113 protein-coding genes and 2 tRNA genes (2 of these 115 running past the window's edge) are annotated in these 111,853 nt (G+C 68.3%); 82 read left to right on the forward strand and 33 right to left on the reverse strand.

Annotation, left to right across the window (positions count from 1 at the left end):
• Positions 1-898, forward strand: the 3' portion of a protein-coding gene (locus tag MRBLWH10_RS05550; protein WP_341941933.1) for an ABC transporter ATP-binding protein. 593 nt of this gene lie to the left of the window's left edge; the window shows 898 of its 1,491 coding nt (coding positions 594-1,491); its start codon lies beyond the left edge, outside the window; the stop codon is at positions 896-898.
• Here the strand turns inward: MRBLWH10_RS05550 and MRBLWH10_RS05555 are convergent.
• Complete coding sequence (locus MRBLWH10_RS05555; RefSeq protein ID WP_105674552.1) at positions 883-1,533, reverse strand: pentapeptide repeat-containing protein; 651 nt, start codon at positions 1,531-1,533, stop codon at positions 883-885. The two genes, MRBLWH10_RS05550 and MRBLWH10_RS05555, sit on opposite strands and share 16 nt — an antisense overlap.
• 298 nt (positions 1,534-1,831) lie before the next feature.
• Here MRBLWH10_RS05555 and ileS point away from each other — a divergent pair, with 298 nt between their 5' ends.
• From ileS to ndk, 4 genes are read left to right on the forward strand one after another with little or no spacing between them, the layout of a single operon-like run.
• A complete protein-coding gene (ileS, locus tag MRBLWH10_RS05560; protein ID WP_341941934.1) occupies positions 1,832-5,140 on the forward strand; it encodes an isoleucine--tRNA ligase in 3,309 nt (1,102 codons plus the stop codon).
• Positions 5,137-6,489, forward strand: a complete 1,353-nt coding sequence (locus MRBLWH10_RS05565; RefSeq protein ID WP_341941935.1) for a folylpolyglutamate synthase/dihydrofolate synthase family protein — start codon at positions 5,137-5,139, stop codon at positions 6,487-6,489. Before ileS ends, MRBLWH10_RS05565 begins: the two co-directional genes overlap by 4 nt.
• Positions 6,486-6,917 carry a DUF4233 domain-containing protein gene (locus tag MRBLWH10_RS05570; RefSeq protein ID WP_341941936.1) on the forward strand — a complete coding sequence of 144 codons (432 nt, stop codon included), beginning with the start codon at positions 6,486-6,488 and terminating at the stop codon, positions 6,915-6,917. The genes MRBLWH10_RS05565 and MRBLWH10_RS05570 overlap by 4 nt, the downstream gene beginning before the upstream one ends.
• Position 6,918: 1 nt before the next feature.
• Positions 6,919-7,335 (forward strand): nucleoside-diphosphate kinase, encoded by a 417-nt coding sequence (gene ndk / locus MRBLWH10_RS05575; RefSeq protein ID WP_102192635.1) that lies wholly within the window; start codon positions 6,919-6,921, stop codon positions 7,333-7,335.
• A 73-nt stretch (positions 7,336-7,408) separates the two neighbouring features.
• Here the strand turns inward: ndk and MRBLWH10_RS05580 are convergent, their stop codons facing one another.
• On the reverse strand, positions 7,409-8,020 hold the full coding sequence (locus tag MRBLWH10_RS05580; protein ID WP_341941937.1) for a vitamin K epoxide reductase family protein: 612 nt from the start codon (positions 8,018-8,020) through the stop codon (positions 7,409-7,411).
• A 277-nt stretch (positions 8,021-8,297) separates the two neighbouring features.
• On the opposite strand from MRBLWH10_RS05580, the gene MRBLWH10_RS05585 reads away from it, so the two are divergent.
• A complete protein-coding gene (locus tag MRBLWH10_RS05585) occupies positions 8,298-10,886 on the forward strand; it encodes an Rne/Rng family ribonuclease (protein ID WP_341941938.1) in 2,589 nt (862 codons plus the stop codon).
• Here MRBLWH10_RS05585 and MRBLWH10_RS05590 read toward each other — a convergent pair.
• Positions 10,851-11,117 carry a DUF4031 domain-containing protein gene (locus MRBLWH10_RS05590; RefSeq protein ID WP_105674477.1) on the reverse strand — a complete coding sequence of 89 codons (267 nt, stop codon included), beginning with the start codon at positions 11,115-11,117 and terminating at the stop codon, positions 10,851-10,853. The genes MRBLWH10_RS05585 and MRBLWH10_RS05590 overlap by 36 nt on opposite strands.
• A 212-nt stretch (positions 11,118-11,329) precedes the next feature.
• On the opposite strand from MRBLWH10_RS05590, the gene rplU reads away from it, so the two are divergent.
• The 12 genes from rplU to MRBLWH10_RS05650 all read left to right on the forward strand — a co-directional run bounded on the left by rplU (position 11,330) and on the right by MRBLWH10_RS05650 (position 19,512).
• Positions 11,330-11,638: a 50S ribosomal protein L21 gene (gene rplU / locus MRBLWH10_RS05595; protein WP_181155890.1), complete on the forward strand. Its 309-nt coding sequence runs from the start codon at positions 11,330-11,332 to the stop codon at positions 11,636-11,638.
• A gap of 19 nt (positions 11,639-11,657) precedes the next feature.
• Positions 11,658-11,915 (forward strand): 50S ribosomal protein L27, encoded by a 258-nt coding sequence (gene rpmA / locus MRBLWH10_RS05600; RefSeq protein WP_017202370.1) that lies wholly within the window; start codon positions 11,658-11,660, stop codon positions 11,913-11,915.
• Between the two features lie 75 nt (positions 11,916-11,990).
• Positions 11,991-13,490 (forward strand): GTPase ObgE, encoded by a 1,500-nt coding sequence (obgE, locus tag MRBLWH10_RS05605; protein WP_341941939.1) that lies wholly within the window; start codon positions 11,991-11,993, stop codon positions 13,488-13,490.
• Positions 13,487-14,272: a glutamate 5-kinase gene (gene proB / locus MRBLWH10_RS05610; RefSeq protein WP_105674483.1), complete on the forward strand. Its 786-nt coding sequence runs from the start codon at positions 13,487-13,489 to the stop codon at positions 14,270-14,272. Before obgE ends, proB begins: the two co-directional genes overlap by 4 nt.
• 9 nt (positions 14,273-14,281) lie before the next feature.
• Positions 14,282-15,535, forward strand: a complete 1,254-nt coding sequence (locus MRBLWH10_RS05615) for a glutamate-5-semialdehyde dehydrogenase (protein WP_341941940.1) — start codon at positions 14,282-14,284, stop codon at positions 15,533-15,535.
• Between the two features lie 52 nt (positions 15,536-15,587).
• The gene (locus MRBLWH10_RS05620) at positions 15,588-15,812 is read left to right on the forward strand and encodes a hypothetical protein (protein WP_105674487.1); all 225 of its coding nucleotides are present in this window, start codon (positions 15,588-15,590) and stop codon (positions 15,810-15,812) included.
• A 6-nt stretch (positions 15,813-15,818) separates the two neighbouring features.
• Positions 15,819-16,421 (forward strand): nicotinate-nucleotide adenylyltransferase, encoded by a 603-nt coding sequence (gene nadD / locus MRBLWH10_RS05625; RefSeq protein ID WP_105674489.1) that lies wholly within the window; start codon positions 15,819-15,821, stop codon positions 16,419-16,421.
• Positions 16,418-17,650, forward strand: a complete 1,233-nt coding sequence (locus MRBLWH10_RS05630) for a hypothetical protein (protein ID WP_341941941.1) — start codon at positions 16,418-16,420, stop codon at positions 17,648-17,650. Before nadD ends, MRBLWH10_RS05630 begins: the two co-directional genes overlap by 4 nt.
• 4 nt (positions 17,651-17,654) lie before the next feature.
• Positions 17,655-18,026, forward strand: a complete 372-nt coding sequence (gene rsfS, locus MRBLWH10_RS05635) for a ribosome silencing factor (RefSeq protein ID WP_105674495.1) — start codon at positions 17,655-17,657, stop codon at positions 18,024-18,026.
• A 1-nt stretch (position 18,027) separates the two neighbouring features.
• Positions 18,028-18,717, forward strand: coding sequence for an SDR family oxidoreductase (locus MRBLWH10_RS05640; RefSeq protein WP_341941942.1), 690 nt, complete (start codon positions 18,028-18,030; stop codon positions 18,715-18,717).
• Between the two features lie 100 nt (positions 18,718-18,817).
• Positions 18,818-19,102, forward strand: coding sequence for a hypothetical protein (locus MRBLWH10_RS05645; protein WP_105674499.1), 285 nt, complete (start codon positions 18,818-18,820; stop codon positions 19,100-19,102).
• Positions 19,103-19,266: 164 nt separating this feature from the next.
• Positions 19,267-19,512: a hypothetical protein gene (locus MRBLWH10_RS05650; RefSeq protein ID WP_341941943.1), complete on the forward strand. Its 246-nt coding sequence runs from the start codon at positions 19,267-19,269 to the stop codon at positions 19,510-19,512.
• Between the two features lie 406 nt (positions 19,513-19,918).
• Here the strand turns inward: MRBLWH10_RS05650 and eccCa are convergent, their stop codons facing one another.
• The 4 genes from eccCa to MRBLWH10_RS05670 all read right to left on the reverse strand — a co-directional run bounded on the left by eccCa (position 19,919) and on the right by MRBLWH10_RS05670 (position 26,829).
• Complete coding sequence (eccCa, locus tag MRBLWH10_RS05655) at positions 19,919-23,812, reverse strand: type VII secretion protein EccCa (RefSeq protein WP_341941944.1); 3,894 nt, start codon at positions 23,810-23,812, stop codon at positions 19,919-19,921.
• Positions 23,809-24,342: a hypothetical protein gene (locus MRBLWH10_RS05660; RefSeq protein ID WP_341941945.1), complete on the reverse strand. Its 534-nt coding sequence runs from the start codon at positions 24,340-24,342 to the stop codon at positions 23,809-23,811. Before MRBLWH10_RS05660 ends, eccCa begins: the two co-directional genes overlap by 4 nt.
• Positions 24,343-24,563: 221 nt before the next feature.
• Positions 24,564-25,847: an EsaB/YukD family protein gene (locus tag MRBLWH10_RS05665; protein ID WP_341941946.1), complete on the reverse strand. Its 1,284-nt coding sequence runs from the start codon at positions 25,845-25,847 to the stop codon at positions 24,564-24,566.
• A 247-nt stretch (positions 25,848-26,094) separates the two neighbouring features.
• Positions 26,095-26,829 carry an FHA domain-containing protein gene (locus MRBLWH10_RS05670; protein ID WP_341941947.1) on the reverse strand — a complete coding sequence of 245 codons (735 nt, stop codon included), beginning with the start codon at positions 26,827-26,829 and terminating at the stop codon, positions 26,095-26,097.
• 403 nt (positions 26,830-27,232) lie between these two features.
• On the opposite strand from MRBLWH10_RS05670, the gene MRBLWH10_RS05675 reads away from it, so the two are divergent.
• The 13 genes from MRBLWH10_RS05675 (at position 27,233) to MRBLWH10_RS05735 (ending at position 35,113) form a co-directional block, all read left to right on the forward strand.
• The gene (locus tag MRBLWH10_RS05675) at positions 27,233-27,487 is read left to right on the forward strand and encodes a hypothetical protein (protein ID WP_341941948.1); all 255 of its coding nucleotides are present in this window, start codon (positions 27,233-27,235) and stop codon (positions 27,485-27,487) included.
• 30 nt (positions 27,488-27,517) lie between these two features.
• Positions 27,518-27,832 (forward strand): pore-forming ESAT-6 family protein, encoded by a 315-nt coding sequence (locus MRBLWH10_RS05680; RefSeq protein ID WP_341941949.1) that lies wholly within the window; start codon positions 27,518-27,520, stop codon positions 27,830-27,832.
• A gap of 17 nt (positions 27,833-27,849) precedes the next feature.
• Complete coding sequence (locus MRBLWH10_RS05685) at positions 27,850-28,869, forward strand: DUF6177 family protein (protein ID WP_341942567.1); 1,020 nt, start codon at positions 27,850-27,852, stop codon at positions 28,867-28,869.
• Entirely contained in the window at positions 28,869-29,240 is a 372-nt protein-coding gene (locus MRBLWH10_RS05690) for a hypothetical protein (protein WP_341941950.1), read from the forward strand. The genes MRBLWH10_RS05685 and MRBLWH10_RS05690 overlap by 1 nt, the downstream gene beginning before the upstream one ends.
• Entirely contained in the window at positions 29,237-29,569 is a 333-nt protein-coding gene (locus MRBLWH10_RS05695) for a DUF6507 family protein (RefSeq protein ID WP_341941951.1), read from the forward strand. Before MRBLWH10_RS05690 ends, MRBLWH10_RS05695 begins: the two co-directional genes overlap by 4 nt.
• 31 nt (positions 29,570-29,600) lie before the next feature.
• Positions 29,601-31,826: a hypothetical protein gene (locus tag MRBLWH10_RS05700; RefSeq protein WP_341941952.1), complete on the forward strand. Its 2,226-nt coding sequence runs from the start codon at positions 29,601-29,603 to the stop codon at positions 31,824-31,826.
• A 6-nt stretch (positions 31,827-31,832) separates the two neighbouring features.
• Entirely contained in the window at positions 31,833-32,372 is a 540-nt protein-coding gene (locus tag MRBLWH10_RS05705; protein WP_341941953.1) for a hypothetical protein, read from the forward strand.
• Positions 32,373-32,471: 99 nt separating this feature from the next.
• On the forward strand, positions 32,472-32,744 hold the full coding sequence (locus MRBLWH10_RS05710) for a hypothetical protein (RefSeq protein WP_341941954.1): 273 nt from the start codon (positions 32,472-32,474) through the stop codon (positions 32,742-32,744).
• Positions 32,745-32,761: 17 nt separating this feature from the next.
• Complete coding sequence (locus MRBLWH10_RS05715; RefSeq protein WP_341941955.1) at positions 32,762-33,043, forward strand: hypothetical protein; 282 nt, start codon at positions 32,762-32,764, stop codon at positions 33,041-33,043.
• A 166-nt stretch (positions 33,044-33,209) separates the two neighbouring features.
• Positions 33,210-33,638, forward strand: a complete 429-nt coding sequence (locus MRBLWH10_RS05720; RefSeq protein ID WP_341941956.1) for a hypothetical protein — start codon at positions 33,210-33,212, stop codon at positions 33,636-33,638.
• 28 nt (positions 33,639-33,666) lie between these two features.
• Positions 33,667-34,224, forward strand: coding sequence for a T6SS immunity protein Tdi1 domain-containing protein (locus tag MRBLWH10_RS05725; RefSeq protein ID WP_341941957.1), 558 nt, complete (start codon positions 33,667-33,669; stop codon positions 34,222-34,224).
• 11 nt (positions 34,225-34,235) lie between these two features.
• Complete coding sequence (locus MRBLWH10_RS05730) at positions 34,236-34,763, forward strand: DUF4870 domain-containing protein (protein ID WP_341941958.1); 528 nt, start codon at positions 34,236-34,238, stop codon at positions 34,761-34,763.
• 23 nt (positions 34,764-34,786) lie between these two features.
• Positions 34,787-35,113 carry a hypothetical protein gene (locus MRBLWH10_RS05735; protein ID WP_341941959.1) on the forward strand — a complete coding sequence of 109 codons (327 nt, stop codon included), beginning with the start codon at positions 34,787-34,789 and terminating at the stop codon, positions 35,111-35,113.
• A 415-nt stretch (positions 35,114-35,528) separates the two neighbouring features.
• Here the strand turns inward: MRBLWH10_RS05735 and MRBLWH10_RS05740 are convergent.
• Positions 35,529-35,601 (reverse strand) — tRNA-Ala (locus MRBLWH10_RS05740).
• Between the two features lie 107 nt (positions 35,602-35,708).
• On the opposite strand from MRBLWH10_RS05740, the gene MRBLWH10_RS05745 reads away from it, so the two are divergent.
• The 6 genes from MRBLWH10_RS05745 to MRBLWH10_RS05770 all read left to right on the forward strand — a co-directional run bounded on the left by MRBLWH10_RS05745 (position 35,709) and on the right by MRBLWH10_RS05770 (position 40,506).
• Positions 35,709-36,149 (forward strand): GNAT family N-acetyltransferase, encoded by a 441-nt coding sequence (locus MRBLWH10_RS05745; RefSeq protein ID WP_341941960.1) that lies wholly within the window; start codon positions 35,709-35,711, stop codon positions 36,147-36,149.
• A 34-nt stretch (positions 36,150-36,183) separates the two neighbouring features.
• Entirely contained in the window at positions 36,184-37,257 is a 1,074-nt protein-coding gene (locus MRBLWH10_RS05750; RefSeq protein WP_341942568.1) for an FAD-dependent oxidoreductase, read from the forward strand.
• Positions 37,258-37,303: 46 nt separating this feature from the next.
• Entirely contained in the window at positions 37,304-38,095 is a 792-nt protein-coding gene (locus MRBLWH10_RS05755; RefSeq protein ID WP_341941961.1) for a hypothetical protein, read from the forward strand.
• The gene (locus MRBLWH10_RS05760) at positions 38,092-38,619 is read left to right on the forward strand and encodes a hypothetical protein (RefSeq protein ID WP_341941962.1); all 528 of its coding nucleotides are present in this window, start codon (positions 38,092-38,094) and stop codon (positions 38,617-38,619) included. The genes MRBLWH10_RS05755 and MRBLWH10_RS05760 overlap by 4 nt, the downstream gene beginning before the upstream one ends.
• A 28-nt stretch (positions 38,620-38,647) precedes the next feature.
• Positions 38,648-39,304 carry an SDR family oxidoreductase gene (locus tag MRBLWH10_RS05765; RefSeq protein WP_341941963.1) on the forward strand — a complete coding sequence of 219 codons (657 nt, stop codon included), beginning with the start codon at positions 38,648-38,650 and terminating at the stop codon, positions 39,302-39,304.
• A 182-nt stretch (positions 39,305-39,486) separates the two neighbouring features.
• Positions 39,487-40,506: a glycoside hydrolase family 3 N-terminal domain-containing protein gene (locus MRBLWH10_RS05770; protein ID WP_341941964.1), complete on the forward strand. Its 1,020-nt coding sequence runs from the start codon at positions 39,487-39,489 to the stop codon at positions 40,504-40,506.
• Here MRBLWH10_RS05770 and MRBLWH10_RS05775 read toward each other — a convergent pair.
• From MRBLWH10_RS05775 to MRBLWH10_RS05785, 3 genes are read right to left on the reverse strand one after another with little or no spacing between them, the layout of a single operon-like run.
• Complete coding sequence (locus tag MRBLWH10_RS05775; RefSeq protein ID WP_341941965.1) at positions 40,484-41,335, reverse strand: 3-methyladenine DNA glycosylase; 852 nt, start codon at positions 41,333-41,335, stop codon at positions 40,484-40,486. The two genes, MRBLWH10_RS05770 and MRBLWH10_RS05775, sit on opposite strands and share 23 nt — an antisense overlap.
• 1 nt (position 41,336) lies before the next feature.
• Positions 41,337-42,362 carry a phosphatase domain-containing protein gene (locus tag MRBLWH10_RS05780; RefSeq protein WP_341941966.1) on the reverse strand — a complete coding sequence of 342 codons (1,026 nt, stop codon included), beginning with the start codon at positions 42,360-42,362 and terminating at the stop codon, positions 41,337-41,339.
• Between the two features lie 4 nt (positions 42,363-42,366).
• Positions 42,367-43,038 (reverse strand): DedA family protein, encoded by a 672-nt coding sequence (locus tag MRBLWH10_RS05785; protein WP_341941967.1) that lies wholly within the window; start codon positions 43,036-43,038, stop codon positions 42,367-42,369.
• A gap of 41 nt (positions 43,039-43,079) precedes the next feature.
• Between MRBLWH10_RS05785 and MRBLWH10_RS05790 the strand changes: the two genes are divergently transcribed.
• The 7 genes from MRBLWH10_RS05790 (at position 43,080) to MRBLWH10_RS05820 (ending at position 51,719) form a co-directional block, all read left to right on the forward strand.
• Positions 43,080-44,375 carry an anthranilate synthase component I family protein gene (locus tag MRBLWH10_RS05790; protein ID WP_341941968.1) on the forward strand — a complete coding sequence of 432 codons (1,296 nt, stop codon included), beginning with the start codon at positions 43,080-43,082 and terminating at the stop codon, positions 44,373-44,375.
• A gap of 35 nt (positions 44,376-44,410) precedes the next feature.
• Positions 44,411-46,987, forward strand: a complete 2,577-nt coding sequence (gene leuS / locus MRBLWH10_RS05795; RefSeq protein ID WP_341941969.1) for a leucine--tRNA ligase — start codon at positions 44,411-44,413, stop codon at positions 46,985-46,987.
• 93 nt (positions 46,988-47,080) lie between these two features.
• Positions 47,081-47,668 (forward strand): ComEA family DNA-binding protein, encoded by a 588-nt coding sequence (locus MRBLWH10_RS05800; protein ID WP_341941971.1) that lies wholly within the window; start codon positions 47,081-47,083, stop codon positions 47,666-47,668.
• On the forward strand, positions 47,665-48,003 hold the full coding sequence (locus MRBLWH10_RS05805; RefSeq protein WP_341941972.1) for a hypothetical protein: 339 nt from the start codon (positions 47,665-47,667) through the stop codon (positions 48,001-48,003). Before MRBLWH10_RS05800 ends, MRBLWH10_RS05805 begins: the two co-directional genes overlap by 4 nt.
• Before the next feature lie 150 nt (positions 48,004-48,153).
• Entirely contained in the window at positions 48,154-49,977 is a 1,824-nt protein-coding gene (locus MRBLWH10_RS05810; RefSeq protein WP_341941973.1) for a ComEC/Rec2 family competence protein, read from the forward strand.
• Positions 49,978-49,986: 9 nt separating this feature from the next.
• Positions 49,987-51,030 carry a DNA polymerase III subunit delta gene (holA, locus tag MRBLWH10_RS05815; RefSeq protein ID WP_223586305.1) on the forward strand — a complete coding sequence of 348 codons (1,044 nt, stop codon included), beginning with the start codon at positions 49,987-49,989 and terminating at the stop codon, positions 51,028-51,030.
• Positions 51,027-51,719 (forward strand): histidine phosphatase family protein, encoded by a 693-nt coding sequence (locus tag MRBLWH10_RS05820; RefSeq protein WP_341941974.1) that lies wholly within the window; start codon positions 51,027-51,029, stop codon positions 51,717-51,719. The genes holA and MRBLWH10_RS05820 overlap by 4 nt, the downstream gene beginning before the upstream one ends.
• An 80-nt stretch (positions 51,720-51,799) precedes the next feature.
• Here MRBLWH10_RS05820 and rpsT read toward each other — a convergent pair whose 3' ends face one another.
• Entirely contained in the window at positions 51,800-52,060 is a 261-nt protein-coding gene (gene rpsT / locus MRBLWH10_RS05825) for a 30S ribosomal protein S20 (protein ID WP_105674528.1), read from the reverse strand.
• 226 nt (positions 52,061-52,286) lie between these two features.
• Between rpsT and MRBLWH10_RS05830 the strand changes: the two genes are divergently transcribed.
• Both MRBLWH10_RS05830 and MRBLWH10_RS05835 read left to right on the forward strand, forming a co-directional pair.
• A complete protein-coding gene (locus MRBLWH10_RS05830; protein ID WP_341941975.1) occupies positions 52,287-53,636 on the forward strand; it encodes a GH1 family beta-glucosidase in 1,350 nt (449 codons plus the stop codon).
• Positions 53,633-54,856, forward strand: coding sequence for an MFS transporter (locus MRBLWH10_RS05835; RefSeq protein ID WP_223586308.1), 1,224 nt, complete (start codon positions 53,633-53,635; stop codon positions 54,854-54,856). The genes MRBLWH10_RS05830 and MRBLWH10_RS05835 overlap by 4 nt, the downstream gene beginning before the upstream one ends.
• Here MRBLWH10_RS05835 and MRBLWH10_RS05840 read toward each other — a convergent pair.
• From MRBLWH10_RS05840 to MRBLWH10_RS05860, 5 genes are all read right to left on the reverse strand, one after another.
• On the reverse strand, positions 54,847-55,569 hold the full coding sequence (locus MRBLWH10_RS05840; protein ID WP_341941976.1) for an alpha/beta hydrolase: 723 nt from the start codon (positions 55,567-55,569) through the stop codon (positions 54,847-54,849). The genes MRBLWH10_RS05835 and MRBLWH10_RS05840 overlap by 10 nt on opposite strands.
• A gap of 89 nt (positions 55,570-55,658) precedes the next feature.
• Complete coding sequence (locus MRBLWH10_RS05845) at positions 55,659-57,374, reverse strand: ABC transporter family substrate-binding protein (RefSeq protein ID WP_105674536.1); 1,716 nt, start codon at positions 57,372-57,374, stop codon at positions 55,659-55,661.
• Positions 57,375-57,503: 129 nt separating this feature from the next.
• Positions 57,504-59,432 carry an ABC transporter ATP-binding protein gene (locus MRBLWH10_RS05850; RefSeq protein WP_223586310.1) on the reverse strand — a complete coding sequence of 643 codons (1,929 nt, stop codon included), beginning with the start codon at positions 59,430-59,432 and terminating at the stop codon, positions 57,504-57,506.
• Positions 59,429-60,367: an ABC transporter permease gene (locus MRBLWH10_RS05855; protein ID WP_341941977.1), complete on the reverse strand. Its 939-nt coding sequence runs from the start codon at positions 60,365-60,367 to the stop codon at positions 59,429-59,431. Before MRBLWH10_RS05855 ends, MRBLWH10_RS05850 begins: the two co-directional genes overlap by 4 nt.
• A 1-nt stretch (position 60,368) precedes the next feature.
• On the reverse strand, positions 60,369-61,352 hold the full coding sequence (locus MRBLWH10_RS05860; RefSeq protein ID WP_223586312.1) for an ABC transporter permease: 984 nt from the start codon (positions 61,350-61,352) through the stop codon (positions 60,369-60,371).
• A gap of 241 nt (positions 61,353-61,593) precedes the next feature.
• Between MRBLWH10_RS05860 and lepA the strand changes: the two genes are divergently transcribed.
• The 3 genes from lepA (at position 61,594) to hemW (ending at position 65,384) form a co-directional block, all read left to right on the forward strand.
• Positions 61,594-63,447 (forward strand): translation elongation factor 4, encoded by a 1,854-nt coding sequence (lepA, locus tag MRBLWH10_RS05865; protein WP_105672948.1) that lies wholly within the window; start codon positions 61,594-61,596, stop codon positions 63,445-63,447.
• 66 nt (positions 63,448-63,513) lie between these two features.
• On the forward strand, positions 63,514-64,167 hold the full coding sequence (locus MRBLWH10_RS05870; RefSeq protein ID WP_105673095.1) for a DUF1990 family protein: 654 nt from the start codon (positions 63,514-63,516) through the stop codon (positions 64,165-64,167).
• Positions 64,167-65,384, forward strand: coding sequence for a radical SAM family heme chaperone HemW (hemW, locus tag MRBLWH10_RS05875; protein WP_341941978.1), 1,218 nt, complete (start codon positions 64,167-64,169; stop codon positions 65,382-65,384). The genes MRBLWH10_RS05870 and hemW overlap by 1 nt, the downstream gene beginning before the upstream one ends.
• Here hemW and MRBLWH10_RS05880 read toward each other — a convergent pair.
• Entirely contained in the window at positions 65,374-66,795 is a 1,422-nt protein-coding gene (locus tag MRBLWH10_RS05880; RefSeq protein WP_341941979.1) for a carboxylesterase family protein, read from the reverse strand. The genes hemW and MRBLWH10_RS05880 overlap by 11 nt on opposite strands.
• Positions 66,796-66,865: 70 nt before the next feature.
• Here MRBLWH10_RS05880 and hrcA point away from each other — a divergent pair, with 70 nt between their 5' ends.
• The 12 genes from hrcA to MRBLWH10_RS05940 all read left to right on the forward strand — a co-directional run bounded on the left by hrcA (position 66,866) and on the right by MRBLWH10_RS05940 (position 76,844).
• A complete protein-coding gene (gene hrcA / locus MRBLWH10_RS05885) occupies positions 66,866-67,894 on the forward strand; it encodes a heat-inducible transcriptional repressor HrcA (protein ID WP_105672951.1) in 1,029 nt (342 codons plus the stop codon).
• A gap of 38 nt (positions 67,895-67,932) precedes the next feature.
• A complete protein-coding gene (gene dnaJ, locus MRBLWH10_RS05890; RefSeq protein WP_105672952.1) occupies positions 67,933-69,048 on the forward strand; it encodes a molecular chaperone DnaJ in 1,116 nt (371 codons plus the stop codon).
• A gap of 3 nt (positions 69,049-69,051) precedes the next feature.
• Positions 69,052-69,780, forward strand: a complete 729-nt coding sequence (locus tag MRBLWH10_RS05895) for a 16S rRNA (uracil(1498)-N(3))-methyltransferase (RefSeq protein WP_341941981.1) — start codon at positions 69,052-69,054, stop codon at positions 69,778-69,780.
• Between the two features lie 24 nt (positions 69,781-69,804).
• Positions 69,805-70,152 (forward strand): HIT domain-containing protein, encoded by a 348-nt coding sequence (locus tag MRBLWH10_RS05900; RefSeq protein WP_341941982.1) that lies wholly within the window; start codon positions 69,805-69,807, stop codon positions 70,150-70,152.
• A 64-nt stretch (positions 70,153-70,216) separates the two neighbouring features.
• A complete protein-coding gene (locus MRBLWH10_RS05905) occupies positions 70,217-71,242 on the forward strand; it encodes a PhoH family protein (RefSeq protein WP_341942569.1) in 1,026 nt (341 codons plus the stop codon).
• Complete coding sequence (gene ybeY, locus MRBLWH10_RS05910; protein ID WP_105672956.1) at positions 71,239-71,697, forward strand: rRNA maturation RNase YbeY; 459 nt, start codon at positions 71,239-71,241, stop codon at positions 71,695-71,697. The genes MRBLWH10_RS05905 and ybeY overlap by 4 nt, the downstream gene beginning before the upstream one ends.
• Positions 71,694-72,977, forward strand: coding sequence for a hemolysin family protein (locus MRBLWH10_RS05915; protein WP_341941983.1), 1,284 nt, complete (start codon positions 71,694-71,696; stop codon positions 72,975-72,977). The genes ybeY and MRBLWH10_RS05915 overlap by 4 nt, the downstream gene beginning before the upstream one ends.
• On the forward strand, positions 72,970-73,866 hold the full coding sequence (era, locus tag MRBLWH10_RS05920) for a GTPase Era (protein ID WP_341941984.1): 897 nt from the start codon (positions 72,970-72,972) through the stop codon (positions 73,864-73,866). Before MRBLWH10_RS05915 ends, era begins: the two co-directional genes overlap by 8 nt.
• A gap of 48 nt (positions 73,867-73,914) precedes the next feature.
• Complete coding sequence (locus tag MRBLWH10_RS05925) at positions 73,915-74,430, forward strand: sigma-70 family RNA polymerase sigma factor (RefSeq protein ID WP_341941985.1); 516 nt, start codon at positions 73,915-73,917, stop codon at positions 74,428-74,430.
• Positions 74,430-75,419, forward strand: coding sequence for a hypothetical protein (locus tag MRBLWH10_RS05930; protein WP_341941986.1), 990 nt, complete (start codon positions 74,430-74,432; stop codon positions 75,417-75,419). Before MRBLWH10_RS05925 ends, MRBLWH10_RS05930 begins: the two co-directional genes overlap by 1 nt.
• On the forward strand, positions 75,416-75,889 hold the full coding sequence (locus MRBLWH10_RS05935) for a hypothetical protein (protein WP_341941987.1): 474 nt from the start codon (positions 75,416-75,418) through the stop codon (positions 75,887-75,889). The genes MRBLWH10_RS05930 and MRBLWH10_RS05935 overlap by 4 nt, the downstream gene beginning before the upstream one ends.
• Before the next feature lie 19 nt (positions 75,890-75,908).
• Complete coding sequence (locus MRBLWH10_RS05940; RefSeq protein ID WP_341941988.1) at positions 75,909-76,844, forward strand: NADP-dependent oxidoreductase; 936 nt, start codon at positions 75,909-75,911, stop codon at positions 76,842-76,844.
• On the opposite strand, the gene MRBLWH10_RS05945 is transcribed toward MRBLWH10_RS05940, so the two are convergent.
• Positions 76,841-77,488: a hypothetical protein gene (locus MRBLWH10_RS05945; protein WP_341941989.1), complete on the reverse strand. Its 648-nt coding sequence runs from the start codon at positions 77,486-77,488 to the stop codon at positions 76,841-76,843. The genes MRBLWH10_RS05940 and MRBLWH10_RS05945 overlap by 4 nt on opposite strands.
• 193 nt (positions 77,489-77,681) lie before the next feature.
• Here MRBLWH10_RS05945 and leuA point away from each other — a divergent pair, with 193 nt between their 5' ends.
• Complete coding sequence (gene leuA, locus MRBLWH10_RS05950) at positions 77,682-79,436, forward strand: 2-isopropylmalate synthase (RefSeq protein ID WP_105672963.1); 1,755 nt, start codon at positions 77,682-77,684, stop codon at positions 79,434-79,436.
• Between the two features lie 171 nt (positions 79,437-79,607).
• Here the strand turns inward: leuA and MRBLWH10_RS05955 are convergent, their stop codons facing one another.
• Entirely contained in the window at positions 79,608-80,309 is a 702-nt protein-coding gene (locus MRBLWH10_RS05955) for a TRIC cation channel family protein (protein WP_105672964.1), read from the reverse strand.
• Positions 80,310-80,343: 34 nt separating this feature from the next.
• Here MRBLWH10_RS05955 and recO point away from each other — a divergent pair, with 34 nt between their 5' ends.
• Positions 80,344-81,087: a DNA repair protein RecO gene (gene recO / locus MRBLWH10_RS05960; protein ID WP_341941990.1), complete on the forward strand. Its 744-nt coding sequence runs from the start codon at positions 80,344-80,346 to the stop codon at positions 81,085-81,087.
• Complete coding sequence (locus MRBLWH10_RS05965; protein WP_105672966.1) at positions 81,084-81,884, forward strand: isoprenyl transferase; 801 nt, start codon at positions 81,084-81,086, stop codon at positions 81,882-81,884. Before recO ends, MRBLWH10_RS05965 begins: the two co-directional genes overlap by 4 nt.
• On the opposite strand, the gene MRBLWH10_RS05970 is transcribed toward MRBLWH10_RS05965, so the two are convergent.
• A complete protein-coding gene (locus MRBLWH10_RS05970) occupies positions 81,875-82,438 on the reverse strand; it encodes an AAA family ATPase (protein ID WP_341941991.1) in 564 nt (187 codons plus the stop codon). The genes MRBLWH10_RS05965 and MRBLWH10_RS05970 overlap by 10 nt on opposite strands.
• Positions 82,439-82,490: 52 nt before the next feature.
• Here MRBLWH10_RS05970 and MRBLWH10_RS05975 point away from each other — a divergent pair, with 52 nt between their 5' ends.
• Entirely contained in the window at positions 82,491-83,177 is a 687-nt protein-coding gene (locus MRBLWH10_RS05975; protein WP_341941992.1) for a DsbA family oxidoreductase, read from the forward strand.
• Here the strand turns inward: MRBLWH10_RS05975 and MRBLWH10_RS05980 are convergent.
• Positions 83,174-83,668, reverse strand: a complete 495-nt coding sequence (locus tag MRBLWH10_RS05980; RefSeq protein WP_105672969.1) for a glutathione peroxidase — start codon at positions 83,666-83,668, stop codon at positions 83,174-83,176. The genes MRBLWH10_RS05975 and MRBLWH10_RS05980 overlap by 4 nt on opposite strands.
• Positions 83,669-83,727: 59 nt before the next feature.
• Here MRBLWH10_RS05980 and dusB point away from each other — a divergent pair, with 59 nt between their 5' ends.
• The 6 genes from dusB to MRBLWH10_RS06010 all read left to right on the forward strand — a co-directional run bounded on the left by dusB (position 83,728) and on the right by MRBLWH10_RS06010 (position 90,406).
• Positions 83,728-84,882 carry a tRNA dihydrouridine synthase DusB gene (dusB, locus tag MRBLWH10_RS05985; RefSeq protein ID WP_105672970.1) on the forward strand — a complete coding sequence of 385 codons (1,155 nt, stop codon included), beginning with the start codon at positions 83,728-83,730 and terminating at the stop codon, positions 84,880-84,882.
• Positions 84,872-86,251 (forward strand): deoxyguanosinetriphosphate triphosphohydrolase, encoded by a 1,380-nt coding sequence (locus tag MRBLWH10_RS05990; protein ID WP_341941993.1) that lies wholly within the window; start codon positions 84,872-84,874, stop codon positions 86,249-86,251. The genes dusB and MRBLWH10_RS05990 overlap by 11 nt, the downstream gene beginning before the upstream one ends.
• Positions 86,251-88,110: a DNA primase gene (gene dnaG, locus MRBLWH10_RS05995; protein ID WP_341941994.1), complete on the forward strand. Its 1,860-nt coding sequence runs from the start codon at positions 86,251-86,253 to the stop codon at positions 88,108-88,110. The genes MRBLWH10_RS05990 and dnaG overlap by 1 nt, the downstream gene beginning before the upstream one ends.
• A 36-nt stretch (positions 88,111-88,146) precedes the next feature.
• Positions 88,147-88,920, forward strand: coding sequence for an ATP-binding cassette domain-containing protein (locus MRBLWH10_RS06000; protein WP_105672973.1), 774 nt, complete (start codon positions 88,147-88,149; stop codon positions 88,918-88,920).
• A 97-nt stretch (positions 88,921-89,017) separates the two neighbouring features.
• Positions 89,018-89,093 (forward strand) — tRNA-Asn (locus MRBLWH10_RS06005).
• 68 nt (positions 89,094-89,161) lie between these two features.
• Complete coding sequence (locus MRBLWH10_RS06010) at positions 89,162-90,406, forward strand: threonine/serine exporter family protein (protein ID WP_341941995.1); 1,245 nt, start codon at positions 89,162-89,164, stop codon at positions 90,404-90,406.
• Positions 90,407-90,591: 185 nt separating this feature from the next.
• On the opposite strand, the gene MRBLWH10_RS06015 is transcribed toward MRBLWH10_RS06010, so the two are convergent.
• Both MRBLWH10_RS06015 and def read right to left on the reverse strand, forming a co-directional pair.
• Entirely contained in the window at positions 90,592-91,107 is a 516-nt protein-coding gene (locus MRBLWH10_RS06015; RefSeq protein ID WP_341941996.1) for a septum formation family protein, read from the reverse strand.
• 117 nt (positions 91,108-91,224) lie between these two features.
• A complete protein-coding gene (gene def / locus MRBLWH10_RS06020) occupies positions 91,225-91,791 on the reverse strand; it encodes a peptide deformylase (protein ID WP_341941998.1) in 567 nt (188 codons plus the stop codon).
• Positions 91,792-91,852: 61 nt separating this feature from the next.
• Between def and MRBLWH10_RS06025 the strand changes: the two genes are divergently transcribed.
• Entirely contained in the window at positions 91,853-92,836 is a 984-nt protein-coding gene (locus tag MRBLWH10_RS06025) for a DMT family transporter (protein ID WP_341942570.1), read from the forward strand.
• Positions 92,837-92,899: 63 nt separating this feature from the next.
• Here the strand turns inward: MRBLWH10_RS06025 and pgl are convergent, their stop codons facing one another.
• The 6 genes from pgl to tkt are packed head-to-tail and all read right to left on the reverse strand — an operon-like array spanning position 92,900 to position 100,997.
• Positions 92,900-93,688, reverse strand: coding sequence for a 6-phosphogluconolactonase (gene pgl, locus MRBLWH10_RS06030; protein ID WP_341941999.1), 789 nt, complete (start codon positions 93,686-93,688; stop codon positions 92,900-92,902).
• The gene (locus tag MRBLWH10_RS06035) at positions 93,685-94,620 is read right to left on the reverse strand and encodes a glucose-6-phosphate dehydrogenase assembly protein OpcA (RefSeq protein ID WP_341942000.1); all 936 of its coding nucleotides are present in this window, start codon (positions 94,618-94,620) and stop codon (positions 93,685-93,687) included. The genes pgl and MRBLWH10_RS06035 overlap by 4 nt, the downstream gene beginning before the upstream one ends.
• The gene (zwf, locus tag MRBLWH10_RS06040) at positions 94,617-96,164 is read right to left on the reverse strand and encodes a glucose-6-phosphate dehydrogenase (RefSeq protein WP_105672979.1); all 1,548 of its coding nucleotides are present in this window, start codon (positions 96,162-96,164) and stop codon (positions 94,617-94,619) included. Before zwf ends, MRBLWH10_RS06035 begins: the two co-directional genes overlap by 4 nt.
• Before the next feature lie 23 nt (positions 96,165-96,187).
• Positions 96,188-97,795, reverse strand: coding sequence for a glucose-6-phosphate isomerase (locus MRBLWH10_RS06045; protein WP_341942001.1), 1,608 nt, complete (start codon positions 97,793-97,795; stop codon positions 96,188-96,190).
• Complete coding sequence (gene tal, locus MRBLWH10_RS06050; protein ID WP_341942002.1) at positions 97,792-98,904, reverse strand: transaldolase; 1,113 nt, start codon at positions 98,902-98,904, stop codon at positions 97,792-97,794. The genes MRBLWH10_RS06045 and tal overlap by 4 nt, the downstream gene beginning before the upstream one ends.
• A complete protein-coding gene (tkt, locus tag MRBLWH10_RS06055; protein WP_105672982.1) occupies positions 98,901-100,997 on the reverse strand; it encodes a transketolase in 2,097 nt (698 codons plus the stop codon). Before tkt ends, tal begins: the two co-directional genes overlap by 4 nt.
• 265 nt (positions 100,998-101,262) lie before the next feature.
• On the opposite strand from tkt, the gene MRBLWH10_RS06060 reads away from it, so the two are divergent.
• On the forward strand, positions 101,263-102,168 hold the full coding sequence (locus MRBLWH10_RS06060) for a heme o synthase (RefSeq protein WP_341942003.1): 906 nt from the start codon (positions 101,263-101,265) through the stop codon (positions 102,166-102,168).
• On the opposite strand, the gene MRBLWH10_RS06065 is transcribed toward MRBLWH10_RS06060, so the two are convergent.
• Together MRBLWH10_RS06065 and MRBLWH10_RS06070 are read right to left on the reverse strand one after the other, a co-directional pair.
• A complete protein-coding gene (locus tag MRBLWH10_RS06065) occupies positions 102,114-102,581 on the reverse strand; it encodes a hypothetical protein (RefSeq protein ID WP_341942004.1) in 468 nt (155 codons plus the stop codon). The two genes, MRBLWH10_RS06060 and MRBLWH10_RS06065, sit on opposite strands and share 55 nt — an antisense overlap.
• A 65-nt stretch (positions 102,582-102,646) precedes the next feature.
• Entirely contained in the window at positions 102,647-103,597 is a 951-nt protein-coding gene (locus tag MRBLWH10_RS06070; protein WP_341942005.1) for a COX15/CtaA family protein, read from the reverse strand.
• A 234-nt stretch (positions 103,598-103,831) separates the two neighbouring features.
• On the opposite strand from MRBLWH10_RS06070, the gene sufB reads away from it, so the two are divergent.
• From sufB to MRBLWH10_RS06105, 7 genes are all read left to right on the forward strand, one after another.
• Positions 103,832-105,250: a Fe-S cluster assembly protein SufB gene (sufB, locus tag MRBLWH10_RS06075; RefSeq protein WP_105672986.1), complete on the forward strand. Its 1,419-nt coding sequence runs from the start codon at positions 103,832-103,834 to the stop codon at positions 105,248-105,250.
• On the forward strand, positions 105,250-106,455 hold the full coding sequence (sufD, locus tag MRBLWH10_RS06080; RefSeq protein ID WP_341942006.1) for a Fe-S cluster assembly protein SufD: 1,206 nt from the start codon (positions 105,250-105,252) through the stop codon (positions 106,453-106,455). The genes sufB and sufD overlap by 1 nt, the downstream gene beginning before the upstream one ends.
• Positions 106,452-106,778: a non-heme iron oxygenase ferredoxin subunit gene (locus tag MRBLWH10_RS06085; RefSeq protein ID WP_105672988.1), complete on the forward strand. Its 327-nt coding sequence runs from the start codon at positions 106,452-106,454 to the stop codon at positions 106,776-106,778. Before sufD ends, MRBLWH10_RS06085 begins: the two co-directional genes overlap by 4 nt.
• A complete protein-coding gene (sufC, locus tag MRBLWH10_RS06090) occupies positions 106,779-107,549 on the forward strand; it encodes a Fe-S cluster assembly ATPase SufC (protein ID WP_105672989.1) in 771 nt (256 codons plus the stop codon).
• Positions 107,550-107,559: 10 nt separating this feature from the next.
• Complete coding sequence (locus MRBLWH10_RS06095; RefSeq protein WP_105672990.1) at positions 107,560-107,889, forward strand: metal-sulfur cluster assembly factor; 330 nt, start codon at positions 107,560-107,562, stop codon at positions 107,887-107,889.
• Between the two features lie 86 nt (positions 107,890-107,975).
• Entirely contained in the window at positions 107,976-109,130 is a 1,155-nt protein-coding gene (locus MRBLWH10_RS06100) for an aminotransferase class I/II-fold pyridoxal phosphate-dependent enzyme (RefSeq protein ID WP_341942007.1), read from the forward strand.
• Positions 109,127-110,497 carry an MFS transporter gene (locus tag MRBLWH10_RS06105; protein ID WP_341942008.1) on the forward strand — a complete coding sequence of 457 codons (1,371 nt, stop codon included), beginning with the start codon at positions 109,127-109,129 and terminating at the stop codon, positions 110,495-110,497. The genes MRBLWH10_RS06100 and MRBLWH10_RS06105 overlap by 4 nt, the downstream gene beginning before the upstream one ends.
• Here MRBLWH10_RS06105 and MRBLWH10_RS06110 read toward each other — a convergent pair.
• The gene (locus MRBLWH10_RS06110; RefSeq protein ID WP_341942009.1) at positions 110,460-111,038 is read right to left on the reverse strand and encodes a TetR family transcriptional regulator; all 579 of its coding nucleotides are present in this window, start codon (positions 111,036-111,038) and stop codon (positions 110,460-110,462) included. The genes MRBLWH10_RS06105 and MRBLWH10_RS06110 overlap by 38 nt on opposite strands.
• A 94-nt stretch (positions 111,039-111,132) precedes the next feature.
• On the opposite strand from MRBLWH10_RS06110, the gene MRBLWH10_RS06115 reads away from it, so the two are divergent.
• Together MRBLWH10_RS06115 and MRBLWH10_RS06120 are read left to right on the forward strand one after the other, a co-directional pair.
• Positions 111,133-111,720 (forward strand): biotin transporter BioY, encoded by a 588-nt coding sequence (locus tag MRBLWH10_RS06115; RefSeq protein WP_341942010.1) that lies wholly within the window; start codon positions 111,133-111,135, stop codon positions 111,718-111,720.
• Positions 111,710-111,853, forward strand: partial view of an ABC transporter ATP-binding protein gene (locus MRBLWH10_RS06120; RefSeq protein ID WP_341942011.1) — the start only. The gene runs 549 nt beyond the window's last position; the window shows 144 of its 693 coding nt (coding positions 1-144); its start codon is at positions 111,710-111,712; its stop codon lies off the right edge, out of view. The genes MRBLWH10_RS06115 and MRBLWH10_RS06120 overlap by 11 nt, the downstream gene beginning before the upstream one ends.

Below are 111,853 nucleotides of genomic sequence, written 5' to 3' on the forward strand. Positions count from 1 at the left end.
GCTGTTCATCAGCCACGACTTCGCCGCGGTCCGCAGACTGGCGGACCGGGTGCTGGTCATGCGCGGGGGCATCGTCGTCGAGGAGGGGAACACGGCGGACGTGCTGGAGAACCCTCGGCACGACTACACGCGCGAGCTGATCGCCGCGACCCGTCACACGCCGAGAGACACGGAAGAGGGAGACCCGACCCCTGTGCTCGTGGGCAGCGGGGTCGCGAAGAGCTTCGGCGGCGTGCCGGCGGTGGTCGATGCGGACTTCGCCGTGCCCGAGGGGCGCACACTCGGCGTGGTGGGGGAGTCGGGATCGGGCAAGACGACGCTCGCTCGCATGATCGTCGGCGTGGAGACTCCGGATGCCGGAGAGCTGCGCTGGCAGGGGGCCCATCGGGTGCAGCTCGTGCATCAGAATCCGCTCGGCGCCTTCGATCCCCGCTGGACGATCGGACGATCGCTGCGGGAGGCGCTCGCCGCTGGCGGGGTGCCCCGTGCGCAGCGCGCGGCGAAGACGGCGGCGCTGATGGCGGAGGTCGACCTCGATCCGGGGCTCGCGGACCGGCGTCCCATGGCGCTGTCCGGCGGTCAGCGGCAGCGGGCGGCGATCGCCCGCGCGCTCGCCGCCGAGCCGGACGTGCTGGTGCTCGACGAGCCGGTCTCCGCCCTCGACCCCTCGGTCCGGGAGCGTGTGCTGCAGCTGCTGGTGCGGCTGCAGCGGACGCGCGGGCTGACCATGATCTTCGTCTCGCACGATCTCGACGTCGTCGGGGCGGTCTGCGACACGGTGCTGGTGATGCAGGACGGGCGGATCGTGGAGCAGGGGCGGGTGCCTGAGGTCTTCGCGGCCCCGCAGGACCCGTTCACGAGGGAGCTGCTGGCGGCGAGCGGTCAGTCCTTGACCTGAATGCCGATGCTCGCGGCGAGGACGGGTGCGAGCTGCTGCACCTGGAAGCCGGAGAGCGTCGTGCCGCGCAGGCTGTTCGCGTCGAGGTAGCTCAGCGCATCGAGGCCGCGGAGATCGACGTCGACGGCGCGCATCCCCCGTGGGTCGACCTCGTCGCTGGACGTGCCGCGAAAGCGCACCCTGGTGAGCTCGGACTGGGGGAGATCGACCGTGCGGATGCTGCAGTCGACGACGTCGACGTCGACAGCCTTGGCGCCGCCGAGGTTCAGGTAGTCCACGCGGAGGTCGCGGAGCTCGAGCTCGTCGATCCTGGCGTCGCTGAGATCCAGGGTGCCGATTCGTCCCCCGGCGATCCGCAGTCGACGGACGCTCGCACCCCGCATGCGGAGGGAGGCGATGCGGACTCCGGTCATCTCGACGTCGAGGAGCGTGGCTCCGGTGAGATCGACGGCATCCGCGTCGGCGACGACGACGCACTGCTCGAGCGACGCGTACGCGAGATCGGCCGGTCCGTCGAGGTCGAGCCGCGCTGCCACGAGGTCGGCGCTGCGTGCGGGGGCGGCGTCGACGTACTCACGGGGCAAGTCGGGGGGAGAGACGCGAGGAGCGGCGGGGGAATCGGACGAACGTGCCATGGTTCGAGGGTAGGGGGTGCCTCCGACGCTCAGTGAGCTGCGGAGCACGACGGTCCTCGTCTGCTGCTGTGCCGCGTACAATGGGGGCACGAGCATCGATCCGGCCATCACCGGGGAGCTCTCGGAAGAACGCATCGACAGGCTGAGCCTGCCGGGGCTAGTAGAACCGAGCGGGGCAGGCCCGTCACAGCCGCAGTGAGAGTGGCCCCGCCGTGAGGCGCGGTAAGCGAGGTGGTACCGCGGTCCGTGAGGATCGTCCTTGCGGCAGCATCCGCCACGACGATCACTGCGAGACGACATGACCTACCCGCGTTCCTCCTTCGGCCCCGCCGCCGATCAGGCTGCCTCCGTCGCACCGAGCCCCCGCTTCCCCGCCATCGAGCGCGAAGTGCTCGACTTCTGGGAGTCCGACCAGACGTTCCGCGCCTCGATCGAGCAGCGCGAGGGCGCCGACGAATGGGTCTTCTACGACGGCCCTCCGTTCGCGAACGGCCTGCCGCACTACGGCCACCTGCTCACCGGGTACGCGAAGGACGTGTTCCCGCGCTTCCAGACGATGCTCGGCAAGAAGGTCGACCGCGTCTTCGGCTGGGACACGCACGGTCTGCCGGCAGAGCTCGAGGCGATGAAGCAGCTCGGCATCACCGAGAAGAGCGAGATCGAGGACATGGGGATCGACGTCTTCAACGCGAAGGCGAAGGACTCGGTGCTCACGTACACGCGCGAGTGGCAGGACTACGTCACGCGTCAGGCGCGATGGGTCGACTTCGACCGCGGCTACAAGACGCTCGACCTCGGCTACATGGAGAGCGTGCTCTGGGCGTTCAAGACCCTGTACGAAAAGGGTCTCGCCTACGAGGGCTACCGCGTGCTGCCGTACTGCTGGCGCGACGAGACGCCCCTCAGCGCCCACGAGCTGCGTATGGACGACGACGTCTACAAGGATCGTCAGGACCCGTCCGTCACCGTGTCGTTCCCTCTGATCGGCGCGGAGGCTGAGCGGCTCGGCCTCGCCGGGGTGCGGGTGCTGGCCTGGACGACCACCCCGTGGACGCTCCCGACCAACCTCGCGCTCGCCGTGGGGCCCGACATCGAGTACGTCGTCGTGCCCGCGGGGCCGAACGGCGCCTCCGAGGGCGTCGACGGTGCGCGCTACCTGCTCGCCCGCGACCTGCTCGGCGGCTACGCGAAGGACCTCGGCTACGAGGATGCCGCGGCCGCTCTGGACGCCGCGAGCGGAACCGTCAAGGGTGCGCTGCTCGGCGGCCTCCGCTACGAGCCCCTGTTCTCGTACTACGCCGACACCGAGACCTACGGCACGCAGAACGCGTGGCAGATCCTCGTCGACGACTACGTCACGACCACCGACGGCACGGGCGTCGTGCACCAGGCGCCCGCGTACGGTGAGGACGACCAGCGGGTGGCCGAGGCCGCCGGCATCCCGACCATCCTGTCGCTCGACGACGGAGGGCGCTTCCTCCCGAACGTCACCGACGTCGCCGGCGAGCTGTGGATGGACGCGAACACGCCGCTGATCCGTCTGCTCCGCGCCGAGCAGCGCCTGGTCCGCGAGCAGAGCTACGTGCACTCCTACCCGCATTGCTGGCGCTGCCGGAACCCTCTGATCTACAAGGCCGTCTCGAGCTGGTTCATCCGCGTCACCGACCTCAAGGACCGGATGCTCGCGAACAACGAGCAGATCACCTGGGTGCCTGAGAACGTCAAGCACGGTCAGTTCGGGAAGTGGCTCGAAGGCGCCCGCGACTGGTCGATCAGCCGCAACCGCTACTGGGGCTCGCCCATCCCGATCTGGAAGAGCGACGACCCGGAGTACCCCCGCGTCGACGCCTACGGTTCGCTGGAGGAGCTCGAGCGCGACTTCGGCGCGCTGCCGCGCAACCCCGAGGGCGAGATCGACCTGCACCGTCCGTACATCGACGACCTCACGCGTCCGAACCCCGACGACCCCACCGGTACGAGCACGATGCGCCGCATCGAGGACGTCTTCGACGTGTGGTTCGACTCGGGCTCGATGCCGTACGCGCAGGTGCACTACCCGTTCGAGAACCAGGAGTGGTTCGATTCGCACGCCCCCGCCGACTTCATCGTCGAGTACATCGGGCAGACGCGCGGCTGGTTCTACGTGATGCACGTGCTGTCGACCGCGCTCTTCGACCGCCCCGCGTTCACGGGTGTCAGCTGCCACGGCATCGTGCTGGGCAGCGACGGGTACAAGATGTCGAAGTCGCTGCGCAACTACCCGGACGTGTCGGAGGTCCTCGACCGCGACGGCTCCGACGCGATGCGCTGGTTCCTCATGTCGAGCTCCGTGCTCCGCGGCGGCAACCTCGCCGTCACCGAGGAGGGCATCCGCGCCGGCGTGCGCGAGTTCCTGCTGCCGCTGTGGAACTCCTGGTACTTCTTCGCGACCTACGCCAACGCGGCGACCGAGGGCGGCTACGAGGCGTCGTGGCGCACCGACTCGACGGATGTGCTCGACCGCTACATCCTGGCGCGCCTCGGCGATCTCGTGCGCGACGTCCGCGTCGACCTCGAGGGACTCGACTCCACCACGGCGTCCGCTCGCCTGCGCGACTTCGCGGAGGTGCTGACCAACTGGTACATCCGCCGCTCGCGCGACCGGTTCTGGGAGGGCTCGAGCACCGAGGCGTTCGACACGCTCTACACGGTGCTCGAGACGCTGTGCCGCGTGGCGGCGCCCCTCGTGCCGCTGGTGAGCGAGCGCGTGTGGCAGGGACTCACCGGCGGGCGCAGCGTGCACCTGCAGGACTGGCCCGATGCCTCCGCGTTCCCCGCGGCCGATGAGATCCGTGATGCGATGGACGCCGTGCGTGAGCTGTCCAGCGTCGGCAACGCGCTGCGCAAGAAGGAGAAGCTGCGCGTCCGTCTGCCGCTCGCGCGGCTCACGGTCGTCTCGCCGCTCGCCGCGACGCTCGGCCAGTTCGAGGACATCCTCCGCGAGGAGCTGAACGTCAAGTCCGTCGAACTGGTGCAGCAGACCGAGACCACCGCATCCGAGTACGGCATCGACCACCGCCTCAGCGTCAACGCGCGCGCCGCCGGCCCTCGCCTGGGCAAGGACGTGCAGAAGGCGATCCAGGCCGCCCGCAGCGGCGACTGGTCGGAGACCGACGGGGTGGTGACCGCGGGCGGCATCGCCCTCGAGCCCGCCGAGTACGAGCTCGTGCTGGAGACGACGGGGCGCCCCGAGGGCGAGGCGCTCGCGATCGTGCCGACCGGCGGCTTCGTGCTGCTCGACACCCGGACCACTCCCGAGCTCGAAGCCGAGGGCCTGGCGCGCGACGTCATCCGCGCCGTGCAGGAGACCCGCAAGAACGCGGGCTTCGACGTCAGCGACCGGATCCGTCTCGACCTCCGATTCGACAGCGATGCGGACGCGGATGCCGTGGCCGGCGCGTTCGAGATCGCCGATGTCGCGGGGGAGACCCTCGCTCTCCAGCACGGCGTCCACCGCGGCGGCACCGAACTGCCCGCCGCGGAGTTCGAGGCCGTCATCTCGACGGGCACCTACGCCAACACGGGCGACTTCACGGTCGCCGTCAGCCGGATCGGAGGCGCAGCATGAGCGCACGCGAGCGGGCGGATGCCGTCTACGAGGCTCTGCTGAGCCGGGCGGGTGAGCGCTGGGTGCAGCCGCGCAAGGAGCGCGTCGCCCGCATCCTCGCCTTCCTCGACGACCCGCAGAAGACGTACCGGGTCGTGCACATCACGGGCACGAACGGCAAGACGTCGACCGCGCGGATGATCGAGAGCCTGCTGCGGGCGCACGACCTGCGCACCGGACTGTTCACGAGCCCGCATCTGGAGCGCTTCACCGAACGCATCATGATCGACGGCGAACCGATCTCCGACGAGGCCGTCGCCGACGCCTGGGACGAGATCGAGCCCTTCGTCGGGATCGTCGACGCCGAGCTGGAGGCCGCGGGCGATGCGCCGCTGACGTTCTTCGAGCTGCTCACCGTGCTCGCCTTCGTGGCGGTGGCGGATGCTCCGGTCGACGTGCTCGTGCTGGAGGTCGGCATGGGGGGCGAGTGGGACTCGACGAACACCGCCGACGGCGACGTCGCGGTGTTCGCGCCGATCGACATCGACCACGCCGACCGCCTGGGAGACACGATCGCCGCGATCGCCCAGGTGAAGGCGGGGATCATCAAGGAGGGCGCAGCGGTGGTCTCCGCGCAGCAGCCCGCCGAGGCGGCCGAGGTCCTCCGTCGGGTCGCCGCCGAGAAGAACGCGGACATCGCGTTCGAGGGCGAGGAGTTCGGACTCACCGAGCAGAAGCTCGCCGTCGGCGGGCAGCTGCTGACTATCCGCGGGCTCGCGGGGGAGTACGCCGAGGAGTACCTGCCCCTCTACGGGGCGCACCAGGGCCATAACGCCGCCCTGGCCGTCGCGGCCGTGGAGTCGCTCATCGGGGGCGGCTCCAAGCCGATCGCGTCAGACGTGGTCACCGACGGTCTGCAGTCCGCGACCTCTCCCGGCCGCCTGCAGCTGCTCGGCATCGCTCCGACCGTGATCGTCGACGCCGCGCACAACCCGCACGGCGCCGCCGCCCTCGCACAGGCGCTGGACGACAGCTTCGACTTCGACGAGTGGGGTGTCGTGCTCGGCGTCCTCGCCGACAAGGACGCCGCAGGGATCGTGGCGAAGCTCGCCCCGGTCGCCGCGCACGTGTTCGCGACCGCTCCCGAGTCCGACCGCGCCAGCGACGCCGACGCGATCGCGGACCTCGTCGAGCAGACGGGGCACCGCGCCACCGTGCATCCGACCCTCGCCGAGGCCGCCGACGCGGCTCGCGAGTGGGCGGCCTCGTCGGATCGGCGCGCCGTCGTGATCGCGGGCTCCGTGGTGCTCGCGGGTGAGGCGATCGCCCTCGCCGAAGAGGAGGACTGGAAGTCGGGGTGGCGCGCGTGAGCGCAGCATCCGCTCCCGCGCGCTCTCCTCGACCGCCGCGCACCCTCGTGCAGAAGCTGGCGCCGGTGGTGCTCGGCTTCGAGTCGATCGTCGTCTTCCTTGCCGGACTCACGGTGTTCGGGTTGAAGGCGCTCCCCGACGGCGTCGAGCCGTGGTGGGGGATCGTCGGCGGCGGCATCGTCGCTCTCGCCTGCATCGCCGTGGCCGGCATGATCACCCGTCCGTGGGCGATCACCGCGGGCTGGGTGATCCAGGCGGTCATCGCGCTCTCCGCTGTCCTCGTGCCCGCCATCCTGCTCGTCGTCGTGATTTTCGGCGGCATGTGGGCGTATGCGACGATCGTGGGGGCGCGCGTGGATGCACGACGTCCCGCCGACCCGCAGAACTCGACTCAGACCGCGCAGACCTCAGACACAGAGAGTGAATGACATGGCCACCGAAGAAACCCTCGTCCTCGTCAAGCCGGACGGCGTCGCCCGCGGCCTCACCGGAGCGATCCTGGCGCGCATCGAGGCGAAGGGCTACGCCCTCGTCGACATCCGTCTCGTCGACCCCGACCGCGACCTCCTCGCCGCGCACTACGCCGAACACGAGGGCAAGCCGTTCTACGAGCCGCTGCTCGAGTTCATGCTCTCCGGCCCGTCGGTGGCGATCCGTCTCGCGGGCAACCGCGTGATCGAGGGCTTCCGTTCCCTCGCAGGCACCACCGACCCGACCACGGCGGCCCCCGGGACGATCCGCGGCGACTTCGGCCGCGACTGGGGCCTCAAGGTGCAGCAGAACCTCGTGCACGGCTCGGACAGCCCCGAGTCCGCCGCCCGCGAGCTCGGCATCTGGTTCGACTGAGCCCGCCCTCCGCAACGAGAGAGCCCTCCCGCATCTTCGCGATGCGGGAGGGCTCCTCGTTTCCGTACGGGGCTCAGAAGATGATGCGGATCATCTCGCCGATGAAGTCGATGCCCTTGAGCTGAGCCATGGCGATGATGATCGCGTAGGCCACGATCGCGGCCAGCGTCACCCAGGCCATGAGGCTCCCCGCGCGCTCCTGGACCTTCTCGTTCCGGGTGAAGGTGCCGTTGCGGGTGAGATGCAGCATCGTCGCGAAGAAGGTGGGGATGGTGACGGCCCAGGTCACCATGCACCACGGGCAGAGGACGACGAGGTCGTAGATGCTCTGCGAGATCAGCCAGCAGACGAACCCGAAGGCGAAGGTGATGCCGGCGCCGAAGATCGCCCAGAACCACCGGGGGAAGCGCGCTCCGGCGAGGACGGCCACACCGATCACGAGGGGCGCCATCCAGCCGGTGAGGCCGAGGATCGGGTTGGGGAAGCCGAAGACCGATCCCTGCCAGGAGAGGAGGTTCTTGCCGCACTGGATGAACGGGCTGATATCGCAGCTGAGGCTCGCCTCGGGGTTCTCCATGATCACGAACTTCTCGATCGTGAGCTGGAATGCGGCGAACCAGCCCACCACGCTCGCGACGATCAACCAGATTCCGTAGCCGATGGGGCGGGTGCGCTGCTCGCTCATATGTGGATTATCACAGCGATTGCTATGCGCCCGACGAGAACGCGCCAGCGGCGCGCGAGGGAGCGGATGCCGCGAACACGCCCACATGGTGCGATAATGGCCTGTGATGCACCGCTCGGCACACGCCGTGGCACGCATCGACGCAGACTTCGGGGCCGTATGCCCCACGTGATCAGAGCCGTGAGCCGGTCACACACCGAGTGAGTTCGCGGCACCTGCGGGTGCCGCATGAGATTTCGCGAGGCACCGGGTGCCGCGCGCGAGGAGTTCGCCAGAGATGGCCGATGAGACCAATGACTACGACGCCCCTACCCTCGACTTCTCTGCGGATGCTGACGCACCCGCAGAGGTAGTCGTCGACGCTGCGGAGGACGCTGAATCCTCCGAGGCGATCGACGCCCCCGAGGTCGACGCCCCCGCCGATGCGGCCGAGGCAGACGCCCCCGAGGGCGGTGCCCCGATCGACGGCACCCCGGAGCACGACACTGCCGAGGCACCAGAGGGTGACGCTCCTGAGGGGGCTGACGCTCCTGAGGGTGACGCCTCCGAGGCCGACGCCCCGGTCGTTGACGCCCCTCGCTCGTCGAGCGAGGACGGCGGAGCCGACCGAGACGAGACGCCCGCTGCGACGGACGAGCCCGGTGCTCCGGCATCCGCTGCCGCCGACGCGGCAGACGCCCAGCCCGCCGCCGTGGAGTCCGCACCCGTCGAGGAGCCGGCTACTCCCGCCGCGGAGCCGAAGGTCGAAGAGCCTGTCGCGGTGGAGGAGCCCGCTGCGCCCGCGCCGGTGACCGCCGTGTCGCTCGGCCTGCTGCCCGAGGTGTTCGTCTCGCAGGTGTCCACGCAGCTGCACTTCTACGCTCCCGAGTTCGTCCCGCTCCCGGCACGCCCCGGTCGCGTCTTCGACCGCATCGCCGAGCGCGACCCGCAGCGCGAGCCTGAGGAGTCGGCATCCGCACGAGGACGCCGTCGCCGCCGTGGTGGCTCCGAGGGCGACGACGAGCGCTCCGAGCCCCGTCAGCCGCGCCAGCGCGTCGTCGAGTACATCACCGAGCCGAAGGCGATCAAGGGGTCGACCCGCCTGGAGGCGAAGAAGCAGCGCCGTCGCGACGGTCGCGATGCCGGTCGCCGCCGTCCCGTCGTGACCGAGGCCGAGTTCCTCGCTCGCCGCGAGTCCGTCGACCGCAAGATGGTCGTCCGCTCCAAGAACGGCCGCACCCAGATCGGCGTCCTCGAGGACGGCGTGCTCGTCGAGCACTACGTCGCCCGCAACCAGGACGCATCGCTGATCGGCAACGTCTACCTCGGACGCGTGCAGAACGTGCTCCCGAGCATGGAGGCCGCCTTCGTCGACATCGGCCGCGGCCGCAACGCCGTGCTGTACTCCGGCGAGGTCGACTGGGACGGCGTCGAGACCGGCAACCAGCCCCGCCGCATCGAGCTCGCGCTCAAGCCCGGCGACCGCGTGCTCGTCCAGGTCACGAAGGACCCGGTCGGCCACAAGGGCGCCCGCCTCACCAGCCAGATCTCGCTCCCCGGCCGGTACCTCGTGTACGTGCCCGGCGGATCGATGAACGGCATCAGCCGCAAGCTGCCCGACAACGAGCGCGCGCGACTCAAGCGCATCCTCAAGGAGGTGCTCCCCGAGTCCTCCGGAGTGATCGTGCGCACGGCGGCCGAGGGCGCCACGGAGGAGCAGCTGACGCGCGACGTGCAGCGCCTCACGACCCAGTGGGAGCACATCCAGAAGCAGGTGGAGAACCAGCAGGCTCCCGCACTGCTGCACGCCGAGCCGGATCTGCTCGTCAAGATCGTCCGCGACGTCTTCAACGAGGACTTCACGAAGATGCTGATCCAGGGCGACGAGTCGCAGCGCACCATCCGCGCCTACCTGGAGAGCGTCGCTCCCGACCTGCTCGAGCGTGTGGAGTCGTACGAGGACGAGACCGACCCGTTCGACGCGTTCCGCATCACGGAGCAGATCGAGAAGGCCCTCGACCGCAAGGTATGGCTGCCCTCCGGCGGCTCCCTCGTGATCGACCGCACCGAGGCCATGACGGTCGTCGACGTCAACACCGGAAAGTTCGTCGGCTCCGGGGGAAACCTCGAGGAGACCGTCACCAAGAACAACCTGGAGGCGGCAGAGGAGATCGTCCGCCAGCTGCGACTGCGCGACATCGGCGGCATCATCGTCGTCGACTTCATCGACATGGTGCTGGAGTCGAACCGCGACCTCGTGCTGCGCCGTCTCATCGAGTGCCTCAGCCGGGACCGCACGAAGCACCAGGTCGCCGAGGTCACCTCGCTCGGCCTCGTGCAGATGACCCGCAAGAAGCTCGGGCTCGGCCTCCTGGAGACCTTCAGCGAGGCGTGCGAGGTCTGCGCCGGCCGCGGTGTCATCGTGCACCACGACCCCGTCGTGAAGCACCGAGCGCCGTCGAACGGGAACGGACAGCAGAACCGTCGCCAGCGCGGCAACTCGGCGCCGGCCCAGAGCGCGCCGCCGGCCCCGAACGTGACGCACAGCATCCCCGAGGGTGCGAAGTCGGCCCTCGCGCAGATCGCCGCGTCGACGCTCGCCCCGAACGCGGAGGGAGCGACGGATGCCGCCGCGCCCGCCGTCGAGCCGACCGCGGCGCAGGAGCGTCCGAAGAAGGCCCGCAAGAAGCGCGGGTCCGATCGGAAGGCGCCGAAGTCGCCCGCCGAGCAGCTGCTCGACTCGGTGCTGGACGCCCTTCCCGAGCCGAAGGCGCCCGGTCAGGGCCGTGGCCGTCGTCGGGTGACCACGGCGGCTCTCACGGGCACGCCCGTGTCGGTGAACTCCGAGTCGTCAGCTCCGGTCGCGGGCGGGGACGCGCAGTCCTGAGGCGATCAGCCTGCGCACCAGCTCCTTGCCGCCGACGTGCTGAGCGCCGGCGGCGATGAGTCGGGGGATCATGTCCTCCGGCACGTCGTAGTGGTCGAGGTCGAAAGCGCGCTCCGGCACGCTCAGAGACCTCGCGAAGGCGTGCAGCTCGTCCAGGCTCTCATCGCTCACGAGATGCGCCCACAGGCGCCCGTGCGCGGGCCAGAGCGGATCATCGACGAGCACGGTCATGCTGTCAGCCTACGACCGGACACACCCCGCAGGACGTTTTGCGACACCGCCCGGCATCCGGTAAAGTAGTCCCTTGGTGCGTATGCCGCCCCGTCCTCGACGGTCGGTGCGGAGAGTCTTGCGTTCGCACCCGTCGCCCCGCGATGAATGCAAGCAACAGTCTTCCCGTGAGATTCTCGGAGCACCGTGCTCCCCAACGAAACAGGTATGAAGTGGTTTACGCAGTAGTGCGCGCCGGTGGGCGGCAGGAGAAGGTCGAGGTCGGCACGATCGTTCAGCTCGACCGTGTTCAGGCTGCCCAGGGCGAGAAGATCGAGCTGCCCGCTGTGCTGCTCGTCGACGGCGCCACGGTGACCACCGACGCTGACAAGCTCGCGAAGGTCAAGGTCACGGCAGAGGTTCTCGGCAACCTCCGCGGCCCGAAGATCATCATCCAGAAGTACAAGAACAAGACCGGCTACAAGAAGCGTCAGGGCCACCGCCAGGAGCTCACGCGCGTCAAGATCACCGGCATCAAGTAAGACCGAGGAGACCCAGGACATGGCACACAAAAAGGGCGCAAGCTCCACCCGCAACGGTCGTGACTCCAACGCACAGCGACTCGGCGTCAAGCGCTTCGGCGGCCAGCAGGTCCTCGCCGGCGAGATCATCGTCCGCCAGCGCGGCACGCACTTCCACCCCGGCGTGAACGTCGGCCGTGGTGGCGACGACACGCTGTTCGCTCTCGCCGCCGGTGCGGTCGAGTTCGGCGCGAAGGGCGGCCGCAAGGTCGTCAACATCGTCGCCGCTGCTGAGTAATCGCAGCACGACACATCTACATCCGATTCGGGGCGGGCTTCGGCCCGCCCCGAATTCGTCTATGAGGAGAGAGACATGGTCACCTTCGTCGACACCGTGACGCTGCATCTGCGCGCGGGCAAGGGCGGCAACGGCTGTGTCTCCGTGCACCGCGAGAAGTTCAAGCCGCTCGGCGGCCCCGACGGCGGCAACGGCGGAGACGGCGGCGACATCGTGCTCGTCGCCGATCCGCAGACGGGCACCCTGCTGTCGTACCACCACTCGCCGCACCGCTCCTCCGGTAACGGCGGCCCAGGCATGGGCGACCACCGCTCCGGATTCCTCGGCGAGACGCTGGAGCTTCTGGTTCCGGTCGGCACCGTGGTGAAGAACCCCGCGGGCGAGGTCCTGATCGACATGATCATCCCGGGGGAGCGCTTCGTGGTCGCCGCGGGCGGACAGGGCGGTCTGGGCAATGCGGCCCTCGCCACTCCGAAGCGCAAGGCTCCGGGCTTCGCGCTCCTCGGCACTCCCGGCTACGAGGGCGATGTCGTCCTCGAGCTCAAGACCGTCGCCGACGTCGCGCTCGTGGGCTACCCGTCGGCCGGCAAGTCGAGCCTGATCGGCGCGATCTCCGCGGCGCGCCCGAAGATCGCCGACTACCCATTCACCACGCTGCACCCCAACCTCGGCGTCGTGCAGCAGGGCGACTTCCGGTACACGGTCGCGGATGTGCCCGGTCTCATCGAGGGTGCGAGCGAGGGGCGCGGGCTCGGCCTCGAGTTCCTCCGTCATGTCGAGCGCTGCTCCGCGCTGCTGCACGTCCTCGACTGCGCCACTCTCGAACCGGGGCGCGACCCGATCTCCGATCTCGACGTCATCCTCGCCGAGCTCGCCGCGTACGAGGTCCCCGAGGGGCAGACTCCGCTCCTGGAGCGCCCGCAGCTCATCGCTCTGAACAAGGTCGACGTGCCGGAGGCCCGCGATCTCGCCGAGCTCGTGCGCCCCGAGCTCGAGGCCCGCGGCTTCCGCGTGTTCGAGATCTCCACGGTCTCCCACGAGGGGCTCCGTCCGCTCACCTTCGCGTTGGGCGAGATCGTCGACAAGCACCGGGCCGAGGCCGCTCTCGAGACGCCGCCGGAGCGCGTCGTCATCCGTCCTCGGGGTTCGAAGAAGGACTTCTCGATCCGCGTCGAGGGCGGCACATACGGCAACATCTACCGCATCCTCGGCGAGAAGCCGGTGCGCTGGGTGCAGCAGACCGACTTCCAGAACGAGGAGGCCGTGGGCTTCCTCGCCGACCGACTCGAGAAGCTGGGCGTCGAGGACGAGCTGTTCCGTCTGGGCGCCGTGCAGGGCTCCACCGTCGTGATCGGCGAGGGCGACAGCATCGTCTTCGACTGGGAGCCGACGATGACCTCCGCCGCCGAGCTGATGGCGGCTCCTCGTGGCACCGACCCGCGTCTGGCGCCGAACGCGCGCCGCACCACCTCCGAGCGTCGTGAGCAGTACTACGAGCGCATGGATGCCAAGGCCGAGGCTCGTGCGGAGGTGGAGGCTCAGCGTCTCGCGGCATATCGCGAGGATGAGAAGTGACCGCCCGCACCAGGGCGGACATCGCGACGGCATCCCGCATCGTCGTCAAGGTGGGGTCCTCGTCGATCAGCGGTGAGGCCTCGTGGCGGATCCCGGTTCTCGTGGAGGCTCTCGCCGCCGCTCACGCGCGGGGGTGTGAGGTCATCCTCGTCTCCTCGGGCGCCATCGCCACCGGCATCCCGTTCCTCCGCCTCGACGCGCGGCCGACCGACCTCGCCACGCAGCAGGCCGCAGCGGCCGTCGGGCAGAACATCCTCGTCTACCGGTATCAGGAGGCCATGCGCCCCTTCGACATCGTCGCGGGGCAGGTGCTCCTCACCACAGGCGACCTGGAGAACCCGACGTCGCGCAGCAACGCCCGACGGGCGATGGAGCGGCTTCTCGGACTGCGCATCCTCCCCATCGTGAACGAGAACGACACCGTGGCCACGCAGGAGATCCGCTTCGGCGACAACGACCGGCTGGGAGCGCTCGTCGCACAGCTGATCGAAGCCGACGCGCTCGTGCTGCTCAGCGACATCGAGTCGCTGTACACGAAGCCGCCGACCGACCCCGGTGCCGAGCCCATCGACGTCGTCGCTCCCGACGCCGACCTGTCGGGTCTGGAGTTCGGCTCGACGGTCGTCAACAGCGTCGGCACCGGGGGAGCGGCCACCAAGGTCTCCGCCGCGCGGCTCGCGGCGGCATCGGGGATCGGCGTTCTCGTGACGAGCGCCGACCTCGTCGACCAGGCCCTCGCCGGCGCCGAAATAGGGACCTGGTTCGCGCCCGCGGTCTCCTAGACTGACGGGATGACCGACCTGACCCCGCAGGTGCGCCTGGAGCGCGCCAAGGAGACCTCCCGCGCCACCGCCGCGCTCACCAGCGACGACAAGGCCCGCGTCCTCGAATCGATCGCCGTGGCGCTCGAGCAGAACGCGCCGCGCATCATCGAGGCGAACGCCGCGGACATCGTCCGGGGTCGGGAGAGCGGCATCGGTGAATCGCTGATCGACCGGCTCCGTCTCGACGAGAAGCGGGTGTCGGCCCTCGCCGCAGCCGTCCGCGAGGTCGCTGCCCTCGCCGATCCCGTCGGCAGGGTCGTCGGCGGGCATCGGATGCCGAACGGCGTCTCGCTCGAGCAGGTCAGGGTCCCGTTCGGGGTCGTCGGCGCGATCTACGAGGCGCGCCCCAACGTCACGGTCGACATCGCCGCTCTGGCACTGCGTTCCGGCAACGCCGTCGTCCTCCGCGGCGGCAGCGCCGCCCTGGAGTCGAACACGGTCCTCGTCGCGATCATGCGCGAGGCGCTCGAGAGCGCCGGCCTCACCGCCGAGGCCATCCAGACCGTCGACGACTTCGGTCGCGACGGCGCCAAGGCCCTCATGCACGGCCGCGGGTTCATCGACGTGCTCGTGCCCCGCGGCAGCGCTGGTCTCATCGAGACCGTCGTCACCGAGTCCACCGTCCCCGTCATCGAGACCGGCGCTGGCGTCGTGCACATCGTGCTCGACGAGAGCGCGCCCGACGACTGGGCGCGCGACATCGTCGTGAACGCGAAGGTGCAGCGCCCCAGCGTGTGCAATGCGGTCGAGACGGTGCTGGTGCACCGTCAGGCAGCCCCGCGCCTCATCCCTCTCGTTGCGAGCGCCCTGCAGAGCGAGGGCGTCGCGATCCACGGAGACGACATCGTCGCAGGGCTCGTGTCGAACGTGATCCCGGCGACCGAGGAGGACTGGGCGACCGAGTACCTCAGCCTCGACATCGCGATGAAGATCGTCGACTCGCTCGACGACGCGCTGGAGCACATCCGGCGCTACAGCACCGGGCACACCGAGTCGATCATCTCCACCGATTCCCGCAGCATCGAGCGCTTCCTGGCGGAGGTGGACTCCGCCGTCGTGATGGCGAACGCCTCCACGCGCTTCACCGACGGCGGGGAGTTCGGGTTCGGCGCCGAGGTGGGCATCTCGACGCAGAAGCTGCACGCACGAGGTCCGATGGGGCTCGCCGAGCTGACCAGCACGAAGTGGTTGGCGCGTGGATCAGGGCAGACCCGCGGCTGAGGACTAGACTAGGGGGCGCTGTACCGCCCGAAGGTCATGAATTGGAGCCAGGATGAACCTCGTCGCACAGATCGCGATGGCCGCCGCCGAAGCCGAGCATGAGGGCAACATCCCGCTCGAGACCGTGATCTTCGGCATCGTCGCCGTGATCGTGTTCACCGCGCTCGCGCTGGTCACGCTCTCCTACAAGAACGTCGCCAACCGCCACTCGGCGAAGGCCGAGGCGTTCGCCGCGAAGCACGGCAAAGACGGCCACGAGGCAGGACACGGCCACTAGGCCCACATGAGCACCACGACCTCGCGCCCGGCGCGCATCGGCGTGATGGGCGGGACGTTCGATCCGATCCATCACGGGCACCTGGTTGCCGCCAGCGAGGTCGCGCATTCCTTCGGCCTCGACGAGGTCGTCTTCGTGCCGACGGGAGTTCCCTGGCAGAAGTCCGACGTCACGCCCAGTGAGCACCGCTATCTGATGACCGTGATCGCGACGGCATCCAACCCGCAGTTCACGGTCAGCCGGGTCGACATCGACCGCGAGGGCCCGACCTACACGATCGACACCCTGCGCGACCTCAAGCGCGACCGGCCGGATGCGGAGCTCTTCTTCATCACCGGAGCCGACGCCGTGGCGCAAATTCTCAGTTGGAGGGACCATGATGAGTTGTGGGAGCTGGCCCATTTCGTCGCGGTCTCTCGCCCAGGGCATGTCCTGAGCACAGACGGCCTCCCACCCGGTGACGTCAGCCAGCTCGAGGTTCCGGCGCTGTCGATCTCATCGACGGCCTGCCGTGAGCGGGTGCACGACGGAGAGCCGGTCTGGTACCTCGTTCCCGACGGGGTCGTTCAATACATCGCGAAGCATCATCTGTATCGGAGCAAGGCATGAGTACATCGGATCAGCAGGAGCAGGGTCCGCTGACGCGAAAGCAGCTGCGGGAGATCCGGTTGACGGGTTCGACCCCGGTCATCACGGAGGAGGAGGCCGCGGCCGCCGCCGCGGCGCCGACGATCCCCCCTGCACCGCCGCTTCCGCGTGCCGCCGAGCCCGTCGAGGTCGCGCCTGCTCCCGTCGCGGATGCCGATGTCGATCCGGGCTCCGCACCGCTCACGCGCCGACAGGCCCGAGAGCAGGAGCGCATCAAGACCGCCTCCGTGCCGGTGATCGGCGGAGACGTCGACGATGACAGCACTGCGGATGCCGCGGACGACGCCGCCGTCGAGGTCGAGGCCGTCGAGGCAGACGCCGTCGAGGCCGAGGTCGTCGAAGAAGCTCCGGCCGAGGAGATCGTCTCAGCTGTTCCCACCTTCGCTCCGCCTGTCCCGGGCTCTTCCGACGACGACCTCGACGACGACCTCGGCGATCAGGTCGACGTCGCCCCCGTGAGTGCGGCGGCGGCCGTCGAGACCGCCGGCGACGTGCCGATGCACGCCGATGCCGAGAGCGCTGCCGAGCCCGTCGAGATCGACCTGGGGCACGTCGACGACGATCCCGTTGTGGCGGTCGCCGCCCTCGGCATCGAGGTCGAGGAGCCGGACGACGAGCACGACGAGGATGACGTCCTCGCCGACGCCGCGGCGGGGGATGACGACGTCATCTCCGAAGACGAGCGCCCGACCGTCAGCCCCGAGTTCGGCAGCGGACTGCTCGCCGATGACGCCGAGGCGCAGAAGCTGACCGTGCCGTCGTTCGACGAGCTGCTCACGTCGAACGACTCCAGCGGCTCCCAGCACTCCGCCTCCAACACCCTGATCTTCAACCCTCCGTCGGGGGAGGCCACGCTCGACGGTCCTGTCGCGTCCACGGGCGAGATCCTCGTCACCGGCTCCTACGAGCTGCCCCAGGGCATCGGCTCGCAGGGCCACGCACACGGCATCGCCGACGGCAAGGAGGTCGACGCCGTGCTCATCGACGGAGAGCTGCCTCCTGCGTCCTCTCCCACACCGATCGCCGCCAGCTCGGCGATCAGCACCATCAAGCCCGCCGGCGAGGTCATCCGCCCGCCGGCGCCCGAAAAGGGCAACAAACTCATGCTCACCCTGATAATCGTGGCGGGTGGTCTCGCCCTCGCGGTGGGCGTCGTCGTGGTCATCGCTCTCACCACGAAACTGATCTGATCTGATGCAATCACCTGAAACCGCCGAAGAGATGCTGCAGCTCGCAGTAGACGCCGCCGTCAGCAAGGGCGGAGAGGATCTGGTCGCGCTCAACGTGTCGGAGCCGCTGCCGCTCGTCGACATCTTCCTGCTCGTCACCGGCAACAGCGAGCGCAACGTCGCCGCCATCGCCGACGAGATCGAGGACAAGCTCATCGAGTCCGGACACAAGCGGGTCCGCCGTGAGGGACGTGCGGAGGCCCGCTGGGTGCTGCTCGACTTCGGCGACCTCATCGTGCACGTCTTCCACCAGGAGGAGCGGGTCTACTACGGCCTCGAGCGCCTGTGGAAGGACTGCCCCGTGGTCCCGTTCGAGCTCGCCGCCGACCCCGCCTGACATGGCTGCGCACCTGATCACCGGAGCGGGCTCCGGCATCGGTGCGGTGGTCGCCCGTCGGCTGCTCGACCGTGGCGACGACGTGATCCTGCTGGTCAGGGATGCCGGGCGCGCCCGTCAGCTCGCCGAGCGGTTCCCCGGTGCGTCCACGCTCGTCGGTGACCTCGCCGTTCCGGGTCGCCTGTCGTGGGCGCTGTCGAAGCAGGCTCTTCCTGACCGGCTCGACTCGCTGATCCACGTCGCGGGCGTCGTCGACCTCGGTTCCGTCGCCGACCTTCCGCCCTCGCTGTGGGAGCAGCAGCTCGCGGTGAACCTGGTGGGCCCGGCCGAGCTGACGAGGCTCCTCCTTCCGGTGCTGCGGGTGTCGCAGAGCCGCGTGGTGTTCGTCAACTCCGGTGCTGGGCTGCACGCCCATGCCGGATGGTCGGCGTACGCCGCCTCCAAGCACGGTCTGAAGGCCCTGGCCGACGCTCTGCGGGCCGAAGAGGCCGAGCACGGGGTCAAGGTCACCTCGATCTACCCGGGGCGCACAGCGACGCCCATGCAGGAGCGCGTGCACCAGCAGGAGGGGCGTGAGTACGATGCCTCGCGGTTCATCGCCCCCGAGTCCGTCGCCGAGACGATCCTCCTGGCGCTCGATCTCCCCGACGACGCCCACCTCACGGAACTGACGGTCCGACCGAACGGCTGAGAGACGCTGTCTCGGAGCGGCCCGTATGTCAAGGGTCTACCGTCGCCGCATCCGCTGGGCGAGACTCCCTCACGGGGAGAGAGTCTTGGAGGCCCACCAGATGTCCGTCGATCCTGATCCGCGCTTCGTGCTGCATCGCCTCACGCCGTCAGAGTGGGTGATCAACGACCTGCGCTACGAGGCGGACGACACCCGGCATGTCGTCGCCTGCGTGTACGAGCTCGCCCCGACGGAGGTCGAGGTGGTGTGGCTCCGGGAGCTCCCGCTGTCGAGCACCTACGGCACACCGTTCGAGGTCCTCGAGCAGATCGAACGGATCCAGGGGACGAGCAGAGCGACGCGGCCGGTGCCGATCCCGCACCGCCCGCCGCCTCGGGCACGCTGACGCGGAGACGGGAAAAGCCCCTGGCGAACCAGGGGCTTTCTCGGTGGACCTGAGGGGACTCGAACCCCTGACCCCCTGCATGCGGTGCGTGCAGTCTGGTCCTTTCTCGTCGTTGGTCGTTCCCTACGGATTCTAGGCATCCTGCGCCCGTTTGTCTTCCTCGGATGCTGGTCGTTCCCGGTCATTTCGCGTTGTTTGTGGGGAGTTTGTGGGGAGCGCTGGGCCGGATCCAGGCGGGGCCTACGAGCGGCATTGTGGTCGATGTGCTTTCGGGCGGCGCGACTGCTGCAAGGAACAAACTCACGGCCAGCTTCCGCTCGTCGACGATGTGTATCGAGACGATGCTCGAAGGCACGACGAAGTCGGTCAGGGGCACCGCAGATGATGGAGAGGGGAATGCTGGACGATGAGCCGGTGATGCTCACGCGGTGGACGCGCCGGCTCGCAGGAGCCGAGGACTCTCTCGTCGCTGAGGACGAGCATCCCGCCGATGCACGATGGCGCGCCAACAATCTCAGTTGTTTTGGGATTCGCGGTCGTCGGTGGTTGACGCTTCAGCGAGGTGAGGTCTGATCATGTCCGAGAGCGAGCACCGCGACCAGGCGCATCACGGTCTGCGGGAACGACTCTGACCAGGGCGAGGCAACCACTGAATCGTCGTTCACATTGGCGCGAGCGGCGCATGGACAGCGACGAGATCACTTGTGATCAGGTTTCCAGGACGGCCGTGGTCTGCTCCGCAGTGAACTGACCGTCGTCAGAGCTGCTCGAGCGGCGGGCGCGGGCGCAGGGGACCAGTTACCCTGCGTCTCGCCGTCAGATTCTGTGCGCGATCTGGATGAGTCGAGGTGGCTGCCCTCGTCGGACGAGTGTCGCGCGTCCGGGGACCGCGTGGGTGGCGTGGACGCCGGGCCAGAGGGGGCCTTCGGCTCTTTCGCCGGACAGGATGATCCCGGTGCCGCCGGTGTCTTTCACGGTGAGGATCGCCCGTTCGAACAGTGCGCGTGCGGCTCCGGCGACAGGGCGGGTGAGGATGACGGTGAACTTGAGATCGCGGGAGGACGCGAAGTACGGCAGTAGCGGGTCGAGGGGGCTGTCTCCGCCGGACGAGAGAATGTCGTAGTCATCGACGATGAGCACGATTCGCAGTGTCGTGGGGGCGTTGTCGTTCTGACGCTTGTCCAGCTCGTGCGCGAGAGCTGCGGCGAGTTGCCGTGCTTTGGTGATGTTGTTCGCGTGCCCGCCAAGATAGTCGTCAGGCACCGAAGTGGAGAGCCCGCTGCGCGGTTCCATGAGGGCGATGACGAGTTCCTCGGGTGAGTGCCGGTGGATGAGGGTTGTGAGGACCTGGCGAAGGAAGGTGGTCTTGCCGCTGGCGGCGTCCCCCAGAACGAGGATGTGTTGGTCGGTGCTTTCCAGGTCCAGGAGCGCTGGCTCCATGGTGTCTTGCCGGAGACCGATCGGTAGCCGGTCTGGCTCGTCGAACTCGTCGGGCATCGTGTCGGGGCTGAGGTCCTCTGGCAGGAGGCGGATGGGGGAGGCGGCGGGCCCCTGCCAGGAGGCCGCGGTCTGCTTCGCGAGCTCGGTGAGAGCGTCTCCGATGTGGTCGTCGTCGACGTCGTTGATGGTGGGAAGAGCAATCTGACCGAACAGGCGTGTGTCGGTGAGGGAACGCCCCGGCTGGGTGCCGCGAATCGTCTCGGCGAGTTTGCGGGCCACGGCCGACTCGGTGGGGTCGTTGAGGCGCAGCTCGAGTCGGTTGCCGATGAGGGGTTGAAGGCTCATTGTGACCTCGCTCCAGCGGGTCAGAGCGAGGACGAGGTGGAGGCCGAAGCTTCCGCCGCGGGTGAGGAGGTCGGCGAGTTTGTCCGCGAGGTTCTCGAATTCGGTACGGACGAGCCCGTACCCGTCGATGAGGACGACGACGTCGGGAGAGACGATAGACGGCAGCTCACCGGACGCGTGCTTGTTGCGGAACTGGGCGAGCGACTCGATGCGGTGGCTGCGGAAGAGTCGCTCTCGCTCGGCGATCATCAGGTGAAGTTCTTCCAGAAGCCGGAGCTGCTGTTCACGATTCGCACGGGTGGCGATGCCGCCGACGTGAGGGAAGTCTTCGAGACGGGAAAGACCAGAACCGGTCAGGTCGAGACCATAGATCGTCACCTGCTTGGGTGTATGTGTGGTCGCGATTCCGGCTGCGAACGTGCGCAGGAAAGTGGTGCGTCCAGACTGCGGCGCGCCGACAACGGCGAAGTGTCCCCCCGACCTGGTCAGATCGAGCTCCCATACGCCCTGCGTCTGCCTGGCGGGCTCATCGAGAACGCCGATCGGGACGTGCAGGAGCTGGGGGTCTCGTCCTCCGAGAACCCGGAAGAGCGGCATCCGGTCAGGCAAGGGCGGCAACCACACGGGCGGCGTCGTGAGCACTCCTGCTCGGAGCCGGGACACACACTCGTCTAGCAGGGCGGGCCCGTCCGATACGCCAGACAGGGCGGGGGCATCGTGGCCGGTTGCACCCTGCTCGATCGTGTTGTACCGGGGTTGAACGAACGGGCCCCATTTGGCGTCGTCGGCTTGGAGCTGCGTCGCTGGTCTTGGGACCGGGCCGGAGACGTAGGCAGCTTTGAACCGTGTGTAGACGGTGGTGTCCACCTTGAGGTATCCGTACCCGGGGATCGGGGGCAGATGGAACGCGTCCGGGGTCTCGAGGATGACGCTCGACTCCTGTTCGGAGAACGTGCGCAGGCCGAGGCGGTAGGAGAGGTATGTGTCGAGTCCGCGTAGACGGCCACCTTCGATCCGTTGGCTGGCAAGCAGGAGATGGATGCCGAGCGCCCGGCCGATCCGTCCGATCTGAAGAAGCAGGTCGATGAAGTCCGGTTCTGCGGTGAGGAGCTCGCCGAACTCGTCGATCACGACGAAAAGGTGCGGCAGCGCGGGCATATCGGGGTTCTTGTCCCGGGCGTCGCGGTAGTCGGTGATCGAAGAGAACGAGCCGGCATCTTTCAGCAGTCGCTGACGGCGGACGATCTCTCCTTCGAGGGAGGACTTGGCGCGCTGGATGAGCTGGGCGTCGTCGGCGAGGTTGTCGATGAGCCCGGCGATGTGCGGCAGAGACTGGAACGGCGTGAACGCGGCGCCGCCTTTGTAGTCAACCAGGATCATCGATAGGTCGTCGGGACCGTGCGTCAGCGCAAGGCTGAGGATCAGTGTGCGGAGGAATTCGCTCTTGCCGGATCCTGTGGCGCCGATGCAGATCCCGTGTGGTCCCATTCCACCGTGTGCGGACTCTTTCAAGTCGATGTGCACGGGGGATCCATCGTCTCCGACCGCCACAGGCACTCGGAGGAACTCCGTTCTGCTCTGCGGACGCCACCGCGCGGGAGAGAGATCGTCGATGCTCGTGATGCCGAGGAGCTCGAGCGCGTCCTGCTCCTGCTCGGTGCCTTCCTCCCGCTTCGATGCCGCGGACAGCCGGAAGGGCGCGATGCGTGACGTGAATCCCGCGAACAGGTCGAGAGCGAGGCTGTCCGGGCGGACCCTCTGGGCGGATGCGGCCACGGCGGGGGTGGTGTCGATGCGGAGAACTGGCTCAGGGCCATGGTCGATGGTCAGTCGGATGCTGGTGTCGCTCGGTTCGTGGAGCCGGTCTCGGACGATGCTGATGATGGTGATGCCCAGCTGGGCAGGGGAGAACCCGTCTGGCATCGGTATCGATGACGCCTCGCAGGAGGTGTCATCGATGATCAGCAGGAGCGGTCTCTCGACCGTGCCAAGCAGGTTCCCGTTGCGCTGCCGGACCGCGGCGCGCGCCGCCCGTGCGGTGACATCGTCCCGGACCAGCGCCATCAGCTCAGAGGGATCCTGTGCGACGCGCCGCGCCGAAACGGGACCGTCCCAGACATCCAGGAGCGCGTGGGGCAGCAGATCGAATCCGGTGAACGCGTCTATCTGATCGGGCGGCGAGGCGAGCCCAATCTGAAGGTCCTCGGGCGCGTGGGTCGACGCGAGCTGCGCAATCAATGAGCGAACCAGTCCGGTGGTGTGCTGTGGATCACCGACCACCGAGACGATCCCGGCCTGACGAAGCGGGACTGTGGCAGGCATGCCTGCGATGCGCGACTGACCGGCGATCACGTTCCGTGCCTCCCCGACCATGATCGAGTCGAACGGTTGCACCGGGGTGGACTCGAGGGGAAGGGAGAGCGAGAACCAGTCGACGTCACCGATCCCGACCCGGGTCACGAGGAAGTCGGCATCACGGCGGCGGCGCTGCCAGATCCGCTCCGGGTCGCCCAGTATCTCAGCAAGCCGTTCCGGTGCCGGATGGATCCGCAACGCCTGGGTCCGCGCTCGATTCTGCTGGCCGCGGAGTTCCCCGCGAAGGTCCTCAAGATAGTCGAGATACCGTTCACGCTCTCTGAGACGTGCGCGGGCGACCTGTCCTCGTTGTCCCACAGCCATTCCGATGCCGCCCACAAGCGCCACGGTCAGCACGAGAGCACCGACGACCACCATTATCGGATTGGCGCGCAGCACGACGATCATGATGATCGACGACAACGATCCGAACACGGGAAGCAGCGTCCGAAGCGGGATACCGCCAGGGACGGCGTCGCCCTGCTGCGGGGGAGCCGCGATCACCCTCGGTTCCGGTTGCGCGAGCGGCGCCTCGATACGCGCCGGACGGTGGATATGCCGGACGTTCACATCTGCTCCTCGGCGCTGAAGCCTGCCCGACGTACGGCAGCCGCCATTGCCCGTGCCATGGTCATCGTCGTACGGGCCGGGGCACGCCCGGCGGCCATCGCGGCATCGTGGCGGAAAGCGAGGAGCGGGATGGGCAGTCGCGGGGTGACTTGCCGCGGCCAGCTCGAGCGTCTGCCTGCGATGTCGGACAGCACCACGATCGCACGGCAGTCGTCGAGCTGCGCCTCCGCAGCACGCGCGAATGCGATCGCAGACTCTGCGGAGTCCCGCTCCCAGCTGCCTGCGACGCAGACGACGTGCCCGGTGAGCGCGGCATCCGTCGCGTCAGGGAGGGAGAGCGCGCCCCAATCGGTGCTCACGATGTCGAAGTGGCGCACGACCGGGGCGACGACCCGATGCCAGTCCGCGGTCGTGCCGCGTTCGAAGGACATGGCGACGATCCCGTTCTGTTCCCGCATCCATGCACGTGTGTCGGCGGGAATGCGAGCGAAGGACTCTTCGGACAGCGGCGCCCCTTCGCGAAGGATCATGCTCCCAGACTGCCCAGGGCGGGTGTCGACCGAGAGCACCCGCCCCCTCCGTCCTCTGCTCAGTTCGCGCACGGTGAGCGCCGCAACGGTGGACAGACCGGTACTCCGTTCCGTGGCGACGAACGAGCATCGAACGCTCCGTCCTACAGACGCCGTGATTGTGGTCAGCTCGTCGATCAGGACGTGCTGCGCCGCCGCCGTCGGACGTGTCGCAGACATGGTCATGAGAACACCGCCAGCAGGAGGGAGTAGACCCCGAACACGCCGAGGAGCATCGGCAGCATTGACAGCGCGGCGATGGCCTCGAGGAGATCCCCGAATCGCCGCCAACGGACCCGTCCGTGGGGGCGGGGACGAAGAGTGCCGAGGAGAAGCACCAGCAGCGCGGCGATGAGACCGAACCCGACGAGCACAGAGTCAGGCCACGGGTGAGGGAGCAGGGTCGCCGTGACGACGCCGACAAGCGCCGCGATCCACAGCGCCCACGCTTGAACGGCATGAGGCATCACCCGGGTTCGCAACATGAGAATGAGCAACAGGGCGGCTCCGAGCAGCACGGCGAACACGTCGCCGCTGGCGAGGAGCACGGCGAGCGCGAAGGCCCCGAACCCCGCGACGGCGAAGACCGCCCAGGAGAAAAGACCATATGCGTCAGCAACCCGCGTCAGGATGGAGGCGCGTGACACGGGGGTTCCCGCGAGCCCCACGTCATCGAGCGCAGTGACCCCAGAGATCGCCAGCGCCACTGATGGCAGCGAGCCAAGCAGCAGCACGACGCACACCGCCACGATCGCCGCGGCACCGGACGGGCTCGCCCCGCACAGCGAGGAGACGAGCACAATGACGGACAAACCGGTTCCCACTGCGCCCCCGACGGCTGCGCGCCGTGACCCTGCGGCCCCGAGAGCGATCCATGTCAGCCCCATTCCCAACGGAACGACCGACCACGGAGACAGGAGAGGAAAGCCCTCCTGCATGACGGCGACCAGCTGAGGGACGGCGCCCAGGGCCGGTGCGACCGCGACGAGGCCTATGCGAGCCGACTTCACCCAGCCAAGAACCACAGCGAGGATGACGAAGGCGGCGAAGAGGACGGGGGCAAGCCAGAGCGCATCCGGGACGCTGCGCACCACGAGCAGGGACAGGACGCAGAGCGACACTCCGGTCGCTACCGCACGGTGGACGCTGTTCCATCCGTGCACGGCGGCATCCTGCCGTTCTGCGACCGTATCGGTGACGTCTGAAACCTCCGGCGGCGCGGGCGCATCGGATGCGGGAAGAAGCCGAAAGATCGCCCCGTCGAGGACGCCCTGCGCGGCCAGAGTGTCAGAGATGGGGGTCTCGGTGCCGAGCAGCGACACGAGGACGTGTCCGTCAGCGGTCGGCGGTTCGCGGAGGAGGTCCGTCACTTCGGGAAGCAGAACGGCGAGCGGTTCGTCGGAGGGGAGTACCAGCGTCGCTCTGCGCGTCGAGCCGATGATCGTGACTCGGGTGAACTCTGTCATGGGGTCTTATCCTCCACAGAGGTCGAGGAGCTCGGGGCAGGCGAGGCCTGCGAGATCACACTCATGGCGAAGGAGACGCCGACGCAGATCGCGCACACGACTGCCGCGATCACGAGGCTCCCGACGAGGCGTCCGACAAGCGTCGACACTCCTCGCCGCACTCCGTCGGTACCGCCGAGGAACGCGCCGCGCAGACGGCCGCGATGAATGCGAACAGCCTCCAGGAGCGCCTGGTCGTCATGACGGCTCATTGCGCGCCTCCGTTCTCCGGTCGTGAGCGTGCCTCTACACGGAACCGATGTCCGCCCGCTTCGATCAGGTCGCCGAAGTGGAATGTGGTTGGCTGTGACGGGGTAAGGTCGATGCCGTTCAACAGGGTCCCGTTCGTGGAAGACAGGTCGGTGACCGTGAACACACCGGCGCTCTGCGTGATCCGGAAATGTCCTTTGGATAGCTCTCGGTCCAGGTCCGGCACTGCGACGGTCGTGACGCCGTCACGAGGAGACGGGCTGCGCCCAACGAGCATGTCTGCGGCCATCGTTACGCGCATCGCATCATCGACGACGAGCACTCCGCTGGCTGCTCGCTTCTCGGGGACCGCGGAGATCAGCTTCTCGGTTCCGGTGTGATCTCGGTGGAACGACGCCGGCAGTGGGGGAATCGTCGACAAGAGCTCTGGCAGGTTCGTTGCCGGCATGAGGAGGGGGACTTCGCGGTGCGGAAGCACGGGGTCCGCGCCATTTCGAGTGTCGGCGATGAGCCATCGTCGCTCTCGCAAGCCGGGTGCGGACAGGGTGGCCGAACCGACAACGCGTGCGCCGACCGCCCACAAACCCACGGTGCGCCCCTCGCGCAGGATCATACCCACAGTCACGGTAGCTGCGAGGAAGAAGACGACGATTGGGAATCCGGGGAGCCGTCCGCTGGTCATCGTGGAGAAGATGACGGTGATGAGCACCGAGACAGCCACGTCCACGCTCACCGCGATCGCCAGCCGGATCGGATGCGGCCGTTGTACAGCTCTGGCGAAAGCGACGGGCGCGGCCTGCGACGCGACCGCGAACGGCTGACCGCAGTGCGGACAGATTGCGCTCCTGCTGCGTCGCGGCGTGCCGCAGTTCGCGCAGACCATCGAACGCCCCCCGGCTCTTCGTGCACCTGTAGTACGGCGGCACCTCCGCCGCCGGAACACTCTACCGAACCATCGAAGACATGAAGATCATGCTTTCCCCAGATGTAAGGGATATCCACACTCTCCACGCTGATAGTCCTCGCTCGACACACGGAGATGTCATACTGCGGGAATGAAATTTGCTATGGGGGGCGACGTTCTGTCGCAGTTGACGAAGAAGACGTCGGGATCAAGCGATGACCTGGGTGCGCTCGTGAAGCAGCTCGCACAGGCAGGAGAACCGTTGGAGGGCAAGTTCAACGGCGCCGGTCGTGCGGCTTTCGACCAGTTCAAAGCGCAGAGCGACCAGATCTCGGTCGAGCTGAACGCGGCACTCGCCGCGGTGCTGGGTGGTATCTCGGGCATGGACATCGCCTTCAAAGAAGGCGACAGCGACATGTTCGAGCAGACCAGGTCCACGGAAAGCTCGGTGTCGTTCGACGCCGCCCGCTTCTCCTCGACCCGCTGACCCGCCCACACGGAGAAAAGAGATCACATCATGGCTGGAAACCAGACCGACCGTCGCGATTTTGACCTCGCGGCGTCCCAGACAGCACAAGACAACTTCCTCGCCGTCGCATCCCGTCTCGAAGCGCTGATCGATCAGCGGGACGCGGATGTGAAGACCGCGATGAGCGACTACGACGCCACCGGCGTGTCCGACGACTACGCTGCGAAAGAGCTGCGGTGGAAGAACGCCGCGGATGGCGTGCGCACGATCATCAACACGCTGAGGCAGTCGATGGCGCAGAACGACGAGACGGCGCAGGCCGCGCTGAACCGGGCGAAGAGCGCGGTCGCGAACATCGGCTGACGGAAGGTTACTTCGGGATGACCGACTTCGATCATCCGCTGCTGGACTTCATCGACGGCCCGTTCGCGTGCACGGAGGCACGCGGGCTGACGGCGTCCTTCAACGAGCCTCTCGCGGACTTCCTGCTCTCCGCGCGCACCGCTGGTCTTACCCCCGTGGTGATCACCCGCCCGGACGCATGGTGGACGTTCGCCGCCCGCTACTACCTCGACCTGTTCGGCGGATGGTCGCTGGTGCGCGCCGGTGACCTGTTCGTCGACCCTGTCGGCGCGAAGACCGCGAACACTGTGTCCGAACTGCTGGAAACTCGCGTTCATGCGGAGCTCCCTTCCCAGGAAGCGCCCGAACTCCTGCAGGCCGTGCTCTCCGTGTCCATCCACCACTCCGCGTCAGAGCACACGATCCTCGGCCGGCTCGTCGACGCCGTCGGTCGGGAACTCGGCGACAGCACCCCCGCAGCATGGGGTGCGCATGAGCCGGCGACGCTGGCGTGGGATCTGGTCTCATTCACCACACATGCGCGGTCCCAGATGCCCGACGCGCGCGCCTTCGTCACCGGTGGTGGTGGGGCTCTGCAAGGAGTTCATCGTGCCGAACGTACGAACGCGGGTGTTCTTGAGACATTCACCGCGGTGATGCCGATCGCATCGCTGGGCGCGTCGACAGAGACTATCGCGGACCGCGCCACACGCGCGCTGACCGCGATCGCGGTCGCATTCTCTATGCCGTTGTTCGGGTCGGTGACGGTGGTCCCCGGGTGGCGCGACGGGAGGGTTCCCGCGTTCGGGGCACAGCCGCCCGCCGTGCCCGTCGCGGTACTGATCGGTCCTCGAGCGGTCCGCGCTCTCGGCGTGAACTTGCACGAGCTCGCGGAGCGGTTCGACGTGTCGGAGGCGGGACGTCGGCGGATTCCGTCGCTGATCGCGGCGTTCAGCAATCCTGATGTGCCGCCGTGGCGTCAGGCGGATGAGCTCGCCCGCGTTTTCGGCACGGACGCGTTGGCGCGTGCCGTGGAAGCCAGCGGGGGAGGAGCCTGATGCCGATCGAAGTCACCCTTCTCGCGCAGACCGCGCTGACCGTCGACGAACTCCGAGACTTCGCGGAGACATTCGACCCTCCGTTTGTCGCGGCCGAGACCCGAGCCGGCGGCACGGTGGAGTTCACGGAGTTCGACCACACCCGGGTGCTCATCCTCGGTCGGCCGCGGCGGGTCGAGACGCCCACCGACCTTCGCCGGCTGTTCCCGGAGGAGACCCGGCAGCTGGATGACGCGGGGACTCTGACGGACATCACAACGATCATCGAAGGCGTCCTGCCTTTCGCGCAGTATCGGCGCGGGCTGGCGTTGATGTTCGCGTTCGAGGAAGCCACGGGTGGCAAAGCAATCGTGAAAGGGATCACGCTATGACCAGCTGGCAGCTGCAACCGGACGGGATCAACGCGACGATCCTCGCGACCGACGAGAAGGTCCAGGGGTTCTCGACCGCGGTCGCGGATCTGGCGACGACCGTGGGCGAGCCGCTTGCATCCGGATCCGGGTTCGACGGGATCGTCGCCAGCGCCGTGCTCGGGTTCCTGGAGGAACAGTCAGCGGGCCGGCTGACCGCAGTGGTCAACGGATGCCAGAACACCATGACCTGCACCGCGGACGCCGCGACGGCATTCCTGCAGGGCGATGAGCAGATGGCCGTGAACACGATCGCGGCCGCAGACACGACGACCACGTTCACGTTCTGAACGACACTACTCACATGATGGGGGGCCTCGCATGGCGAATGCGAGCGACACGAAAGCCGGTGACGGTCTCGTCATACCGGACAAGATCCCAGGCGACGACCTGAAACCGGACAACATCCGCGCTGCTGCTGACGCACTCGATACCGTCGCGACGTCCTACAACACAACGGCCGACGATGTCGACACCGCCTGGGCGGCGATCCCCGCATCCTTCGTCGCGCCGGGCGCAGAGATCGTCTACGCGGGCATGTCGAAGCCGACTCAGTCGGCGCGCACGTTCGCGACGAAAGTGGGGACAGTGACTGGGGCGCTGCGCACCTACGCAGACAGCCTCGCGGCGGTGAAGAAGACCCTCAAGGCGATCAAGGCGGACGCGGAGACGTTCCTCACTGAGTTCGACGCGAACCATCGGGTCTGGATGAACGCCCGCGACACGCAGGAGTACGAATGGGACTCGAACCTCGGTGCGGGCACGGCGGCGACCGCGCGGGGGATGGGCGCCGGGGGCGAGGACCCCATCGCGTACCTTCGCGGTCGAGGTGAGACAGCGCGTTCGAAGGGCGGAACCGCGCAGATCCGTGTGCACTGGTCTCAGTCCGGTGATCATGTCGCCCGGAACAACGCCCTGATGGATCGGATCGCGGACGCCTACGCGAAAGTGAACGCGCTCGAAGTTGAGTGCGCGAACACGATCAACGGGCAGCGGGACGACTGCGTCGCCGAACTCACTCCCGTCGAAGCGTGGCAGTTGAAGCAGGGCGGGGAGAACACCGTCGACCTCCCCTGGGGGCACCGCACCGACGAGCAACGCAACTGCGGAGAGAGCTTCGGCAACGGCATCGTCAGCTCCGCCGTCGGCGCAATCCAGGGACTCGGCGGTCTGATCGGGTACAACCCGATCAAGAACCAGTTCTGGGATGGTGAGCACGCGCTGCAGGCATGGGGAGGGACGCTCACCGCCGTCGGGTCGCTTCTCATCGTCAGCACGAACCCGCTCGCCCCGCTCCTCGGAAGTCTCGGCGTCCCCATCTACAAGGAAGCCACCGACAACACAGCCTCAATGGTCAAGGGCCTCGTCGCGTGGGACACCTGGGCCACCAACCCCGCCGAAGCAGCCGGCGCTGTCGTGTTCAACGTCGGCACCCTCTTCATCCCCGGCGTGAACGTCGCCAAGGGCCTCTCGATCCTCTCCAAGTTCGAGATCGTCGCCGGCGCCATAACCAAGGTCGACAAGATCGTCAGCAAACTCGACGACCTCTTCCCCGGCGGAAAGCCCCCGCACGTCGACATCGACGCCCCACGCCTGGACACCCACCTCCCCGACACCCACCTTCCCGACGGCACCGGCGCACCCCGCGTCCACATCGACGAACCAGACACCCCGACCATCCCCCACGACACGACACCACCGGTCCGCGATCATGACGGACCCGGCACGCATGAGGATCCGCCCACCCCGCACGAATCCCTGGGCGGAAAAGCTGATGGTAGCGACGGTGCCCACGGTGATGGCGAAGGAAGCGGCACAAGCCACAGCGTTGACACCGAGGGGCATGGCGGTACGGACGATCGCAGTGACTCTGGCGGCGGGAACGGTGACGGTTTGTCGAACACTGACAACGGCCCCCACGAGTCCGGCGACTCGTCAGGCATCCCGCCCGAGGACCAAGCCCGCATCGACCGGTACGAGCAACTCATCAACGCCACGAACCCTGACGGAACTGCCAGGTTCAATGACTGGGTTCGACGGATGTGGGAAGGTGAGATCTTCAACATCGAGAACCACCACAGGTACCCCGTCAACGAACTTCACGTCACGAGGCCTGGAGACGGCAACTATAACCGCATCGACTCCTTCATCCCGGACCAGGAAGTCGTGTCTCGCAAGAACACTCAACTATCAGGGATTGAGCCGAGCACAGCGAACTCCTACCTCAATGAGCTCGTCAACAAGTACGGGTTGAGGCGTGACGACATCGTCATCGCAGACACTCCTTCTAACCGGCGAGACCTTGAGAATGCCGGCTACGACCCCGATGACTACATCGGAGAGCCCCTCAACGGGCAGCAGGTTCTGGAGGTCCCGGTCCAGAAGGAGTGGCCATCGTTGGACTTCCTGCTCCGTGCCGAGGATAAGCGCGTTGCAATCCGGGACGCGACAGGAACAAGCTGGGTCGTGTCCGTGGATCGCGCTACGGTAGTGGAGATCCGAGCAGACGGCACCAGCGTTGCTCACCCTGCCCTTTTGAGGAAGTAAGGACAAATGACGAACTGGCGCTATTGCGGTCGATTCAACGACTGGACCCAGAACGCACTTCCGGATGACACTGGGCTGTCTTGGATCGAGGAGACTGAGGCACGTAGCCGGTATCATGATCCTACTAAGGAGCTTGCAATTGTCCCTCCCGTGGACGCAGCGACAGGTCTCGTGCCTTGGTTCATTACGGTGACAACCGCGGAGAATCCTTCCTTCACCGTGACCTACCAGCAGCCTCCCGGAGTGCCTAGAGCAGAGACCCGGTGGAAGAACCTCGGAGACGGCCGACTTTTCGCCCACCGTGCGGAGCTCTGGGAGTACCCGGCGGATTTCAACTTGCCCGTGGCGATGCGTCAAAGCGATGCGCTGATACACTTCGTGACTCGAAACAAGGAAGACGGGACAGGGCGCCTGACGATTCGCGAGAAGGGCAGCACTCGGGTGACGACGGCGGATCGGACGTTTGATCCCGCTCTGCTGTACGCACCGGTCCCTGAGTGGGGACAATGGAACCTGCTCGCCGCGACGGCCGTTCCAGGGCAGTAATCCTCGAGTGGAGCGCTTAGGCGTACTCGAAACGTTACTCGGACCATTGCAATTGACCCAGCGCCGGCGGCATGGGAGCGCGCAATGATGGAGAATGGCATGAACCAAGATCTGAGCAAAGGCATCATTTCCTTTGTTGGATGGGGCACGGGTGCAACGCTCCCCGGTCGCCATCCTGAGCGAATTGAAGATCCCCACCTCAAGCATCAGGTGCTTGCGGTGATCTCGCAGGCGGACGAGGAGAAGCCAGGTGATCAGGATCTTTGGGTCTGGGCAGCATGGGTGGGAGAGAAATTGAGCTCCACGCACCCCGAAATTTCACAGGATGCAATCGAGGCGATCATTGCATTGATCACATTCGAGTGGCGCTAACAGTGTCGAGTGGTGGTGTGCTTGAAGAGCTCGTGCAGCAGCTGATTGCGATAGGTTTCAGTGGTGAAGCTGCACGGGAGATGGTTTGGGTTGCCTCTGGGCCAGGTGATCTCACGGGCCGGGAATTCAACATCATTTCTCAGGGTGATGGGGCCTACGGAATCCTGAAGCCGAGCGACAGGGCAGGATTCTTCCCTGCTCTGGCAGATGACGGTGTCGAGTTCAGCGGAACTTTGGATCAGGCTTTTGAGTATGTCTTGGTGGCTTGCGGCCGCAGGAAATCGAGTCGTTCAATCTAGTGATGCCCTAATGATCAAAAGCTGCCGCCGGGGTTGCTGGGGGATATCCGTATGAACGTGGACTTCCATGTCAGTGACATCGTCAACGGGGGGAAGAAGTTCACTAGTGCCGATGGTGTTGTCCGTGTTCGCCCATAGGCTGGAGGACGGGCGGAAGGGGACGGGAATGACAGATCGCTATGGAGACAACCACGAACAAGTCGAGAGCTTCCTCGATGTGGCCTGTTCTCTACAGTTCGAATTCGTCGAGCCGATCGTTGCTGAAACTCGATCGCAAGAAGTCCGCGATGCGCAGGACGCATTGTTCGCTGTTCGCTTCTCTGCTGCCAGACACTCCGCGGTCGAGTCTGCTTCTCGGACGCTTGTAAGAACTCTACGAGAGGAGTTTCCTACGCCGACGACGGCTGCGGAACGTGTGGTGCTAAACAGCTTCACCGGAATGTTGAACTCTGCGGTCTTCGCTTTCGCGTCGCGTCCTGTGGTCGGCGATGAGACTGTGGGTCTGGTCGTGGATCCGTTCGCTTCGCGCTTGGGTTTCGAGTGGCGCTCTTGGGGTGTCAGCGTGAACGGTGATCTGGAGGGCCACCGTGGCTGAGTTCGTTCGGTTCGAGTCGGTGGCTCCGGTGCCGGAGCAGACCCTCGCGTCTCTTGAGGCGTGGGCGGTGTTTCCTCGGGAGATCATCGAGCTGTGGCGACGTTGGGGCACGGGTTTCATCGGGGCGGACGGGTTCGTGCGGATCATCGACCCGTCCCGCTACATCGGGTTCTTGCCGGAGTGGTTCACCGACACGCAGGGTGCGGTGCCGTTCCTTGCGACCGGGATGGGTGATCTTCTGGTGTGGCAGCCGGGTCCGGAGCCGGGCGGTGTGATCCGTCACGTTTTGTACCGGGTCGGCGACATTCAGAACATCAATCCGCAGTTCGAGACACTGTTCTCCTTCCTGGAGAACGATCAGTATCTCGACAGTTGGATGCGTCGCGGTGACTATCCAGGCGGTATCGCACGGTTGGGGCGTCCTGACCTCTATGAGGCGTTCTTCTACACGCCGTTCCTGCCGCTCGGCGGCCGAGCGGGGGCGGAGCACTTGAACCGTGGGGATCTCGCCGTGTCGATCTCGATTTTCACGCAGATGCTCGGGAAAGCATCGATCGTCCCCGGCGCTCCGGCGTCCGGAAACTGAGAAAGCAGGCCATGTCGAGTTCGCACGAATCGAGCGGCACCCCAGCCCAAGGGATCCCGACCTCCCCTCCGCCTCCGGCGTACGCGCCGCCCGCGCCAGGTCACCTTGGTGCTGTCCCGCCGGGGTACACTCCTTCGCCTCCCGTCCCATCGACCGGCGGGTCGTCTTGGGGGCTGGGGTTCCTTGCGTACATCCCGATTCCCATCGTGAGCATGCTCATCGCGGCGATCGCGATGATCTGCGCGTACCCCTCGACCCGCCGCAAGGGCGTGGCGGTGGCGACGGAAAACGCGCGGTATGCGGCGAACTGGGGCTTGACGATCCTTGTCTTCTTTGTGGCGTCCGCGGCGTACATGGTCGGCTTGTTCTCGTTGTTTCCCGAGGCGAAGAACGGCTTCCTTCCCGGCGGCTGGCCGATCGTCGGCTTCGTTCTGCTCTGCGTGCTACACCTCGTCGTCACGATTATGGGCACTCTCGCCGCCAGGCGGGGCGACGTGTTCCGCAACGCGCTCGGCATCTCGTTCCTTCGCCGGCGCTGATCCGAGGCAGAAGTAAGGAGCGCATGACTTTCGAGATTCCGGAGATTGTATGCGTTTGCGGTTCCATGCGGTTCGCGGAGGAGATTCGAACTGTTGCCCGTGAGCTGACGCTAGCGGGGGTGATCGTTCTCGCACCTGCCGATGCAGATGGGCCAATTCCTCCTGCTCAGAAGAAGATTCTTGACGTCCTTCACTTGAGAAAGATCGACCTCGCCGATCGTGTTGTCATTGTGAATCCGGACGGGTACATCGGCGATTCGACGCGAAACGAGCTTGCCTACGCGAGCTCAGCCAACAAGCCTGTTTCTTTCACCCATGGGAAGCCAACTTCGCGGCATTCCGATAGCTAGTGAGGATCTAGAGGGCGAGTGTCTCCGTTTCGTTGAACGCGGTGAGCGGGGACAGCATCCTGGGGTGGGCACGGCTGTTTCAGTCCGTGGCGTTGTGAATCGTTGCTGAGCGGCTTGTCGGGACGTGCCAGGCGACTGGCCGACTGCTTCCCATGAATGACCGGCGCCTCGCGCTGTCTGCACCGCAGAATTCGGCGGGACAGGTGCTCTTCGGTGTCGATGTGCGTGTCGCTCATCATCACCACATGCGCGGCGCGGACGCAAAAGTGTGCAGATCCGGACTCGAGTGCGTCCGGATACTCCCCGTTGTTTGCCACTGGATCTGGTCGGAAAGTGTTGATTGTGGGGAGTAAGCGGGGGCGAAAGGTCCCATTACAAACGGGAAAAGCCCCTGGCGAACCAGGGGCTTTCTCGGTGGACCTGAGGGGACTCGAACCCCTGACCCCCTGCATGCCATGCAGGTGCGCTACCAGCTGCGCCACAGGCCCATCTGCTTCCCCGAACCTTCCGGGGCAACTCGAAAAGCGTACTACAGGTGTCGGCATCAGCACCAATCCGGCGCTCGATCCCGGGCGCGTCGTTCTAGGCTGGGCGCATGACGAGCATCCACGCGATCACCCCGGCCGACTTCGACGAGTGGTTCGCGCTGTGGAATGGATACCTGACGTTCTACGAGTCCGATGTGGCGGGGGATATCTCGCGCACCACGTTCCGTCGGATCACCGAGGATCAGGAGCTGCACGGGGCGCTCGCACGCGACGACGAGGGTCGCGCGATCGGCCTGGTGCACTGGCTCACCCACGCGGCGACGTGGAGCCCCGCGGGCTACTACTACCTCGAAGACCTCTTCGTGGCTCCCGACGTCCGCGGCGGCGGAACGGGGCGCGCTCTCATCTCGCACGTGCAGGACTGGGCGCGGGCGCACGGCTCGTCCAAGGTGTACTGGCTCACGCAGGAGGGTAACACCACCGCTCGACGCCTCTACGACAGCGTCGCGACGCACACCGGCTACACCCACTACGAGATCGACCTCTAGGAACAACGCGGATGCTGTGGATGTTGACCCCGGCGTGAGCATCCTCGACAGTCTCGTGATCGGCGCCGGCCAGGCCGGCCTGTCGACGTCATACCATCTGACGCGCCTCGGCATCCGTCACGTCGTGCTCGACGCCGACGATGAGCCGGGCGGAGCGTGGAGGCACCGCTGGGACGCCCTGACGATGCGCGATGTGCACGGGGTGGCCGAGCTCCCCGGAGACACGCCGCCGCCGCGCGACGATCAGCGAGCAAACCAGGCGGTGCCCGCGTACTTCGCGGCGTACGAGCGGGCGCACGCACTGCCCGTCGTGCGACCGGTCCGAGTGGACCGCGTGCACGATGAGGGCGGCGTCCTCCTGGTCAGAGCTGGTGATCGCGAGTGGCGGACCCGCACGCTGGTGAACGCGACCGGCACGTGGAACCACCCGTTCCTGCCCCACTACCCGGGCATGGAGACCTTCCTCGGTGAGCAGCTGCACACCGTCGACTACCCCGGTCCCGCGCATTTTGTCGGCAGGCGCGTGCTGGTCGTCGGCGGGGGAGCGTCGGCGGTGCAGTTCCTCGGCGCGCTCGCCCCGCTCACCGACACCCTGTGGGCGACCCGTCGTGAGCCCGTCTGGCGCACCGACGACTTCACGCCGGAGGCCGGCGCCGCCGCTGTCGCCCTGGTGGAGCAGCGTGTGGCCCGCGGACTCCCGCCCGAGAGCGTCGTGAGCGTCACCGGCCTCATGCTGCGACCCCAGGAGCGTGAGGCCGAGAGGCTCGGCGCCTATGCGGCTCGACGCCCGATGTTCGAGCGCATCGAGCCGGACGGCGTTCGCTGGGCAGACGGATCCTTCGAGCGCGTCGACGTCATCCTCTGGGCGACGGGATTCCGGCCTGCGATCGGCCACCTCGCACCACTGCACCTGCGCTCTGCGGCGGGCGGCATCCAACTGGACCGCGGCGGTCGCGGCACGACGTCCGTGGCGGACCCCCGCGTGCAGCTCGTCGGCTACGGCCCCTCTGCGAGCACCATAGGCGCGAATCGCGCAGGGCGTTCCGCCGCGAAGGGCGTCCAGCGAGTGCTCATGGCGAAGCCGGCCGAGAGCACCACCGTGCGCTGACCCACGCGTCCCTGTACTTGTGGGCTCGCGCCGATATTCTGGGGCGATGCTGCGCATCGCGTTCCTGATCATCTGGCTGCTGCTGTCGGCCTGGCTCGTCGTGTGGACGGGTGAAGGGCTGTTCGGGGTGAACCAGCGCGAGTCGATCCTGCCCTTCTCGGGAGAGGACACGCTGGGAGGGCCGATCCTCATCGGGGTCGCCTGGGGCCTGATCCTCACGTTCGGGGGAACGATGTCGGGTCTCGGGCGCCGCAAGCGGGTGCGCGGCCACTCGCAGATCGGCGTCGGCCGCATCGTCGAGGTGACCCGCACCGGTCTCACGGTGAACGACGTGCCGCAGTACGACATCTTCATCCGCGTGGCGCCGGGCTCCGGTGGGGAGTTCGTCAGCCAGCTGCGGATGCTCGTCGACGCGACCGACGCCGGGAGCCTGCAGGTGGGCCAGCCTATCCCGGTCCGCTACAGCCTCACCGACCAGGACACCGTCGAACTGGCGGACATGACCGATCCCGTCGTGCGCGAGGCGATGCTGACGTGGCGTATCGAGCGCGGGCTCCTCGACCCGCGTCTTGTGCGGGCGCGGACGACTGGCACGCAGGTCCCGGCATCCGTCCTGGCGATGCGGCCCACCGGCCGACGCCTCGAAGGGCAGAGCGAGCTCGCGCTCACGGTGCTGATGGCTCCGGAGGGCGCGGCGACCTGGGAGGCCGACACCACCGCGTTCGTCTACCCCGAGGCGCTGTCGCACTTCCAGGTCGGCGCGCCCCTGTGGGCGTTCTACCGCCGGGAGGATCCGCAGACCGTGGCGGTCACCGTCGAGAAGGAGGCGGGGCGATGAACGTGCTGGACACGCTGATCTGGCTGGTGAACTTCCCGGCATCCCACGGCTACGCGATGGTGTTCATCGCGGGGTTCTCGATCCTCGGCCTCTTCGCCATGTCGGTGAGCGGTGCGAGCCCGGTGAGCGCGCTGCGCCGGGTCAGGGAGCGCGAAGGGCTGCTGCAGGATCAGCGCCCTCCCCGTGGTCGCACCTGGGGTCGCGTCACGAGGATCGCGTTCCGCATCCTCGCCTTCCTGATGCTCGCGAACCTCGTGATCGGCATCCTGAGCCTCACCGGAGTGCCGGTGACCCGGGCCTACATCTACGAGCACGGCGAGACCGCGCAGGCGACGAGAGACGGCGACTGGGTGACCTTCACGGCATCCAATGGGGTCGAGTACACGCTGGAGAGCAACTTCTTCACGCCCGCCGTGTACCCCGACCGCGACGTCTACCTCCCCTCCGGGGAACCGGTCACTGTGCGATACCTGCCCGGCCATCCTCAGGCGTTCGTGATCGACAGCGCGAGAGGGCAGCGCTGACGTCGGAACACGAGCGTAGGGTGAGAGCATGCCTCGCGTCATCGTCTTCGGCGGCCACGGCCGTATCGCGCTCCTGCTCGCACCACTCCTCGTCGCCCGCGGCGACGAGGTGACCTCCGTCATCCGGAATCCCGACCATGTCGCAGAGGTCGAGGCCGGGGGAGCGCACGCCCTCGTCGCCGACGTCGAGACCCTCGACACGGCAGCCCTGACAGAGCTCATCCGCGGGCACGACGCCGTCGTCTGGTCGGCCGGCGCCGGCGGAGGCGATCCGCAGCGCACCTACGCCGTCGACCGCGACGCGGCGATCCGCACGATGGATGCGGCGGCCATCGCCGGGGTGCGCCGATACGTGATGGTGTCCTGGCTCGGGTCGACCGCCGATCACGGCGTCCCCGAGGGAGCGGACTTCTTCCCCTACGCCGACGCGAAGTGGGCGGCAGACGAGCACCTCCGCGGCACCGAGCTGGAGGGCACGATCCTCGCCCCTGGCACGCTGACGTTCGACGAACCCACAGGGCGGATCCGGATCGATCCTGATGGCCGAGGGGCGGTGTCTCGGGCCGACGTCGCCACGGTGATCGCCGAGGCCCTCTCCGACATGTCGACGATCGGCCGCACGATCCGCTTCGGCAACGGCACCCCCGAGGCCTCGGCGCCGATCGTCGAGGCGCTGTCGAGCTGATGCGCGTGCGGCGCGCCCGGTGGCTCTCGGTCGCGGCGGCGATCGTGCTCACGGGGCTGTGCACTCCGGTGCTCGGTGCCGCCGCCTCTTCGCCTCTACCCGCGACGACGGCTCCGCCCTCCGCTGTGTCTGTGCCGTCAGAGGATGGTCCCGACGCGGATGCCGCTCGGACGGTCGCGGGCATGACCACCGCCGAGCAGGCGGCGAGCGTCGTCATGGGGCACATCCCCTCGACGGATGCCGCCGCGCTGACCGCCTACATGTCGCAGGGCCTCGGCGGGTTCATCCTGATGGGTGCGAACATCCCCGCGACCTCCGCCGAGCTGGAGACGCTGACGGCTGCTCTCGTCGTCGATCCGTCGCGGCCGCCGCTCATCGCCGTGGACCAGGAGGGAGGTCTGGTCTCCCGTCTGCCGGCCGACGGCTACGCGTCGTCCCGGACGCTGAAGGGCCTCCCCGTGGAGGCGACCTCCGCCGCGTTCTCCGCCCGAGGCGCTCTCGTCGCCCAGTCGGGCATCGACGTGGACTTCGGCACGATCGCCGACGTGACCGCCGACCCCTCGTCGTTCATCTACGGGCGCGCGCTCGGCACGGATCCCCAGGGCGCCGCGGAGAGGGTCGCCGCGGCGACGACCGCCCAGGAGTCGTTCGTCGCGTCGACCCTGAAGCACTTCCCGGGGCATGGGGCGGCTCCCGGTGACTCGCATCACGCCATCCCCACGACCGACGAGAGCCTCGAGCAGTGGCGCGCATCCGACGCCCTGCCCTTCATCGCCGGCGTCAACGCGGGGGCGTCCCTGCTCATGTTCGGGCACCTGGCCTACACCGCAGTCGACGCCGCGCCGGCTTCCCTCTCGGCGCGCTGGCATGAGATCGCCCGTGACGAGCTGGGTTTCCGCGGGGTGATCGTGACCGACGATCTCGGGATGCTGCAGTCCTCCGGCATCCCCGAGTACCGTGATCCCGTCGCCAACGCTGTGGCGGCCCTCGCGGCGGGCAACGACCTCGTGCTGATGGTCGCGGGCTCCACACCCGAGACCGCGGGGCAGATGGTCGCGGGCATCGTCGCCGCCGTCGAGAGCGGCGCGCTCTCCGCAGAGCGCCTCGCCGACGCCGCGACGCGCGTGCTGGCCCTGCGCCTGCGACTGTCGGCGACGTCGGCCGACTGGACGCTGTGCCCTACGTGCGAACCGGTGAGCTGAGCCAGGCGTCGAGAAGGGCCGAGCGCAGCGCAGCGCCGCGCTCGGCGAATCCGCGCTGGCGTCGCACGTACTCGGCCTTGCCCTCGGCGGTCTCGACGGGCACGGGCACGACATCCCACGCCGACAGATCGTACGGGGCGGCCTCCATGTCGAGGAGCCGGATGTCGCGGGCGAGCTCGAACGCGTCGAGCAGCAGCTCTCCGGGGATGAGAGGCCCGAGCTTCATGGCCCACTTGTACAGGTCCATCCCGGCGTGCAGGCACCCCGGCTGCTCGAAGAGCGGCTGATCCTCGCGGGTGAGCGATCTGCGGTTCCGCGGTACGGCCTCGGGGGTGAAGAACCGGAACGCGTCGAAGTGCGTGCAGCGCAGATCGTGGTTCTCGACGACGGCATCCGTTCCCGCCTGTCCGAGTCGCAGCGGCACGGGGTGCCGGTGCTCGTTCTGTCGGTAGACCATCGCCCACTCGTGCAGCCCGAAGCAGCCGAACTGGCCGGGGCGTGATGCAGTGCGACGCAGCATCCGCTCGATGAGGGCCGCGAGCTCCGGCTTGTCGGCCGCGAAGGCGGACGCGTCCGGCGTCAGACCCGTTCCCGCGGGGGTATACCACCGCCAGCCGGTGCGCTCGGGGGCGTCGTCGATGACGACGCCGGCCCCGGGGTGCCAGCGACGCAGCTGCGCGGGCTTGTAGGCATAGTACGTGAAGAGGAAGTCCCACACCGGGTGCTTCTCGCGACGAGACGCGCGATCGCGGTGCGCCGCGGTGAGGGCGTCCGCTCTCCGCTGGTGCGCCTGTTCGCGCTCCGTCCACTCGGACCGGGTGAGGGACATGTCAGTGCAGGATGCCGGCTTCGCCGAGCAGATCGCGCAGACCGGCGCCGTCCTCAGCGCTCACCCAGGGTGCGACGTGCTCGGAGTGCTCCTCCTTGCCGGTGCGTCCTCCGGCGAGGACCGCCTCGGCGGGGAGGAGTCGACGGATCGCGACGCCGGCGACGGAGTCGGGGTGCTCGTCCATGAACTCGGAGTAGATGGACTCGTCATGCTGCCCGTCGTCGCCGATGAGCAGCCACTGCACATGGGGGAACTCGGCGGCCAGACGGCGCAGATTGGTGAGCTTGTGCTCGCGCCCGCTGCGGAACCACCGGTCGTGCGTCGGACCCCAGTCGGTGAGCAGCATCGAGCCCGTCGGGAACAGATGACGCCCGAGAAAGCGGGTGAGCGTCGGAGCGACGTTCCAGGCACCGGTGGAGAGGTAGACCATGGGGGCGCCGGGATGCTGGCGCAGCAGCTGGTCGAGCAGCACCGCCATGCCCGGTACGGGGAGGCGGGCGTGCTCGTCGACGACGAAGGAGTTCCACGCGGCGATGAACGGGCGGGGGAGCGCGGTGACCATGACGGTGTCGTCCACGTCGGACACGACGCCGAAGCGGGTCTCCTCCCCGACGATGAACGCGGTGGCGTCGACAGGAGACTGCCCCTCGACGGAGACGGTGAACGTCTGCCAGCCGGCGGGGAGGTCGGCGTCGATGACGGCGTCGATCACGCCGCCGCGGTCGGCCACCACGTCATGGGTCGCGTCTCCGATCCGCACCGTGACCTTCGCGAAGCTCACGGGGATGCTGACGAAGCTGCGCCAGCCGCGGACGCTCGCCGGTTCGCCGTCTCGTGTGCGGCGCTGCGGCGGGACGATGAGCACCCGCCCGACCACACGAACCCAGCCGGGACCCCCGTAGCCGGGGAACGGGACGATCGTGGCGGTGCGTCCCCGACGGCGCGCTCGGCCCTCTCGCCACACGTGGAAGCGGTGCTCGAGACGGGCGAACCAGTGGATCCTGGGGGCCGGGGGTGCAGAGGCCATTGCCTCAGTCTTTCACGTCGGCGCCCGCGTCCGCTTCCGTGGTGTCGAGGTGACGCGCCTCGAGACGGGTCAGCACCTTCTTGCCCACGACGATGAGTGCGAGGAACAGCGCGATGACGCCGACGAAGATGTACCCCGCGAAGTGCACGCGGTCGACCATCTCGCGGAAGCTCCCCGCGGCGAGGGAGGTCACGCTCACATAGGCCGTCGCCCACAGCAGGCAGGCCGGCGCGGTCCACGCGAGGAAGCGCCGATAGGAGTAGCCGCTCATCCCCACGGTGAGCGGCACCAGCGAGTGCAGCACGGGAAGGAAGCGGGAGAGGAAGATCGCGATGCCTCCACGGCGGGCGAGATAGGTCTCCGCCCTGACCCAGTTGTGCTCGCCGACCTTCCTGCCGACCCAGGACGTGCGGATGTGCGGACCGAGCCAGCGGCCCAGCACGAAGCCGATGCTCTCGCCGATCAGCGCGCCCACCACGACGGCGATCACCATGGCGACGGCTTCGGTAGGGCTGGAGACGCCCATCGACGCGATGATCACCACGGTGTCTCCGGGGAAGATGAGCCCGATGAGGATGCTCGTCTCGAGCATGACCGCCAGCCCCGCGATCAGGGTGCGTGCGACCGGATCGATCGACTGCACGGTGTCGAGAAGCCAGAGCAGGAACCCATCCATGTCATGAGAGTACGGGAGGCACCGGGATCTAGGCTGGAAAGGTGCCCGAACGACTGACCGCCCGAGCGCTGCCCGGCGACGCGGATCCGGCGGCCCTCTTCCTCGCGCTCGAAGCCGTGTGCCCAGATGTCTTCTGGCTCGACGCCGGCGCTGCGGCGCAGGAGGGCTGGAGCTTCGTCGGAACGGGTGGGGTCTCATCACTGCCCGACGCCGTGCGGGTGGACGGTGCTGCGGCCTCCGGCATCCCCTTCCAGGGCGGGTGGGTCGGATGGTGCGACTACGAGTCCGGTGCGCGCACGGCGGGGGCCCCGACGGCGGACGCCGAGGGCGACGCGTGGCTGCGGGTGACCAGGGCCGCAGCCTTCGAGCACGCCACGGGGCGGGTCTGGGCGCTCGCCGACGATGAGAACCTCGACGAGTGGTCGGCGTTCGTGTCGGAGCGCAGGACGTCGCCGCCCGTTCCCCCTGTCTCGGTGGCGCCGCGCATGGCCGAGGCCCGGCACACCCCTGGCGAGTACGCGGACCTCATCGAGCAGTGCCGAGAGCTCATCAGAGCCGGCATCGCGTATCAGCTGTGCCTCACCACGCGCTTCACCGTCAGGGGACCGCAGGACGAGGTCGGCTCCTACCTGCGGCTGCGTGCCGCGACGCCCGCCCACCACGGCGGGTTCCTGCGGATCGGCGGGCGTGCCCTGCTGAGCGCCAGTCCCGAGCAGTTCCTCCACGCGAGCGGCGGAGTCATCCGCACCAGGCCGATCAAGGGCACCCGCCCGCGCAGCGCCGATCCGGAGACGGATGCCGCGCTCGCCGCGGAGCTGCAGGCAGACCCCAAGGAGCGCGCCGAGAACGTCATGATCGTCGACCTCATGCGCAACGATCTCTCGCGCGTGTGCGAGCCGGGGTCGATCCGCGTCGACGGGCTGTGGGTCGTGGAGAGCTATCCGGCGGTGCACCAGCTCGTCAGCACGGTGAGCGGAACCGCGGCCGCGGGCACCACGGTCGGCGACCTGCTGGCCGCGACGTTCCCCGCCGGCAGCATGACCGGTGCGCCCAAGCTCTCCGCCATGACCCGGCTGCACGACCTCGAAGGCGGACCCCGCGGCGTCTACGCGGGGTGCTTCGGCTACGTCGGCGTGAACGGCGACGTCGACCTCGCGATGGTCATCCGCAGCATCCTGATCGATGACGAGCAGGCGGTGGTCGGCGCGGGCGGCGGGATCACCTGGCGCTCCGTCGCGGCATCCGAGGTGGCGGAGGTGGCGACCAAGGCGCGAGCCCCGCTGGCGGCCCTCGGCGCGGAAACGCCCGCGCTCTGGGGTTCCGATATCCTGAACTGATCCCGCTTTTTGTTCAGATTGGTTGTGCGTTCGTTTTGACTGAGAACTTCTCCACCGTTCCCGCCGACGACGAGGTCTCCTCGGCGCACGCCATCCAGGCCAAGTGGCAGAAGTACTGGGCCGACAACGAGACGTTCCTCACCGGCGGCGACGACGACACGCGTCCCCGTCGGTACGTGCTGGCGATGTTCCCCTACCCCTCCGGCGACCTGCACATGGGGCACGCGGAGAATTACCTGTACTCCGACATCGTGGCGCGTTTCTGGCGTCACCGCGGACACAACGTCCTGAACCCGATCGGGTGGGACTCCTTCGGCCTGCCCGCCGAGAACGCGGCCATCCGCAGGGGCGCTGACCCCAAGGAGTGGACCTACCAGAACATCGCCCAGCAGAAGACGGGCTTCCAGGCCTACGGCGTCTCGTTCGACTGGAGCCGTGTGCTGCACACCTCCGACCCCGAGTACTACCGCTGGAACCAGTGGCTGTTCCTGAAGCTGTACGAGCGGGGTCTGGCGTACCGCAAGAAGAGCCCGGTGAACTGGTGCCCCAACGACCAGACGGTGCTCGCGAACGAGCAGGTCGTCGACGGACGCTGCGAGCGCTGCGGCGCCGAGGTCGTCAAGAAGAAGCTCACGCAGTGGTACTTCCGCATCACCGACTACGCCGACCGCCTGCTAGACGACCTGAACCAGCTGGAGGGCTTCTGGCCGTCGAAGGTGCTGCAGATGCAGCGCAACTGGATCGGCCGCTCCGTCGGCGCCGACGTCGACTTCCGCATCGAGGGTCGTGACGAGCCGGTCACGGTGTTCTCCACGCGCCCCGACACGCTGCACGGCGCGACGTTCTTCGTCGTCGCCCCCGACGGCGACCTGGCCGCCGAGCTGGCCGCCGAGGCGCCCGACGAGGTGCGCGAGCGCTTCCAGGGCTACCTGACCGAGGTGCAGAAGACCACCGACATCGATCGTCAGGCGACCGACCGCCCGAAGACCGGCGTGTTCCTGGAGCGCTACGCGATCAACCCGGTCAACGGCGAGAAGCTGCCGATCTGGGCCGCCGACTACGTGCTGGCCGACTACGGCCACGGCGCCGTCATGGCCGTGCCTGCGCACGACCAGCGTGACCTCGACTTCGCCCGCGAGTTCGGCCTGCCGATCAAGGTCGTCGTCGACACCACCGCTCCCATCACCGGCGCGATGCCCGTCATCGAGGTCGATGAGGACGGCGTGCCGATCGACACGATGCCCTCGCTCGACGACCAGCACCCGTCCGTCACCGGCACGGCGCTGACCGGCGAGGGCCGCATGATCAACTCCGGCGAGCTGAACGGACTGTCCAAGCGCAACGCGATCGCCCGCGCGATCGAGCAGCTCGAGGCATCAGGAACCGGCCGCGCCGCGAAGAACTACCGTCTGCGCGACTGGCTGATCTCCCGCCAGCGCTTCTGGGGCACGCCGATCCCGATGCTGCACGCCGACGACGGCCGCATCATCCCGGTCCCCGAGGACCAGCTCCCCGTGAAGCTGCCCAGCGTCGAGGGTCTCGACCTGTCGCCGAAGGGCGCGTCGCCGCTGGGCGCCGCCGAGGGGTGGGTGCGCACGGTCGACCCGGAGTCCGGCGACCCCGTGCTGCGCGATCCCGACACGATGGACACCTTCGTCGACAGCTCGTGGTACTTCCTGCGCTTCCTGTCTCCGAACAGCGACACCGTGGCGTTCGACCCCAAGCAGGCATCCCGCTGGGCGCCGGTGGACTCCTACATCGGCGGTGTCGAGCACGCCATCCTGCACCTGCTGTACGCGCGGTTCATCACGAAGGTCCTCTTCGACATGGGGCTCATCGACTTCACCGAGCCGTTCTCGAACCTGATCAACCAGGGCATGGTCATCCTCAACGGCACCAAGATGTCGAAGAGCAAGGGCAACCTGGTCCTCTTCCAGGAGGAGCTCGACGCGCACGGCGCCGACGCGCTGCGCGTCGGCCTGGCCTTCGCCGGCCCCGTGGAGGACGACAAGGACTGGGCGGACGTCTCGACGACGGGCGCGCAGAAGTTCCTGGCGCGCGCCATGCGCATCGCCGGCGAGGTCTCGAGCCCCGTGGACGTCGTGTTCGACGGCGGGGACGCCGCGCTGCGCCGTGCCACGCACAAGCTGCTGTCCGAGGCGCCGGCCCTCGTCGAGCAGACGAAGTTCAACGTGCTGGTCGCCCGGCTGATGGAGCTGGTGAACGTCACCCGCAAGACGATCGACGGCGCCGCGGGCGCCGCCGACCCCGCCGTGCGCGAGGCCGCCGAGACCATCGCCGTGATGCTCGACCTCATCGCCCCGCACACCGCGGAGGAGATGTGGGAGATCCTCGGTCATGAGCCCTCCGTCGGTCTGGTGACCTGGCGCTCGGCGGACTCGGCGCTGCTCGTCGAGGACACGGTCACGGCCGTGGTCCAGGTGGGCGGCAAGGTGCGCGCCCAGCTCGAGGTGCCCGCCCGTATCGGCGAGGCCGAGCTCGAGGCCCTGGCCCGCGCCGACGAGCGCGTGATCCGATCGATCGGCGACAGGGAGATCGTGAAGGTCGTCGTGCGAGCCCCGAAGATCGTCAGCATCGTCGTCAAGGGCTGAGAGCTCGTCCACAGTCCGCCGGGGTCGGCGGCTTGTCCACCGGCCCCGGTCTCACGGCTCCTGAGCATCCGTCCACGCCCCTAGCGTGGTCGGATGCCGCAACCGACGTCGTCCTCCGCACCACGCACGCTCCGACTGAGCATCGGCGCCGCCGTCGTGCTCGGTCTCGTCGTGCTGTCGGCCGCGGTGGGCCTCGGGATCATGCGGGGTCAGGCCGCGCCGACGGAGTTCGTTCCGGTCGCCGATGCATCCGCCGCGCCGTCCGGCGACCTCTACGTGCACGTGCTGGGGGCGGTGCAGAGCCCTGGACTGTACGTGCTGGATCTGGATTCGCGGGTGGTCGATGCCGTGGCGGCCGCCGGGGGAACGACCGACCAGGCCGACCTCGCCGCCGTCAACCTCGCCAGGGTGCTCGCAGACGGGGAGCAGATCGTGGTGCCCTCGATCGGAGCGGGCGTCGAGGCTGGTGCCCCTGCGGCGCCGACCGATGACCGCATCGATCTGAACACGGCCGACCAGACCGCGCTGGAGACGCTGCCGCGGATCGGCCCTGCGCTGGCCGAGCGCATCATCTCCTGGAGGGAGGAGAACGGGCGATTCGGCTCGGTCGACGACCTGCTGGCGGTACCGGGGATCGGAGAGAAGCTGCTCGCCGGCATCCGCGAGGGAGTCCGAGTGTGAGGCGCGACCTGCGGCTGCTGCCGGTGGCGGGTGCGACGTGGGGAGCGGCACTCCTCGGAGTGTTCGCGCCGGAGGCCGCACCCTGGGTCGCCGGAGGAGGTGTGCTCGCGGCTGTCATCGCGGTGGTGTTCGGATCGGTGCGCTCCTCGGCGAGCGGATCGGGTCTGTCGGCCGTCGTCCTCTCCGCAGCGGCGGCCGCGTCGCTGGCGGTGTGCGTCGCTTTTCCGGCCAGGGACGCCGCCGGCGCATGGGACGGCAGGTTCATCGAGGTGACCTGCGAGATCACGTCCTCCGCGTCGGTGGGTCGCGACGGGCGGCTGTGGGTGGAGGCCTAGCTCACGGGCATCGGGTCACCGGGCGACGTGCGGCCTGCGTCAACGCCGGTGCGGCTCGGTCTCGATCCCGGGGAGGGATATGACCTCGGCGCCGCCGTCCGCATACGGGGAGAGGCCGCATCGACCGACCCGGGGGAGCGCGGAGCGCTCGTGGTGTTCTCGAGCTCCGCCGCGATCGAACGTCCGGCCGTGGGGATCTTCGCGGTCGCTGCGGGCGCCAGGCACGAGTTCATCGCGAGGTCGACGCGGCTGCCGGAGCCCGGAGCAGGGCTGCTGCCCGGCCTGGCCGTGGGGGACACGAGGGCGGTCGGCGCCGAGCTGAACGACGACATGCGGATCAGCGGGCTGAGCCACCTCACCGCGGTGTCGGGAGCCAACTGCGCGATCGTGGTCGGTGCCGCGTTCTGGCTGGTGGCGCTGTGCGGGGGAGGGCGGAGGCTGCGCGTGGTCCTCGCGGCGATCGCGCTGGCCGGTTTCGTCGTGCTCGTCACACCCGAGCCGAGCGTTGTCAGAGCGGCCGTCATGGCGGGCGCGGCCATGCTGTCGGTGCTGCTGGGGCGGCCAAGCGCGGGGGCGGGGCTCCTCGCTCTCTGCGCGAGCGCGATCCTGATCGTCGATCCCTGGCTCGCGGCGACACCGGGGTTCGCGCTGTCGGTGGCGGCCTCCGGCGCTCTCATCCTGCTCGCGCCCCCGCTCGCGAGAGGAATGGCGCGATGGATGCCGCAGCCCCTCGCTCTGGCCATCGGCGTGCCGCTCTCGGCGCAGCTCGTCTGCGCCCCGATCATCGCCCTGTTCGCAGAGCAGCAGTCGCTCGTCGGCGTCGTGGCGAACATGATCGCCGAACCCGCGGCTCCCATCGCCACCGTGGTCGGGCTGCTCGCCTGTCTCGCCGCGCCGCTGCCGTTCCTGGCCGACGTGCTCGCGGCGTCGGCCTGGCTTCCCGCCGCGTGGATCGCCGCCACAGCCGAAGTGAGCGCCGAACTGCCTCTCGCCCAGGTGCCGCTCGTGCCCGGCATCGGCAGCGCCCTGCTCGTCGCCGTCCTCAGCGCGGCAGCGGCCCTGCTGCTGGTCCGGCCGAAGGAGAGGGTTGCGCTCATACGGCCGGTGCGCTGGGCACGAGCCACGGCGGCCGTCGTGATCGTCGTCGCCGTCGCGCTGGGCGGAGCACAGGTTCTGCTCCGCGGACCGCTCGCGACGGCGACGAGCCCCGACGGGTGGGCGATCGCCGCGTGCGACATCGGACAGGGCGATGCTCTCGTCGTCCGATCGGCGGGTAGGACGGCGCTGATCGACACGGGCCCCGATCCCGACCTGCTCGGGGATTGCCTGCGCTCTCTCGGCGTCGAGCGCGTCGACCTGCTCGTGCTCACGCACTTCGATCTCGACCATGTCGGAGGCGTCGATGTCGTGCAGGGCCGGGTGGACCGGGTACTGCACGGACCGTCCGATGCGCCTGACGACGTGCGCCTGCTCCAGCGCCTGGCCGCAGGAGGCGCCCATCTCGTCGACGCGGCGTCCGGCCTCGAGGGAATGCTCGGCGACGCATCGTGGCGCGTGCTCTGGCCGCAGCGGGCTTCGTCGGCCTTCCCCGCCGGCAACGACTCCAGCGTCGTCGTCGAGTTCGGAGGCGGTGGAGTGCCGCGATCGCTGTTCCTCGGCGATCTCTCGGCGGAGTCGCAGCGGATGCTGCAGCGCACGGCGCATCTCGGCTCGGACATGACCGTCGTGAAGGTCGCGCATCACGGAAGCGCCGATCAGGACGCCGGGCTGTACGAGGCGCTGAGGCCCGCCGTCGCCGTGATCAGCGTCGGGGAGGGGAACGACTACGGGCACCCGAGAGCGGAGATCCTCGCGATCCTGCAGGCCGTCGGGGCGCACGTCCTGCGCACCGATCAGCGGGGCCGCATCCTGATCGGCATGAAGGACGGCGCCGTCGAGGTCTGGACCGAGAGGAGCGTCGGCGGCCCCGGGTAGGCTGGAAACATGGCAGCTTCGCGTACTCCGGCCCGTGGGGGCGCCAAGCCCACCAAGATCCGTCAGGTGCCGTGGCGCGAGCCGCAACCGGCCCCGGTCGTGCTGGTCTTCGGTCCGGAGGAGGTCTGCGCCGAGCGCGCGATCGCCGGTGTGCGCGACTACCTGCGGGCGGAAGATCCCGCGCTCGAGGTCAGCGATGTCCGTGCCGACGACTATGCCCCCGGCACGCTGCTCTCCCTCACCTCGCCCTCGCTGTTCGGCGAGCCTCGGCTGGTGCGGGTGTCAGGGGTGGAGAAGTGCTCGGATGCGTTCCTGCAGGAGGCCGTGTCGTATCTCGACCACCCGCAGGAGGGCGCCACGGTCATCCTCCGACACACCGGCGCGAGCGTGCGGGGCAAGAAGCTCCTCGACGCCCTCCGCGCCGGCACGGGCGACGGCATCGAGATCGCCTGCCCCGCGATCAAGCGCGACGGCGACAGAGCCGACTTCGCGGCGGGGGAGTTCAAAGCCGCGAAGAAGCGCATCGCCCCGCCGGCGCTGCGTGCGCTGGTCTCCGCCTTCTCCGACGATCTGACCGAGCTCGCGGCGGCGTGCCAGCAGCTGATCGGTGACGTCGAGGGCGACGTCACCGAAGACGTCGTCACCAAGTACTACGGCGGGCGCGTGGAGGTCTCGGCCTTCGTGGTCGCCGACACCGCCATCTCCGGACGATACGGAGAGGCGCTGGTCTCGCTGCGTCATGCCCTGGCCTCCGGCGCCGACCCTGTTCCGATGGTCGCCGCCTTCGCGATGAAGCTGCGCACCATGGCTCGTGTGGCAGGCAACCGCGAGCCCAGCCGTCAGCTCGCCCAGCGGCTCGGCATGAAGGACTGGCAGGTCGACAGGGCGCGTCGCGATCTCGCGGGGTGGAACGAGCGGTCGCTCGGCATGGCCATCCAGGCGACCGCGCGAGCGGATGCCGAGGTGAAGGGCGCCGCGCGCGACCCGATCTTCGCGCTGGAACGCATGGTCACCGTCATCGCGACCCGCCAGCCGTTCGGAGAAGACGCATGAGACTCATCCTCATCCGCCATGGACAGACGCCGAGCAACGTCATCGGCGCTCTCGACACCGGCCGCCCCGGGCCCGGTCTCACGTCTCTGGGAGCGCTGCAGGCTGCGGCGATCCCGGCGGCTCTCGCAGACGAGGCGATCGATGCCGTCTACATCTCTCCGCTGACCCGCACCGGGCTCACGGCTGCACCGCTCGCGGCTGCCCGCGGGCTCACCCCAGAGGTGGTCGAGGGGCTCGAGGAGATCAGCGCGGGCCGGTGGGAGATGCGCAGCGATCGGGAGGCCGTGCAGGCCTACGTCGGCGCGGCGCGGCGCTGGCTGACCGGGGACCCGGAGTTCGCGATCGAGGGCGGAGAGAGCGGTACGCAGTTCTTCGACCGTTACGACGCGGCCATCGCGCGAGTGGCACGGGAGAACGTCGACGGTGCAGCGGTCGTGGTCAGTCACGGTGCGGCGATCCGCGTCTGGGCGGCTGCGCGGGTGGGCGGTGTCGATCTCGAGGACGCCGTGCACTGGCGCCTCTACAACACGGGCATGTGCATGCTGGACGGCGATCCCGATGCAGGGTGGAGGCTCATCCGGTGGCAGCAGGAGCCGTTGGGCGGACTCGATCTCGAAGACGCCCTCGCACAGGACGTTCCGGCCGCGCCGGTCGGAGAGCCGGGGGAGCCGATCGCCACCGCTCCGTGACATCCCCGTCACACGAAGCACCTCCCCTCGCACGAAGAAGGCCCGTCTCGAAAGAGACGGGCCTTCTTCAGAAGCGGGGCTCAGAGAGCGGCAACCTGCTTGGCGATGGCCGACTTGCGGTTCGCAGCCTGGTTCTGGTGGATGACACCCTTGCTGACGGCCTTGTCGAGCTTGCGGGAAGCGGTCTTCAGCGCGGCCTCGGCAGCAGCCTTGTCGCCGCTGGCGACGGCGGCGCGGGTGGCGCGGACGTGCGTCTTCAGCTCGCTCTTCACGGCCTTGTTGCGCTCGTGAGCCTTCTCGTTGGTCTTGTTGCGCTTGATCTGCGACTTGATGTTTGCCACGTGTGGACGCTTTCTGTACAGGAGTTGTTTCGGAAATGCCGGCCGGAGAAGAGGGCTCCTGCGCGACGGTCGTGAGGGAAGAACCCACACGCAAGCCAAGAGTCGAGTCTACCAGCATCCGACACCATCTCCCTAAACGGGTGTCGAGTTGCGGAACTCAGTCGCGCACGGGGCGGTACTGGGTGCAGAATCATCACTATCCCGACACTGACGTCAAGGACCCTTCATGACACTCGCCCTCCCGCCGGGCCTCCGGTTCTCCGCAGCCACCTCCGCGTTCCAGATCGAAGGATCGCGAACAGCCGACGGCAGGGGGAGATCGATCTGGGATGACTTCCTGGAGCGTCCAGGGGCGATCATCGACGGCAGCACCGCTGAACCCGCGTGCGACAGCTACCGTCATCCTGAGCAGGACGTGGCTCTGGCCGCCGGCCTCGGGCTCGACCGTTACCGGTTCTCCATCCAGTGGGCGCGCATCCAGCCGGACGGCTCGGGGCCCGGGAACAGCGCGGCGCTCGACCACTACTCGCGATTCGTCGACCTCCTTCTCGATGCCGGGGTCACGCCGTTCCCGACGCTCTTCCACTGGGAGATGCCGAGCGCCGTCGAGGCTGACGGAGGCTGGTTGAACCGCGACACCGCATCGCGCTTCGCCGAGTACGCAGCACTCGTCGTCGATCGCCTCGGGGATCGGGTGAGGCACTGGTACACCCTCAACGAACCGGCCATGATGACGCTGCAGGGGTATGCCACCGGCGCTCTCGCCCCGGGGAAGCAGCTGCTGTTCGGGGCGCTCCCCACCGTCCACCACCAGCTTCTCGGGCATGCCGGAGCAGCCGCCGTGCTCCGCGCGAGCGGGGCCGCGAGCGTCGGACTCGTCAACAACCACACCTGGGTCCTGCCGCTGCGCGACTCGGAGGAGGACGCGGCGGCCGCGCTCACGTACGACCTCGTCCACAACCGGGTCTTCAGCGAGCCGCTGCTCGACGGCGTCTACCCCGATCTGGAGGCGCTCGGTCTGCCGAGCATGCCTGTGCAGGACGGCGACCTCGAGAGCATCCACGGCTCCATCGACTTCTACGGCATCAACTTCTACAACCCGACCACGGTGACGACAGTGGATGCCGACAGCCCGATCCCCTTCGACATCGTGCCGACACCCGGAGTGCCGGTGACCGGCTTCGGACCGGAGTGGCCGATCATGCCGAGCGCGCTCCGCGATCTCCTGATCGATCTCAAGAGACGGCATCCGCAGCTGCCGCCGGTCATCATCGGCGAGAACGGCGCGTCGTTCCCCGAGCCGGAGCGGGCGGGACGCGTCGACGACGATGACCGCATCTCGTACCTGAAGGGCCATCTGGGCGCGGTCGCCGAGGCGATCTCCGCCGGGGTCCCGGTCGAGGAGTACACCGTGTGGTCGCTGCTCGACAACTGGGAATGGGCCGACGGCTACACCCAGAGGTTCGGTCTCGTGCACGTCGACTTCGAGACGGGGGAGCGCACCCCCAAGGCGTCGTACGACTGGTATCGCGAGCTGATCGCGGCCGTCCGCCGCGGGACGGAGGAGGGACGGTGAGCTCTTCGACGAAGGTCGGCGCCCGATGGATGTCGCTGTTCACGCTCGCTTGGCTGGCGATCTGGACCGTGCAGCTCACCCCTGTCCAGCTGCTGCTCCCGTTGCAGTTGGACACCCCGGAAGACGACTGGATCAGGGGAGTCGTCTCGTCCGGGCTCGTGCTCGGCATCGGAGGCCTGGCGGGTATCGTCGCCGGCCCCGTGGCGGGCGCCCTCTCGGATCGTGCGGGTGCAGGTCGCCGTCGTCGCCGCCCGTGGGCGCTCGGCGGCGTCTGGCTCACGGTCCTCTGCCTGGTCCTCACCGGCTTCACCGAGGGGCCGTGGGCGGTCGGAGCGGCCTGGGTGGGTGTGTCCATCGGCGTCGCCGTATCGTCCGCGGCGTTCACCGCGCTGATCGCCGATCAGCTGCCGCCCACGCAGCGTGGCGCCGCATCGGCGGCGGTGGGCTCGAGCCAGGCCGTCGGCATCGTGCTCGGCGTCGGACTCGTCGTGCTGCTCGGGCTCGGCATCCTCTCCGGGTATCTGCTGCTCGCCGGCATCATCGCCGTCGTGGGGACCGCCGCGGCAGTGCTGCTTCCCGACCCGCCCGCGTCCGAGGCCCTTCTGCCGACGCGTGGCGAAGGGCGGCTGCTGGCGTCGCTGCGAGATCGGGATTTCGCCTGGATGCTGTCGGGGCGCCTGGTCGCCAACGTCGGCAACGCCCTCGGCACGGCCCTGTTCCTCTTCTTCCTGCTGCACGGGCTCGGCCAGCCGAACGCCGAGGCGCAGGACAACCTCCTGCTGCTGATCGTCGTCTACACCGTGTTCGTGGTGATCGCCTCCGTGCTCACGGGCGTGATCTCCGACCGCACCGGGAACCGCCGCACTCTCACCGTGGCCTCGACCCTCGTGCAGGCGTCGTCCGGAGTGCTCATCGCTCTCGTCCCGACTTTCGAGGCGACGATGGTCGCCGCCGCGCTCATGGGGCTCGGCTACGGAGCCTTCTCGACGGTCGGCCTGGCGTTCGCCGCCGACCTGCTGCCCGACGAGAAGGACCATGCGCGGGACCTGGGCATCGTGAACGTCACCGCCGCGCTCGGACAGCTCATCGGCCCCGTGCTCGGAGCCGGTCTCGTCGCGCTCGTCGGAGGCTTCTGGCTCGTGTTCGTGATGGCAGCTGTGCTGTCCGTGGTCGGGGGGATCCTCACCGCCTTCGCGCGGCAGCGTGTGCGTCAGGCCTGAGCCTCGATCGTCGCGATCGCGAGCTGCAGCGCCGCGTTGAACACCCGTGGGCGCATCGCGGTGACCAGGTGGGTCGTCCGCGGGACCACGATGAGCTCGGCGTGCGGGGCGAGCCGCTGGAACAGCCCCTCGTTGACCCGCAGCTGGTCGTACTGGCCGTTGATGAACCACAACGGGACGCGAATCCTCTCGACGGCGGAGGCGATGTCCAGCGTCGTGAGACTGCGCAGGGCGGCGTCCTGAGTGTCGAGAGCGTACCCGCCCGCGGCGAAGTCCGACCGGGTCTCCAGGGGGATCGTCGCGTCGAGGATCTTCTCGGTGAGCCACAGGCCCCGGTCGGGGAGCGAGTTCACCGCTCCGGCGATGAGACGGTAGGCCGCCAGACCCGCGCCGTGGGGGAGCGAGGTGCAGGAGGCCGCGATGAGACCCGTGACCGGCGGTGTCTGCGCGCCTCCCGTGTACGCGAGCGACAGCAGGCCGCCCATCGAATGCCCGACGAGCAGTACAGGTCCCTTCTCCGCCGCCGCCCGCACGGCGGCGTCGATCGTGTGCAGCGCCTCGTGCAGGGTGAAGTCCTCGTGCAGACGCGTGCCGTGTCCAGGGAGGTCGACGGCGGTGGCGGTCATGCCGCGCTCGTCGAGATAGGCGAGCTGAGACCGCCACATCGTCGCAGAAGTGCGGATGCCGTGCACGAAGACGATCTGGACGCTCACGGACTTCAGCTTAGATAGGCCCTCCGACAACGCGAAAGCGGGGCCGGTGGATGTCCACCGGCCCCGCTCCCTTCTCTCAGATCAGAGAGTTACTTCTGCCATCCGAAGTCCTCGATCGGCGTGACGCCGAAGAGGTCCAGGCCGACGTACGGCCAAGGCGTGAGGTTCGCCAGGCCGTTCTTGACCACGTAGATCGACGGGCCGTTGTAGAGCGGGATGACGCCCCACGTCTCGTCGATGATCTTCGGCTCGAGCTTCTCCGCCGCGGCGGTCCAGCTCTTCGCGTCCTTCTGCGACTCGACGTCGTCGGCGATCTGCTTGTCGATGTCCGCGTTGCCGGTGCCCGACAGGTTCAGCTCGCTCTCCGAGCAGTAGAGCTGGCACATCCAGGCCGGTCCGAACGGGTCGGAGTCGCTGAAGCGCAGGCCGGCGATGTCCCAGTTCTTGGTCGGGAGGTCCTTGGCGAAGTCGGCCGAGGCACGCACATCGACCTTGACGTCGATGCCGATCTCCTTCTCCTGCGCCTGCAGCGACTTGGCGAGAGCCTCCTGCGTCGGGTCGGAGCCGAACACCGGGTAGACCACGCTCAGCTTGACGCCATCCTTCTCGCGGATGCCGTCAGAGCCTTCCTTCCAGCCGGCGTCGTCGAGGAGCTTCTTGGCTGCCTTGACGTCGTGCTTCAGGCCGGCCTCGGCGAACGCGTCGACGTAGCCTTCCTGGAACGCGTACATGTTCAGCGAACCGGCGGCGGGCTCTTCGTAGCCGAGGCCGTTCCAGGCGATCTGCTTCTGCTGGTCGATGTTGATGCCCAGGAAGAACGCCTTGCGGACGTTGACGTCCTCGAACTGCGGCTTGTCGCCGTCGAGCATCAGGATCGTCTTCGCGGTCTGCTGGGCGCGGCGCACGACCGTGTCCTTGACCGACTTGACCTGCTCGAGGCGGTCCTTGGAGTTCGCGCCGACCATGTCGATCTCGCCGTTCTTGAAGGCGTTGATCGCGGCGTCGGGCTCGAGCTGCTGGAAGGTCACCTTGTCGAGCAGAGGAGCGTTGCCCCACCACTCGGGGTTCGGCTTGAACGAGATGAAGCCCTTGTTGGCGTCGAACTCGTCGACGATGTACGGGCCTGCACCCCACTCGGAGTGCGGGTTGCCGATGTACGCGTTGTTGAACGTGTCGACGTCGGCGTGCTTCGGGTTCAGGACGCCGCCGGTGAGGAACACCATGGACGGCCAGGCGTAGATGCCGTCGAACGTGACCACCGCGGTCTTCGCGGTGTCGCCCTGCTCGACCGACTTGACCTGCTTGTAGCCGTCGGTCGCGTTGGGGCTGTAGCCCTCGTCGGACGAGCGGTTCGCCTTCCAGGTCGCGTCGATGGCAGTCCAGTCCATGTCGGTGCCGTCGTTGAAGTGCGCCTTGTCGGTGAACGTGAAGGTGACGGTCGTGTTGCCGTCCTTCTCGCCGATCTCGTACTTGTCGAGGTAGGCGTCGTTCTTGTAGACCTCGCCCTCCGGCTTCACCAGCAGGATCTGCGGCATGTAGAAGTACCAGAGCGTCGAGGTGTCGGCGACTCCGTCGCCGTGGAAGGCGTTGAGCTGCTCGGGGATGCCGTTGATGCCGAGGTGGACTTCGCCGCCCTCCTTCATGTCGGCCCGAGCCTGGGGGTTGTAGTCGGCGGACTTGGTTTCGACCGGCTTCTCCGAACCGTTCCCGCCACCGGTGTTTCCGGATCCGCTCGCGCAACCCGCGAGGGCGAGTGCGAGGACGCCGCTGATCGCGACAGCCCCCAACAACTTCTTGTGCTTCATGGTGCTCCTTTCGCCTTTCGGCGTTTCATAAAGGGAAGAATAGTTCGCTGTTGATCACCGCACAGCGGCGGACAGTGAATACCGGCTAACCGTTATCGGACGGTGACCAGACCTCGCAGCGGCATCCGCTCAGACCGTCGCAGGCTTCGTCGACATGGTCTCAGGGTCGAACACGACGCGCTGACGCGTGCGCTCGATGTCCGGATCCGGCACCGGGATCGCCGACAGGAGAGCCTTGGTGTAGGGATGCTGCGGGTTGTCGAAGACGTCGTCGACGTCGCCGTGCTCCACGAACTCGCCGAGGTACATCACGGCGACGCGATCGGCGATGTGCCGCACGACGGACAGGTCGTGTGCGACGAACAGGTACGACAGACCCAGCTTGACCTTGAGCTCGTCCAACAGGTTGATGACGCCGGCCTGGATCGATACGTCCAGCGCCGACACCGGCTCGTCGAGCACGACGATCTTCGGGTTCGTCGACAGGGCTCTCGCGATGCCGATGCGCTGGCGCTGCCCGCCGGAGAACGCCTGCGGGAACCGGTCGCTGTGCGCGGGATTGAGGCCGACCAGGTCCATCAGCTCGTCCACGCGTCGGTGGACTTCGGCCTTGGGCGTGCCGATCGCGCGCATCGGCTCGGCGATGATGTCGGCGACGGTCATGCGCGGGTCGAGTGCGCCCATCGGGTCCTGGAACACGATCTGGATGTCGCGGCGGAGCTCGCGCTCGATCTTTCTGCTGTGCAGCTCGTTCACGCTGGTGCCCGCGATGACGATGTCACCGTCTTCCTGCTTGACCATGTCCATGATCTGCAGCAGCGTGGTGGTTTTGCCCGAGCCGGACTCGCCGACGATCGCCATCGTCTCGCCCTCGCGGACGTCGAAGCTGATGCCCTTGATCGCCTGGACCTCGCCCACCTTGCGCTTGAGGAACGCGCCCTTGAGGAGCGGGAAGGTCTTGGTGAGGTTCTTGACCTCGAGCGTCACGGGGCGCTCCTCGCGCGGTGTGCGGGTCAGGTCGCTCTCGGGGATCACCCTGGCGGGGAAGACGGGGAGGCCGCCGAGCAGACCGCCGTCCTCGATCTCCTGCGAGCGGATGCACGCGGCCAGATGACGCTCGCCCGTGCCGGTCGACACCGGCAGCAGTTCCGGTTCGCCCGTGCGGCAGGCGTCCATCGCGATCGGGCAGCGGTCGGCGAACGGGCACGCATCGGGGAGGTTGATCAGCAGCGGCGGGTTCCCCTTGATCGGGGTCAGCGGCTCCTTCTCGGCCTTGTCGACGCGGGGGATCGCCCCCAGGAGTCCGATCGAGTACGGCATCCGCGTGCGGTGGAAGAGCTCTCGGGCGGGTGCGTGCTCCACGGGCTTGCCGGCGTACATCACCATGACGTCGTCGGCGGTGCGCGCCACCACGCCCATGTCGTGGGTGATCATCATCACCGCGGCGCCGGTCTCGTCCTGCGCCTTCTCGATCAGATCGAGGATCTGCGCCTGGATCGTCACGTCGAGAGCGGTCGTCGGCTCGTCGCAGATGATGAGCTTGGGGTTGTTGGCCATCGCGATCGCGATCACGACGCGCTGGCGCATGCCACCGGAGAACTCGTGCGGGAACGACTTCATGCGCCGCTCCGGGAACGTGATACCCACGAGCGTCAGCAGCTCCACCGCGCGATCCCATGCGTCCTTCTTGGAGAGGCTGCGGTGCACCGTGAGCGCCTCGATCAGCTGGTCGCCGACCGTGAAGACGGGGGTGAGGGATGTCAGCGGGTCCTGGAAGACCATGGACATGCCGTTGCCGCGGATCACGGACAGCTGCTTGTCCGACTTGCCGATCAGCTCCTGCCCGTCGTAGACGATGGAACCGGTGACCTTCGCGTTCTCGTCGAGGAGGCCCATGATCGCGAGAGACGTGACGGACTTGCCCGAGCCGGACTCGCCGACGATCCCGAGGGTCTTGCCGGCCTCCAGATCGAAGGAGACGCCGCGCACGGCGTCGACGCGGCCGGCCTCAGAGGCGAAGCTGACCCGGAGGTCGCGGACGGAAAGGACGGTGCTCATGCGCGGCCTCCCGCTGCAGACGTGGGATCGAGGGCATCACGCAGGCCGTCGGCGACGAGCGCCATCGACACGGTGAGAAGGGTGAGGGCCGCGGCGGGGAAGTAGAACAGCCAGGGCGCGGTCGTGAGGCTGCTGGAGCCGGTGCCGATGAGCGCGCCCAGCGAGACATCGGGGATCTTGACGCCGAAGCCGAGGAAGGACAGACCCGTCTCGGTGACGACGGCGTTGACCACACCGAGGGTGAAGTTGATCACCAGGAGGGATCCGATGTTCGGCAGCAGGTGGCGGAGGACGATCCTCATGCCGCCGACGCCCATGTAGCGGGCGGCGCTGACGTACTCGCGTTCACGCAGGGAGAGCGCCATGGTCCAGATCACCCGGGCGGGGAAGTACCAGCCGATCACGAAGATCATGATGAGCGCGATGACCCGCCAGTCGCCTCCCGACTTGTTGGAGATCATCGCGAGGATGAGGAAGCTGGGGATGACCATCATGAAGTGGATGACCAGCAGCGCGATGCGCTCGGTCCAGCCGCCGAAGTAGGCGGCCGCGGTGCCGACGAGCGCCGAGACGATCGTGACGCCGACCGAGACGCTGACGGCGATCATGAGCGAGCGCTGCAGACCGAGCGCCACCTGGGCGAACAGGTCGTTGCCGGCGTTGTTCGTGCCGAACCAATGCTCGGCCGACGGTCCGGTGCTGAGGTTGAGGAAGTCGAGCTCGACCGCGTCGTAACGGGCGATGAGCGGCCCGAAGATCGCGAACAGCACCAGCAGGGCGAAGATCACCAGGCCGGCGAGAGCTCCCCTGTTTCGGGCGTAGCGGCGCCAGTAGAGAGTCCATTTGGACAGTCGCTTGGTCGCGACACGCGTGGTCTCAGGTCCCGCGATGCCGGAGGGCGGCTGGACCGTGGGGTCGATCATGTCGGTGGTCATGTCAGCTCACTCTCACTCGTGGGTCGAGCACCACGACGGCGATGTCGGCGAGGATGGCGCCGATCGCCGTGAGGACGGCGCCGAAGGCCGCGATGGCGACCGTGCCGTGGATGTCGTTCGTTCCGATGGTCTTGATGAAGTACTGACCCATGCCGTTCCAGGCGAAGATCGTCTCGGTGAGCACCGCACCGGTGAACACGCCGGGGATCGTGAAGGCCACCTGGGTCGCGACGGGGATCAGCGAGGTGCGCAGCGCGTGCTTGCGGATGGCCTGCTGCTTGGTGAGGCCCTTGGCGCGCGCCGTGCGCACGTAGTCTGCGTTGATGTTGTCCAGCAGCAGTGAGCGCTGGAGGAAGTGGATGCCGGCGTAGCCGGTGAGGACCAGGGCGATCGTCGGCAGCGTCAGATGCTGCAGCACGTCGACGAGGACGGGGAAGAACCCTTCGACGTCCTGGCTCGACGAGCCGGTGACGTAGAAAATGCGCACGCCTGTCGCCTCGTTCAGCGCGATCGCGAGGATGACGACGGCGAAGGCGGCGACGACGATCGGGATGTTCATCGTGATGATGCTCGTGGCCTGGCCGATGCGGTCGGCGAGCTTGTACTGGCGGGATGCCGTGTACACGCCGAGCGCGATGCCGAGGACGGTGAAGAGGATCGTGGCTCCCAGGACGAGCTCGGCGCTGACCCACATGCGGTAGCCGACCTGCTCGTTCACCGAGCCGCCGGTCGGGCTCACGCCCCAGTCCCACCGCAGCAGGATCCCCGTGAGCCAGTTCCACCACCGTTCGATGAGAGGGACGGTGTCGCTGAGGTTGCGCGGCTTGAGGAGGTGGACGATCTGCTCCTCCGTCACCGGAGGGCGGCGACCGACGTAGTTGCTGCGCGGGTCGAGGAAACCCCACGCGAGGAAGTACGTGAGATTGGTCGCGACCACGATCATGAGCAGCCAGCCGAGTGCTCGGCGCACGAGATACTTGATCAAGGGTGTGATTCTTTCTCTTCTACAGACGCGCGCGGGATCTGCCGACGCAACGCTGAGCCGGGTAGTCATTCAACCACCAACTGCTGGACTGCGCGACACGACACCTGCACGCTGTCTGTGACGGAGTCTTGTCGCTCATGGGATCCGGTGTCACCGATTGCTCCCGGGCAACTTCGCGAGACTACCACCAGTTATGAGGGAATCTCGGATCGGCCCGCGCTCACCCTAGACTTGAGGAGACATGTCACCACGCGCTCTCACTCCTCTTCAGCCTGCCGCGACTCCGGCCACGCAGATCCGCAACTTCTGCATCATCGCCCACATCGACCACGGCAAGTCGACCCTCGCCGACCGGATGCTCCAGATCACCGGAGTGGTCTCCGACCGCGACATGCGGGCCCAGTATCTGGACCGCATGGACATCGAGCGCGAGCGCGGCATCACGATCAAGAGCCAGGCGGTGCGGATGCCCTGGCAGATCGGCGAAGAGACCTTCGCGCTGAACATGATCGACACCCCCGGTCACGTGGACTTCACGTACGAGGTGTCCCGTTCTCTCGCCGCGTGCGAAGGGGCGATCCTCCTCGTCGACGCGGCTCAGGGCATCGAGGCCCAGACGCTCGCGAACCTGTACCTCGCGCTGGAGAACGACCTCCACATCATCCCGGTCCTGAACAAGATCGACCTCCCGGCCGCCGACCCGGAGAAGTACGCCAAGGAGCTCGCCTCCCTCATCGGCGGGAAGCCGGAGGACGTGCTGCGCGTGTCGGGCAAGACCGGCGTCGGCGTCGAGGAGCTCCTGGACCGGCTCGTGCAGGAGATCCCCGCGCCGAAGGGCGACCCCGAGGCTCCGGCGCGCGCCATGATCTTCGATTCCGTGTACGACGCGTACCGCGGCGTCGTGACCTACGTGCGCATGATCGACGGCAGCCTGTCTCCGCGCGAACGCATCCAGATGATGTCGACCGGTGCGAACCACGAACTCATCGAGATCGGCGTCTCCAGCCCCGAGCCCATTCCGAGCAAGGGTCTCGGGATCGGCGAGGTCGGGTACCTGATCACCGGCGTGAAGGACGTGCGCCAGTCGAAGGTCGGCGACACGGTCACGACCAGCCGGAAGCCGGCATCCGAGGCGCTGGCCGGGTACACCGATCCGAAGCCGATGGTCTTCTCCGGCCTGTACCCGATCGACGGCAGCGACTACGCGGAGCTGCGCGAGGCGCTCGACAAGCTGAAGCTGTCCGACGCCTCTCTCGTCTACGAGCCGGAGACCTCCGTCGCTCTCGGCTTCGGCTTCCGCTGCGGATTCCTCGGGCTCCTGCACCTCGAGATCATCACCGAGCGGCTTGCGCGCGAGTTCGGCCTCGATCTCATCACCACGGCCCCGAGCGTCATCTACGAGGTGCTCACCTCCGACACCGGCGAGACCGTCACCGTGACGAACCCGAGCGAATACCCCGACGGGCGCATCGGCTCCGTCTCCGAGCCGATGGTCAAGGCCGCGATCCTGCTCCCGAAGGACTACGTGGGCACGGTCATGGAACTGTGCCAGTCGCGGCGAGGCTCGCTGCTGGGAATGGAGTACTTCTCCGAGGAGCGCGTCGAGCTGCGCTACAACATGCCGCTCGGTGAGATCGTCTTCGACTTCTTCGATCAGCTGAAGTCCAAGACCCAGGGGTACGCCTCGCTGGACTACGAGCCCTCCGGCCAGCAGGAGGCCGATCTGGTCAAGGTCGACATCCTGCTGCAGGGCGAGAAGGTCGACGCCTTCAGCTCGATCGTGCACCGCGACAAGGCATACGCCTACGGCACCATGATGGCCGAGCGACTGCGCAAGCTCATCCCGCGGCAGCAGTTCGAGGTGCCGATCCAAGCCGCGATCGGCGCTCGCATCATCGCACGTGAGACGATCCGCGCGATCCGCAAGGACGTGCTCGCCAAGTGCTACGGCGGTGACATCACCCGAAAGCGCAAGCTCCTCGAGAAGCAGAAGGAGGGCAAGAAGCGCATGAAGATGGTGGGTCGCGTCGAGGTCCCCCAGGAGGCGTTCATCGCCGCGCTCTCCGGCGACGTCGAGGGCAAGGACAAGAAGTAGTCCGGTTCTGGGTGCCCGCGGCGCGTGGGGGTGATCGCTCAGGCAAGCCGAAGTAGGGTGGAGATCATGCGGCGCGGGACTTTCCGAGACGACACGGTTGACTATGCGGCCGTGGGTGCCACCCACGCCCCGGATCTGATGCAGTACCCGCCGGAGCGCAGCATCCCGGCGGAGCAGTCCTGGCGGATCGGCAGCGGCTCCGAGCGGTTCCAGACCGCAGGGGAGTCCCTGCTGTCGTGGACGGCGCAGCGAGCCGCAGGGCTCGGCATCCAAGACGTGCGCCCGGCCCCCGGTCCCGCGTACGCCGGAGTGAGCTTCGACGCCGAGGGCAACCCCATCGCGCCGAGCAAGCACGACATCGAACAGCGCTTCGACGCGGAGGGCACGCCCTTCGTCGGCCCGGGAATGACCCTGAAGCTGCACGGCCATGTGGCAGGCATGAGCGCCGATGCCGAACTGCGGGTGATCTCCGTGACGGAGGAGAAGCGCCGCATCGGCTTCGTGCTCGGCACGGTCGGAGGGTCGGTCGTGAGCGGCGAGGAGTCGTTCGACATCGACTGGCGCGAGGACAACGACGAGGTGTGGTTCACCGTCCGCGCCTTCGACGCGCCGAACGCGATGCTGTACCGGATGGTTCCCGCGCTCGTGAAGCGGCGCAGGAAAGAGCTGTTCGCCCGGTACCTGCGGGCGATCTCCCCGCTCTACGCGACCCCCGTCTGATGGCGGGTCCTCTTCCCCTCGGCGATCCGGCCCCGGCGGACGGCGGGCTCCCCGCCGATCTCTCCGTCGATCCCTCCGTGCCGTTCTCGGCGTACCTGCACATCCCGTTCTGCCGTGTGCGGTGCGGGTACTGCGACTTCAACACCTACACCTCGGGCGAGCTGCGCGGCGCGAAGCAGGAGGACTACGCCGACACCCTCGCCGCGGAGATCTCCCTCGCCCGTCGTGTGCTGTCGGACGCCGGAGCGCTCCGGCCGATGGACACGGTGTTCTTCGGAGGCGGCACGCCCACGCTGCTGCCCGCGGGCGACCTCGCGCGGATGCTGGATGCGGCGGTGTCGGCCTTCGGGCTCGCCGATGGCGCGGAGGTGACGGTCGAGGCGAACCCCGACACGGTGACCCCCGAGGTCGCCAGGACTCTCGCCGATGCCGGGGTCACCAGGCTCTCCATCGGCATGCAGTCCGCCGTGCCGCACGTGCTCGCTGCGCTGGATCGCACGCACCGGCCGGAGAACGTCCGCACCGCCGTCGAGGCGGCGAAGGGCGCCGGTCTCGCGGTCAGTGTCGACCTCATCTACGGTGCGCCGGGGGAGTCCCTGGCCGATTGGGAAGCCTCTCTCGACGCCGCGCTCGACCTCGAGTCGGACCACATCTCCGCGTACGCGCTGATCATCGAGGACGGCACGAAGCTGGCCAGGCAGATCCGCCGCGGCGAGGTGCCGTCACCCGATGACGATCTCCAGGCAGACATGTACGAGCTCGCCGACTCGCGGCTCGCCGCCGCCGGTTTCGAGTGGTACGAGGTCAGCAACTGGGCGCGCTCCGCGGATCAGCGTTCGCGTCACAACCTCGCGTATTGGCGGGGGAGCGACTGGTGGGGCTTCGGCCCCGGGGCGCACAGTCACGTCGCGGGTCTGCGCTGGTGGAACGTGAAGCATCCGGCCGCATACGCGCAGCGGCTCGCGGCATCCGAGTCCCCGGCTGCCGGAACCGAGCGCCCGGATGAGGCGTCGCGGATGCTGGAGCGGGTGCTGCTGCTGAGTCGTCTCGCCGAGGGCATCGCCGTGGCGGACCTCCCCGCAGGGAACGGAGCCCGCGTCGCCGGCCTGATCGCCGACGGTCTGGTGGATCCGGCCTCCGCCGTTCGCGGCCGCGTTCGTCTGACGCTCCGCGGCCGGCTGCTGGCCGATGCGGTCGTGCGGGAGCTCACCGACTAGGGAGCAGATCCATGCCGATCGTGCGTCGCTGGGGAACCGTGGTGGTCACGGCATCGAACAGGCGCGTCCTGCGCTCGGAGCCGAAAGCGGGCCATCCGGGGTCGCCAGTGGTGACGAAGGAGACCCACGCGCGGTGCATGTCGGCGGCGAGCTCGCGCGGAGCGTCGGTCCCCGCCATGCGCTGCGTCTCGGGGTCGTCGAGCCGGTCGAACACGAACCCGAGCTCGAGCGCATGCGCGGCCCGGAGGTCGCGCACGGGGCTGGGCCAGGCGAACTCGTAGACGTGGGTGTTCGCGGGGCGTGCTCTCGCGACACGACTGAGCGGAGCGCGGAGCATGACGTCGGTCGCGAGCTGTCCGAAGATCTCCCCGGTCGACGCCGAAGGGAAGTCGGCGCGGTACGCGGCCACCGCACGGCCGGGGATGCGCAGCGCGAGACGCGCGATCAGCAGCTTCGCCCTGCTGATGCCGGCGAGCGCCTCCGGGGGGAACCACAGCCGGTACTCGTCGGTGTTGCTGCCGATGAGCAGCGGGGTGTCGATCTCGCCGAGCACCTCGTGGGGAGACCGGGGGAGGCTGTCGGGGTCGATCGAGAACTGGAATCCCGGCGCGCCCGCGAGGGGAGAGGAGCCTGCCGACTGCTCGCGGCGGGCCTGCAGGAGCTGATCGGGGTCGACGCCGGCGAAGGACTCCCGATCGGCGCGGATGCCGAGCCGCTTCGCCAGCTGCGCGGTGACGCGCCCGGCCTTCTCCGGTGTCTGCGCCTCCAGAGGACCGGACTCGATGATCGCCTGAGCGATCAGCGCACGCGACTTCGGACGGGCCAGGAGACCGGCGACGATCGCGCCGCCCGCCGACTCGCCCATCACCGTGATGCGCGCGGGATCGCCGCCGAACGCCGCGATCTCGCGGTGGACCCAGTCGAGGGCGGCCGCGGCGTCGCGCAGGCCGAGGTTGCGCGGTGCGTCCTCGAGCACGGAGAAGCCCTCCGAGCCCAGGCGGTAGTTGATCGAGGCGAAGACGATGCCGGCGCGTGCGAATCCCGTGCCGTCGTAGATCGAGAGCGCGGCGGTGCCGCGTTCGAGGGCGCCGCCGTGGATCCACAGCAGCACGGGCGCGTCCGAGGCGTCGACCGGGGACCAGACGTTGACGGTGAGGATGTCTTCGCCGTCGATGCGCACCGAACCCAGCAGCTCGCCGGTCGCGCCGGAGTAGGGGAGCTGGGGAGACGTGGGGCCGAAGGACGTGGCGTCGCGCTCGCCCGTCCAGGCGGGAGCGGGCTGCGGCTCGCGGAACCGGTTGTCCCCGAACGGCGGCGCGGCATACGGGATGCCGAGGAAGCGACGGACGCCGTCCTCGACGGTTCCTCGGAGGACCCCGGTGCTGACGGAAGCGGTGGACGGCGTGGTCATGAGCGCCATCCTAGGGCGCACGCGATAGGATTGGCACTCTATCGGTCCGAGTGCCAGGCGGGAGGGTGAGATGGTCACAGAGCGAGGCCTGCAGGTGCTGCGCGCGATCGTGCAGGACTACGTCGAGACGCACGAACCCGTCGGCAGCCGCACGATCGTCGACCGGTACTCCTTCGGCGTCTCCGCGGCGACCATCCGCAACGACATGGCGCTGCTCGAGGACGAGGAGCTGATCGCCGCTCCGCACACCTCCTCGGGGCGCGTGCCGACCGACAAGGGGTATCGCGTCTTCGTGAACCACCTGGCTCAGCTGCGGCCGCTCACCGTGGCTCAGCGCAGCGCGATCGAGTCCTTCCTCGCCGACCCCGCCGATCTCGACGACCTGATGGCGCGCACCGTCCGTGTGCTCACGCAGCTCACGGGGCAGGTCGCCCTGGCGCAGTACCCGTCGTTCGCCCGGGCGCATCTGACCCACCTGGAGCTCGTCGCGCTCGCGCCGAGCCGGATGCTCGTCGTGCTCGTCACCGACGCCGGCGGCGTCTCACAGCGCATGACCCCGCTCCCGATCGAGCTCGACGAGGCCGATGTGGCGGTGCTGCGGGCGCGGCTGTCCGCGCTGATCACGGGCCGTGCGGTGAGCGACGCCGCTGAGCGCCTGCAGACCCTGCTCGCCGATGACACGACGACGGATGCCGCGCTGCGCGCCCTCGCGACCGTCATCATCGACGAGCTGGGCGAGTTCCGCCAGGAGCGCCTCGTCATGGCGGGGGCCGCGACTCTGGCCCGGCGCGAACAGGACTTCCGCGGCAGCATCCATCCTCTCCTCGAGGCGATCGAGGAGCAGGTGACGCTGCTGCGGCTGATGAGCGAGATGGAGACCGACGTGCACGGGCTCGCCGCGAGCATCGGCACGGAGAACGCTCCGTTCGGTCTCGGCGAGGCGTCGATCGTCGCCAGCAACTACGCCGCACCGAGCGGCACCGCGCGCGTCGGCGTCATGGGCCCGACCCGCATGGACTATCCGAGCAACCTCGCGGCGGCGCGGGCCGTGGCCCGCTACCTGTCGCGGATGCTCGACGAAGACGAGGCGAGCCGCTGAGGCGGCCGCCGAACGAACACACACGGAGAAGGGCCATCGTGGCGGATCACTATGAGGTTCTCGGGGTATCCCGAGAGGCGTCCACCGACGAGATCAAGAAGGCGTACCGACGCCTCGCGCGTCAGCTGCACCCGGATGTGAACCCGGGCGAGGAGGCGGCGGAGCGCTTCAAGCTCGTCACGCACGCGTACGACGTGCTCAGCGACGACGAGTCGCGACGCCGGTACGACATGGGCGGCGGAGACGGCGCCGCAGGAAACTTCGGCGGGTTCGGAGGCTTCGGCGACATCTTCGAGACCTTCTTCGGCGCCGCGCAGGGCGGCGGGCGCGGCGCGCGTCCGCGGTCACGGCGCGAGCGCGGCCAGGACGCGCTCGTGCGTGTGACCCTCGAGCTCGGCGACGTGGTGTTCGGCGCGCACCGCGACATCGAGGTCGACACGGCGGTGCTGTGCGAGACGTGTCAGGGATCCTGCTGCCAGGAGGGCACGTCGCCCGTCACCTGCGACATCTGCGGCGGCTCCGGCCACGTGCAGCGTCAGGTCCGCAGCCTTCTCGGCAACGTCATCACCTCGCAGCCGTGCGGCACCTGCGAGGGCTACGGCACGACGATCCCGTACCCGTGCGGAACCTGCGCTGGTCAGGGGCGCGTGCGGTCGCGTCGTACGGTGTCCCTCGACATCCCCGCCGGTGTGGAGACCGGGCTGCGACTGCAGCTGCCGGGCTCCGGCGAGGTGGGCAAGGCCGGTGGCCCCAACGGCGATCTGTACGTCGAGGTCACGGTGAGCCCGCACGCGGCGTTCAGCCGTGACGGCGACGACCTCCTCGCCACGCTCGAGGTATCGATGACCGACGCGATCCTCGGAACGGACACGAAGATCCAGGGGCTCGACGGCGAGGTCGACCTGGAGATCCGCTCCGGCATCCAGTCGGGTGACGTCCTGACGATCAAGGGCCGTGGCATCACCCCGCTGCGGGGATCCCAGCGTGGTGACCTCAGGGTCGGCGTGCAGGTGGTCACGCCCACCAAGCTCGACTCCGCGCAGCGCGCGCTCATCGAGGACTTCGCGAAGAAGGCGAAGTCGCCGGGACCGCAGCTCGCGCAGTTCCAGCAGGGGCTGTTCTCCAAGCTCCGCGACCGCTTCCGCTCGCACTGAGCCATGGCGCTGCACTTTCTGGTCGAGACGTCGACCGATGCCGCGGTCGGCGACCTCGTGTCGCTCACCGGTGCAGAGGCGAAGCACGCGGCGGTCGTCCGCAGACTGCGTGTGGGCGAATCCGTGACGATCGGCGACGGTGCAGGCGTCTGGCTCACCGGTGTCGCCGAGGAGGTCTCTCCGACCCGGGTGGACGTGCGCGTGTCCGACCGTGCGGTCCACGACGCGCCGACGCCCCGCATCGTCCTCGTTCAGGCGCTGGCCAAGGGCGATCGCGATGAGCTCGCCGTCCAGGCGGCCTGCGAGCTCGGCGTCGACGAGATCGTCCCGTGGCAGGCGAGCCGCAGCGTCTCGCGCTGGGACGGGCCCAAGGCCGTCAAGGGGCGCGAGCGCTGGGCGACGATCGTGCGCGAGGCCGCGAAGCAGGCGCATCGGCCCTGGATCCCCGAGGTCTCGGAGCCTCTCACGACGGGACAGCTCGCGCAGCGCGCGGGGGACGCGCGGATGCTCCTGCTCGACCCGACGGCGACCATCAGGCTCTCCGAGCGGGAACCGGACGGTCGCGACCTGATCCTCGTCGTCGGCCCCGAGGGCGGGATCGCTCCCGAGGAGCTGGACCGCCTCACCGCAGCGGGCGCCGAGCGCGTGCTGCTCGGCGACACGGTGCTGCGCACCTCGACGGCCGGTCCGGCCGCGATCGCGGTGCTGTCGGTGGCGCTCGGCCGCTGGTGAGCGTCCCCTCAGTAGACTGAGAGCATGAGCGAGCCCTCGATCTTCACCCGCATCCTCACCGGCGACATCCCCGGGGAGATCCTGCTGGAGACCGATCGGGTCTTCGCGATCCGCGACATCAACCCGCAGGCGCCGCTGCACGCCCTCGTCATCCCGAAGACCGAGGAGTACCGCGACGTCACGGAGCTCGCCGCAGGCGACCCCGCGCTCCTCGCAGACATCGTCGCCGCGGCGAAGCGGCTCGCGGAGGAGCATGCGAACGGCGAGTACCGCCTGATCTTCAACAACGGCGCGAACGCCGGCCAGTCCGTCTTCCACGTGCACGCCCATGTGCTCGGCAACATCGAGGAGAGCAAGCTCGTTGGCTTCTGACGATTTCGATTCCGCTCCCGACCGCGGCAGCGCCGTCGAGAAGATCTACGCAGACGGCGTCGCCATGGTGCAGCTGCTGGGGCCGCAGGACCGGCTGCTGCGGATGCTGGAGAAGGAGCATCCGCAGGTGCAGGTGCTCGTCCGCGGCAACGAGATCACGCTGTCGGGAGATGCCGATGCCGTCGCCGACGCCACGCGTCTCGTCGACGAGCTGCTCACGATGACCAGACGCGGCCACGACCTCGCTCCGAGCGACGTCTCGAGCTCCGCCAGGATGCTGCGTCAGGACGGGGGTCCGCGTCCGAGCGAGGTGCTCGGCGAGGCGATCCTCTCCACCCGCGGCAAGGTGATCCGTCCGAAGACGCTCGGCCAGAAGGAGTACGTCGACGCGATCGACGAGAGCACGATCGTGTTCGGCATCGGTCCGGCCGGTACCGGCAAGACCTACCTCGCGATGGCGAAGGCCGTCCAGGCGCTGCAGCGCAAGGAGGTCACCCGCATCATCCTCACGCGTCCTGCCGTCGAGGCGGGGGAGCGGCTGGGGTTCCTGCCCGGCACGCTCAACGACAAGATCGATCCGTATCTGCGACCGCTGTACGACGCGCTCAACGAGATGATGGACCCGGAGATCGTCCCGCGTCTGATGGCGACGGGCACGATCGAGGTCGCTCCGCTCGCCTACATGCGCGGTCGCACCCTCAACGACTCGTTCGTGGTGCTCGACGAGGCGCAGAACACCACCCCGGAGCAGATGAAGATGTTCCTCACCCGGCTGGGGTTCGGCACGAAGATGGTCGTCACCGGCGACATCACCCAGATCGACCTCCCGCAGGGCGCCTCGGGGCTGCGGACCGTGACGCGCGTGCTGAGCGACATCGACGACATCCACTTCGCCCGCCTCACCAGCGATGACGTGGTGCGCCACTCGCTCGTCGGGCGCATCGTCGACGCATACAGCGAGTATGACGAGAAGCGCACGGCGCAGCGGTTCGAGCGCGAGCAGGCGGCGGAGTTCGCCAATCGCGCCGATCGACGCGGCGCCCAGCGACCAGGACCACGCGACCGGATGCCGAAACGAGGACTCTCATGATCGAGATCAACAACGAGTCGGCGATCGACGTCGACGAGACCGTGCTGCAACGGCTGACGGACTTCAACCTCGCGCAGCTGCATGTCAGCGCCGACGCCGAGGTGGCCATCGTCCTCGTGGACGAGGGCGCCATGGAGGCGCTGCACGTCCAGTGGATGGACGAGCCCGGCCCGACCGACGTGCTCAGCTTCCCGATGGACGAGCTGCGCCCGGGCACGGAGGACCGCCCGACGGCCCCCGGACTCCTCGGCGACATCGTGCTGTGCCCGCAGGTCGCGGAGACGCAGGCGCAGGCGGCCGGCCACACGCTGATGGACGAGCTCATCCTGCTGACCACGCACGGGCTGCTGCACCTGCTGGGTTTCGACCACGCCGAGCCCGATGACGAGCGCGAGATGTTCGGTCTTCAGAAGGAGCTCATCCAGGGCTTCGCGGCCTCTGAACGCCGACGATGACCGCGGCCTTCCTCCTCGCGGGGGCGGTGCTGCTCGTCGCGTTCGGCGGTCTCATGGCCGCTATCGATGCGGCGTTCGCGGTGACCTCGCGCGCCGACCTCGAGGAGATGGGCGCCGAGGGACGCAACGCGGGGCAGCTGTCCCGCATCGCCGCCGACCCCGATGCGCACGTCAACGCGGTGGCGTTCATCCGCGTGCTCGCGGAGACGACGGCCGCCGTCCTCGTGACGGTCGCCTTCTCCAGCCTCTTCGACAACATCTGGTGGGCGATGCTCGCCGCCGCCGTGCTGATGACAGGCATCACGTTCGTGCTGGTTGGCGCGAGTCCGCGTACGTTCGGCAGGCATCACGCCGACACGATGCTCCGTGCGTGCGCTCCCGTAGTGCGCGGAGTGCGGATCATCCTCGGACCGCTCGCGCAGGGCCTCGTCGTGCTCGGCAACCGCGTCACCCCCGGTGCGGGACGCAGCACCTTCAGCTCGGAGGAGCAGCTGCTGAGCATGGTGGACGAGGCGGCGTCGAACGACCTCATCGAGGCGGACGACCGCGATCTCATCCACTCCGTGTTCGACTTCACCGACCAGTTCGTGCGCGCGGTCATGGTGCCGCGCACCGAGATGGTGACGGTGGATGCGACGGCGACCACGAGCGAAGCCATGGCGCTGTTCCTGCACCGCGGCGTCTCGCGCATGCCCGTCGTCGACGACGAGGCGGACGACGTCGTCGGCGTGCTCTATCTCAAGGACCTCGTGCAGTTCGCGTTCCGTGACGAGAACGCCTGGCGGACGGCTCCCATCCGGCCCATCTCCCGGCCGGCGACCTTCGTCCCCGAGTCCATGCGCGCGGAGACGCTGCTGCAGCAGATGAAGCGCGACGCGGTGCACGTGTGCCTGGTGATCGACGAGCACGGCGGAATCTCGGGGCTGGTGACGCTGGAGGATCTCATCGAGGAGCTCGTCGGCGAGATCTCGGACGAGTACGATCAGGTGTCGGCCGAAGTCGTCGATCTCGGCGAAGGCAGGTACCGCGTGAGCGCCCGGCTCTCGTTGGAGGACGTCGGCGATCTCTTCGGACTCGAACTCGAGGATGAAGACGTCGACTCGATCGGCGGACTGCTCGGCAAGGCTCTCGGACAGGTTCCCCAGCCGGGGGCCACGGCGACGGTCGACGGCGTCGTGCTCACCGGTGGGGCCTCTCGCGGGCGAGGGCGCGGCATCGCGACGGTGTTCGTCGAACGGGCGCAGGACGCGGCCCATGAAGGAGACACGGAAGATGACTGAGAAGACCAGAAGCGGCTTCGTGACCTTCGTCGGGCGCCCCAACGTGGGCAAGTCCACGCTGACCAACGCCCTGGTGGGCGAGAAGATCGCGATCATCAGCGACAAGCCCCAGACGACGCGTCGCGCGATCCGCGGCATCGTGAACCGTCCTGACGGCCAGCTCGTGATCGTGGACACCCCCGGTATCCACAAGCCGCGCACGCTCCTCGGCGAACGGCTGAACGATCTCGTCGAGCAGGTTCTCGGCGATGTCGACGTGATCGGGTTCTGCGTGCCCGCGACGGAGAAGGTCGGACCCGGCGACCGCCGCATCGCCGCGTCCCTCGACGGGTACCCGCGCGCGAAGAAGATCGCGATCGTGACCAAGACGGATGCCGCAGGGCGAGACGAGATCACCGAGCGCCTGATCGAGGTCGATGCGCTGCGTGAGGACTGGGCGGCCGTGATCCCGCTGTCGGCGCTCACCCGGGATCAGCTCGAGGTCCTCTCCGACGAGATCATCCAGCTGCTGCCGAAGGGCCCTGCGCTGTATCCCGAGGGGATCACCACCGATGAGTCCGAGGAGGACCGGATCGCGGAGATCATCCGCGAAGCCGCTCTCGACGGTGTCAGGGACGAGCTCCCGCACTCGATCGCGGTGGTCGTCGACGACATCGCGCCGCGCGAGGACGGCAGTCTGACAGATGTGCACGCGTCGATCGTCGTGGAGCGCGACAGTCAGAAGGCCATCATCATCGGGCACAAGGGGTCGCGTCTTCGGGACGTCGGCGCCCGCGCCCGCGGCGGTATCGAGGAGCTCCTCGGGGCCCGCGTGTTCCTCGGTCTGCACGTCAAGGTCGCGAAGGAATGGCAGCGCGACCCCAAGCAGCTCGGCAGACTCGGCTTCTGAGATGCGCCCGCGTCGACCTCGGGCGGACGACCCGCCTCCCTCGCCGGCATGAGCGCCGGCAGCGAAGACCCGAACTCGCTGCGCAATGAGGTCTTCTCCCGCGTTTTCGACGAGAACTGGGCGGCCGTCAGACATCACATCGAGTGCGTGATCGACGACGACGCCGAGGTCACGGAGCTCGTCTCGGTCGTGTTCTTCAACGCCTGGACGAGGCTGAAGCCGAATCGACCACTCGGCCGCGTGTGGCTGCTCCGCGAGGCGGACCGCTCACTGCGGCACCGTCTGGGGCGCACCGCCGACCGCCCGGCTGTCACCGAAGCCGTGCACGCGGGGGTGGCGGGCGAGTCCGAATCGGAGTGCCCGGCGAGCCACGCCGAGATCCTGAGAGCGCTCTCTGGCCTCAGCGTGCGGGAGAGGCGTATCATCATGTTCACGTACTGGGACGGACTCGCGGTGGGGGATATCGCCGAGTCGATGGGTGTTTCTCGTGCCTGTGCGGAACGGACGAAGCGTCGCGCGCACCGGAAACTGCGTCGCGGCTTGGGCCTGGAGGGGACGGACTGATGCCACAGCTGACCGATGAGGAGCTGGATCGGCTGCTCTACGCAGCCGGTGATCGCGCGCGCACTCCGATCGACGCCAAGCCCGACGCCGAGGCTCTCGCGATGCTCGACCGCATCATGGCGACCGACCCGCACCCCCATCGCACCCGCAACCGTGTCGTCGGCTGGGGCTCCAGTCTCGTCGCAGCGGCTGCAGCCGTCTCGATCGGCGTCAGCGTCGTCGGATCCGGGGGAGCGGCTGTCGCAGGGACGCCCTCTCCGTTGACCTTCGAGGGCTCTGCCACCGTGACGGAGACGATTCAGGAGGCGCAGGCGGCGCTGGCCGCAGGCACAGGCCCTGCGGAACCCGTGCGCTACGTGCGAACGGCTGACTGGTCGCTGGATATCAACGCCGAATCACGCGACGTGAAGGTCGTGCCGCAGTTGATCACCCTGCAGTGGGAGGTCGATCTCTCCGGGCACCTGACGTACGTCGAGGGCACGACCTACGATCCGACGGATGCGTCTGCCAATTCCGCGTCGAGAGTGACGAGCACGGGCAGAGTGACGAACGAACTCGTGATCGAGCCCGGACAGTTCGCGACGCCCCTCCCAGACCCGCCGGGTCCGGCCAGGGACGATCTCTTCTCCGCGCTCGTGTCATTCGGGATGCCGGAGAAGCCTTCCGCGCACGACGTGGTGACGGCGACGAACTCCCTCCTCCAGCAATGGACACTGACGAACGAACAGGAGTCGGCGGTTCTCCGCATTCTCGGCGACGCCGACGGGGCGGTGGCGCTGGGAACCTCGATCGACAGAGCAGGTCGGCCTGTGGCCGGGCTACGGGTGGTGTCGGATGACGGCACGTCCAGCGATGTCGTGCTCCTCTCTCAGGAGACCGGCCGTATCGTCGGCCTCGAGCACACGATGGTGACGGGGAACGAGCTGTTCCCAGCGGGGTCGGTCAAGGGATACACGTTGTATGACATCGATGAGGTGATTCCCGGATGAAGGCGCTGAACTACACGATCGCCGGGATCGCCGGGATGATCTTCGCACTGGCCGCTGCTCTTCCGGCTGTCGCCGCCGAGTCGGATGCCGTAGATCCTCGGGTGGCGCAGATGCTCGCGGAAGTCCCGGGCGGTGTCGTGGTCGATCCAGAAACCGCCGTGTGGCCCGAGCTCGGCATGGAGTTCACCGTGGCCACCGCGACCGACGCATTCGCACGATCCGCAGTGGGGTCGTGCGCATCGGGGACCATCTGCGCGTATGACCGCCCGAACATGGGGGGCACCAAGCTCACCTTCACGGGGTGCGGAGTCCTCGCGGTGCCCGGTTCTTTCGGAACCCAGTCGATGGCCGACGCACGCGCCAGCGGATACGCGCAAGCGCGCAACGGGTCCACGGTGCTCGCGACCGCGACGGCGGGCAGCTGGACGAACGTGAGCGGCACGACCACCAACATCCGCTGCCTCTTGTGAACATGGCACTCTGCTGATCATGGCGCGCCATTGGGTGGCGACCGAGTGGGGCACGCCCGACTCATGGTCCTTCGAAGAGTACGAGCCGGCGCTTCCCGGCGAAGGGGAGATCACGGTCCGTGTCCGCGCTGCGGGAGTGAACCCCGCGGATGCCAAGCACGTCGCCGCGCCCCGCACCGGCGTCTCTCTCCCCGTGCCGATCGGCTATGAGATCTCCGGCGAGATCGTCGCCATCGGACCGGGGACGAGGATCGGCTCTGGCGAGGCGCACCCGGGAGATCAGGTGATCGCGTTCCGCGTGCGCGGCGGTTACGCCGACGAGATCACCATCCCCGCCGAGAAGGCGTTCGCGAAGCCGACGACGCTCGATCATGCGGCGGCGTCGAACCTGTTCCTCACGGGGACCACGGCGGCGGAGATGCTGTTCGTGACCGGAGCCTCGCCCGGGGAGACCATCCTGCTGCACGGCGCCTCGGGCGCGGTCGGCGTCGCCGTGCTCCAGCTGGCCGCGCTGCGCGGCATCCGCGTGATCGGCACCGCGAGCGCTGCCCGTGCCGAGGTCGTCCGTCATTTTGGCGGAGTTCCCGTCGCGTACGGTCCCGGCCTCGAGACCCGTGTGCGCGAGCTGGCCGGCGGCCCGGTCGACGCGGCGCTGGACGCCGTCGGCACGGACGAGGCGATCGACGTGTCCCTCTCCCTCGTCGCCGATCGGACGCGCATCGTGACGATCGCCGCGGCTCATCGCGCGGAGGCCGACGGCATCCGCTGGATCGCCGGCTCCCAGCCGGACAGTGCGCGTTTCAGGGACGAGATCAGGGGCGAGTTGGTCGCGCTGGCGCAGAACGGCGATCTCGTCGTGCCGGTGGCGATGACCTTCCCGCTCTCCGAGGCGCCGGAGGCGCTGCGCGTGCTCGCCGGAGGCCATCCCGGCGGAGCGATCGCGCTGATCCCCTAGTCGATCTCGCGAAGCGCCGACGTGACGAACACGACGTCGTCGCCGAACTCGGCGTCCGCGGTGTCCTGGATGCTGCCGTCATCCCAGATGACCTGCACCCAGACGTAGCCTCGATCACTCGACGCCGTCAGCGCTGATGAGCCGAGACGCGCGGCGACGTCATCCTGGATGCGCGTGAGGTCGGCCGCAGAGGTGGTGCCGTCCACTCCACCCGACGGATCCTCCGGACGGATCGGATCGTAGAGTGCGAGCATGATCGGAGGATCGGTGATGGTGTACCTCTCGCCGTCGTACGTGCCGTACACGGCGTACGTGCCCCAGGTGACGTCTCCCGATGTCTCGCTGCCGTCCACACCCTCCCAGGTCCACCCGTCGACGGGGAGGCCCTGGCACTGCGGGGGATACGACTCCATGACGGCGCCCAGGCACAACTGCACGTCGCCGCCCTTGTCGATCACCGTGCCCGTCCCGATGACGCGACCCTGCGGCGGCGCGGGGTGCACCGCCTCCAGGCGCTGATCGGAGGGGACCGTGGTGCTCGTGGGCGCCGGGGAACCTGCCGGGCCGGACGCGCATGCAGTCAGCGCGAGGAGGCAGGCGACGGATGCGGCGGCGAGGAGCGGGCGACTCTGCGATGTGCTCATACTCGACAGTGTCGCCGCAGCACGGATCGTCTCAGAGCGAGTCGAAGCGCATCGGCATCCCTGCTAGCATGGCCGCATGCCTTTCGGCGGTCTGCTTCTTCTTAGCTGCCGCGACGAGTCCTAAGAGCTAGGGCCTTCCTCGTCGCGGCGCTTGTGTTGGCCCGTACATTCTGACGAAGAGAAGAAGCCCATCATGAAGAACACCCAGCGCCCGTCCGGGATGCCGATCCACAAGTACCGGCCGTTCCACGAGCAGATCGTCGTCGACCTTCCCGACCGCACCTGGCCGGACGCCCGGATCACCGAGGCTCCCCGCTGGTGCGCCGTCGATCTCCGTGATGGCAACCAGGCTCTCATCGACCCGATGTCGCCCGAGCGCAAGCGCGTCATGTTCGAGCTGCTCGTGAGCATGGGCTACAAGGAGATCGAGGTCGGCTTCCCCTCGGCCAGCCAGACCGACTTCGACTTCGTGCGTCAGCTCATCGAGGAGAACCTGATCCCCGACGACGTGACCATCCAGGTGCTGACCCAGGCACGAGAGCACCTCATCGAGCGCACCTACGAGTCCATCGCAGGGGCCAAGCAGGCGATCGTGCACCTCTACAACTCCACGAGCGTGCTGCAGCGCGAGGTCGTCTTCCGCACCGACAAGCAGGGCATCATCGACATCGCCCTCGAAGGCGCTCGCCTGTGCCGGAAGTTCGAGAAGACCATCCCCGACACGCAGGTCTACTACGAGTACTCGCCCGAGAGCTACACCGGCACCGAGCTCGAGTTCGCGGTGGACGTGTGCAACCAGGTGATCGAGATCTTCGAGCCGACGCCCGACCGCAAGGTCATCATCAACCTCCCCGCCACCGTCGAGATGGCCACGCCGAACGTGTACGCCGACTCGATCGAGTGGATGAGCCGCCACCTCGCCCACCGCGAGAACGTCATCCTGTCGCTGCACCCGCACAACGACCGCGGCACCGCGATCGCCGCTGCCGAGCTGGGCTACATGGCCGGCGCGGATCGCATCGAGGGATGCCTGTTCGGCAACGGCGAGCGCACGGGCAACGTCGACATCGTCGCGCTGGGGATCAACCTGTTCACGCAGGGCATCGACCCGCAGATCGACTTCAGCGACATCGACCAGGTCAAGCGCACGGTCGAGTACTGCAACCAGCTGCCGGTGCCCGAGCGGAGCCCCTGGGCGGGAGACCTGGTCTTCACCGCGTTCAGCGGATCGCACCAGGACGCGATCAAGAAGGGCTTCGAGGCGATGGCCGCGACGGCGGAGTCCCGTGGCGTCACGGTCGACGACATCGAGTGGGCCGTGCCGTACCTGCCTGTCGACCCGAAGGACCTCGGCCGGTCGTACGAGGCGGTCATCCGCGTCAACTCGCAGTCCGGCAAGGGCGGCGTCGCCTACCTGCTGAAGGCCGACCACGCGATCGATCTGCCGCGCAAACTGCAGATCGAGTTCTCCGGCGTCGTGCAGGCCAAGACGGATGCCGAGGGCGGCGAGGTCACCAGCGAGCAGATCTGGTCGATCTTCAACGACGAGTACCTACCCGCGGCCGATGCCGCCGCCAAGTGGGGCCGCTTCGAGCTGCTGGCCACCCAGACCCGCAGCGACATGTCGGGCGAGGTGGTCCTCGACGTCGTGCTCCGAGACGACGAGCAGGAGCTCGCGATCTCCGGCAGCGGCAACGGCCCCGTCGCCGCCTTCGTCGAGGTGCTGCGCGCACAGGGCTTCGACATCACCGTCTACGACTACGTCGAGCACGCTCTCAGCGCCGGCGGCGACGCGCAGGCTGCGGCCTACGTCGAGCTGCAGGTCGGCGACCAGCGCCTGTGGGGCGTGGGCATCGACGGAGACATCTCGACGGCATCCCTCAAGGCGATCGTGTCGGGCGTGAACCGATCGATCCGGACCCGCGCCGCAGAGCTCGCCGCGGTCTGACAGCCACCGGGCGAGCGGCCTCACCATCTGGTCGTCGAGCGAGCGAAGCGAGACGAAACGCGTCACCTGACGTCGAACGTCGGATGACGCGTGTCGTCTCGATCGCTGCGCTCCCTCGCTCGACGACCCGGGGGTGATCGTTCGTCGCCCGGAGGAACATCGACCGACGTGTCAGCGCCCGGTGTCCGAGGGCTTGATGATCGGGATCATGCCGGTCTCTGCGGCGACCTTGCGGCGGTACAGGCGGCGCTGCTCCGGCAGGGACACGTCGAAGCTCACCGCGAGGATGCGGATCACCGCGGTCACGATGATGCCGATGATCGCGGCGAGCGTGATCGGCATGTGGAACAGGTTCGCGACGACGATGAACGTGCAGCCGGCGCCGGCCGCGACGGCGTAGAGAGAGCCGACGTGCATGATCGCGGTCGGCAGTCCCATCAGCATGTCGCGGAGCACGCCGCCGCCGACCGCCGCGCACACTCCGATGAAGACGGCGGGCACCGGGGGGATGCCGAAGGCGATGGCCTTGCTCGTGCCGAAGGCGCCGAACATGCCGATGACCACTGCGTCGAGCACGACGATCACGGTGTTGATGCGGTTGAAGACCCCGGCGAGGAGCATCCCGAACAGGGAGGCGCCCGTGGCCGTGACCAGATACCAGTTGTCGTGCAGCGTCGCGGGCGGCTGACCGAGCAGGATGTCGCGGATGAGGCCGCCGCCCATGCCGATCATGATGCCGATGATCGCGACGCCCAGCCAGTCGAGTCGGCGCTGACCCTGGAAACCGGAGGCGAACATCGCCCCCTGCACGCCGCCGAGGCCGACGCCGAGGAGGTCCGCCCACAGCGGAATGGTGAAGAGCGGTTCGGTCACCCGTCCATTGTCGCGCACGGAGGATAATCGAACCGTGCCGACCTACCGAGACGAAGCGGTGATCCTGCGCACCCACAAGCTGGGTGAGGCGGACCGCATCGTCACCATGCTCTCGAGGCGCCACGGCAAGATCCGCGCCGTGGCCAAGGGGGTCAGACGCACGTCGTCGAAGTTCGGCTCCCGCCTGGAGCCGTTCATGGTCGCCGATGTGCAGCTGTACCAGGGACGCTCTCTCGACATCGTGCAGCAGGCCGAGTCGCTCGGGGCGTACGGAGCCGACATCGCCGCGCACTACGACCGGTTCACGTCGGCCAACGCGATGGTCGAGACCGCCGACAGGCTGAGCGACTCGGAGGCGACGCCCGAGCAGTACCTCCTGCTCGTCGGAGGACTCCGCGCCCTCTCACGGGGCGAGCATGCACCGCGCAGCATCCTGGACTCCTATCTGCTGCGGGTGATGGCGCTGTCCGGCTGGGCTCCGTCGCTGGGGGACTGCGCCAGATGCGGCGACCCCGGCCCGCACACGCACTTCGTCGGGCAGCTCGGCGGGTCGGTGTGCACGAACGACGCTCCGGCGGGCAGCCCTCGGATCGCCGAGCGCACGCTCGCCCTCCTGCGGTCGCTGATGGCAGGGGAGTGGGAGCTCATCGATGCGGCATCGCCGGTCGAGACCTCCGCGGCTTCCGGACTGATCGCCGCCTACGCCCAGTGGCACCTCGAGCGCGGCATCCGCTCGCTCGCGCACGTGATCGACGCCCCCCGAGAAGGAGCACGGTGAGCCCGAAGCCATTCACCCACAAGGATGCCGTGGCGTACCGCCCGCTCGACTGGACCGGGGTGCACCCGCCCGCCTTCCCCGCGGTCCCCGCTCATGTGGCGATCGTCATGGACGGCAACGGCCGCTGGGCCAACCGCCGCGGCCTGAACCGCATCGAAGGGCACAAGGCCGGTGAGGAGGTCCTGCTCGACGTCGTCGCCGGCGCCATCCAGGCAGGGGTGAAGCACCTCTCGGTCTACGCCTTCTCCACCGAGAACTGGGCGCGCTCTCCCGAAGAGGTGCGCTTCCTCATGGGATACAACCGCGATGTGCTGCACCGGCGCCGCGACCAGCTCAACGAGTGGGGCGTGCGGGTGCGCTGGGCCGGTCGCAAGCCGCGGCTGTGGGGCAGCGTGATCAAGGAGCTGCAGTACGCCGAGCAGCTCACCCGTGGCAACGACACCCTGACGCTGACCATGTGCGTGAACTACGGCGGGCGCGTCGAGATCGTCGATGCGATGCGGTCCATCGCGGCAGAGGTCGCCGCGGGGCGGGTCAAGCCGAACGCGATCAGCGAGAAGATGATCCGCAGGCACCTGTACGTCCCCGACATGCCCGATGTCGACCTGTTCCTGCGGAGCTCGGGGGAGCAGCGCACGTCGAACTTCCTGCTCTGGGAGTCCGCGTACGCCGAGATGGTCTTCCTCGACACCCTGTGGCCCGACTTCTCCCGCGAAGAGCTCTGGCGCGCGATCGGCATCTACCTGTCGCGCGACCGGAGGTTCGGCGGAGCGATCGACACTCCCGATCAGGCCTGAGAGCGCATCCAGCGCTCGGCCTCGCGCGGATGCCGCAGCCGCACGATAGAGAGATGCGGGAAGCGCTCGCGCTTCAACGGCATCTGTTGTTCCCAGTAGAACCGTGTCGTGGTCTGCCACTTGAGAATGTTCTCGGAGGGATCTCGCGTAGTCAGCAGCCGGTGGAGCGGCTTCTCGACGTTCCCGTTGTACATCTCGGTACGGCGGATGCTGCGACTCAGCGTGCGCCGGAGCAGGCGACCGCGCACGACGGGCCAGGGGTAGTCGAGCCAGATTGCGAGCTGCGCGCGCGGCGTCATGATCTCATCCGTGCCCTTGCTGGTGTACTGCCATTCGGTGATCCAGCGCTCTTCGGCCGCGAACGTCCGCACGTCGTCGAGGAACGACGGCCGCGGCGTCCACTCCGGTCCGTGGAACAGCGCATCGATCTCGATGTGGCGCAGATCCCAGGCGGCGCCGATGCGTGCGGCGAGGGTCGTCTTGCCCGACCCTGAGACGCCGGCGATGAGAATCCGCTCCGGTCGGAACGGCAGAGGATCATCGGCGGAGAGCATCCGAGAATCCTAATCCGGAATAGCCCATTGGTGCATGCGGTTGGATAGGGATGTGACTGAACCCATCTCGATCGACATCTGGTCCGACATCGCCTGCCCGTGGTGCTACATCGGCAAGCGCAATCTCGAGAAGGGCCTCGAGGCCGTCTCCGGCGACGAGGACGCCCCGCAGGTGAACATCACGTTCCACTCCTTCGAGCTGTCTCCCGACACCCCGGTCGACTTCCACGGCGACGAGATCGACTTCCTCGCCGGCCACAAGGGGATGCCGCGCGCACAGGTCGAGCAGATGCTCTCCCACGTCACCGGCGTCGCGCAGAACGCCGGACTCGAGTACCGCTTCGATCTGCTGCAGCACACGAACACGGTGAAGGCGCACGAGCTGCTGCACCATGCGAAGGCGGAGGGCCTCCAGCACGAGATGGAGGAGCGACTGATGTCGGCGTACTTCACCGAGGGCAAGCACGTCGGACGGGTCGACGACCTCGTCGAGCTCGCCGTCGAGGTCGGTCTGGACGCCGACGCCACTCGACAGGTGCTCGAGTCCGCGCAGTACCTCCCCGCCGTTCGGCAGGATCAGGCGCAGGCGCAGGCCTATGGCATCCAGGGCGTGCCGTTCTTCGTGATCGACGGCCAGTACGGCATCTCCGGAGCGCAGCCGCCCGCCGCCTTCGAGAACGTGCTCCGCGACCTGTGGGCGAAGCGCGGCGAAGACGAGTCGGAGCCCGCCGCGGTCTAGCGGGTCAGCGCCGCCTCGATGGCACCGACGATGGCGGGGTCATCGGGCTTCTGCTTCGGGCGGAAGCGCTGCACGGATCCGTCCGGCAGCACGAGGAACTTCTCGAAGTTCCACTCGACGCGGCCGGCCTTTCCACCGGCATCGGGCGTCTCCTTGAGCTCCTTGTAGAGGTCGGCGGCGTTCTTGCCGTTGACCTTGACCTTGTCGGCGATGGGGAAGGTGACGCCGTACGTCGTGGAGCAGAACTCGAGGATCTGATCGACCGACCCCGGCTCCTGGCCGAAGAACTGGTTGCACGGGAAGCCGACGACGCTGAATCCCCGGTCGCCGTAGAGGCGCTGGAGCTCTTCGAGCTGCTCGTACTGCGGCGTGAGGCCGCACTTGGACGCCACGTTCACCACGAGGACGACGTCGGCGCCGAGATCGTCGAGCGTCTTCTCCGCTCCCTGAGCGTCGACGAAGGGGATGCTGCGCACTGCGGAATCGGTCATATCCACAGCTTAGGTCGGTGCGCCGCCATGGGCGCCGGGTCTGGGAGAATAGAAAGGTCATGACTGTCGCCACCGCCCCCGCCCGCCCGCTCCGCATCGGACCGATCGACCTCGACGTGCCCGTCGTGCTCGCGCCCATGGCGGGCATCACGAACACCGCCTTCCGCAGGCTCTGCCGCGAGTACGGCGCCGGTCTGTACGTGAGCGAGATGATCACGTCGCGCGCTCTCGTCGAGCGCAACGAGAGCACGATGAGACTGATCCGCCATCACGAGTCGGAGACCCCGCGGTCGATCCAGCTCTACGGCGTCGACCCGAAGACCATCGCCGACGCCGTGCGCATCATCGTCGCCGAGGACCACGCCGATCACATCGACCTGAACTTCGGCTGCCCCGTGCCCAAGGTGACCCGCCGCGGCGGCGGCGCCGCGCTGCCGTGGAAGAACCGTCTGTTCGCCGACATCGTCACCCAGGCCGTGAAGGCGGCGGGCGACATCCCGCTCACCGTGAAGATGCGCAAGGGCATCGACCACGACCACCTCACCTTCATCGAGGCGGGGCGCGCCGCCGAGGACGCGGGAGCGGCAGCCGTCGCCCTGCACGCCAGGACCGCGGGGGAGTACTACTCCGGCAACGCCGACTGGAACGCGATCGGCGAGCTCAAGCAGGCGGTGACCAGCATCCCCGTGCTCGGCAACGGCGACATCTGGTCGGCCGACGATGCGGTGCGGATGATGGCGCAGACCGACTGCGACGGCGTCGTGGTCGGGCGCGGCTGCCTCGGACGCCCGTGGCTCTTCGGCGAGCTCGCTGCGGCCTTCGGCGCCGAGACGCAGCCCGTCGATGCGACGCTCGGCTTCGTCGCCGACGCCTTCCGGCGTCACGCGGAGCTGCTCGTGGAGTTCTTCGACGACGAGGACCACGGATGCCGTGATGTCCGCAAGCACGTCGCCTGGTACTTCAAGGGGTACCCGGTCGGCGGAGACATCCGCACCGGCCTCGCGATGGCGTCGAGCCTGCAGAACATCGACGACCTGCTCGGACAGCTCGATCGCGACGCCCCCTACCCTGGAGCGGACGCCGAGGGCCAGCGCGGCCGGGCGGGTCGGCCGAAGCGCACGGCCCTGCCCGACAAGTGGCTCGAGTCGCGCGAGATCGCCGAGTCGACGTCGGAGATGATGCGAGGAGCGGAGATCGAGAACAGTGGCGGCTGACCAGCGGATCTCGGGCTACGACGCACGCGACGCGGAGCGCTTCTTCGCGGAGACCCACCGATCGGAGCGCGATGACTTCGCCCGAGACAGGGCTCGTGTGCTGCACTCCGCCGCGCTGCGCCGTCTCGCGGCGAAGACGCAGGTTCTGAGTCCGGCGAGCACCGCCGACTTCGCCCGGAACCGTCTGACGCACTCCCTCGAGGTGGCCCAGGTCGGACGCGAGCTCGCCACGGCGCTCGGGGTGTCCGCCGACGTCGTCGACACCGCCTGCCTGAGCCACGACCTCGGCCACCCGCCCTTCGGCCACAACGGGGAGCGGGCCCTGAACGACTGGGCGGAGAACATCGGCGGGTTCGAGGGCAACGCGCAGTCGCTCCGCATCCTGACTCGCCTCGAGGCGAAGGTCCTCGACGATCACGATCGCTCCGTCGGGCTCAACCTCACCAGGGCGAGCCTCGACGCGACCTGCAAGTACCCGTGGACGGTCGACAGTCCGGTCCCCGATCCGGGCGGGCGGCTGAAGTTCGGCGTCTACCCCGAGGACGAGGCCGTGTTCCGCTGGATGCGCGAGGGCGCACCGGGGCGCCTTCGCTGCATCGAGGCCGAGATCATGGACCTCTCCGACGACATCGGCTACTCGGTGCACGACTTCGAGGATGCGATCGTCAACGGGTACGTCGACGTCGCGCAGCTGTCGGACCCGCGCGAGCACGAGGCGCTCATCGACCGCATCCAGCAGTGGGTCGGCTACGACTTCACCAGGGACGAGCTCGCAGACGGCCTCTACCGTCTGGCGAGCCAGCCGATGTGGCTGACGTCGTTCGACCGCTCCCGTCAGGATCTGGCGCGCCTCAAGAACCTGACCAGCGACTTCATCGGGCGGTTCGCGCGCGCCTCCGTGTCGGCCACCAGGGAGGCCTACGCCGGTCCCGTCCTGGTGCGCTACAACGCGCATGTCGTGGTGCCGCGAGTGGTCGAGACCGAGATCGCCGTGCTCAAGGGCATCATGGGTCAGGCCATCGTCACGATCGATGCGCGCAAGGGCGTCTACAAGGAGCAGCGTCGGGTGCTGAAGCGCCTCGCAGACGCTCTGTGGTCGACCGATGCGCTGTGGTCGGCGGGGGAGGACGTGCTCGAGCCCGCGTTCGCCGCGGACTTCCTCGATGCGACGACGGATGCCGAGCGCGCTCGCGTCATCGTCGACCAGATCGCCAGCCTCACGGATCAGAGCGCGATCGACTGGCACAACCGCCTCGTCGGCGAGATCGATCCCGCAGAGGTGGGCATCTGGAATCCGCGGAACGCCCGGCCGGGTGCGCGTCGCGCGGCATCGGCCGACCGGCATCCCGCATCCGCCGAGGTGCGCTGATGCCCCGCATCCGCCAGGCCGACGTCGACGAGGTGAAGGCGCGCACGAACATCGCCGACATCGTCGGCGAGCGCGTCGCGCTGAAGTCGGCGGGTGTCGGATCGCTCAAGGGGCTGTGCCCCTTCCACGACGAGAAGAGCCCGAGCTTCCATGTCCGGCCCCAGGTCGGCTACTACCACTGCTTCGGATGCGGCGAGTCGGGAGACGTCTACTCGTTCCTGCGCGAGATGGATCACGTCAGCTTCACGGAGGCCGTCGAGAGGCTCGCCGGCCGCATCGGCTACACGCTGCACTACGAAGACGGGGGCGCCGCTCCCGAGACGAGCGGTCGGGCGCGGCTGTACGCGGCGAACACCGCCGCCGCAGAGTTCTTCCGCTCGCAGCTGCTGTCTCCCGATGCCGAGGCCGGACGTCGTTTCCTCGGCGAGCGGGGGTTCGATGCGGGGGCTGCCGCGCACTTCGGCGTCGGCTTCGCCCCGCGCGGCTGGGACGGCATGCTGAAGGCGCTCACCGCGCAGGGGTTCACCCGGGAGGAGCTCAGCACCGCTGGGCTCGTCTCGACGGGCCAGCGCGGCGTGTACGACCGCTTCCGCGGGCGCCTCGTGTGGCCGATCCGCGACGTCTCAGGGCAGACGATCGGCTTCGGAGCGCGCAAGCTGTTCGACGACGACCAGGGGCCGAAGTACCTCAACACCCCGGAGACGCCGATCTACAAGAAGGCGCAGGTGCTGTACGGTCTCGATCTCGCCAAGAAGGACATCGCGCGCGGCGACCCCCGGCGGGTGGTGGTCGTCGAGGGGTACACGGATGTGATGGCCTGCCATCTCGCCGGCCTCACGACCGCGATCGCCACCTGCGGCACGGCGTTCGGCACCGATCACATCAAGGTGCTGCGACGGGTCATGGGAGACGACAACGCCTCGGGCGAGGTGGTCTTCACCTTCGACGGCGACGAGGCGGGGCAGAAGGCGGCGCTTCGGGCCTTCACCGAAGACGACCGCTTCAACGCGCAGACCTTCGTGGCGGTCGCGCCCGACGGGCTCGACCCCTGCGATCTGCGTCTGCAGAGGGGGGATGCGGCCGTCCGCACCCTCATGGACGCCAAGGTGCCGATGTTCGAGTTCGCTCTCGACCGTAAGCTCGCAGGCTTCGATCTCGGTACGGTCGAGGGGAGGGTGGGCGCGCTCAGGGCCGCTGCGCCGATCGTCGCAGAGATCAGGGATCGGCTGCTGCGCCCCGGATATGAGCGCGTGCTCGCCCGACGCCTCGGCATGGATCCGACCGAGGTGCACAACGAGGTCGAGCGGGCAGCACGCGGCGGCTCGCACTCCGCGCCGTCGCGACCGGAGCCGGTGCCCATCGATCCCGCAACGGGGGCCCCGGGGATCGTTCCGGTGACGCTCGCGAGCCTTCCTCGCACCGCCGACGTCGCCGTGGAGCGCGACGCGATGATGGGCGTGCTCCAGTACGGACATCAGATCGATCAGGCGTTGCTGTCCCGCGCGCTCATCGCGCCGTTCCGCACCCCGGGACTCGATGCCGTGCGGGAGGCCGTGGCATCCGCACCCGACCGCACGCGCGCGGGCTGGGTGACCGACGCGGTCAACGCGGTGCGCGAGCCCTACCGGTCTCTCGCGGGGGAGCTGCTCATGACGCCGTTCCCCGCTCGCGACGAGGCCGGGGCCGTGGCGTCGGCGACCGATCTCGCGCGTCGGCTCATCCTCCGCAGCCTCGAGCACGAGAAGCAGGAACTCCTGGGGGCCGTGCAGCGCGTCCCCGCCGACTCCGATGGAGGGCGCGCCCTGCGCATGAGGCTTCGCGACATCGACGTGGAGCGTCAGCGGTTCACCGAGTCGTAACAGGGGGCGCCCCTCGGCGCAGGGCAGGATGGAGGCATGTCCCGAAGGCCCGACTCCACCACCGCGATCGACTGCTCGGACCTGGTGATCGACCGGGCCGGCCACGGTGCGCCGACCAGGGCTGTCGACGGGGTGACCTTCTCGCTCGCCCCCGGTGAGCTGATCTGCGTCGCGGGCCCCACCGGCTCCGGCAAGTCCTCGCTCGTGCTCGCCCTCGCAGGATCCACCGATCCGTCCGTCCGCGTGGTCGGCGGAAGCGCCCACGTCTGCGGAGTGGATGTGCGCCGTCCAGGACGCAAGCACCGGATTCTCACCTACCGCACGGGTTTCGTGCCGCAGGGAGCCGGTGCCGACCTGCCGCCGCGGCTCACCGTGCAGGAGGTGATCGCCGAGCCGATCCTGATCCGCGAGAAGCGCGTGAACACCAAGGCGCTCTCGATCCGCGTGGCCACCCTGCTCGACGAGATGCACCTGCCGCTCGGCACGGCCGCGAAGTTCCCCTACGAGCTGAGCGCCGGTATGCGGCAGCGGGTCGCGATCGCACGCTCCTTCGTGCTCGAGCCGAGGGTGCTGATCGCGGACGAGATCCTCGCCAACCTCGATCTCGAGGTGCGCCCCGTGGTCTTCGACGCCATCACCCGTCGTCGCAAGGAACAGGGCATGGGTGCGCTGCTGGTGACGAACGACGCCGACTTCATCCGCGAGCTGAACGCCGAGACCCTGATGCTGCGCAGCGGCCATGTCGTCGCCAGGGGAGTCGGAAAGGACCTGCTCTGGGCGCCCAACGCCGAGGCGGATTCGCAGTCCTGAACGGCGCTGGATGCGACACGCCCGAGTCGTCGTCCGTGTCACGAGCACGCCGAAGTCTTTGCTAAGCTTGTCGAGTTGCCCGCTCAGCGGAGCACATTCCTCGGTAGCTCAATTGGCAGAGCAGCCGGCTGTTAACCGGCAGGTTCTTGGTTCGAGTCCAAGCCGGGGAGCCAAGACCCCTGGCCTTCGCATGAAGGCCAGGGGTTCTCCTTTTCACCACAGCCGATGAAAGCCGGAGCGGATGACTCGATCCACGCAGTTCGCGCAACTCGGCGCGCTGCTGCTCGAGGCGGGATTCTCCGCCACCGACACTCGCGACGCGCTGGAGGAGATCCGTGCGCGTCGGGCCCCGGAGCAGGAGCTCGCCTTCGCTGTGCTCCCCGAAGCGGTGTTCGTGTCGCCCGCGGAGGGGTCGGAGGGATCGATCCTCCGCATGTCCTTGGCATCGTCCCTGTCGACGAGGCAGTCCGCGATGGTGAGCCGGATGATGCACCGTCTCCGTGACGGTGAGATCTCGCTGGAGCGGGCGCTCGGGGCCGAGCAGGACCGCATCCGCGCAGCCTGGATGCGCAAGCCGCTGCTGCGTTGGGTCGTCGGCAATGCGCTCCTCGCCGGCGGACTCGCGGTGCTGTTCCGCTGCCCCTGGTGGGCGGTCGTCGTGTCGACGCTCGTCGCGGCGCTCATGGGCGCTGTCGCCGTCCTGCTGCGCCGCATCCGTCCGGCTGCGGCGATCGTGCCGTTCGTCATCGCGTTGCTGTCGACCGTGCTCGTCAGCGAATCGGCGTCGATGCTGGGCTATACGACCGTGCCCCTCTTCGCCGTCTGCGCGCCGATCGCGATCCTCGTACCGGGGGCCATGATCACGAACGCCCTGCTCGAACTCACCTCGGCCGACGTCGTCACGGGCGCGTCGCGTCTCGTCTACGGCGTCGTGCAACTCGGATTCATGGCGGCGGGAGTCGCGGCGGGCAGCGCCTGGATCGGTCTCGAGATCGATCAGGACTCGGCCTTCCTGCTCGCCGATGTCGCGGGGATCATCAGCGCCGACCCGGCCTGGGCGTCCCTGCCCTCGACCATCTTCAGTTGGATCGGCGTCGCGGCCGTCGCGATCGGCATCAGTCTCGCGTTCGGCGCCGGGTACCGGCTCACCGCGGTCAGCATCGCCGCGATGGGGGTCGCGTACGCGCTTCTCATCGGGTTGGCGCCGTTCTGGGGGAGCACGGTGGCGACCGGTGCCACGGCAGCGGTGCTCTTCGTGATCGCCAGGCTGGTCGAGCGCTCCTCGTTCGCGATCCCCGCGACGATCACCTTCCAGCCGGCGTTCCTCCTGCTCGTGCCGGGAACCGTCGGACTCGTGGCGATCACCTCGTTCGACATCGACCCCGTCGCCGCGGCGCTGGCGATCTTCGCGAGCCTCTGCATCGGGACGAAGCTCGGTTCGATCATCGTCGACACGCACTGGTGGCGGCTGTTCCTGCGGCCGTGACCGGCGGGCGGACAAGAGCTTCTCTTCCCCGCTGGGCACAACACGGAGGCTGAGCGGACGTATCAACCGCGCGGTGTCCGCACCCATCATGGACTTCGAGTCCGGGACGGTCGCCGTGAACAAGCCTCACATGCAGAAGGGGACTCGATGGATATCGAGCCCCCTTCCGTGTGTTCTGTCGTGCGTCAGCGAGCGGCGCCCTTGAGGGAGACGCTGATCTGACCCGCAGGATCGGAGATCACACACTGCACGACCCGATCGTTCATCTGGTCCCAGGTCTGCTGAGTCGGGGTGATGGGATAGACATCGAGAGTCGTTGCATCCCACGCCACGCCGACGAAGCTGGTGAAGGCGTCTCCGGTGCAGTTCTTGACCGAAGCGTCGTCGATGGCCTCTGCGGAGTACTCGCCGTCCTCCATCTTGAACTCGTGGTAGACCTCTTCGTCATGCGGTTCGGTGCAGGGAACCACGTCGACATCCTCAAGGAGCCCGCTGGGCGCAGAGAGCATGCAGTCGCCGACCTTCAGCGCGAAGATGCCGATGTTGGAGCTCTCGGTGACCTGACCGGTCTTGTCGTCGCGGTCTGCGTCGGCCTTGCCGCTCCCCAGGATGCTGTTCAGTGCGCTGCAGCCGGTCAGTGCGAACGAGAGCGCCGCCGCCGATCCGACGAGAGCCAGCGCGTGTCGCGTGCGCAGTTTCATGTTTGTTCCCCTCCAGGACTGTGGTGAGCGGGCACAGAAGAGTCCCGCCTCAGGAAACGCTATCCGTCCCGGAGTCTGTGATGCAACTCGAAAACCCCTTTGATCAGGCTGAGAGTCTCAGCCCTCGAGATCGTCGACGCCCGGCATCCAGCTGGCGCCGGGGCGACCCCATCCGCGTTTGCGGGCGATCTTCTGCGCGGTCTTCCAGTCTCCGTCCGACAGGCGATCCACGTAGAGGATGCCGTCGAGGTGGTCGAACTCGTGCTGCATGATGCGCGCGCGCCAGCCGTCGACGGCGATCGCGACGGGAGCGCCGTCGAGGTCCGTCCCGGTCACCTGCACCCGCTCGGAGCGGCGCAACGGGAACCGCTCGCCGGGGAAGGAGAGGCAGCCCTCCGACTCCAGATCGGGGTCGGGGTCGCCGGGTTCGAGCGGGGTCATCCACAGCTCGGGGTTGATGATGACGCCACGCCACGGCTGATCGTCGTCGTCGACGTAGGCGTAGGTGTAGATGCGCAGCGGCACGCCGACCTGAGGGGCGGCGAGTCCCACGCCGGGCGCGGTGTCCATCGTCTCGAACATGTCGGCGACGAGCGTGCGGATCTCGTCGGTGATCGCCTCGACGGCGGAAGCGGGAGAGTGCAGGACGGGATCGCCCATGATGCGAATCGGAAGTACAGCCACGCCATAACCATACTGGGCGCACATCGCCGGGTAGGGTCGTAGGGTGAGCATCTCCGTATGGATGAGTGGGGCGGATGTCGGCGACCAGCTCGTCGGCGTCTTCCAGAATCCGCGACTCCTCCTGGGCATCCCGCTCGCCCTCGCGGGCGCCGTCTTCATGTCCCTCGGCGCGCAGTATCAGCACCGTGGGGTGGAGAAGGTCGAGCAGCTCAGCGGCGCGGACGGCGCGACCGGGCTGAGTCTCGACCAGATCAGAAGACTGCTGACGCGTCCGTCCTGGATCATCGGCACGCTCATGCTCGGACTGGCCATCGTGTGCCAGCTCGCCGCGCTCTCCCAGGCGCCGCTGATCGTGGTGCAGCCGCTCGGCGCGATCGCCCTCGTGATCACGACCCTGCTCAACGCCAGGGTCTCCGGACACACGCCGACGAGGCAGTCCATCACCGCGATCGTCTGCTGCGTCGGCGGCATCTTCCTCTTCGTCTCCTTCGCCGCGATCTTCGCGGCGGAGAAACCCATCAGCGACATCGAGCTCTTCACGATCCTGGCGATCCTGCTCGTCGTGATCATCGTGCTCGGCGCCTGCTGGCTCGTGCTGCGTCACCGCATGCGGGCTCTTTTCTACGTCATCGGCGCCGGCATCCTCTACGGCTTCGTGGCAACCCTCGCCAAAGCGGTCATCAATCGCATCGAGGCCGGCAACTTCGAGTGGATCACCCTCGTGTGCGTGATCGCCCTGATCGCGGCATCCGCCGTCGGCGCGTACTTCGTGCAGACCGCGTACAGCTCCGGTCCGCCCGACCTCGTCATCGCCGGTCTCACGGTGGTCGACCCGCTGATCGCGGTGCTCATCGGAATGCTCGTGCTCGGCGAAGCGGCGGCGGCGCCCGGCTGGGTGCTCGTGATCTTCGGGGTCGCCGGCGCCATCGCGGTGTGGGGCGTGGTCGGTCTCGCCCGGTACCACCCGCAGGTTCTCAGCGAGAGTCAGGAACTCGGCATCCCGCGGGGGAGCGAAGGCGCCACAGGAGCGGACGAGCAGAAGTAGGAGCTCTCCGCGCACTCGGGCTCCACGACCGTCACGACCGTCGAGGTCCGGGTTCGCGTCCGATCAGTACGCGGGGTCGATGAGGTCGGGGGAGACCTCGGAGGCAGCAGCCTCGTCGACGAAGAAGATCGTCCGCTTGCGCCCCTTGGCACCCGCTGCGGGCACGCTGGTGTAGCTGGCGCCCGCGAGGGCCAGACCGAGCGCGGAGGCCTTGTCGGCGCCCGTGAGCACGAGCCAGACGCGCTTGGAGGAGTTCAGCACCGGTCGGGTGAGCGTGACGCGCTCCGGCGGAGGCTTGGGGGAGTCGCGCACGGGCAGGGCTGCGGCATCCGTCACCGTGACCTCCGGGCGGTCCGGGAAGAGCGAGGCGATGTGGCCGTCGGGTCCGACGCCCAGGAAGCACACCGCGAACGACGGCCACGGATTCTCATCGGTTCCGAACCGCGCGAGCTCCGCCGCGTACGCGGTGGCCGCCTCGTCGAGGGTGAGGCCGCTGTCGGATGCTGCGATCTCGTGGACGTTCTCGACGGGGACCGGGATGCTGTCCAGGAGAGCCGCTCGGGACTGCACGGCGTTGCGGTCGGCGTGAGCACGGGGCACGAAGCGTTCGTCGCCCCACCAGAAGTGGACGAGAGACCAGTCGATGTCGGCCGACCGCGGATTCTCCGCCGTCGCGCGCAGCACCGCACCGCCCATCGAACCGCCCGTGAGGGCGATGTGGGCGATCCGGCCGTTGCGCGTGCGTGCTCGCAACCGAGCGATGAACCGGTCGGCCACCCGCGCCGCGACGGCGGCGGGGGTGGGTTCGACGACGACCCGCTTCTCTGCGGACGCTGTCTGCATCGACATCATTCTCCTGTCTCGGGCGGACCCAGCTTCTCCCAGCCCTCGGTGATGACTCGACCGTACAGGACATCGGGGTCGAGGCGACGCAGCTCCTCGGCGAGGCACTCCCTGAGCGTGCGGCGCGGCAGGTGGAGGTCGTGGTCGGGCTGCTCGGGCTGCGTGAGCACGGCGATGCCCGGGGTCGGACGCTCCAGCAGGATGTCACCGTCTGCACGGGTGAGCCGCACCGACTTGATGCCCTCCTGCCAGTGCTCAGGGTCCTCGTACGACCAGCGCACCGGCACGTCGAGCGCCATCTGCAGCCAGGCCGCGAGCAGCGCGGTCGAGGGCGAAGCGACGGCGCCGCGCACCTCGACGTCCGTCACCCCGAGGTACGGAGGCTGATCGAGCACCGCGGCGAGCTGCTCGCGCCAGTGCGTGAGCCGGGTCCAGGCCAGATCCGTGTCTCCGGGGGCGTGCGTCTCGCCGAGCAGGGCGAGTCGGTCGCGCACGTCGGGGGAGGTCGCGGCATCCGTGATGCGGCGCTGGGCGATCCTGCCGAGCGGCGAGGTCGCGGGGGAGACGGGCGCCTCTTCCGGCCACCAGGCCACCACCGGGGCGTCGGGGAGGAGGAGGCCGGTGATGAGGCTCTCCTCGTTGCTCGCCGCATCGCCGTAGGCGCGCAGCACGACGACCTCGCTGGCTCCGGCGTCTCCGCCGACGCGGATCTGGGCGTCGAGTCGCGACTCGCCACCACCGGTGGTGAGCACGATGACGCGCATCGGGTGCTCGCGTGATGCGTCGTTGGCCGCGTCGATGGCGGCCTCTGCGACGCCGTTCCGCGCCGAGATGACCAGGGTGAGCACGCGGCCGAGAGCGACGACGCCGCCCTCCTCACGGGCCTTGACGAGGTTCTTCGCGACCTGGCTGACGGTCGTGTCGGGAAGGTCGATGATCACGGGCGTCTCCAGACTCGTCCGTCGCGGGCCAACAGGGCATCAGCGGATGCCGGGCCCCACGATCCGGGTGCATACTGCTCGACGGGGCCGCCCTCGGCAGCCCAGTACTCCTCGACCGGGTCGAGGATCTTCCATGAGAGCTCGACCTCCTCGTGCCGCGGGAACAGCGGCGGATCGCCCAGCAGGACGTCGAGGATCAGGCGCTCGTAGGCCTCGGGGCTCGCCTCGGTGAAGGCGTGCCCGTAGCCGAAGTCCATCGTCACGTCGCGGACGTTCGTGCCGTTGCCCGGCACCTTCGAGCCGAACCGGATGGTCACGCCCTCATCGGGCTGAACGCGGATCACGAGAGCGTTCTGACCGAGCTCCGACGTGTTGCTGCGCCCGAACAGGTGCTCCGGTGCGCGCTTGAAGACGACCGCGACCTCGGTCACCCGTCGGCCGAGCCGCTTGCCGGTGCGCAGGTAGAACGGCACCCCCGACCAGCGGCGGGTGTCGATCTCCAGCTTGATGGCCGCGTAGGTCTCCGTCGCCGACTCGGGGTTCATCCCCTCCTCGTCGAGGAAGCCGGTGACCTTCTCGCCGCCCTGCCACCCCCCGGCGTACTGCCCGCGTGCGGTCGCCAGGGCGAGGTCGTCCGGGACGTGCACCGCCGCGAGGACCTTCTCCTTCTCGGCACGCAGGTGCTCCGCGGACAGGCTGATCGGCTCTTCCATCGCGGTGAGGGCGAGAAGCTGCAGCAGGTGGTTCTGGATGACGTCACGGGCTGCGCCGACGCCGTCGTAGTAGCCGGCGCGGCCGCCGACGCCGATGTCCTCGGCCATCGTGATCTGCACGTGGTCGACGTAGTTGCGGTTCCAGATCGGCTCGTACAGCTCGTTGGCGAAGCGCAGCGCCAGGATGTTCTGGACCGTCTCCTTGCCGAGGTAGTGGTCGATGCGGAAGATCGAGTCCGCGGAGAACGCCACCTCGAGGGCCTTGTTCAGCTCGCGAGCGGACTCGAGGTCGTGCCCGAAAGGCTTCTCGATCACGACCCGGCGCCAGCGGTCCTCTCCCTCGTCGTCTCCGACGAGGCCCGAGTCCTTGAGCTGCTGCGCGACGACCGCGAACGACTTCGGCGGGATCGACAGGTAGAACGCGTGGTTGCCCATCGTGCCCCGTTCCACGTCGAGCTGATCCACCGTCTCACGGAGCTTGCGGAACGACTCGGGGTTGTCGAACTCGCCGGACACGAAGCGGATGCCCTGGAGCAGCTGCGTCCACGTCTCCTCGCGGAAGGGGGTTCGCGCGTGCTGCTTGACCGCGTCGTACACGACCTGCGCGAAGTCCTGATCCTCCCAGTCCCTTCGGGCGAATCCGACGAGCGCGAAGCCCGGCGGGAGCAGGCCCCGGTTGGCGAGGTCGTAGACCGCGGGCATGAGCTTCTTGCGCGACAGATCGCCGGTCACGCCGAAGATCACCAGGGCGCTGGGCCCGGCGATCCTGTTGAGACGGCGATCATCGGGGTCGCGCAGCGGGTTGTGCCCGCGCGAGATGGGAACAGACATCGGTGGGGGATTCTCCTGGCTGCTTACTTCTGTGCTGCTTCGAAAAGGGTGAGCACGTCTGCCGACGAGTCGGTGATCGTCAGCGTGACGACCGGACGGCCGTGCTCCGCGAGCACCGCGGCGTCACCCGCGGCCTGCGCCTCGATGAGCTGACCGAACGTGAACGGCCGACCGGGGATCTCGAGGTCGACGTCGGTGCGCTCCAGGAGCTGGAGGAACACGCCCTGCGCCGGACCGCCCTTGTGGTACTGACCGGTGGAGTGCAGGAAGCGGGGTCCCCAGCCGAAGGTCGTCGGTCGACCGGAGTCGGCGGCGACGAGCTCGCGGAGGCCCTGCAGCTGCGGGACGTCGAGTCGGTTCACATAGGCCTGGATCGAGACGTAGCCGTCGTCGCCCAGTCGGGCCCACAGGGCGTCGAGGACGCCCTCGATCGTGCCGGAGGCGGCGAGCTCGGGGTCGGACACGCGGACCTCGACGCTGTTCTCGACGAACGCCGGAGCCGTGGCCTCCGGGCGGGCGTCCAGCAGACCGCGGGCAGCGATCTTGGCGGACTCGACGTCGGGCTGGTCGAACGGGTTGATGCCGAGCAGGTATCCGGCGATGGCCGTCGCATACTCCCAGACGATGAACTGCGCGCCGAGCGTGCCGGAGACGAGGATCTCGCCCTGGTGCTTCTCGCGGAGGTGGAACTCGTTCGCGTCATCGACCAGGCGCACGATCTGCAGGTCGGCGGGGTTCGCGTCGAGCTCCGGGGACACGGGCAGCAGGACGACGGGGAGGATGCCGGTGCCGTCCTTGCCCGTGGACTCCGCGATGAGCTGCTCGATCCAGTCGGGCAGGCCGTTGATGTGCGTGCCGTCGGTGATGAGCCCGAGCTTGTCACGGCGCGGGCTGGTGGCCGCGATCGCCGCTGCGAGGCGGAGAGCCGGGTTCTCGGCGGAGTCGACCGCGACCTCCAGCAGCGAGGCCTCGGCCTCGTCGAGCAGCTCGTCGATGTCGACGCCGGCGAGACCCGAGGGGACGAGACCGAACGCGGTGAGCGCCGAGTAGCGTCCACCCACGTTCGGATCGGCGTTGAAGACGCGATAGCCGGCGTCGCGGGCCGAGGCGTCGAGAGGCGAACCGGGGTCGGTGACCACGATGATGCGCTCGACGGGATCGACGCCGAGGTCGCGGAACGCCGTCTCGAACGTGCGGCGCTGAGAGTCGGTCTCCACGGTGGAGCCGGACTTCGACGACACGACGAGGACGGTGCTCTCGAGTCCGTCGTCGAGAGCGGCGAGCACCTGCGCCGGCGAGGTCGAGTCGAGGATCGTGAGCGGAACGCCCGCCGTCTGCGAGATGACCTCGGGGGCGAGGGAGGATCCGCCCATGCCCGCGAGGACGACGCGCGTGACGCCCTTCGCGGCGAGCTCGTCGCGCAGCGCCACGATCTCACCCACGAGGGGACGCGAGATCGACACGGCCTCGACCCATCCGAGCCGCACGGCGGCCTCGGACTCGGCATCCGGGCCCCAGAGGGTCGCGTCGCCCCCGGTGATGCGCGACGCGACGAGGTCGTGCACCAGTCCGGGGACGCTCTCCTCGATCGCGGCCTTCGCCGCGCCCGAGGCGTGCAGCGCGAAGGTCATCGCTGCGCCTCGAGCCCTTCGCTCACCTGGCTGAGCAGGTCGTGCCAGGAGTCGATGAACTTCGCGACGCCCTCGTCCTCGAGCACCTGGGTGACGTCGGCGAAGTCGATGCCGAGGTCGGCGAGCCCCGCGAAGACCGCGCGGGCCTCCTCGTAGCCGCCCGTGATCGTGTCGCCGGTGACGACGCCGTGGTCGAACGTCGCCTCGAGCGTCTTCTCGGGCATCGTGTTGACGACGCCCGCGGCGACGAGCTCCGTGACGTAGAGGGTGTCGGGCAGGTTCGGGTCCTTGACCCCGGTCGACGCCCACAGCGGGCGCTGCGGGTTCGCGCCCGCGGCGATCAGCGCCTGCGCGCGCTCACCGGCGAAGGTCTTCTCGTAGAGCTCGTAGGCGAGGCGCGCGTTGGCGAGGCCGGCCTTGTTCTTGAGGGCGTCCGCGGCGTCCGAGCCGATGGCGGCGAGGCGCTTGTCGGTCTCGGTGTCGACCCGCGACACGAAGAAGGACGCGACCGACTCGATGGTCGAGAGGTCGATGCCCGCCGCCTTCGCGGTCTCGAGACCGGTCAGGTACGCCTCGATGACCTCGGCGTAGCGCTCGAGGCTGAAGATCAGCGTGACGTTGACGCTGATGCCCGCGCCGATCGCCTGCGCGATCGCGGGAAGGCCGGCCTTGGTCGCGGGGATCTTCACGAGCAGGTTCGGGCGGTCGACCGTGGCCCACAGCTGCGTGGCCTGGGTGACCGTGCCGTCCGTGTCGTGCGCGAGGTCGGGGGAGACCTCGATCGACACGCGTCCGTCGACGTGGCCGGTGGCCTCCCACACGGGGCGGAACACGTCGAGCGCGGCGGCCACGTCCTGCGTGGTGGCCGCGAACACGGCCTCCTCCGCGGTCGCGCCGGATGCCGCGAGCTCGGCGACCTGCGCGTCGTACGACGTGTCGTCGGGGTTCGTGATGGCGTTCGCGAAGATCGTCGGGTTGGTGGTGACGCCCGTGACGTTGCGCGAGGCGATCAGCTCGGCGAGGTTGCCGGAGGAGATGCGGGTGCGGGACAGGTCGTCGAGCCAGATGCTGACACCGGCGGCTGCGAGGTCTGAGGTGGGGGTGCTCATGCGTTCTCCTTGATGGTCTCGCGTGCCGCCTGGATGACGGCTTCGGTGGTGATCCCGAACTTCTCGAACAGGGTCTTGTAGTCGGCGGAGGCGCCGAAGTGGTCGATGCCGACCGAGCGGCCGCGGTCGCCGACGATCCCGCGCCAGCTGAGCACGGAACCGGCCTCGACCGAGACCCGGGCGGTGATGCTCTTCGGGAGCACGCTCTCACGGTACGCCTCGTCCTGCTCGGCGAACCACTCCAGAGAGGGCGCGGAGACGACACGGACGTTCACGCCCTCGGCAGCGAGCGCCGCACGCGCGTCGACGGCCAGCTGGACCTCGGAACCGGTGGCGATGATGATCACGTCGGGGGTGCCGTTCGGCGCCTCGGCCAGCACGTACGCGCCCTTCGAGACGTTCGACGCGGAGGCGAAGGTGTCGCCGGATGCCGCGCCCTCGCCGCGCGCGAACACGGGGATGTTCTGACGGGTCAGGGCGATGCCGGTCGGGCCTCCCTGGCGGCGGAGGATCTCCAGCCAGGACGCCGCGGTCTCGTTGGCGTCGGCCGGACGCACGAGCGTGAAGTTCGGGATGGCGCGCAGCGTGGCGATCTGCTCGATCGGCTGGTGTGTCGGGCCGTCCTCTCCGAGGGCGACGGAGTCGTGCGTCCACACGAAGATGCTGGGCACGTCCATGAGTGCGGCCAGACGCACCGGCGGGCGCATGTAGTCGCTGAAGATCAGGAACGTGCCGCCGAACGGACGGGTCGGACCGTGCAGCTTGATGCCGTTGACGATCGCACCCATCGCGTGCTCGCGGATGCCGAAGTGCAGCACGCGGCCGTAGGGGCTGCCCGACCACTCGTGGGTGGACCACTCGGCGGGGATGAAGGACTTGGCGTCCTTGATCGTGGTGAGGTTCGACTCGGCGAGGTCGGCCGAACCGCCCCAGAGCTCGGGGAGCTCGGCGGCGAGGGCGTTGATGACCTGGCCGGATGCGGCACGGGTCGACACGTCCTTGCCCGCCTCGAACACGGGGAGGGCCGCGTCGATGCCGGCCGGAAGCTCCTTGGCCTCCAGGCGGTCGAGCAGGGTCTTGCGCTCGGGGTTCGCCGCCGCCCAGGCGTCGAACGACTCCTGCCAGGCCGCGCGGACCTCTGCGGAGCGTGCCGCGAGGCCGCGGGTGTGAGCGATGACGTCGTCGGCGACCGCGAAGTGCTCCTCAGGGTCGAAGCCGAGGACCTTCTTGGTCGCGGCGAGCTCGTCCGCGCCGAGGGCGGAGCCGTGGATCTTGCCGGAGTTCTGCTTTCCGGGCGACGGCCAGCCGATGATCGTCTTGAGGATGATGAGCGACGGCTTGTCGGTCTCGCCCTTGGCCGCCTCGATCGCGGCGTAGAGCTCGGCGACGTCCTCGACGTACTGGCCGGTCTTCTTCCAGTCGACGACCTGGACCTGCCAGCCGTAGGACTCGTAGCGCTTCGCGACGTCCTCGGTGAAGGCGACGTTCGTGTCGTCCTCGATGGAGATCTGGTTGGAGTCGTAGATCGCGATGAGGTTGCCGAGCTGCTGGTGGCCCGCGAGCGACGAGGCCTCGCTGGTGACGCCCTCCTGCAGGTCGCCGTCGCCGGCGATCACGTAGATGAAGTGGTCGAAGGGGCTGGTGCCCGCAGCGGCCTCGGGGTCGAAGAGGCCGCGCTCGTAGCGCGAGGCGTAGGCGAACCCGACCGCGGAGGCGAGACCCTGGCCGAGCGGGCCGGTGGTGATCTCCACACCCTTGGTGTGGCCGTACTCGGGGTGGCCGGGGGTCAGCGAGCCCCACGTGCGCAGAGCCTTGAGGTCGTCGAGCTCCAGTCCGAAGCCGCCGAGGTAGAGCTCGACGTACTGCGTGAGGGAGGAGTGGCCAGCGGAGAGGATGAAGCGGTCGCGGCCGAGCCAGTCGGTGTCGGCGGGATCATGACGCAGTACCCGCTGGTACAGCAGGTAGGCGGCCGGCGCCAGGCTCATCGCGGTGCCGGGGTGGCCGTTGCCGACCTTCTCCACGGCATCCGCCGCCAGCAGCCGAGCGGTGTCCACCGCGCGCCGATCGATCTCTTCCCACTGCAATTCCGACACGGTGAAGCCCTTCTCAACAGTTCGAGAGCGCCCGGTATGCACTGTCGCGGTCCGCAACGATACGGAAGGGGATGCTTGAGCGCCGGGCGCGCGAGTGTTTTCAGCATAGCGGTGCGTGTTACCGCGTTACATCGGACTACAACGCATTCAGGGGAGAGGAATTCCCCTGCTGGTGCGCGGACGGGCGGACGGCGGCTCTCGCCCCGTGCCCTAGACTGAAAGGGCTGCCCACGCGTGCCCGGAGGAGGCGATCGAGATCTCGACGATGTCTGATCAGACCGTTGCGAAGAAGTCCGTCGGTCGTACGGTGAAGGCCTACGTCGCCCTCACGAAGCCGCGCGTGCTCGAACTCCTCCTGGTCTCCACCGTCCCGGTGATGTTCCTCGCTCAGGGCGGCCTGCCGAACCTGTGGCTCGTCCTCGCGACGGTGATCGGCGGCTCCATGAGCGCCGGCTCCGCAGCGGCGTTCAACATGTACCTCGATCGCGACATCGACGCGCACATGCACCGCACCGAGAACCGGCCGCTCGTCACCGGCGAGATCACGCCGCGCGGTGCGCTCGTGTTCTCATGGACCCTCGCCGTCCTCTCGACGGTGTGGCTGTACGTGACGACGAACTGGCTGGCCGCGGTGCTCTCGGCATCCGCCATCTTCTTCTACGTCGTGATCTACACGATGATCCTCAAGCGCCGCACGGAGCAGAACATCGTGTGGGGCGGCATCGCCGGATGCTTCCCCGTGCTGATCGGCTGGGCGGCCGTGACCGGCTCCCTGGACTGGCCGGCCTTCATCCTCTTCGCCCTGATCTTCCTCTGGACGCCGCCGCACTACTGGCCGCTCTCCATGAAGTACAAGGACGACTACGACGACGTCGACGTCCCCATGCTCGGCGTCACCCGCAACGCGTCGCAGGTCGGACTCCAGGTCATCCTCTACGCCTGGGCGACCGTCGCCTGCTCGCTGCTGCTCGTGCCGATCGCGAACATGGGGCTCGTCTACACCGTCTCCGCGCTCGTCTTCGGCGGCTGGTTCATCTACGAGTCGCACCGCCTGTACAACCGTGCGGTGCGGGGGACCGAGGCGCGTCCGATGAGGGTCTTCCACGCCTCGATCACCTACTTAACGCTGATCTTCGTCGCGGTTGCGATCGACCCGCTGCTCCCGTTCTGATCCTCGGTCGCGGAGTCCTCTGACGCGGTCTCCGCGACAGTCTCGGGATCGACGACCGACTCGGGCTCCACGGCCTCGAGCTCTGCCGACGCGACGTCCTCGGCGGGCGCGCTCTGAGCAGTCCAGTCGATGGCCTCGACGGCGACCGGCTGCGACGTCGGAAGGATCGACTGCACGGCGACGAGCGCGAGCGCGATCAGGATCCCGAGCACGCCGGCGCCGACGAGCGCAGCGCCGAACACGATGAGCGACTGCCCGACGTAGACCTCGACACCGGTGGCGGTGCCGTCGAGCAGCGTCGAGGTCATCGTGCTCAGCTGGCCCGAGATGATCCATCCGCCGACCGCCGCGGCGACGAGGGAGACGAGCAGGAGGAGCCAGAAGCCGATGCTGTGCGTGAGTGACTTTTTCATGCCGCCCACCTTGACGCAGCTTCTGTTGCGTCTCCGATGTGCCGTCTATGTGTCGGCTGGGTGGATCAGGATCGCGGCGATGCGGGGCGCTTGAGGTGGAGCACCACGACGGTGTAGGTCGCCGCCGACAGGGCGGCGAGCACCATGTGGATGCCGACGAGGATCTCCGGGAGTCCTTCGCGGGCCTGCCACACGCCGACCCCGACCTGCACGAGGATCGCCGCCACGAGGACGAGCAGCCATCTGCGGGGTTCGAGGCGCAGCGCCCAGGCGGAGATCGTCAGCACCGCGACGAGTCCGGCGAGGATGTAGCCCGGCCACGAGTGCACGTGCGCGAGGACGGTGGCGTCGAAGCCGTGACGGAGCACCTCGGCGTCACCGGAGTGCGGGCCGGAACCCGTGGTCAGCACGCCGAAGACGATCGTGACGGCGAGGGCGAGGCCGGTCACGTGCGAGAGGATCGCGAACCAGGCGGGCACCGCCTTCTCGCGCGGTCCGGGGACCGCGTACAGACGAACGAGGAACGCCGCGGTGATGCACACCAGCAGCAGCGACGACACGTAGTGGAAGCCGACGATGAACGGGTTCAGGCCCGTCCACACGGTGATGCCGCCCACGACGGCCTGCATCACGATGCCGCCGAGCACAACGATCGAGAGCACCCAGAGGTCGCGACGCCGGGCGCGGAAGCGGAGGACGAAGAACACCACGGCGAGTGCGAGGAGGCCGACCACTCCGGTCATGGTGCGGTTGCCGAACTCGATGATGCCGTGGATGCCCTGCTCGGGCGTCGGCACGAGCGACTCGGGCGTGCACAGCGGCCACTGCGAGCAGCCGAGCCCCGAACCGGTGAGGCGGACGGCCCCTCCGGTGCCGATGATGATGACCTCGGCGAGGAACGACAGCCAGGCCGCGACGGTCAGTCGGCGGCCGATCTCGGAGGGCAGCCAATCATGGACGCGGGACAGAAAGCCGGTCCTCGTTGCGGGGGAGTCGGCGGTGGCGGTGTCGGGCATGGGTCCTCCGGAACCCCCGTGACGCGGACATGACGGCCCGCACGTCTGGGGGAACCTGTAGAATCGGGGTGTTGGGATGCCCGCGTGACCGCGGAATGCATCCCTGACAGTTTAGGCGCGATGGAAGCGCCGGTGATGAGGGCCCCACCAGCGGCACCCGCTCCCGCAGACTCGACGGGGATCAGGTGTGTCGGGGCGGATGACACCGTTGAGGCCCAATAAGGAGAGTGTGTGATGTCGGATGTGCTGATCGACCGCCCGGAGCTTGACGGTCTGGGGGTGTACGAGTTCGGCTGGCACGATGCCGACGCCGCGGGAGCCGTGGCGAAGCGCGGCATCTCCGAAGAGGTGGTCCGAGGCATCTCTGCCCTCAAGGACGAACCCGAATGGATGCTGAAGACGCGTCTCAAGGGCTATCAGCTCTTCGGACGCAAGCCGATGCCGACCTGGGGCGCCGACCTCAGCGACATCGACTTCGACAACATCAAGTACTTCGTGCGCTCCACGGAGAAGCAGGCGCAGTCGTGGGAGGAGCTCCCCGCGGAGATCCGCGAGACCTACGAGCGTCTCGGCATCCCCGAGGCCGAGCGCCAGCGACTCGTTGCCGGCGTGGCCGCGCAGTACGAGTCCGAGGTCGTCTACCACCAGATCCGCGAGGACCTGGAGGAGCAGGGCGTCATCTTCATGGACACCGACACCGCGCTGCGCGAGCACCCCGAGTTCTTCGAGGAGTACTTCGGCACCGTGATCCCCGCCGGCGACAACAAGTTCGCGGCGCTGAACACGGCCGTCTGGTCCGGCGGCTCGTTCGTGTACGTCCCCAAGGGTGTTCACGTGGAGATCCCGCTGCAGGCCTATTTCCGCATCAACACGGAGAACATGGGCCAGTTCGAGCGGACCCTGATCATCGCCGACGAGGACAGCTACGTCCACTACATCGAGGGCTGCACGGCTCCGATCTACAAGTCGGACTCGCTGCACTCGGCCGTCGTCGAGATCATCGTGAAGAAGAACGCCCGCGTGCGCTACACGACGATCCAGAACTGGTCGAACAACGTCTACAACCTCGTCACCAAGCGTGCCGTCGCCCACGAGGGCGCGACCATGGAGTGGGTCGACGGCAACATCGGCTCCAAGGTGACGATGAAGTACCCGTCGATCTACCTGATGGGCGAGCACGCCAAGGGCGAGACCCTCTCGGTCGCCTTCGCGGGCCCCGGCCAGCACCAGGACGCCGGCGCCAAGATGATCCACATGGCGCCGTACACGCAGTCGTCGATCGTCTCGAAGTCGATCGCCCGTGGCGGCGGTCGCGCCGGCTACCGCGGCGAGGTGCGGGTGGATGCCGCCGCGCACCACTCCGCGAACACCGTGCGCTGCGATGCCCTGCTCGTCGACACGAAGTCCCGCAGCGACACCTACCCTGCGATCGACATCCGCGTCGACGACGTCCAGCTGGGTCACGAGGCCACGGTCTCGAAGGTCAGCGAGGAGCAGCTCTTCTACCTGCAGTCCCGCGGCATGCCCGAGGACGAGGCGATGGCGATGATCGTGCGCGGCTTCATCGAGCCGATCGCGCGTGAGCTGCCCATGGAGTACGCGATGGAACTGAACAAGCTCATCGAGATGGGCATGGAAGGATCGGTCGGCTAGTGACGGCCCCTACGACCGCGCCCGCAGAGGCGCAGCACACGAACGCGCACATCGACCCGGCCGCCCAGGTGGCCGACGCCGGTTTCGTCCCGGTGCAGACCCGCTCAGAGCGTCCGCACTCCTTCGATCCGACCGACTTCGGCGCTCCTTCGGGCCGAGAGGTCAACTGGAAGCACACCCCGGTCGCGCAGCTGAAGCCGCTCTTCGAGGTCGCCGCGCCCAACGACGGCGTCAGCTACGCCTTCCCCGCGGGTGAGGAGTACGTCGCGGCTCCGCTCGCGGCGGGCGACGCTCCGCGCGGTGAGGTCTTCCTCGCGGAGGACATCACGGCCGCCGTCGCCTGGCAAGGCGCCACCGAGGCTCTGCACATCCGCATCCCGCGCGAGGAGGAGGTCGCCGAGCCCATCCTCGTGCAGGTGACCGGCCTCGGCGCCGGGCTCCGCGCCGATGCGCACATCGTGATCGAGGCGCTCGAGCACAGCTCCGCGACCGTGGTCCTCGCGCACTCCGGCTCGGCGCAGTACTCGCAGAACGTCGAGATCATCGCCCGTGACGGCTCCAGGCTCACCGTCGTGAGCCTGCAGCAGTGGCAGGACGACGCGATCCACACGTCGGCGCACCAGGCCCGCGTGGGCGCGGACGCGACCCTCAAGCACTTCGTGATCAGCTTCGGCGGCGCTCTCGTCCGGGTGAACCCGAACGTCGAGCTCGCGGGCAACGGCTCAGAGGGGTACCTCTACGGTCTCTCCTACGCGGATGCCGGTCAGCACCTGGAGAGCCAGGTCTACCTGCATCACAAGGGCGCCCACACCAAGGGCGACGTCCTCTACAAGGGCGCGCTGCAGGGCGAGGGAGCGCACAGCGTGTGGATCGGCGACGTGCTGATCGGCGCGAACGCGACCGGCACCGACTCCTACGAGGCGAACCGCAACCTGGTCCTCACCGAGGGCGCGCGCGCCGACTCGATCCCTAACCTCGAGATCGAGACGGGCGACATCCTCGGCGCCGGCCACGCCAGCGCGACGGGACGTTTCGACGACGAGCAGCTGTTCTACCTGCAGGCCCGCGGCATCTCCGAGGAGGAGGCGCGGCGTCTGGTGGTGCTCGGCTTCCTCAGCGACATCGTCCAGCGCCTCGGCATCCCGGCGCTCGAGACCGAGCTGCTCGCGACGATCGAGACGGAGCTCGCGGCGGTGACCGCGTGAGCGCCGAGCGCGTCTGCGGCGTCGCCGACCTCGAGACCGACATGCCGCTGCGGGTCGACCCCGCCGGCGTGCCGATCACCGTCATCAAGGACTCCGACGGCGTGATCCACGCCATCGGAGACACCTGCACGCACGGCGACATCTCCCTCTCCGAGGGCTTCGTCGAGGGCGACACCGTCGAGTGCTGGGCTCATGGCTCGGCGTTCTCGCTGCTCACCGGCAAGCCCCAGAATCTCCCCGCTTTCGAGCCCGTCCCGGTCTACGTCGTCGAGATCGACGGCGACGACGTGCTCATCGATCCGACTGTGACAAAGGAAGTTTGAATGTCTGTTCTCGAAATCCGCGACCTCCACGTGACGGTCGAGACGGAGGCGGGGACCACCCCGATCCTCAATGGAATCACCCTCACGATGAACACGGGTGAGACTCACGCCATCATGGGCCCCAACGGCTCGGGCAAGTCGACCCTCGCGTACACGATCGCCGGCCACCCGAAGTACACGGTGACCTCCGGCTCCATCACCTTCGACGGCCAGGACGTCCTGGAGATGAGCGTGGATGAGCGCGCCCGCGCCGGTCTGTTCCTCGCCATGCAGTACCCGGTAGAGATCCCCGGAGTCACGGTGACCAACTTCCTGCGCACGGCGAAGACCGCGCTCGACGGCGAGGCCCCCGCGATCCGCAGCTGGACCAAGGACGTCAAGCAGGCGATGTCGAACCTGCGCATGGACCCGAAGTTCGCGCAGCGCAACGTCAACGAGGGCTTCTCCGGTGGCGAGAAGAAGCGCCACGAGATCCTCCAGCTCGAGGTGCTCAAGCCGAAGTTCGCCGTCCTCGACGAGACCGACTCCGGTCTCGACGTCGACGCGCTGAAGATCGTCTCCGAGGGCGTCAACCGCGCCAAGGAGGCCACCGGTCTCGGCGTGCTGCTGATCACGCACTACACGCGCATCCTCCGCTACATCCGCCCCGACTTCGTGCACGTGGTCGTCGCGGGCAAGATCGTGGAGGAGGGCGGCCCCGAGCTCGCCGACCGTCTCGAGGAAGAGGGCTACGACCGCTTCCTCGACCCCACGGCTCCCGTCGAGGCGTAGGCTGACAGCCATGACAGCGACCCTCACGGACGAGAAGTACGACGAGGTCACCGAGGCGCTCAAGGACGTCATGGATCCCGAGCTCGGGATCAACGTCGTCGACCTCGGCCTCATCTACGATCTCGCTTGGGATGACGAGAACGACGCTCTCGTCATCCACATGACGCTGACCAGCGCCGGGTGCCCGCTCACCGACGTCCTCGAGGACCAGACGGCCCAGGCGCTGGACAACGTCGTCGATCGCTTCCGCATCAACTGGGTGTGGATGCCGCCGTGGGGTCCCGAGAAGATCACCGACGACGGACGCGACATGATGCGCGCGCTCGGCTTCGCGATCTGACGCGGATCGGAGCACTGCCGCGCGGCGGCCGACGCGCTCGTGCCTCATCGCCGAGCGCGCACCAGCGAGGGGAAGCCCGGAGGAACATGGTCGAGGTCGAAGCGCTGCCGTTGAGCGAGCTCCGTGAGCGCACCAGCGAGAAGTGGCGGGAGTATCCCGCCGACGTCCTGCCGCTGTTCGTGGCGGAGACCGACTTCCCGCTGGCGCCGACGGTGCAGGCGGCGCTGCGGCGCGCGATCGAGACGGGCGACACCGGGTACATCGCGTCGCGGGGCCCGCTGGCCGAGACGTATGCCGCGTTCGCGAAGCGCCGCTTCGACTGGGAGGTGGACCCGGCGCGCCTGCGGTCCACGGCCGATGTCAGCATGGGGATCGTCGAGATCCTCCGTCGCGTCGTGCAGCCGGGCGAGCGCGTGATCGTGACGCCGCCCGTCTACCCGCCGTTCTACGACCTCGTGGAGGAAGCGGGAGCCGAGGTGGAACGGGTGCCGCTCCGCGACACCGGCACCGCCTGGGAGCTCGACCTCGACGGCATCCGCTCTGCTTTCGAAGACGGCGCGCGGGCGATCCTGCTGTGCAACCCGCACAACCCGACCGGTACCGTGCACGACCGCGACGCGCTGGCCGCGCTCGCGGACCTCGCGGACGAGTTCGACGCCGCGGTGGTGTCGGATGAGATCCATGCGCTGCTCGCGCAGCCCGGCACCGGGTTCACGCCGTTCCTCTCGGTGAGTCCGGTCGCCCAGCGCGTCGGCTACGCGGTCGTCAGCGCCAGCAAGGCCTTCAACCTGGCGGGCCTCAAGTGCGCGCTGATGGTCACCGCCGACGACGCGACGACGGCTGTGCTCCGCTCTCTGCCGGTCGAGGTCGTCTGGCGCACAGGGCAGCTGGGTCTCCTCGCCGCCGTCGCCGCGTTCGGCGAGGAGAGCGACGAGTGGCTCGACGGTCTCGTGCGCACCCTCGATCGCAATCGGGTGCTGCTGGAGGACCTCCTCGCACGGCTCCTGCCCGGCGCCCGCTATCGCATCCCCGATGCGGGCTACCTGGCGTGGATCGACGTCTCCCGCCTCGGACTCGGCGACAGCCCCGCCCGCCGCATCCTCAAGGACGCGAAGGTGGCGTTGAACGCCGGATCGACCTTCGGTGCAGAGGGGGAGGGGTTCGTGAGGTTGAACTTCGGCACGAATCCCGAGATCCTCACCGAGGCCGTCGAGCGCATCGCCGCGCTCGTGGGCCGATGACGGAGACCGCGACCGCCGCTTCGATCTGGGACCGCGAACGCATCTGGGTCACCGTCGGCGCCATCGCACTGATCTTCCTCGGGGCCATCGAGGCTCTCGCCGTGACGACGGTGATGCCGGTCGTGAGCGACGCGCTCGACGGCCAGTCGCTGTACGCGGTCGCGTTCGCCGGCACGCTGGCGACGAGCGTGATCGGCATGGTCGCCGCGGGCGCCTGGTCTGATGCGCGGGGTCCGCGAGGCGCCCTCTACGTCGCGGTCTCGCTGTTCATCCTGGGGCTGTTGATCTCGGGCTTCGCCGTCACGATGCACCAGTTCCTGATCGGGCGGCTCGTGCAGGGGCTCGGCACCGGTGGCCAGACCGTCGCGCTCTACGTCGTGGTCGCGCGGCTCTATCCGTCGCAGCTGCACGGCAAGGTGTTCGCGGCCTTCGCGGCGGCCTGGGTCGTGCCGTCGATGATCGGTCCGTTCCTGGCCGGCGCCGTCGCGGAGTACGTCGACTGGCGCTGGACGTTCCTCGGAGTGGCCGTGCTCACCGCTGCGGCTTTCCTGACCATCGCGGTCCGTCTGCGCGGAGTCGACCTCGGCCACGGTGAGCCGCAGGATCGACGGGCGCTCGTCACTCGGCTCCTGCTCGCCGTCGTCGTCGCCGTGCTCGCCGTTCTCGTCGGATTCGCTGCCGAGATGGAGCCGGGCATCGGCTGGCCGGTCGCAGCGGGCGCGGTCCTGCTGATCGGTTTCGCGGTGCTGCCGCTGCTGCCGCGGGGCACGTTGCGGTCGCGGCACGGACTGCCCAGCGTCGTCCTGATGCGCGGGATCGCCTCCGGAGCGTTCTTCGCCTCCGAGGCGTATGTGCCGTACCTGCTCATGGAGCGCTTCGGGTTCACGGCGACCTGGGCTGGCGTCGGCCTCATGCTCTCGGCGTTCGCGTGGGCTGGAGCCTCTGAGCTGCAGGGCCGGTTCGGGGAGCGGCTCGGAAATCGCAGGATCGCGGTGATCAGCACCGGGCTCATCGTGCTGGCGCTGCTGTGCGTGCTCTCGGCCGCGCTGCTCGGCCTCTCACCGGTTCTCGTGATCGTCGGATGGGGCTTCGCGGGCGGCGGCATGGGGCTCCTCTATCCGCGCCTCACGGTCTTGACGCTCGCGTACTCCGACGAGACCAACCAGGGTTTCAACTCCTCGGCGCTGTCGATCGCGGACTCGACCGGTTCCGCCGTCGCGATCGCCCTCGCCGGATTGGGCGTTGCGACGCTGGGCGGGGGCGCCGGCGCCTTCGGCGCGGTGTTCGTCTTCGGGATCGCGCTGGCGGTGGTGGCCGTGGTGCCCGGTCTCAGACTCGGTCACGCGGCGGAGACGCCGCTGCGCTGACCTCTCCGGCGAGTGCACGCACGCCGAGGTCGAAGACGAGGTCGAGTCCGGCCGTGACGTCGATCTCGTCGCCCGTGTTCGCCGCGCCGTGACTGTCGGCGTGCAAGCGCTGCTGCACGAGCGTGGAGTGGCCGAGCACGAAGTGCAGGATGGCGGTGGCCCGATCCTGCGCATCGGGCAGGCCGCCGAGAGCCTCTTCGAGGGCCGTCTGCGCGTAGGAGGATCCCAGGCGCAGCGCATAGGTGCTGAGCACCAGTTCGGCGCCGTCGCGGTATGCGAAGAGCGCGTCGCGGATGCTCCGCGCGATCGTGAGCACGTCGGCGTCGTCGCGGGGGATCCCGGCCGTGATGCGGTCGGCGAGGACCGCGAGGAGCTCCTGCTTGCTCTGGAAGTGCCAGTACAGCGCGCTCGGCTGGACGTCCAGCCGCCCGGCGATGCGTCTCATCGACAGATCGGCGAGCCCGACCTCGTCGAGCAGGGCGAGCGCTGCACTGGCGACCCCATCGCGGTCGTGACGGACGGAGTTGTGGTCGGGACTCATGACCCCACTATAGTGAACACCGTTCAAGTGAACAGTGTTCAGGAAGCGGATCGGCACCCGACCGAGACCCCTGAACCTCGACGGAAGGAAACCCATGACCGACGCCCCCCGCGATCTCGGCCGTGATCTCGCACGTATCGCGATCTTCGCCGCGCTCATCATCGTCCTCGGAACGGTCACGATCCCGCTGCCCGCCGGAGTCCCGATCACCGCGCAGACCCTGGGAGTCATGCTGGCCGGCACGGTGCTCGGACCCCGCAAAGGACCGCTCGCCGTGCTCCTGGTCCTGGTGCTCGCAGCGATCGGACTCCCCGTGCTCGCGGGCGGGCGGGGAGGCCTCGGCGTGTTAGTGGGGCCGACCGCCGGCTACATGCTGGGCTGGATCTTCGGCGTCATCGTGATCGGCCTCATCGTCCGCAGCGGACGGCTGACCTGGTGGCGCACAGCCATCGGCACGGTCGTCGGCGGCATCCTCGTGGTCTACCTGTTCGGCATCCCCGTGCAGTCGCTCGTGCTCGGCGTCGATCTTCTCCCCACGGCGGCATCGACGGTGGTCTTCCTCCCCGGGGATCTGCTGAAGGCGGCCGCGGCCACCGCCTTGACCCTGGCGCTGGCCAAGGCATACCCGCCGGCCTTCGGCGGCTCCATCCGGCTCGAGCGGACGCGGGCGCGTGCAGCCTGAGACCGATCTGCGAACCATCGCGCTCGACCGAGTCTCGGTCGAGCGCGACGGCCGGTGCATCCTCTCGGAGGTCAGCCTCGCGATGGACGCGCCGCGGATCGCGGTGATCGGGGCGAACGGCTCAGGCAAGTCG

This window comes from Microbacterium sp. LWH10-1.2 (assembly GCF_038397765.1).
GTDB classification, from domain to species: Bacteria; Actinomycetota; Actinomycetes; order Actinomycetales; family Microbacteriaceae; genus Microbacterium; species Microbacterium natoriense.

Bases quoted from the DNA above. Each gene is read 5' to 3' on its own strand.
- MRBLWH10_RS05555 (WP_105674552.1), bottom strand. From the start codon at position 1,533: ATGGCACGTTCGTCCGATTCCCCCGCCGCTCCTCGCGTCTCTCCCCCC.
- ileS (WP_341941934.1), top strand. From the start codon at position 1,832: ATGACCTACCCGCGTTCCTCCTTCGGCCCCGCCGCCGATCAGGCTGCC.
- MRBLWH10_RS05565 (WP_341941935.1), top strand. From the start codon at position 5,137: ATGAGCGCACGCGAGCGGGCGGATGCCGTCTACGAGGCTCTGCTGAGC.
- ndk (WP_102192635.1), top strand. From the start codon at position 6,919: ATGGCCACCGAAGAAACCCTCGTCCTCGTCAAGCCGGACGGCGTCGCC.
- MRBLWH10_RS05580 (WP_341941937.1), bottom strand. From the start codon at position 8,020: ATGAGCGAGCAGCGCACCCGCCCCATCGGCTACGGAATCTGGTTGATC.
- MRBLWH10_RS05585 (WP_341941938.1), top strand. From the start codon at position 8,298: ATGGCCGATGAGACCAATGACTACGACGCCCCTACCCTCGACTTCTCT.
- MRBLWH10_RS05590 (WP_105674477.1), bottom strand. From the start codon at position 11,117: ATGACCGTGCTCGTCGATGATCCGCTCTGGCCCGCGCACGGGCGCCTG.
- rpmA (WP_017202370.1), top strand. From the start codon at position 11,658: ATGGCACACAAAAAGGGCGCAAGCTCCACCCGCAACGGTCGTGACTCC.
- obgE (WP_341941939.1), top strand. From the start codon at position 11,991: ATGGTCACCTTCGTCGACACCGTGACGCTGCATCTGCGCGCGGGCAAG.
- MRBLWH10_RS05615 (WP_341941940.1), top strand. From the start codon at position 14,282: ATGACCGACCTGACCCCGCAGGTGCGCCTGGAGCGCGCCAAGGAGACC.
- MRBLWH10_RS05620 (WP_105674487.1), top strand. From the start codon at position 15,588: ATGAACCTCGTCGCACAGATCGCGATGGCCGCCGCCGAAGCCGAGCAT.
- nadD (WP_105674489.1), top strand. From the start codon at position 15,819: ATGAGCACCACGACCTCGCGCCCGGCGCGCATCGGCGTGATGGGCGGG.
- MRBLWH10_RS05630 (WP_341941941.1), top strand. From the start codon at position 16,418: ATGAGTACATCGGATCAGCAGGAGCAGGGTCCGCTGACGCGAAAGCAG.
- rsfS (WP_105674495.1), top strand. From the start codon at position 17,655: ATGCAATCACCTGAAACCGCCGAAGAGATGCTGCAGCTCGCAGTAGAC.
- MRBLWH10_RS05640 (WP_341941942.1), top strand. From the start codon at position 18,028: ATGGCTGCGCACCTGATCACCGGAGCGGGCTCCGGCATCGGTGCGGTG.
- MRBLWH10_RS05645 (WP_105674499.1), top strand. From the start codon at position 18,818: ATGTCCGTCGATCCTGATCCGCGCTTCGTGCTGCATCGCCTCACGCCG.
- MRBLWH10_RS05650 (WP_341941943.1), top strand. From the start codon at position 19,267: ATGCTGGTCGTTCCCGGTCATTTCGCGTTGTTTGTGGGGAGTTTGTGG.
- MRBLWH10_RS05660 (WP_341941945.1), bottom strand. From the start codon at position 24,342: ATGATCCTTCGCGAAGGGGCGCCGCTGTCCGAAGAGTCCTTCGCTCGC.
- MRBLWH10_RS05665 (WP_341941946.1), bottom strand. From the start codon at position 25,847: ATGACAGAGTTCACCCGAGTCACGATCATCGGCTCGACGCGCAGAGCG.
- MRBLWH10_RS05680 (WP_341941949.1), top strand. From the start codon at position 27,518: ATGGCTGGAAACCAGACCGACCGTCGCGATTTTGACCTCGCGGCGTCC.
- MRBLWH10_RS05685 (WP_341942567.1), top strand. From the start codon at position 27,850: ATGACCGACTTCGATCATCCGCTGCTGGACTTCATCGACGGCCCGTTC.
- MRBLWH10_RS05690 (WP_341941950.1), top strand. From the start codon at position 28,869: ATGCCGATCGAAGTCACCCTTCTCGCGCAGACCGCGCTGACCGTCGAC.
- MRBLWH10_RS05695 (WP_341941951.1), top strand. From the start codon at position 29,237: ATGACCAGCTGGCAGCTGCAACCGGACGGGATCAACGCGACGATCCTC.
- MRBLWH10_RS05700 (WP_341941952.1), top strand. From the start codon at position 29,601: ATGGCGAATGCGAGCGACACGAAAGCCGGTGACGGTCTCGTCATACCG.
- MRBLWH10_RS05705 (WP_341941953.1), top strand. From the start codon at position 31,833: ATGACGAACTGGCGCTATTGCGGTCGATTCAACGACTGGACCCAGAAC.
- MRBLWH10_RS05710 (WP_341941954.1), top strand. From the start codon at position 32,472: ATGAACCAAGATCTGAGCAAAGGCATCATTTCCTTTGTTGGATGGGGC.
- MRBLWH10_RS05720 (WP_341941956.1), top strand. From the start codon at position 33,210: ATGACAGATCGCTATGGAGACAACCACGAACAAGTCGAGAGCTTCCTC.
- MRBLWH10_RS05730 (WP_341941958.1), top strand. From the start codon at position 34,236: ATGTCGAGTTCGCACGAATCGAGCGGCACCCCAGCCCAAGGGATCCCG.
- MRBLWH10_RS05735 (WP_341941959.1), top strand. From the start codon at position 34,787: ATGACTTTCGAGATTCCGGAGATTGTATGCGTTTGCGGTTCCATGCGG.
- MRBLWH10_RS05745 (WP_341941960.1), top strand. From the start codon at position 35,709: ATGACGAGCATCCACGCGATCACCCCGGCCGACTTCGACGAGTGGTTC.
- MRBLWH10_RS05755 (WP_341941961.1), top strand. From the start codon at position 37,304: ATGCTGCGCATCGCGTTCCTGATCATCTGGCTGCTGCTGTCGGCCTGG.
- MRBLWH10_RS05760 (WP_341941962.1), top strand. From the start codon at position 38,092: ATGAACGTGCTGGACACGCTGATCTGGCTGGTGAACTTCCCGGCATCC.
- MRBLWH10_RS05765 (WP_341941963.1), top strand. From the start codon at position 38,648: ATGCCTCGCGTCATCGTCTTCGGCGGCCACGGCCGTATCGCGCTCCTG.
- MRBLWH10_RS05770 (WP_341941964.1), top strand. From the start codon at position 39,487: ATGACCACCGCCGAGCAGGCGGCGAGCGTCGTCATGGGGCACATCCCC.
- MRBLWH10_RS05775 (WP_341941965.1), bottom strand. From the start codon at position 41,335: ATGTCCCTCACCCGGTCCGAGTGGACGGAGCGCGAACAGGCGCACCAG.
- MRBLWH10_RS05780 (WP_341941966.1), bottom strand. From the start codon at position 42,362: ATGGCCTCTGCACCCCCGGCCCCCAGGATCCACTGGTTCGCCCGTCTC.
- MRBLWH10_RS05785 (WP_341941967.1), bottom strand. From the start codon at position 43,038: ATGGATGGGTTCCTGCTCTGGCTTCTCGACACCGTGCAGTCGATCGAT.
- MRBLWH10_RS05800 (WP_341941971.1), top strand. From the start codon at position 47,081: ATGCCGCAACCGACGTCGTCCTCCGCACCACGCACGCTCCGACTGAGC.
- holA (WP_223586305.1), top strand. From the start codon at position 49,987: ATGGCAGCTTCGCGTACTCCGGCCCGTGGGGGCGCCAAGCCCACCAAG.
- MRBLWH10_RS05820 (WP_341941974.1), top strand. From the start codon at position 51,027: ATGAGACTCATCCTCATCCGCCATGGACAGACGCCGAGCAACGTCATC.
- MRBLWH10_RS05830 (WP_341941975.1), top strand. From the start codon at position 52,287: ATGACACTCGCCCTCCCGCCGGGCCTCCGGTTCTCCGCAGCCACCTCC.
- MRBLWH10_RS05845 (WP_105674536.1), bottom strand. From the start codon at position 57,374: ATGAAGCACAAGAAGTTGTTGGGGGCTGTCGCGATCAGCGGCGTCCTC.
- MRBLWH10_RS05850 (WP_223586310.1), bottom strand. From the start codon at position 59,432: ATGAGCACCGTCCTTTCCGTCCGCGACCTCCGGGTCAGCTTCGCCTCT.
- MRBLWH10_RS05855 (WP_341941977.1), bottom strand. From the start codon at position 60,367: ATGACCACCGACATGATCGACCCCACGGTCCAGCCGCCCTCCGGCATC.
- lepA (WP_105672948.1), top strand. From the start codon at position 61,594: ATGTCACCACGCGCTCTCACTCCTCTTCAGCCTGCCGCGACTCCGGCC.
- MRBLWH10_RS05870 (WP_105673095.1), top strand. From the start codon at position 63,514: ATGCGGCGCGGGACTTTCCGAGACGACACGGTTGACTATGCGGCCGTG.
- hemW (WP_341941978.1), top strand. From the start codon at position 64,167: ATGGCGGGTCCTCTTCCCCTCGGCGATCCGGCCCCGGCGGACGGCGGG.
- MRBLWH10_RS05880 (WP_341941979.1), bottom strand. From the start codon at position 66,795: ATGACCACGCCGTCCACCGCTTCCGTCAGCACCGGGGTCCTCCGAGGA.
- hrcA (WP_105672951.1), top strand. From the start codon at position 66,866: ATGGTCACAGAGCGAGGCCTGCAGGTGCTGCGCGCGATCGTGCAGGAC.
- MRBLWH10_RS05895 (WP_341941981.1), top strand. From the start codon at position 69,052: ATGGCGCTGCACTTTCTGGTCGAGACGTCGACCGATGCCGCGGTCGGC.
- MRBLWH10_RS05900 (WP_341941982.1), top strand. From the start codon at position 69,805: ATGAGCGAGCCCTCGATCTTCACCCGCATCCTCACCGGCGACATCCCC.
- MRBLWH10_RS05905 (WP_341942569.1), top strand. From the start codon at position 70,217: ATGGTGCAGCTGCTGGGGCCGCAGGACCGGCTGCTGCGGATGCTGGAG.
- ybeY (WP_105672956.1), top strand. From the start codon at position 71,239: ATGATCGAGATCAACAACGAGTCGGCGATCGACGTCGACGAGACCGTG.
- MRBLWH10_RS05915 (WP_341941983.1), top strand. From the start codon at position 71,694: ATGACCGCGGCCTTCCTCCTCGCGGGGGCGGTGCTGCTCGTCGCGTTC.
- era (WP_341941984.1), top strand. From the start codon at position 72,970: ATGACTGAGAAGACCAGAAGCGGCTTCGTGACCTTCGTCGGGCGCCCC.
- MRBLWH10_RS05925 (WP_341941985.1), top strand. From the start codon at position 73,915: ATGAGCGCCGGCAGCGAAGACCCGAACTCGCTGCGCAATGAGGTCTTC.
- MRBLWH10_RS05930 (WP_341941986.1), top strand. From the start codon at position 74,430: ATGCCACAGCTGACCGATGAGGAGCTGGATCGGCTGCTCTACGCAGCC.
- MRBLWH10_RS05935 (WP_341941987.1), top strand. From the start codon at position 75,416: ATGAAGGCGCTGAACTACACGATCGCCGGGATCGCCGGGATGATCTTC.
- MRBLWH10_RS05940 (WP_341941988.1), top strand. From the start codon at position 75,909: ATGGCGCGCCATTGGGTGGCGACCGAGTGGGGCACGCCCGACTCATGG.
- MRBLWH10_RS05945 (WP_341941989.1), bottom strand. From the start codon at position 77,488: ATGAGCACATCGCAGAGTCGCCCGCTCCTCGCCGCCGCATCCGTCGCC.
- leuA (WP_105672963.1), top strand. From the start codon at position 77,682: ATGAAGAACACCCAGCGCCCGTCCGGGATGCCGATCCACAAGTACCGG.
- MRBLWH10_RS05970 (WP_341941991.1), bottom strand. From the start codon at position 82,438: ATGCTCTCCGCCGATGATCCTCTGCCGTTCCGACCGGAGCGGATTCTC.
- MRBLWH10_RS05980 (WP_105672969.1), bottom strand. From the start codon at position 83,668: ATGACCGATTCCGCAGTGCGCAGCATCCCCTTCGTCGACGCTCAGGGA.
- dusB (WP_105672970.1), top strand. From the start codon at position 83,728: ATGACTGTCGCCACCGCCCCCGCCCGCCCGCTCCGCATCGGACCGATC.
- dnaG (WP_341941994.1), top strand. From the start codon at position 86,251: ATGCCCCGCATCCGCCAGGCCGACGTCGACGAGGTGAAGGCGCGCACG.
- MRBLWH10_RS06000 (WP_105672973.1), top strand. From the start codon at position 88,147: ATGTCCCGAAGGCCCGACTCCACCACCGCGATCGACTGCTCGGACCTG.
- MRBLWH10_RS06010 (WP_341941995.1), top strand. From the start codon at position 89,162: ATGACTCGATCCACGCAGTTCGCGCAACTCGGCGCGCTGCTGCTCGAG.
- MRBLWH10_RS06015 (WP_341941996.1), bottom strand. From the start codon at position 91,107: ATGAAACTGCGCACGCGACACGCGCTGGCTCTCGTCGGATCGGCGGCG.
- MRBLWH10_RS06025 (WP_341942570.1), top strand. From the start codon at position 91,853: ATGAGTGGGGCGGATGTCGGCGACCAGCTCGTCGGCGTCTTCCAGAAT.
- pgl (WP_341941999.1), bottom strand. From the start codon at position 93,688: ATGATGTCGATGCAGACAGCGTCCGCAGAGAAGCGGGTCGTCGTCGAA.
- zwf (WP_105672979.1), bottom strand. From the start codon at position 96,164: ATGTCTGTTCCCATCTCGCGCGGGCACAACCCGCTGCGCGACCCCGAT.
- MRBLWH10_RS06045 (WP_341942001.1), bottom strand. From the start codon at position 97,795: ATGACCTTCGCGCTGCACGCCTCGGGCGCGGCGAAGGCCGCGATCGAG.
- tal (WP_341942002.1), bottom strand. From the start codon at position 98,904: ATGAGCACCCCCACCTCAGACCTCGCAGCCGCCGGTGTCAGCATCTGG.
- MRBLWH10_RS06060 (WP_341942003.1), top strand. From the start codon at position 101,263: ATGTCTGATCAGACCGTTGCGAAGAAGTCCGTCGGTCGTACGGTGAAG.
- MRBLWH10_RS06065 (WP_341942004.1), bottom strand. From the start codon at position 102,581: ATGAAAAAGTCACTCACGCACAGCATCGGCTTCTGGCTCCTCCTGCTC.
- MRBLWH10_RS06070 (WP_341942005.1), bottom strand. From the start codon at position 103,597: ATGCCCGACACCGCCACCGCCGACTCCCCCGCAACGAGGACCGGCTTT.
- sufB (WP_105672986.1), top strand. From the start codon at position 103,832: ATGTCGGATGTGCTGATCGACCGCCCGGAGCTTGACGGTCTGGGGGTG.
- sufC (WP_105672989.1), top strand. From the start codon at position 106,779: ATGTCTGTTCTCGAAATCCGCGACCTCCACGTGACGGTCGAGACGGAG.
- MRBLWH10_RS06095 (WP_105672990.1), top strand. From the start codon at position 107,560: ATGACAGCGACCCTCACGGACGAGAAGTACGACGAGGTCACCGAGGCG.
- MRBLWH10_RS06100 (WP_341942007.1), top strand. From the start codon at position 107,976: ATGGTCGAGGTCGAAGCGCTGCCGTTGAGCGAGCTCCGTGAGCGCACC.
- MRBLWH10_RS06105 (WP_341942008.1), top strand. From the start codon at position 109,127: ATGACGGAGACCGCGACCGCCGCTTCGATCTGGGACCGCGAACGCATC.
- MRBLWH10_RS06110 (WP_341942009.1), bottom strand. From the start codon at position 111,038: ATGAGTCCCGACCACAACTCCGTCCGTCACGACCGCGATGGGGTCGCC.
- MRBLWH10_RS06115 (WP_341942010.1), top strand. From the start codon at position 111,133: ATGACCGACGCCCCCCGCGATCTCGGCCGTGATCTCGCACGTATCGCG.